100 protein-coding genes, 3 tRNA genes, 1 pseudogene and 1 riboswitch (2 of these 105 cut by a window edge) are annotated in these 113515 nt (G+C 70.3%); of the genes and pseudogenes, 55 read left to right on the top strand and 49 right to left on the bottom strand.

The window, feature by feature from the left end:
• Positions 1-328, bottom strand: the 5' end (the start) of a protein-coding gene (locus BLV96_RS17270) for a GlxA family transcriptional regulator (protein ID WP_086673306.1). 626 nt of this gene lie to the left of the window's left edge; only the first 328 of its 954 coding nucleotides appear in the window; its start codon is at positions 326-328; its stop codon lies beyond the left edge, outside the window.
• Positions 329-378: 50 nt separating this feature from the next.
• On the opposite strand from BLV96_RS17270, the gene BLV96_RS17265 reads away from it, so the two are divergent.
• On the top strand, positions 379-1491 hold the full coding sequence (locus BLV96_RS17265; RefSeq protein WP_086673309.1) for a M20 family metallopeptidase: 1113 nt from the start codon (positions 379-381) through the stop codon (positions 1489-1491).
• Positions 1492-1703: 212 nt separating this feature from the next.
• Here the strand turns inward: BLV96_RS17265 and BLV96_RS17260 are convergent, their stop codons facing one another.
• Entirely contained in the window at positions 1704-2180 is a 477-nt protein-coding gene (locus BLV96_RS17260; RefSeq protein WP_143050984.1) for a DUF6924 domain-containing protein, read from the bottom strand.
• A 1198-nt stretch (positions 2181-3378) separates the two neighbouring features.
• Here BLV96_RS17260 and BLV96_RS17250 point away from each other — a divergent pair.
• Positions 3379-3666, top strand: coding sequence for a DUF6953 family protein (locus BLV96_RS17250; RefSeq protein WP_086680202.1), 288 nt, complete (start codon positions 3379-3381; stop codon positions 3664-3666).
• 76 nt (positions 3667-3742) lie between these two features.
• Here BLV96_RS17250 and BLV96_RS49875 read toward each other — a convergent pair whose 3' ends face one another.
• The 3 genes and pseudogenes from BLV96_RS49875 to BLV96_RS17240 form a co-directional block, all read right to left on the bottom strand.
• Positions 3743-3910, bottom strand: coding sequence for a hypothetical protein (locus BLV96_RS49875; RefSeq protein WP_158104207.1), 168 nt, complete (start codon positions 3908-3910; stop codon positions 3743-3745).
• 210 nt (positions 3911-4120) lie between these two features.
• Positions 4121-4627, bottom strand: a complete 507-nt coding sequence (locus BLV96_RS17245) for an AbiV family abortive infection protein (RefSeq protein ID WP_086680200.1) — start codon at positions 4625-4627, stop codon at positions 4121-4123.
• Between the two features lie 143 nt (positions 4628-4770).
• Positions 4771-5345 (bottom strand): annotated as a pseudogene (locus BLV96_RS17240) (HhH-GPD-type base excision DNA repair protein).
• 388 nt (positions 5346-5733) lie between these two features.
• Here BLV96_RS17240 and BLV96_RS49200 point away from each other — a divergent pair.
• Positions 5734-6372: a Fe(II)-2OG oxygenase family protein gene (locus tag BLV96_RS49200; protein WP_158104206.1), complete on the top strand. Its 639-nt coding sequence runs from the start codon at positions 5734-5736 to the stop codon at positions 6370-6372.
• Positions 6369-7313 carry a hypothetical protein gene (locus tag BLV96_RS17235; RefSeq protein WP_086680196.1) on the top strand — a complete coding sequence of 315 codons (945 nt, stop codon included), beginning with the start codon at positions 6369-6371 and terminating at the stop codon, positions 7311-7313. The genes BLV96_RS49200 and BLV96_RS17235 overlap by 4 nt, the downstream gene beginning before the upstream one ends.
• 506 nt (positions 7314-7819) lie before the next feature.
• On the opposite strand, the gene BLV96_RS17230 is transcribed toward BLV96_RS17235, so the two are convergent.
• The 3 genes from BLV96_RS17230 to BLV96_RS17220 all read right to left on the bottom strand — a co-directional run bounded on the left by BLV96_RS17230 (position 7820) and on the right by BLV96_RS17220 (position 12727).
• Positions 7820-9958: a hypothetical protein gene (locus BLV96_RS17230; protein WP_143050982.1), complete on the bottom strand. Its 2139-nt coding sequence runs from the start codon at positions 9956-9958 to the stop codon at positions 7820-7822.
• A 73-nt stretch (positions 9959-10031) separates the two neighbouring features.
• Complete coding sequence (locus BLV96_RS17225; protein ID WP_143050981.1) at positions 10032-12089, bottom strand: hypothetical protein; 2058 nt, start codon at positions 12087-12089, stop codon at positions 10032-10034.
• Positions 12086-12727: a hypothetical protein gene (locus tag BLV96_RS17220; RefSeq protein ID WP_086680188.1), complete on the bottom strand. Its 642-nt coding sequence runs from the start codon at positions 12725-12727 to the stop codon at positions 12086-12088. Before BLV96_RS17220 ends, BLV96_RS17225 begins: the two co-directional genes overlap by 4 nt.
• A gap of 302 nt (positions 12728-13029) precedes the next feature.
• Here BLV96_RS17220 and BLV96_RS17215 point away from each other — a divergent pair.
• A tRNA-Arg gene (locus BLV96_RS17215) sits at positions 13030-13102 on the top strand.
• Positions 13103-13172: 70 nt separating this feature from the next.
• Here the strand turns inward: BLV96_RS17215 and BLV96_RS17210 are convergent.
• Positions 13173-15017 (bottom strand): tyrosine-type recombinase/integrase, encoded by a 1845-nt coding sequence (locus BLV96_RS17210; RefSeq protein ID WP_158104205.1) that lies wholly within the window; start codon positions 15015-15017, stop codon positions 13173-13175.
• Positions 15018-15348: 331 nt separating this feature from the next.
• Between BLV96_RS17210 and BLV96_RS17205 the strand changes: the two genes are divergently transcribed.
• The 9 genes from BLV96_RS17205 (at position 15349) to BLV96_RS17165 (ending at position 24870) form a co-directional block, all read left to right on the top strand.
• Positions 15349-17283: a hypothetical protein gene (locus BLV96_RS17205; RefSeq protein WP_086680184.1), complete on the top strand. Its 1935-nt coding sequence runs from the start codon at positions 15349-15351 to the stop codon at positions 17281-17283.
• A 207-nt stretch (positions 17284-17490) separates the two neighbouring features.
• Entirely contained in the window at positions 17491-18144 is a 654-nt protein-coding gene (locus BLV96_RS17200) for a response regulator (protein ID WP_003087851.1), read from the top strand.
• On the top strand, positions 18145-18753 hold the full coding sequence (locus BLV96_RS17195) for a trimeric intracellular cation channel family protein (RefSeq protein WP_086680182.1): 609 nt from the start codon (positions 18145-18147) through the stop codon (positions 18751-18753). It abuts the gene before it with no gap.
• Between the two features lie 67 nt (positions 18754-18820).
• Positions 18821-19513, top strand: a complete 693-nt coding sequence (locus BLV96_RS17190; protein WP_086680180.1) for a response regulator transcription factor — start codon at positions 18821-18823, stop codon at positions 19511-19513.
• Entirely contained in the window at positions 19510-20928 is a 1419-nt protein-coding gene (locus tag BLV96_RS17185) for a sensor histidine kinase (RefSeq protein WP_244180266.1), read from the top strand. The genes BLV96_RS17190 and BLV96_RS17185 overlap by 4 nt, the downstream gene beginning before the upstream one ends.
• A 45-nt stretch (positions 20929-20973) precedes the next feature.
• Positions 20974-21387 (top strand): hypothetical protein, encoded by a 414-nt coding sequence (locus BLV96_RS17180; RefSeq protein WP_086680178.1) that lies wholly within the window; start codon positions 20974-20976, stop codon positions 21385-21387.
• Between the two features lie 95 nt (positions 21388-21482).
• Positions 21483-22283 (top strand): DeoR/GlpR family DNA-binding transcription regulator, encoded by an 801-nt coding sequence (locus BLV96_RS17175; RefSeq protein ID WP_086680176.1) that lies wholly within the window; start codon positions 21483-21485, stop codon positions 22281-22283.
• Positions 22280-23362 carry a galactose-1-phosphate uridylyltransferase gene (galT, locus tag BLV96_RS17170; RefSeq protein ID WP_086680174.1) on the top strand — a complete coding sequence of 361 codons (1083 nt, stop codon included), beginning with the start codon at positions 22280-22282 and terminating at the stop codon, positions 23360-23362. Before BLV96_RS17175 ends, galT begins: the two co-directional genes overlap by 4 nt.
• 74 nt (positions 23363-23436) lie before the next feature.
• Entirely contained in the window at positions 23437-24870 is a 1434-nt protein-coding gene (locus BLV96_RS17165) for a S1C family serine protease (RefSeq protein WP_091389243.1), read from the top strand.
• A gap of 150 nt (positions 24871-25020) precedes the next feature.
• Here BLV96_RS17165 and BLV96_RS50705 read toward each other — a convergent pair whose 3' ends face one another.
• The 5 genes from BLV96_RS50705 to BLV96_RS17140 are packed head-to-tail and all read right to left on the bottom strand — an operon-like array spanning position 25021 to position 28763.
• On the bottom strand, positions 25021-25701 hold the full coding sequence (locus BLV96_RS50705; protein WP_244180265.1) for a hypothetical protein: 681 nt from the start codon (positions 25699-25701) through the stop codon (positions 25021-25023).
• Entirely contained in the window at positions 25698-26816 is a 1119-nt protein-coding gene (locus BLV96_RS17155) for a molybdopterin-dependent oxidoreductase (protein ID WP_086678747.1), read from the bottom strand. The genes BLV96_RS50705 and BLV96_RS17155 overlap by 4 nt, the downstream gene beginning before the upstream one ends.
• The gene (locus BLV96_RS17150; RefSeq protein WP_086678748.1) at positions 26813-27442 is read right to left on the bottom strand and encodes a class I SAM-dependent methyltransferase; all 630 of its coding nucleotides are present in this window, start codon (positions 27440-27442) and stop codon (positions 26813-26815) included. Before BLV96_RS17150 ends, BLV96_RS17155 begins: the two co-directional genes overlap by 4 nt.
• A complete protein-coding gene (locus tag BLV96_RS17145; RefSeq protein ID WP_086678749.1) occupies positions 27439-28122 on the bottom strand; it encodes a TIGR04282 family arsenosugar biosynthesis glycosyltransferase in 684 nt (227 codons plus the stop codon). Before BLV96_RS17145 ends, BLV96_RS17150 begins: the two co-directional genes overlap by 4 nt.
• Entirely contained in the window at positions 28119-28763 is a 645-nt protein-coding gene (locus BLV96_RS17140; RefSeq protein ID WP_086678750.1) for a glycosyltransferase family 2 protein, read from the bottom strand. Before BLV96_RS17140 ends, BLV96_RS17145 begins: the two co-directional genes overlap by 4 nt.
• A 159-nt stretch (positions 28764-28922) precedes the next feature.
• Between BLV96_RS17140 and BLV96_RS17135 the strand changes: the two genes are divergently transcribed.
• The 3 genes from BLV96_RS17135 to BLV96_RS17125 are packed head-to-tail and all read left to right on the top strand — an operon-like array spanning position 28923 to position 32093.
• Positions 28923-30335, top strand: coding sequence for a hypothetical protein (locus tag BLV96_RS17135; protein ID WP_091389240.1), 1413 nt, complete (start codon positions 28923-28925; stop codon positions 30333-30335).
• 10 nt (positions 30336-30345) lie between these two features.
• Positions 30346-31047 (top strand): response regulator transcription factor, encoded by a 702-nt coding sequence (locus BLV96_RS17130; RefSeq protein ID WP_086678711.1) that lies wholly within the window; start codon positions 30346-30348, stop codon positions 31045-31047.
• Positions 31044-32093 (top strand): sensor histidine kinase, encoded by a 1050-nt coding sequence (locus tag BLV96_RS17125; protein WP_086678712.1) that lies wholly within the window; start codon positions 31044-31046, stop codon positions 32091-32093. The genes BLV96_RS17130 and BLV96_RS17125 overlap by 4 nt, the downstream gene beginning before the upstream one ends.
• Here the strand turns inward: BLV96_RS17125 and BLV96_RS17120 are convergent.
• Complete coding sequence (locus BLV96_RS17120; protein WP_167379624.1) at positions 32090-33148, bottom strand: NAD-dependent epimerase/dehydratase family protein; 1059 nt, start codon at positions 33146-33148, stop codon at positions 32090-32092. The genes BLV96_RS17125 and BLV96_RS17120 overlap by 4 nt on opposite strands.
• A gap of 122 nt (positions 33149-33270) precedes the next feature.
• Here BLV96_RS17120 and BLV96_RS17115 point away from each other — a divergent pair, with 122 nt between their 5' ends.
• From BLV96_RS17115 to BLV96_RS17105, 3 genes are all read left to right on the top strand, one after another.
• Entirely contained in the window at positions 33271-33771 is a 501-nt protein-coding gene (locus BLV96_RS17115; protein WP_086678714.1) for a MogA/MoaB family molybdenum cofactor biosynthesis protein, read from the top strand.
• 73 nt (positions 33772-33844) lie between these two features.
• Positions 33845-34111: a hypothetical protein gene (locus BLV96_RS17110; RefSeq protein ID WP_086678715.1), complete on the top strand. Its 267-nt coding sequence runs from the start codon at positions 33845-33847 to the stop codon at positions 34109-34111.
• Between the two features lie 118 nt (positions 34112-34229).
• On the top strand, positions 34230-34403 hold the full coding sequence (locus BLV96_RS17105; protein ID WP_086678716.1) for a hypothetical protein: 174 nt from the start codon (positions 34230-34232) through the stop codon (positions 34401-34403).
• Between the two features lie 6 nt (positions 34404-34409).
• On the opposite strand, the gene mscL is transcribed toward BLV96_RS17105, so the two are convergent.
• The 4 genes from mscL to BLV96_RS17085 all read right to left on the bottom strand — a co-directional run bounded on the left by mscL (position 34410) and on the right by BLV96_RS17085 (position 36591).
• Positions 34410-34823, bottom strand: coding sequence for a large-conductance mechanosensitive channel protein MscL (mscL, locus tag BLV96_RS17100; RefSeq protein ID WP_086678717.1), 414 nt, complete (start codon positions 34821-34823; stop codon positions 34410-34412).
• Positions 34824-34853: 30 nt separating this feature from the next.
• Entirely contained in the window at positions 34854-35483 is a 630-nt protein-coding gene (locus BLV96_RS17095) for an SAF domain-containing protein (protein ID WP_086678718.1), read from the bottom strand.
• Positions 35484-35614: 131 nt separating this feature from the next.
• Complete coding sequence (locus BLV96_RS17090; RefSeq protein ID WP_086678719.1) at positions 35615-35914, bottom strand: FmdB family zinc ribbon protein; 300 nt, start codon at positions 35912-35914, stop codon at positions 35615-35617.
• 86 nt (positions 35915-36000) lie between these two features.
• Complete coding sequence (locus tag BLV96_RS17085) at positions 36001-36591, bottom strand: 5-formyltetrahydrofolate cyclo-ligase (protein ID WP_086678720.1); 591 nt, start codon at positions 36589-36591, stop codon at positions 36001-36003.
• 24 nt (positions 36592-36615) lie between these two features.
• Between BLV96_RS17085 and BLV96_RS17080 the strand changes: the two genes are divergently transcribed.
• From BLV96_RS17080 to BLV96_RS17050, 7 genes are all read left to right on the top strand, one after another.
• A complete protein-coding gene (locus BLV96_RS17080) occupies positions 36616-37521 on the top strand; it encodes a UTP--glucose-1-phosphate uridylyltransferase (RefSeq protein ID WP_086678721.1) in 906 nt (301 codons plus the stop codon).
• A complete protein-coding gene (gene glp / locus BLV96_RS17075; RefSeq protein ID WP_086678722.1) occupies positions 37518-38795 on the top strand; it encodes a molybdotransferase-like divisome protein Glp in 1278 nt (425 codons plus the stop codon). The genes BLV96_RS17080 and glp overlap by 4 nt, the downstream gene beginning before the upstream one ends.
• The gene (locus tag BLV96_RS17070; protein WP_086678723.1) at positions 38795-39463 is read left to right on the top strand and encodes a GNAT family N-acetyltransferase; all 669 of its coding nucleotides are present in this window, start codon (positions 38795-38797) and stop codon (positions 39461-39463) included. Before glp ends, BLV96_RS17070 begins: the two co-directional genes overlap by 1 nt.
• Before the next feature lie 162 nt (positions 39464-39625).
• The gene (sepX, locus tag BLV96_RS17065) at positions 39626-40453 is read left to right on the top strand and encodes a divisome protein SepX/GlpR (protein WP_086678724.1); all 828 of its coding nucleotides are present in this window, start codon (positions 39626-39628) and stop codon (positions 40451-40453) included.
• 53 nt (positions 40454-40506) lie between these two features.
• A tRNA-Ala gene (locus tag BLV96_RS17060) sits at positions 40507-40579 on the top strand.
• A 471-nt stretch (positions 40580-41050) separates the two neighbouring features.
• A complete protein-coding gene (locus tag BLV96_RS17055) occupies positions 41051-41986 on the top strand; it encodes an ATP-binding cassette domain-containing protein (protein ID WP_086678725.1) in 936 nt (311 codons plus the stop codon).
• A complete protein-coding gene (locus BLV96_RS17050; RefSeq protein WP_086678726.1) occupies positions 41983-42723 on the top strand; it encodes an ABC transporter permease in 741 nt (246 codons plus the stop codon). The genes BLV96_RS17055 and BLV96_RS17050 overlap by 4 nt, the downstream gene beginning before the upstream one ends.
• Here the strand turns inward: BLV96_RS17050 and BLV96_RS17045 are convergent.
• The gene (locus BLV96_RS17045; RefSeq protein WP_086678746.1) at positions 42707-45796 is read right to left on the bottom strand and encodes an AfsR/SARP family transcriptional regulator; all 3090 of its coding nucleotides are present in this window, start codon (positions 45794-45796) and stop codon (positions 42707-42709) included. The two genes, BLV96_RS17050 and BLV96_RS17045, sit on opposite strands and share 17 nt — an antisense overlap.
• Positions 45797-45900: 104 nt before the next feature.
• Here BLV96_RS17045 and BLV96_RS17040 point away from each other — a divergent pair, with 104 nt between their 5' ends.
• Complete coding sequence (locus BLV96_RS17040; RefSeq protein ID WP_086678727.1) at positions 45901-47103, top strand: cytochrome P450; 1203 nt, start codon at positions 45901-45903, stop codon at positions 47101-47103.
• Here BLV96_RS17040 and BLV96_RS17035 read toward each other — a convergent pair.
• The 3 genes from BLV96_RS17035 to BLV96_RS17025 form a co-directional block, all read right to left on the bottom strand.
• A complete protein-coding gene (locus BLV96_RS17035; protein ID WP_086678728.1) occupies positions 47093-47731 on the bottom strand; it encodes a DUF6308 family protein in 639 nt (212 codons plus the stop codon). The genes BLV96_RS17040 and BLV96_RS17035 overlap by 11 nt on opposite strands.
• Positions 47732-47781: 50 nt before the next feature.
• A complete protein-coding gene (locus BLV96_RS17030) occupies positions 47782-48654 on the bottom strand; it encodes an alpha/beta hydrolase (RefSeq protein WP_425266182.1) in 873 nt (290 codons plus the stop codon).
• Between the two features lie 118 nt (positions 48655-48772).
• On the bottom strand, positions 48773-50077 hold the full coding sequence (locus tag BLV96_RS17025) for a cytochrome P450 (RefSeq protein WP_086678730.1): 1305 nt from the start codon (positions 50075-50077) through the stop codon (positions 48773-48775).
• A 180-nt stretch (positions 50078-50257) separates the two neighbouring features.
• Between BLV96_RS17025 and BLV96_RS17020 the strand changes: the two genes are divergently transcribed.
• Positions 50258-51076 (top strand): SAM-dependent methyltransferase, encoded by an 819-nt coding sequence (locus BLV96_RS17020; RefSeq protein WP_167379634.1) that lies wholly within the window; start codon positions 50258-50260, stop codon positions 51074-51076.
• 13 nt (positions 51077-51089) lie between these two features.
• Positions 51090-53201, top strand: coding sequence for a putative bifunctional diguanylate cyclase/phosphodiesterase (locus BLV96_RS17015; protein WP_086678732.1), 2112 nt, complete (start codon positions 51090-51092; stop codon positions 53199-53201).
• Here the strand turns inward: BLV96_RS17015 and BLV96_RS17010 are convergent.
• From BLV96_RS17010 to BLV96_RS16995, 4 genes are all read right to left on the bottom strand, one after another.
• Positions 53156-54040, bottom strand: coding sequence for a DMT family transporter (locus BLV96_RS17010; protein ID WP_086678733.1), 885 nt, complete (start codon positions 54038-54040; stop codon positions 53156-53158). The genes BLV96_RS17015 and BLV96_RS17010 overlap by 46 nt on opposite strands.
• Positions 54041-54131: 91 nt before the next feature.
• The gene (locus BLV96_RS17005) at positions 54132-54851 is read right to left on the bottom strand and encodes a DUF2786 domain-containing protein (RefSeq protein WP_086678734.1); all 720 of its coding nucleotides are present in this window, start codon (positions 54849-54851) and stop codon (positions 54132-54134) included.
• 60 nt (positions 54852-54911) lie between these two features.
• Complete coding sequence (locus tag BLV96_RS17000; RefSeq protein WP_086678735.1) at positions 54912-55469, bottom strand: TetR/AcrR family transcriptional regulator; 558 nt, start codon at positions 55467-55469, stop codon at positions 54912-54914.
• Positions 55448-56245, bottom strand: a complete 798-nt coding sequence (locus tag BLV96_RS16995) for an SGNH/GDSL hydrolase family protein (RefSeq protein WP_086678736.1) — start codon at positions 56243-56245, stop codon at positions 55448-55450. Before BLV96_RS16995 ends, BLV96_RS17000 begins: the two co-directional genes overlap by 22 nt.
• Before the next feature lie 109 nt (positions 56246-56354).
• On the opposite strand from BLV96_RS16995, the gene BLV96_RS16990 reads away from it, so the two are divergent.
• Complete coding sequence (locus BLV96_RS16990; protein ID WP_086678737.1) at positions 56355-56780, top strand: YybH family protein; 426 nt, start codon at positions 56355-56357, stop codon at positions 56778-56780.
• Between the two features lie 3 nt (positions 56781-56783).
• Here BLV96_RS16990 and BLV96_RS16985 read toward each other — a convergent pair whose 3' ends face one another.
• Positions 56784-58259 (bottom strand): helix-turn-helix domain-containing protein, encoded by a 1476-nt coding sequence (locus tag BLV96_RS16985; protein WP_425266180.1) that lies wholly within the window; start codon positions 58257-58259, stop codon positions 56784-56786.
• A 104-nt stretch (positions 58260-58363) separates the two neighbouring features.
• Between BLV96_RS16985 and exaC the strand changes: the two genes are divergently transcribed.
• Both exaC and BLV96_RS16975 read left to right on the top strand, forming a co-directional pair.
• Positions 58364-59887, top strand: coding sequence for an acetaldehyde dehydrogenase ExaC (gene exaC / locus BLV96_RS16980; RefSeq protein WP_086678739.1), 1524 nt, complete (start codon positions 58364-58366; stop codon positions 59885-59887).
• Positions 59887-60258 (top strand): DUF779 domain-containing protein, encoded by a 372-nt coding sequence (locus BLV96_RS16975; protein WP_086678740.1) that lies wholly within the window; start codon positions 59887-59889, stop codon positions 60256-60258. Before exaC ends, BLV96_RS16975 begins: the two co-directional genes overlap by 1 nt.
• Here BLV96_RS16975 and BLV96_RS16970 read toward each other — a convergent pair.
• Entirely contained in the window at positions 60224-61582 is a 1359-nt protein-coding gene (locus BLV96_RS16970; RefSeq protein ID WP_086678741.1) for a M20 family metallopeptidase, read from the bottom strand. The genes BLV96_RS16975 and BLV96_RS16970 overlap by 35 nt on opposite strands.
• 55 nt (positions 61583-61637) lie before the next feature.
• Here BLV96_RS16970 and BLV96_RS16965 point away from each other — a divergent pair, with 55 nt between their 5' ends.
• Both BLV96_RS16965 and BLV96_RS16960 read left to right on the top strand, forming a co-directional pair.
• Entirely contained in the window at positions 61638-62321 is a 684-nt protein-coding gene (locus BLV96_RS16965; protein WP_086678742.1) for an MOSC domain-containing protein, read from the top strand.
• A complete protein-coding gene (locus BLV96_RS16960) occupies positions 62311-62910 on the top strand; it encodes a TetR/AcrR family transcriptional regulator (protein ID WP_086678743.1) in 600 nt (199 codons plus the stop codon). The genes BLV96_RS16965 and BLV96_RS16960 overlap by 11 nt, the downstream gene beginning before the upstream one ends.
• 52 nt (positions 62911-62962) lie before the next feature.
• Here BLV96_RS16960 and BLV96_RS16955 read toward each other — a convergent pair whose 3' ends face one another.
• Positions 62963-64528 carry a beta-N-acetylhexosaminidase gene (locus BLV96_RS16955; RefSeq protein ID WP_086678744.1) on the bottom strand — a complete coding sequence of 522 codons (1566 nt, stop codon included), beginning with the start codon at positions 64526-64528 and terminating at the stop codon, positions 62963-62965.
• A gap of 139 nt (positions 64529-64667) precedes the next feature.
• Positions 64668-66542 carry a propionyl-CoA synthetase gene (locus BLV96_RS16950; protein WP_086678745.1) on the bottom strand — a complete coding sequence of 625 codons (1875 nt, stop codon included), beginning with the start codon at positions 66540-66542 and terminating at the stop codon, positions 64668-64670.
• A gap of 186 nt (positions 66543-66728) precedes the next feature.
• Between BLV96_RS16950 and BLV96_RS16945 the strand changes: the two genes are divergently transcribed.
• Complete coding sequence (locus BLV96_RS16945; protein ID WP_091389239.1) at positions 66729-68492, top strand: serine/threonine-protein kinase; 1764 nt, start codon at positions 66729-66731, stop codon at positions 68490-68492.
• Here BLV96_RS16945 and BLV96_RS16940 read toward each other — a convergent pair.
• On the bottom strand, positions 68489-69058 hold the full coding sequence (locus tag BLV96_RS16940; RefSeq protein WP_086678696.1) for a class I SAM-dependent methyltransferase: 570 nt from the start codon (positions 69056-69058) through the stop codon (positions 68489-68491). The two genes, BLV96_RS16945 and BLV96_RS16940, sit on opposite strands and share 4 nt — an antisense overlap.
• Before the next feature lie 76 nt (positions 69059-69134).
• Here BLV96_RS16940 and BLV96_RS16935 point away from each other — a divergent pair, with 76 nt between their 5' ends.
• Positions 69135-69848, top strand: a complete 714-nt coding sequence (locus BLV96_RS16935) for an AraC family transcriptional regulator (protein ID WP_086678695.1) — start codon at positions 69135-69137, stop codon at positions 69846-69848.
• Positions 69849-69917: 69 nt separating this feature from the next.
• Here BLV96_RS16935 and BLV96_RS16930 read toward each other — a convergent pair whose 3' ends face one another.
• Positions 69918-71486, bottom strand: a complete 1569-nt coding sequence (locus BLV96_RS16930; RefSeq protein ID WP_086678694.1) for a dolichyl-phosphate-mannose--protein mannosyltransferase — start codon at positions 71484-71486, stop codon at positions 69918-69920.
• A 68-nt stretch (positions 71487-71554) separates the two neighbouring features.
• Here BLV96_RS16930 and rsmI point away from each other — a divergent pair, with 68 nt between their 5' ends.
• The 4 genes from rsmI (at position 71555) to BLV96_RS16910 (ending at position 84566) form a co-directional block, all read left to right on the top strand.
• Complete coding sequence (rsmI, locus tag BLV96_RS16925; protein WP_086678693.1) at positions 71555-72394, top strand: 16S rRNA (cytidine(1402)-2'-O)-methyltransferase; 840 nt, start codon at positions 71555-71557, stop codon at positions 72392-72394.
• Positions 72395-72551: 157 nt separating this feature from the next.
• Positions 72552-76751, top strand: a complete 4200-nt coding sequence (locus tag BLV96_RS16920) for a LamG domain-containing protein (RefSeq protein ID WP_143050980.1) — start codon at positions 72552-72554, stop codon at positions 76749-76751.
• A gap of 91 nt (positions 76752-76842) precedes the next feature.
• On the top strand, positions 76843-83583 hold the full coding sequence (locus tag BLV96_RS16915; protein ID WP_158104182.1) for an RHS repeat-associated core domain-containing protein: 6741 nt from the start codon (positions 76843-76845) through the stop codon (positions 83581-83583).
• 8 nt (positions 83584-83591) lie between these two features.
• Positions 83592-84566, top strand: coding sequence for a hypothetical protein (locus tag BLV96_RS16910; RefSeq protein ID WP_143050979.1), 975 nt, complete (start codon positions 83592-83594; stop codon positions 84564-84566).
• Positions 84567-84573: 7 nt separating this feature from the next.
• On the opposite strand, the gene BLV96_RS16905 is transcribed toward BLV96_RS16910, so the two are convergent.
• A complete protein-coding gene (locus tag BLV96_RS16905; protein WP_086678689.1) occupies positions 84574-85107 on the bottom strand; it encodes a QsdR family transcriptional regulator in 534 nt (177 codons plus the stop codon).
• Positions 85108-85156: 49 nt separating this feature from the next.
• Between BLV96_RS16905 and BLV96_RS16900 the strand changes: the two genes are divergently transcribed.
• Entirely contained in the window at positions 85157-86110 is a 954-nt protein-coding gene (locus BLV96_RS16900) for a quinone oxidoreductase family protein (protein WP_086678688.1), read from the top strand.
• On the opposite strand, the gene BLV96_RS16895 is transcribed toward BLV96_RS16900, so the two are convergent.
• The 5 genes from BLV96_RS16895 to BLV96_RS16875 form a co-directional block, all read right to left on the bottom strand.
• Positions 86087-87316, bottom strand: coding sequence for an aminodeoxychorismate synthase component I (locus BLV96_RS16895; RefSeq protein WP_086678687.1), 1230 nt, complete (start codon positions 87314-87316; stop codon positions 86087-86089). The genes BLV96_RS16900 and BLV96_RS16895 overlap by 24 nt on opposite strands.
• Before the next feature lie 19 nt (positions 87317-87335).
• Positions 87336-87950 carry a glycoside hydrolase family 25 protein gene (locus BLV96_RS16890; protein ID WP_086678686.1) on the bottom strand — a complete coding sequence of 205 codons (615 nt, stop codon included), beginning with the start codon at positions 87948-87950 and terminating at the stop codon, positions 87336-87338.
• 78 nt (positions 87951-88028) lie between these two features.
• Complete coding sequence (locus BLV96_RS16885; protein ID WP_086678685.1) at positions 88029-88793, bottom strand: ABC transporter permease; 765 nt, start codon at positions 88791-88793, stop codon at positions 88029-88031.
• The gene (locus BLV96_RS16880) at positions 88783-89760 is read right to left on the bottom strand and encodes an ATP-binding cassette domain-containing protein (RefSeq protein ID WP_086678684.1); all 978 of its coding nucleotides are present in this window, start codon (positions 89758-89760) and stop codon (positions 88783-88785) included. Before BLV96_RS16880 ends, BLV96_RS16885 begins: the two co-directional genes overlap by 11 nt.
• Positions 89761-89837: 77 nt before the next feature.
• Complete coding sequence (locus BLV96_RS16875; protein WP_086678683.1) at positions 89838-90404, bottom strand: PadR family transcriptional regulator; 567 nt, start codon at positions 90402-90404, stop codon at positions 89838-89840.
• Between the two features lie 52 nt (positions 90405-90456).
• Between BLV96_RS16875 and metG the strand changes: the two genes are divergently transcribed.
• From metG to BLV96_RS16830, 9 genes are all read left to right on the top strand, one after another.
• Entirely contained in the window at positions 90457-92253 is a 1797-nt protein-coding gene (gene metG / locus BLV96_RS16870; RefSeq protein ID WP_167379623.1) for a methionine--tRNA ligase, read from the top strand.
• Between the two features lie 9 nt (positions 92254-92262).
• The gene (locus BLV96_RS16865; RefSeq protein ID WP_086678681.1) at positions 92263-93099 is read left to right on the top strand and encodes a TatD family hydrolase; all 837 of its coding nucleotides are present in this window, start codon (positions 92263-92265) and stop codon (positions 93097-93099) included.
• A gap of 209 nt (positions 93100-93308) precedes the next feature.
• Entirely contained in the window at positions 93309-94730 is a 1422-nt protein-coding gene (locus BLV96_RS16860) for a resuscitation-promoting factor (protein ID WP_086678680.1), read from the top strand.
• 83 nt (positions 94731-94813) lie between these two features.
• Entirely contained in the window at positions 94814-95650 is an 837-nt protein-coding gene (gene rsmA, locus BLV96_RS16855; protein ID WP_091389237.1) for a 16S rRNA (adenine(1518)-N(6)/adenine(1519)-N(6))-dimethyltransferase RsmA, read from the top strand.
• A gap of 137 nt (positions 95651-95787) precedes the next feature.
• Positions 95788-95878: riboswitch (SAM riboswitch) on the top strand.
• Between the two features lie 209 nt (positions 95879-96087).
• The gene (locus BLV96_RS16850) at positions 96088-97098 is read left to right on the top strand and encodes a methionine ABC transporter ATP-binding protein (RefSeq protein WP_091389234.1); all 1011 of its coding nucleotides are present in this window, start codon (positions 96088-96090) and stop codon (positions 97096-97098) included.
• Positions 97099-97168: 70 nt separating this feature from the next.
• On the top strand, positions 97169-98131 hold the full coding sequence (locus BLV96_RS16845) for a 4-(cytidine 5'-diphospho)-2-C-methyl-D-erythritol kinase (RefSeq protein WP_086678040.1): 963 nt from the start codon (positions 97169-97171) through the stop codon (positions 98129-98131).
• Between the two features lie 40 nt (positions 98132-98171).
• The gene (locus BLV96_RS16840) at positions 98172-99935 is read left to right on the top strand and encodes an ABC-F family ATP-binding cassette domain-containing protein (protein WP_086678038.1); all 1764 of its coding nucleotides are present in this window, start codon (positions 98172-98174) and stop codon (positions 99933-99935) included.
• 183 nt (positions 99936-100118) lie between these two features.
• Positions 100119-100295, top strand: a complete 177-nt coding sequence (locus BLV96_RS50700; RefSeq protein ID WP_244180263.1) for a hypothetical protein — start codon at positions 100119-100121, stop codon at positions 100293-100295.
• 24 nt (positions 100296-100319) lie between these two features.
• On the top strand, positions 100320-102008 hold the full coding sequence (locus BLV96_RS16830) for a fatty acyl-AMP ligase (protein ID WP_086678036.1): 1689 nt from the start codon (positions 100320-100322) through the stop codon (positions 102006-102008).
• A 62-nt stretch (positions 102009-102070) separates the two neighbouring features.
• Here BLV96_RS16830 and BLV96_RS16825 read toward each other — a convergent pair whose 3' ends face one another.
• The 4 genes from BLV96_RS16825 to BLV96_RS16810 all read right to left on the bottom strand — a co-directional run bounded on the left by BLV96_RS16825 (position 102071) and on the right by BLV96_RS16810 (position 104141).
• Complete coding sequence (locus BLV96_RS16825; protein ID WP_086678035.1) at positions 102071-102427, bottom strand: DivIVA domain-containing protein; 357 nt, start codon at positions 102425-102427, stop codon at positions 102071-102073.
• Between the two features lie 169 nt (positions 102428-102596).
• Complete coding sequence (locus BLV96_RS51255) at positions 102597-102911, bottom strand: DivIVA domain-containing protein (protein WP_086678034.1); 315 nt, start codon at positions 102909-102911, stop codon at positions 102597-102599.
• Positions 102912-102932: 21 nt separating this feature from the next.
• The gene (gene pth, locus BLV96_RS16815; RefSeq protein WP_086678033.1) at positions 102933-103526 is read right to left on the bottom strand and encodes an aminoacyl-tRNA hydrolase; all 594 of its coding nucleotides are present in this window, start codon (positions 103524-103526) and stop codon (positions 102933-102935) included.
• A gap of 9 nt (positions 103527-103535) precedes the next feature.
• Positions 103536-104141, bottom strand: coding sequence for a 50S ribosomal protein L25/general stress protein Ctc (locus tag BLV96_RS16810; RefSeq protein ID WP_086678032.1), 606 nt, complete (start codon positions 104139-104141; stop codon positions 103536-103538).
• A 344-nt stretch (positions 104142-104485) separates the two neighbouring features.
• On the opposite strand from BLV96_RS16810, the gene BLV96_RS16805 reads away from it, so the two are divergent.
• Positions 104486-105604, top strand: coding sequence for a hypothetical protein (locus BLV96_RS16805; RefSeq protein WP_086678031.1), 1119 nt, complete (start codon positions 104486-104488; stop codon positions 105602-105604).
• Between the two features lie 98 nt (positions 105605-105702).
• Entirely contained in the window at positions 105703-106344 is a 642-nt protein-coding gene (locus BLV96_RS16800) for an NAD(P)-dependent oxidoreductase (RefSeq protein ID WP_086678030.1), read from the top strand.
• Here BLV96_RS16800 and BLV96_RS16795 read toward each other — a convergent pair.
• The 5 genes from BLV96_RS16795 to BLV96_RS16775 all read right to left on the bottom strand — a co-directional run bounded on the left by BLV96_RS16795 (position 106338) and on the right by BLV96_RS16775 (position 111618).
• Positions 106338-107198 (bottom strand): TIGR03621 family F420-dependent LLM class oxidoreductase, encoded by an 861-nt coding sequence (locus BLV96_RS16795; protein WP_086678029.1) that lies wholly within the window; start codon positions 107196-107198, stop codon positions 106338-106340. The genes BLV96_RS16800 and BLV96_RS16795 overlap by 7 nt on opposite strands.
• 61 nt (positions 107199-107259) lie before the next feature.
• A complete protein-coding gene (locus tag BLV96_RS16790; protein ID WP_086678028.1) occupies positions 107260-108240 on the bottom strand; it encodes a ribose-phosphate diphosphokinase in 981 nt (326 codons plus the stop codon).
• Positions 108237-109709 carry a bifunctional UDP-N-acetylglucosamine diphosphorylase/glucosamine-1-phosphate N-acetyltransferase GlmU gene (glmU, locus tag BLV96_RS16785; RefSeq protein WP_086678027.1) on the bottom strand — a complete coding sequence of 491 codons (1473 nt, stop codon included), beginning with the start codon at positions 109707-109709 and terminating at the stop codon, positions 108237-108239. The genes BLV96_RS16790 and glmU overlap by 4 nt, the downstream gene beginning before the upstream one ends.
• A gap of 48 nt (positions 109710-109757) precedes the next feature.
• Positions 109758-111512: a GGDEF domain-containing protein gene (locus tag BLV96_RS16780; protein ID WP_086678026.1), complete on the bottom strand. Its 1755-nt coding sequence runs from the start codon at positions 111510-111512 to the stop codon at positions 109758-109760.
• A 34-nt stretch (positions 111513-111546) separates the two neighbouring features.
• Positions 111547-111618 (bottom strand) — tRNA-Gln (locus BLV96_RS16775).
• Positions 111619-111824: 206 nt separating this feature from the next.
• On the opposite strand from BLV96_RS16775, the gene BLV96_RS16770 reads away from it, so the two are divergent.
• Both BLV96_RS16770 and BLV96_RS16765 read left to right on the top strand, forming a co-directional pair.
• Entirely contained in the window at positions 111825-112790 is a 966-nt protein-coding gene (locus tag BLV96_RS16770) for an acyl-CoA desaturase (protein WP_086678025.1), read from the top strand.
• Between the two features lie 92 nt (positions 112791-112882).
• A complete protein-coding gene (locus BLV96_RS16765; protein ID WP_086678024.1) occupies positions 112883-113476 on the top strand; it encodes a TetR/AcrR family transcriptional regulator in 594 nt (197 codons plus the stop codon).
• Here the strand turns inward: BLV96_RS16765 and BLV96_RS16760 are convergent.
• On the bottom strand, positions 113473-113515 hold the 3' end of the coding sequence (locus BLV96_RS16760) for an NUDIX hydrolase (protein ID WP_086678023.1). Its footprint extends 347 nt past the window's final position; only the last 43 of its 390 coding nucleotides appear in the window; its start codon lies off the right edge, out of view; the stop codon is at positions 113473-113475. The genes BLV96_RS16765 and BLV96_RS16760 overlap by 4 nt on opposite strands.

Genomic DNA, 113515 nt, shown 5'->3' with positions numbered 1-113515 from the left:
CGAAAGCACCGGTGCAGATGGATACGACGCGGGCCTCGCGGTCGATGACGCGTTGCAGCGCGGCCGCCGTCGCCGGGGCCAGCGGCTCGGCGATCGGCTCATAGCCCGGAATCACGACCGTGTCCGCGGCGTCGAGCAGCTCCAGGCCACCGTGGACACCCAATGGGACCCCGATCCCGGTCCGCACCGGTTCGCCGTCCGCCGAAGCCACATGGAACGCGTAACGCACCGGTTCGGGATCGCGGTGCCGGTGCCCGAAGAACTGGGCGACGGCCCCGAAGTCCAGCGCGACCACGCCGTCGAGGACCAGTGCGGCCACGCGATGCATGGCTGGAATGTAGCACTCAATACCACTACCGCCAAGTCGGGAAGACGGACATGGATGTCATCGAGCTGACTCGCAGGCTGGTATCCCTCGACACCGCAGGCTGTGCGGAAAACGCCGCCGTCGCGTTGCTGGCGCCGCTCCTCGAGGCCGCCGGGTTCCGCCTCGACGTCGTCGAACACGAGCCTGGCCGGTGCACGCTCGTTGCGGAGTGGATGCTGGACCAGCCGGAACCGCCGCTGTGCCTGTCGGGGCACCTGGACACCGTTCCGTTCGGCGCCGCGCCGTGGCGGCGCGATCCGCTCGGCGCCGAACTAGACGGTGACCGCCTGCACGGACGCGGGACGACCGACATGAAGGGCGGCGTCGCGGCGATTGTCGTCGCGGCTTGCCGGGTGGCCGCGTGCCGGCCGGCGCGTGCGGGGCTGCGCCTGGTGCTGACCGCGGCCGAGGAGACCGGATCGGAGGGTGCCGCCGCGGTTGCGAACCGGCTAGCGGGCCGGCCCAGCGGCCCGCTCGTGATCCCCGAGCCGACCGACAACGTCGTCGCGTTCGGGCACAAGGGAGCGCTGTGGCTCTCGGCTCAGGCGCACGGCGTTACTGCGCACGGGTCCGCGCCGCACCTCGGCGAGAACGCCGTCACAAAGCTTGCCGCCGCCGTGACCAGGATCGACGGGATCGAGTTCGCAGCGGACGACCACCCCGTGATGGGTCGGCCGACGCTCAACATCGGCACCTTCCACGGAGGCCTCAACGTGAACTCGGTGCCCGACCACGCGGAGGCCAGGGTGGACGTGCGGAGCATCCCGGGGCAGAAGCACGACCTCATCCGTACGGTGGTTAGCCAGCGCGCCGGGGCCGGTGTGACTCTGACGCCGATCATCGACCTCCGTCCGGTGTGGACCGACCCGGCCGGTGCGTGGGTGACCTCCGCGACCGAGACAGTGCGTGCGATCACCGGCGCCCCGGCGGGCGCTCCGCGAGCGATGTCGTTCTTCACTGACGCGGCTGTCCTTACCGAGGCGCTGGGTTCGGTACCGACGATCATCTGCGGCCCGGGAAAGCCCGAGCTCGCGCACGTGACGGACGAGTGGTGTTCCGTCACCCGCATCCGAGAGTCGGCCGAAATCCTCGAGCGGATTTGCTGTGACTGGTGTGGTTGCTGACTACCGTTGTCCCAAAGGAGGAGAGGGCCGACTGTGACATAGCGTAAAGGCGTCGTGATGACCGGTGAAAAGGAGTGGGAAGCGCACCAAAGCCCGGCAGTCGCTCGCGACATCGTCAGCGAAGGCGAGAGTGAGCCGTCGACGGGCTTTGGGTCGGCGCGCGCTTCGGGCCGACAAGTGCCTACCACGTGATGGCCCCGCTGGGCGATCGCCTATGCGGTGGGCAGGTCTTCGACGTGGCCGTAGAGGGAGTGTTCTCGGAGCACCCCGTCGGAGTCGAGTTCGGCGACAAAATCTTCCCAGTCCATGTTGGCGATCGTGAGGTTGTTTTCGATCTCTTGAATGGTGTGTGGGACAGCCCGGAACGATCGGCAGGCGGGCTCGCCTGGCCCTTCGGCGGCCGGATCCGGCTCCTCGCCGAGGTTCACGACGAGGACCGGGTGCTCAGCAGACCTGATCGTCGACTCGTCGACGATCAGCAGCAGTCCGTGCTCGTTGGAGGCCGGCAGGCACCGCTGCAGCTCGGTGGCCGACAGGCCTGCGAACGCACGATCGTCGACGAAAGTTACGTTGGCCTCGAAGTCGTCCGGCGTCACCCAGTTGATCGCGGTCTGCACTCGCTCCCAGGCCGCCTGGTCGGAGAAGTCGGTCCGGACCACCGGTACCTCTGGCGTCATGGGGATATTCATGGTTCTTCCATTCGACAGAAAGGGACACACGCGTTCCGCGTGATGTCGCCCAAGCTAGCTCGGTGCAGGTGTTTAACCGAGTGAAGTCGTCGGACGGATCGCCTACCTTTGCCCGAAGGACTCTCGACTCAGCGGACGGTGCCCGAACGGCGGTCCCGATCGTGAACAGCGTCGAGGTGAGCGCCAGGAAACGGTTGACGAACATCAGAGCGACCGTGAGCGTCGCCGGAATTGCGCTGTCGACCAGGTCTGGCCGACGAAACCGAGGGCACCAGCGAACTAGGGTGTCGAACGCTCACGGGTACCGTCGACGTCGAGCCCCGCCGGTGCCGCGACCTGTCGATGCCGGACCGCGGCGCTCCGTTGGTGATCCGTCGCAAGTGAAGATGAGCTGGCAAATCGGTTCACCGCGGGACCGCCCGACGGCATGATTACCTGGTTCGACGTGCCCGCTGCGGAGGATGCGCCTCGGGGCGTGGGATGCATTCGTGGAACTGAAGTAGCCGGTTCATGGGTAGCTGTGATCGTCGGGTCGGCCGTCGTCGTGGAGCAGACGGCAGTTGATCTACGGGATCCGGTGGCGGGTGCGCACCGGTGCGCCGTGGCGGGGCGTGACCGCCCGAGTGAACGTTGGCTGGCCGTGCTCACGGCCGCGCCGGGTCAAGCCCGCGCGATGGGCCGCGCCCATCACCCCGCCCCGATCGCCTCAGCCATCGCGGCGCTCAGGTCGATGCCCGAGGCCGGGGCGAGCTTGGCGATCACCGGAGGTCGCCGGCGGTGGCCAGCCGGATCTTCACCCCGGCCTCGCCAGCAGACCAGCCCCGGATCGGCTGCTGTTCGGTCAACCCCGAGGTATCAGTGCCCATCCTGCTGATGCTGGCAGGGCGCCAGCGACAACACCGGCGAACATGCCCGGCTCGGCGGCGAGTGCACCGGCTCGCCCTAACTCCGCGAGTCAGGCGTGACCGGGCAGGCGGCCACCCTAACGTCGTGGCGTTCACGGGAACCTCACAGGCGGACCGTTTGTTGAAGGTCTCGCTGCCAGCCTGAATCAGCTCCAGGACCTGACCGAAGTAATTGGCCACCGCGCTCGGTGCGTGCCTCCTCCGTCTCGAACGGCGTACTTCACTCGCCCGATCCGGTGTCCGGGACGGCGCGCTGCGGCTCACGCCGCCGAGCGCTCTCGTAACCTTGCGTGATGAGCGCGCCGGACCTGAATCCGAACCCCGACCCGAATGCCGCCGCTGCCTGGATGGCAGCACGGATCGAGGAACGCGGCTGGTTGCCTCAGGACCTCGCCGTCCAGCACATCGCGAAGCACTTCGGTAAGGACCTGACCTACACGAACGAGAGCGGCAACCCGGCGATCAGCCGAAAGGTTCTCGCCGCATTTCGCCAGCTCACCGAGGGCACGGTGATCTGGGAGCGCGGCGCAAAGGAGTGGCGGCGTCGTCCTCGCGATCCGGCGGCCCGTCAGAGCGACTGACCCCAGGCGGTCAGAGCCCGGCGTGGTAGCCAGCGCCGGAAGCCCTAAAAACGCGCGGCGAGGCACGAAGTCGGCTTCACCCCAGCGAGCCGGCCGCAGCGTCCATGTTTATCACGGCAACACCGGGGACGTCGTGTAGCGGGCCGCTGCGCCAGCGGGACCAGTTCGGGGTTCCGCCTGTGGCGCTGGCAAACTGCAGTTTCTCGATGCTGCACGGGTTGTGCGCGGAGTCGATCTCGATCACCAGTCGGCGCCGCCAGGCCGGGTGATCACGACGTCGAGCCGCCCGTAGCGCGGAGCCGCCCGGGCTGACCGGGTTGATCAGCCGACAGCGACCAGTGGATCATGACTCTGTTTCCAGAGTGTTGACTGGCGGCCCGCGGCGGCCGAGTAACAACGACGATCACGTAGCTCAGCCAAATCCGGTTTGTCATTGCTGGAGGGCGTGCGCGCTCTAGTGGATCACGCGGCTCGCGGCGTTGAACATGTTGCGGGCGAGAGCTTCGTTGACTCGTTCGCCGGGAATGAGTGGCTGGGCAGAAGGATCGTCCCAATCAACGTACAACCCGCTCATTTTGCTCTCGCTCACCGCCTTGGCGAACTTGCTGTTGTCGGCGGTCATGACGCTGCGGGCGTGGTTCCAGGCGGCTTGCCCGCCGCCCCTGGGTGGCCGCATGCTGTCGAGGAGTGCCCCCGACCACTCCCGTGTCTTGGGGTCGTGGGTCTTCAGTTCGCTCCAAAAGTTGCGCCAGTTCGCGGGCGGCCTGGCGGCGGCCTCTTCGCAGAGCCGGAACTTGCCGTACTCCTCGATTGCCAGGGTGGCGAGGGCGTAGGACCGAGCCCACTTGTGGTGTTCGAGCAGGATCTTGACCTCATCCAGTAGCGAAACAGCGTTGGCCAGGGCCGCTTTCCCCAAAGCGCGTGCTTGCTCGGGCGTGAGCGCCGTTGTTCGCGGGGGCATGGTGTACTCCTTTGATCAGGAGGAGAAGCCTGATCAATCGCTGGTCGGCGGTCAAACAGGTTACTAGGCTGTCTTCGACCAGCGAGTTGGAACACGTCCGCGGCACGAGCCGTGCAGGGGCGACAGGCCTGAGCTGGCCGACTTCAGCCAGCTGCGGCTTTGGCGGCTTTCTTAAACGCGCGGACCTCGGCGAGGGTTTCGGCGCTGATGACGTCGGCGATGGACCGGCGGGACCCGCGGTCGCCGTAGGCGCCGGCCGTTTCGCGCCGGCCCTTCGGGGTGACGCCGCGTTGCTTGCCGAGCAGGGCCAGGAAGATCTTGGCCTTCTGCTCGCCGAAACCGGGTAGGGTCCGCAGGCGCTTGAGGACTTCGGGGCCGTCGGGCTTCGGCCGCCCGTCGAGCCAGATGCCTTCGGTGCGGCCGTCGAGTTTTCGATGATGTGCTGGGCGAGCGCGTGCACGCGGCGGGCCATAGAGCCGCCGTAGCGGTGGATGGCGGGCGGCACGACGCACATTTCGACGAAGGTGTCGACGTCGGTGGCGGCGATCTTCGCGAGGGAGAAGCCGTCCATCCGGTCGGCGATCTTCCGTGGGCCGGCGAAGGCGTGTTCCATGGGATATTGCTGATCTAGAAGCATGCCCGTGAGCAGGGCGAAGGGGTCGTCGTTGAGCAGCTTGTCGGCGGCCGGGTCGCCGGTGAGGTGGAGCTCGCGCAGCATGTTGGCATCCTGACAGAAGGCGTGATCGCTTGGGAGGTTCGTGTCACCCTCAGTGGCCTGGGACGGAGGCACCGCGTGCCACTGCGGCGGCGGTTGGTGTCACTCAGCGGTGTGAGTTCCAGAGTGTTGACTTCTGCTGGTCGAGGCCAACACTGTAACGATTACGGAGAGTGATCGTCTGGCTACGTAAGGCGCTCTGTGGCAAACAATGCCTGTGCCTGAGTTCAGTGGGGCAGGTCCAGTTGGCCCCAGACTCCCTGGTGAGCCTCGTCATGGATCCAGCGGTCACGGACCCGCCCGAACCTGGAGTGGGGACGCCGCTGGGGAGTGTGTCCGATCGTTGAGTGCGGGTGGCGGTACCAGGACCGCACCGGTAGAACATTGCTGCATGACACGGATGTTGGAGGAACTGCTCAGTGAGAGCAGGACCACGGGGTGGGCTACCGGGCAGGGGCGCCTTGACCAGGTGCAGCTCGACGCCACGATGCTGAAGTGGACCGCGGTGCCCATACGTCGTGGCGCCCCAGCCGTCGCGACTCTACGGCCGCAGGACCCGGCCGACGCGGCCCCCAACTCGCTCAGCGCGCGCTACGGCAAAGGTGCTCAACCTCTGCACACCGACGGCGCCCACCTGCCGAAACCACCAGACATCGTGGTTCTCACCTGCGAAACCACCAGCACAACACCAACGCTTCTCTGGGCCCAGGCCACCACAACGCCTGGGTTCGTGCGTCATGGCGTCTTTCTGATTAGCAGCGGTAGTGACAGCTTCTTCACCACGGCATACGACCAAGGGCGCCTACGTTACGACCCGGGTTGCATGCTGCCCTGCGATGCACGAGCACATCAGACAGTGCGATTCTTCGAAGAAGCGGCGACTTCCGTGACCGGGTACCGGTGGAACGAGCCGGGCCAAGTACTCCTCATCGACAATCGTCGAGTCCTGCACGCCCGAGCCTCGGCCGACCACGAGCCACAGCGAGAGATCCAGAGAGTCAGCTTCCACGTGAACCGCGAGGCGTCATGACCAGTCCATTCGACCACGAAGCCCTCTGGATCAAAGCGAAGCTGTTCCTCAACCGTGCGATGGACGACGGAGCCAGGTCATTCGATGAGCAAGCCCTCTGGGCCGCACTGGCTCTCGAATTGTTGGCCAAGGCTGCCCTCTCTCGCGTTTCACCGCTCTTGATCGCGGAACCGAACGAGGAAGGCACCAACCTCCTCATCGCCAGTGGGCTCATCCAGGGGGACGCCAGGTTCACCTCCGTGCGGGCAAAGACCCTGATGGCTCGGTGTCACAAGGCATTCAAGCCTTTCGACCAGGCCGAAGCCATGAAGATCATCAATGGGCGCAACGAGTATCTACACAGCAGCGGCGCCGGCTTCCTGGCGATCCCGCCGCACGCTTGGTGGCCCCGATACTGGGCGCAGGCCACCACCCTGGTCACGGCGCTTGATCGCGACATCGAAGAGTTGGTGGGCGCCGACCGCGAACACACGGTCACCAAACATCTTGAACAAAATGCCAAAAACCTCGAACAACGCACCGAGGCATTGATCGAGAGGGCCAAACAGCGCAGACAGCAATGGCTTGACGAGACTCTCTCCGCAAAGGTAGCCGCAGAGTGGAAAACAGGACAGGCGCTCTCGGCGCAGATGGTCCACAGCGAGGCCGTCGCTTGTCCTGCCTGCGGCTCGACCGGACTACTTGAGGGCGACGAAGTGGTCGAGGTGGAGACCCACTACCCGGAGGCCACCGGCTATGGGCCTGATGAATATGAGGTCGGCGCCTGGGACGATGCCTCGGTGACCTTGACGATCAGCGCCGATTACTTCAGTTGCCCATCCTGCCAGTTGGTCTTGAACAGCTACGACCTTATCAATCAGGCGGGACTGGACATTCAATTTGAAGCCGAGGGCGACGTCGACGACTACCTTCCTGACGAACCCGATTACGGAAACGACTGAGCCAAGTCCAGCGATTGGACGGAATCCTGGAGACACCGGACAGCCGGCCGTCGATCGAGCCGTGGCGGCATGGCCCGCGAGCTCCAAGCCTGCGGGCTGACTCTGACCCTTTCGCGCGTATCCCGGCGGCCCCTCAAGAGGGCGCGCCGCCAATCGCCGGCGTCGAGTTGCGGTTCGAGCAGCGACGAACCCGGCCGGTGAAGAGTCTGCGCCGCGACGCCGACGGGCCCGTCGCCGCCCTGCTGGGAACCCGGGAGCCGTCACGGTGACACGACTCCACGAGCCCGGAGGTCGCGGCTGACCGTGCCCGGGGAGGCGCGATGGATCAGGTGCGGACTTTGGCGATGACCGCGTCCGCGTTCTGACGGTTCACCCGCGCGGCTGCCGAGGGGCTCGGCCGGTACCGTATCGCCGTGAGCACATCTAATTTGGGTGATCGGCAGCAACGACATCTGACAGCAATTTCCCTCGGCTGGAATTATGCGCGTCTCTTGGGGACTGGAGGGTCAGCGGACGAGGGACGGCTTGGTTCGTCCGCCGGGAATCTCGAGCATCACGATGTGCCGCTCATCTTCGCTGCCCGGTATCTCGAGTGTTGTGTGGTTGACGTATTCGCGCAGGTGCTGAGTCGGGCCTTTGTCGCGTGGTGGAGCCAGCCTGAGCACGACCAGGAACCCGATCCGGACCCCGGTAGCCTGGTAGGTGACGGTCTGCTTGATGTATTTTTTCTTCTCCCCGACAGGCACCATCGTCGCGTCGGCCTTGAGCTCCAAGTACAGCTGGAAGCCGGGAAAGGTGACCTGGATGTCCACGCGGCCCGTGCCGACCTCTTGGACCTCGACGTTCGTGATGCCGCTCAGCTGCCCGCCGGACAGCCAGTCGTACAGGTCCTTGTGCAGGTCGTGTTCGTCGGCGTCGGCGTTGAAGAGGTACTCCTCCGAGGACTCCTGCGTGTTCATCCGGCGGGAGACGAACCGGATGAGCTGGTCGAGAACCGCCCGTACACCGTGGGCGACCTCTCCCTTGAAGTCGGCGCACGGCGCGAGAGCGTCGAGCATGGCCTTGCGGACGTCGGTGATCACGAGCTCCTGATCGAGCGCGTGCGCCTCACGCAGGTCGGCGATCTCGGTGTTCAGGCTCCGCAGTACGTCGGCGTCAAGCCCGCTGAGCGCTTCAGCGGCGCCGTACCGCCCGAAGAGTTCCGCGAGCAGGGGCGGCATCGACGCCGCTGCCTGCTCTGGGCCTTTTCCCGGCGGCTCCTGCGCGGCCGCGAGACTGTCACGAGCTGCGGCCTCGAGCGCGAGAGCGGTTTCGAGCTGGAGTCTGTGCTCCTCGGTGTCCTCGGTGCGGACGCGCTCTCGGAGGGCATCGATGTGATCGAGGAGGTGCCGCATGAGGCCGGCGCGAGCAGCGAAGCCACTTGCGATCGCGGGGCGGACGACGTCGCGGACGACCTCGACGCCGTCCTCGTAGTCGGTGAGGTCGTAGGCGTGGGAGGCCGAGTAGAGCTGAAGCAGGTCGTCCAGGATGACCGCGGCGTCGTAGAGGCTGTCGCGATCGAGTTTGGCGCGGAGCCACGCGAGGTCGGTCATGAGGCGTTCCCAACCGGCGAAGACCAGCTGCTTGCGATCACCGCTCCAGTGGTTCAGCCCGTGCCCGGCCACAGCGAACCGTCGCACGTCGTCAGCCAGGGTCTCGATCTCCGGTAGGTCGAGGTCCCATTCTGCTGCGGACCGAGCTGCTGTTCCGTGTTCGACCTGATCGTCGATGAACGACCGAAGCAACCGCAGCGCGCTGTCAAGCACCGTGGCGTCGCCCCGCTCGTCGTGTGTTCTCGCGAAGCTCAGCGCCTCGATCGCCGCGCCGAAATGCGTGCTCGCCTCGGCCGCTGTCGACGACCGAAAACCTCGGACCAGTTCGACGTTCGCGCTGGTCCAGGAGACGTCCGAGGCGATCTCCGCACCGTATTCACGGTTGCGGACAAGCGTCACGTCGTCCGGTGCACTGGGCGACCCGGGTGATTTGACCCCGGAGAGCACGTCGATGACCTCGATGATCCGGTCGTCGACGTTCCAGTGGTCGTGTGCCGCGCCGATCGACCGGAGCACTGCCTGGGCATAGCGGCGCGGTTGCGGAGCGGTGACGTCCTCGAGCACCCCGAGCAGCTTGTATTCCGACGCGCGCCCCGAGATCGACAGACGGACGTACGTTTCCAGGGCATCCGCGTGCCGGGAAACCTGCGCGGCGGTGGGAACGGCTTGACCGGTCGCGGGTTCGGGAGGATGGGCGAGCGCCAGGCACCGGGTGGCAAGATCAGTGGCGCCGAAGGCCAGGAGCCGCTGATTGGCGCAGAACTCGTCGAGGCTTTGTGCGAACTGCAGCGGGTCTTCCGTCGCCGTCACGGCTTGCACGAGAGCCGAAACCGCTGCTTGGACCTCCGCTGACCCTGGAGCCGAGTTCGCGACGTCGCGGCTCACCATGGCCAACACTGGCGTCAGCAACTGGCTGTCGACGAGTCGTGGTGCGACGGCCTCGATGGCGAACCAGCCTCCAAGCTCCTGGAGAAGGTTCGCCGGTGGTTCTGTACCGGTCAGAGAGCCGATCAACCGCGCTTCGATCGACTCCGCGTCGGGATTCGCTGTCACCTGCTCCTCCTTCCGGAACCCGAACATGGCCTGCCTGCCGGCGCCAGGCCGGACAGCATCTCGCAGTCTGGCGTCACCAGACGAAGTTGTCGCCTGTCGCCACCAGCGTGTTGCCCGGCGGCAGCAGAGCGGTCAGCATCTGACCGTGGGTCGTGGCGACGATCACCTGCATGCTGGTGTCTTCGGCGACCGCCGCCATCGCCGCCAGCATGGTTTCCAGGTCACCTGCGGGGATCTCCTCGGCCGCGGGCGAGTCGATGAAAAGCAGCCCGGGGTGGCGGCCGACGCCGGCCTTGTGACCGTGGGAGATCAGTGCGATTGCCGTGGCCAGCTTGATCCGGAGCTTCTCGCCGTTGGTCAGCACCCCGTACCCGCTGCGGGCGCCGCCTTTGTGGACGTCCATGTTCGCGTTCCCCTTGAGGGACACGCTGGTGATGTTGTCCGCGCCGAATTTGCGGGCGAGCTCAGTGATCTCTCGGGAGACCTCGGCCAGCAGAGGATCTTGGTCGCCCTTCAGCCAACGCGCCGTGATGGCATCCGCGGCTTCCAGGACAAGAAGCTTTTCGGGGTCCTCAGGGCGCGGTGAAGGGATCGAGTGCCGGGCCTGCCGGTGGCTTTCGAGGGCGCCTTCGGCTCGCGCGAGCTCGATCTCGGCCTGGAGCCGCTCACGAGCCTGCGCGAAAGTTTTCCGGCTGTTCTGGACCGCGGCCTCGGCGGCGAGCCGGTCTCGGTCGGCGGTGGCGACTGCTTCCTCAAGCCGTGCAACTGCCGCATCGGCTTCGTCCGCGGCTTGACGCAGAGCATCGAGGACATCGACGGCCGGTTCGTTGCTGACACCGCCGGCTTCGTCTCGTTCCGAGAGAGCCGCTGTCGCACTGACCAGATCGCCGCGCGTGTCTTCGGACAGTTCGGAGGCGACCACGACGTTGCCGGTGTACGCATCCAGATCCAGCTGAGAGGCGCACAGCGAGCACGCGTGATCGTGTCCTTCGGCGTCGCGCCGCTCCTGCGTCACCGAGGCCGAACATCGAGGGCACACAGTCGGGGTCATCGCGTTGAAGAAGCGTCGCGCGAGCGCGTCTTCGACGGTGGTGTTGCGCCGCAGCTGCTCGGTGCGGAGCTGGTCGTGGACGTGGGCCGCAGCTGATCGCGCGGTCAGCAGCTGGAAAGTCAGCTCCTGCGTGGCCTGCGCCTGATCGTTCGCCGCAGCGGCCAGCGCGTAGACGGTGTCCACGTCCGGCGCGGCGTCGCCGAACGAAGCGGCGAGCTCCCGAGCCTCGGCCACTCGTGCTTCGGCGGCTTCGACCGAGGTGTCCGCGACCTGGAGGAGAACATCAGACCTGCCTGCGTTCCGTTTGCGCTCGAACTGTGCGGCCTTCAGTGCAGTAGCGGCCTGCGCCCGCGCCGGTGCCCACGAGGTGCCGACGAACATCTGCAGCATGCGCGTCCCGAGGACGCTCTCGTTGCCGACGACCGGGTCGAGACGGTCGGCGTGGACCGCCAACGCGGACGCGTAAGCGGGCCACGCGTGCGAGATCTCCTGCTCGTTGGCCCACATCGCGATGGGCTCCAGGCGTAGCCGTTCGAGCATCAACGTGCCCATGGCGGATTCGAACTCGGTCTCGTTGGCGAAAGCTGCCAGGGTGGTGTTGCGACCGTTCGATACCTGGCACACCGTCCCGGCGGGGACGCCGCCGGTGGTCTGGAAGGAGACGACGATCGGAAGGTCGTCGATCCGGAACTCCACTTCGGCGGAACGAATCCAGGACCGGACGTCGGGCTGTAGGGGACAACGGCCGGTGAGCGCCCAGGAGATGAAGTGGAGCACCGACGACTTGCCCCTGAGGTTCCGCTCGCTCCCGACGCCGTTGATCCCGTCCGACGGTGACCAGGTTAAGTCAAAGGGAACGGGGGTACTGGCCAAGTCATCGGCGACTTCGTCGTCTCGATCGCCCCGCAGGAGTTTTGTCCCCGACACCTGGATCCGGCGGACCCTGAGCCGGACCGGAACGCCGGTGGTGGCGCCGCTTGCGATCCCGGCATCGGCCAGGATCTGATCGACTCGCTCGCCGGCGATCACGATGTCTTTCGCGGCTAAGTCGGCGTGAATTGCTTTTCCGAGGGCGCTCATTCTTCACTCCCGCCGTTGTCAGGGCCGACTCCGGTTCGGAGTGTCCTCAGCCTCGCGGCGACCCCGTTGGCGATAGGGGCGATGATCGTGCCGAGCTTCGTCCGCGCGTATTCGGCCTGCCGGTACTGGCGTTGCTTTAGCACGCTGCCGGAGTCGGTCCCGGCGGCCAGTGCGACGAGTTTCACCTGCTCGGTGTACCAAGACAAATGCGGCTCGTGGGCGAGGTCGTTCACGGCGGTCTGGCCCTTCGTGGTGAGGAAGAACTGGCTCCTGGCCGTCTTGACGACCCCGCCCAATCGGCTCACCAGGGCGAGTCCGTAGGCGTCGAGGACGGCGAACGCGTCGTCGATGGCTTCGTACGCTCCGAAGTGCCAGCGGGGCATCGGGTACCACCGCAGATCCGGCTCTGGAGATTTGAGCAGGTGGTCGGCGGTGTCCAGGTAGCTCGTCGCCAGCTCGCCGGCTTCGACCTTGGTCACAAGTTCGCCCGCGAGGTAGTCGGGATTCCGGAGCCAGAAGTCGAGGGCTTGGAGCCGCATTTCACTCCGGACGACCTTCACGGCACCGGCCGGGTCCCCGGGCGCGACGGCCTCCCCGCACGATCCGAGGATCACCAAGAGCCGTATCGCGTGCTGCATGCGCGTCGCCTCAGGGCGACCCTCGCCCGATCCGTCCAAGCCAGGCTCCGACAAAGCGACCTCCCCGAGAGTGTGCCCGCCTACGTTCCAGGGTGCTCGGGTTGCTGCGACCCTGCCTGACTGAAGATCGTCGGGTAGGTCGCCGCGGTTACATGTGGTGCTCGTTCGAGACTGACGCGACGGAGGCAGTGTCGGGGTTCGACGTTCAGGCTGCACCGATCGATCGGGACGAGCGTTTCGTCGCGCACGTGATCGAACATGCTGACTCGGATCGATCTGCGAATGCTAGGATTTCGGAGTTAGCCCTCGTAGCTCAGGGGATAGAGCACGGCTCTCCTAAAGCCGGTGTCGCAGGTTCGATTCCTGCCGGGGGCACTCTGACCAGGCAAAATGCCGAGGACCCGGCCTTCCGAAGCTGATCGGTGGCTTCATGATTGAGCGCACGTCAAAGGCTTGCGAACACCGTGACGACAGCTGGCTCGCCTGAGTTGCGGACGATCAGCTCGAAGTCGCCGATGTCGGCGTCGGCTCCGGCGGTGTGCCGCCTGACCGAGCTTCGCAAGAGCCGGGCGAGCTGCCTGGCATCTGCGGGGTCCGCTTCGGCGGTGAACGCCTTGACCGTCCTGCCGAGGTGCAGCAGTTCAAGGTCGAGGGGACGTGGCACTGGTTCGAGCGGAGCTGTGGCTAAAGGCTGATCGTCCTCGGCCTGCTCGGCCGTGGGCGGTTGTGGGTCGGGGAGCAGGATCAGCGGTCGTTTGCCCCTTCCACCTGCGGAAAGCATGCCCCACTGCCGGAGGAGGTCCGCAGCGCGGTGGGCAGTGCCGACGGCGACCTCGTAGGTGGCGGCGATCTCCTTGATCGAGGGGGCGATCGAGCCGTCCGCCAGCTCACCCGCGAGGATGCGGCTGCGGATACGCGCAGCGACGCGTTCGAAGGGTGCCTCCGGCGCGGACTTGGCGCGCTGGATCTGGTCGAGCAACGCGGGGTGTTCGGGGAGTCGGGCGGCCAGGTCGCCGGCTGCGCGCTGGTGGGCCTCGGAGGCCCAGGCGGCGTAGAAGCGTAGGGTCGTGCTGCCGCCGCCGCTGTGGCCGAGCCGTCCGGCCACGGTCCGGATGTCCACGCCGGCGGCGATCAGTTCCGTGGCGTTGAAGTGCCGCAGGCACTTGAGCTGGGTGTCGAGACCCATGGCCCGGGTCATCCGGCGGTAGCGCTGAGTGATCGAACGCGGCCGCAGTGGCGTGCTGTGGTCCGGCATTAGCGAGAAGAAGAACGCGTCGTCGTCCAGGTTGTGTCCGGCCTCGGACGCTGCGGCGTCGAGGGCAGCCCAGTAGTCGATAAGCAGCTGGTTCGAGGCGTCGTCCAGGACGATGTGGCGGGCGATCTCGTTCTTGATGCCTTTCTCGAGGAGCTCGTTGGTTTCGTCGAGCTGGGCGATGGCCTCCCGCAGGTACAGGACCTTCTTGACCGGATCGTGGTGGCGACGGCGCAGCGCCACGACCTCTCCTCGACGGGCGCCGGAGATCATGCCGACGAAGATGAGCACGCCCCAGGCGAGTTCCCGGCGGAACGCCTCGTTCACGATTGCTGCGGCTTCGGTGGTGCTCGGCGGGACCGGGTCGGTTTTCTCGAACGACGGCGGCGCAAGTCCGTCGATCGGGTTGACCGACCACCATTCCCATTCCGCCATTGCCATGGTGTACGCGCCGGACAGTATGGCGTGAATCTTGCGGACCGTGTTGTTGGCGAGACCCTTGCACTGGTGTTTCCGGCACCGGGCATCGCACTCGTGTTTGCGAGGCGTCCGGTGCTCGATCCAATTCGTGTTCGTGCAGTGGTGTCGGCACCGTTGGCAATCCCTATAGAGTGCGCGGATCGTTTTCCTCGCGTCCTTGGTGGCGCTTTTGGTGCCGATGTAGGGAATCACGTGACGGTTGATTAGGCTGCCGTCTTTTTCAACGGTGGTGCGCGCAGCGTCGCGCTCGTCCTGATACTTGAGCACCAGGTGGGCGATGTCGACTTTGGTTTTCGGGTGCCGTTGTTCGTCGACTTCGTTGAGCAGGCGAGTGAGGGCGACTTCGGCCTGGTGCTCGTCGTCGGGGCCCGGCGGGACGATGACGGTTGGTCGGTGTCGCTTGCCGGTGATCGGGTCCACTCCGGCGTCGACGCGCACTCGCAGCGATCCGCTGGACAGGCGGTCGATGGACCCGCGCGACCGGTTACGTCGGGCGCCCCGACCACCGCGAGTGCGCTTCCCCCGGGTCGATACCGTCGTCGTCTGTGCCGTGCTCATGCCCCGATGATATTGAAAATTTCGGGTCATGTTTCGGGTCATGGCGGGGTCAGGGGTCTCCGACGTACCTCGCTGACCTGCGTCGACGGCCGAAGTTCGAGGCTGCGACGCTTACATTAGGAGAGCGGTGCTCTATCCCCTGAGCTACGAGGGCCCGTACTCGCCGCTCAGCCTACCCGAACGGGCAGTACGACGATGGCAGGGCCCGGAAACCCATCGGCGCTGCTGAGCGCGAAGCTGCACCCGAACCGTCGAGCTGCAGGCGACCCCGACGAGGTCGAACCCGCTTCCGTCGCTACCGTCTCCGGCAACCGACGGGACGGGAGCCGGGGTGCGGACCTACTACGACGAGGACGACTACGAGGGCTACGAGGCTGCGCAGGACCTCCTGGTCCGCCGCCTGACCACCTGGGCGGCCGCACAGGGGCGCGAGATCGACCCGTACGCCGTCATCTCGGCGCTCGAGTTCCGGCACACCTCGATCGATGGGCGGCTCGCCTACTGGACCGCCGCGCTGGTCCGGGACTTCCTCCTCTCTTACGTTCCGCGCACGTTGTCGGCCACCGCTGATGACGCCGTGCTCGTGCCCGGGACGTTGCTGCTGTTCCTTCGGTACCTGCACGAGACCGAGCTGGCTGACCCCATGGGCGACCCGCTTACCGACCTCGAGGACGCCGTTGCGAAGGCGGCGTCCGAGTTTCCGGCCGCCATGGCTGACGAGCGCGACTTCGGGGTCGGCAAGTACTGGGTGATGACCGCCATCCGGCACGGGGTCGATCCGGCGGACTCCGATGCCATGAACGCCTTCCTCGCCGAGGTCCGCGCAGGGAAGTACTCGTACGACGCCGAACTTCTCGCTGACCTCGCCGCCAGGCACCTCGGTGAGCAGGGTGGACGGGCGCTTCCGCAGCTGCCGGTGTCGTTGCCGGCGGAGGCGGAGCTCGTCGACGCCGCGGAGCGCTCCTCGCTCGTGGTCAAGCTGCGGAAATTCGTCGAATGGGTGGGTGACGGCCGAGCCTTGACCGGTACGGGCACCCTCAAACTCGCCGACGGCCGCGAGCTCGTGTCGCTACTGGATACCGGTGACCGGCTCGAATGGGAACTCGGCGGCGAGGTCCAGCGCGCTCGCAGCAGCGCCGACCTGCCGAACCTTCGCATCCTGTTCGAAATCGCGATGCGCGCGCGGGTCGTGCGGGTGGTCAAGGGCAAACTGGTTCGGGTGGCGAAAGCCGCGCCGCTAGTGAAGAACGCTCTCGCCCTGTGGGCGGCGGCGTTCGAGACGCTGCCTGAGCGGGGTCTGCTGGTCAAGGAGAGCCCCGGCTACGCCGTGTTGCTCGACAACTGCCTTGACCTCGTGCTGCCGGACGTGCTCAACACGGTGTACGGGATGCCGGAGCCGATACCCGTGGTGCGGCTCGCCGAAAGTTCCTGGCTGGCCTGCCTGGAAAGTGCTTACGTCGATCTCGACCCGGCGACCGAGCCGATGTGGCGGGACGGGTTCGCCGGCGAGTTCCGGCAGTTGCTCGGCAAGCTGGCCGGATTCGGTGCGGTCGAGCTGACCACGGGCCCGGCCGACCCGATGTACACCATGGACCTGGTGCCGGAGAACCCCGAGCTCCCACCGGATGTCCTAGACCGCTTGCGGCGCGCTCTCGAAGCGCCGTCTGTCGACCTGGTTGCCCTCACCCCGCTGGCGACCTGGGCGGTCCGGGAACGGCTGCTGCGAGAGGGCCGGTTCGCGCCGGTCGTCGGTGAGCTCGCGGACGCGGCTCCGGCGGCCGTGCTGGGTGTCGTCTCGGAGCATTTCGATGAAGAGGCGGCCGCGGCGGAGATCGGTGGCTGGCTGGCCGCGCACGGTGGCCGGGACGTGGGCCTGCCGCTGCTGGTGGACGCCGTCCGCCGGTGCCCGTTCCGCACGCGCGCGTCCGTCATGCTCGGGATCCTCGTCGATTCCCTTCCCGACGGTCGTGCGGTGCTCGACGGTCTACGCGCCGACCCGGCCTTGGGGCCGATCGCCACGCAGCTGCTGGTCGAGCGCGGAGAACTGGCTCTCGAAGACTTGGACGCGGGTGAAAGTCTGCTCGGCATCACCGAGCAGTTCCTCGGCCTGCTGGAAACGGCCGGGCCGGAAGCGACGGCTGCGACGTTGGCCGAGTTGCCCGCCGCCGAACGTGTGCACCTCGCGGAAGCGATTTCCGCGTCGGGCCACCCGGACGAGGTGGGACTCGCGGAGCTGGCCGAAGTGTTCGAGCAGGTTCGCGGCTGATCCGACTCTCGTCGTCACCCAGGTGAGTGGTTCTTACCCGCGCCCGACAGTCGGGATACACCCAGCCGGACGGTCCACCGCACCTGACCTGGACGGACCAGTCGGTCACCTGGTCGTGTCTGGTTTCGAACTGCTGAACAACAGTAGGTAACCTTCGTTAACGGGACGCGGGGAGCCGCCTCCTACTGGCTGTTGCGGAGGGCTTCGTTGATCAAGCTCATGTTCGCCGACGACGAGGAACTGGTGCGCTCGGGGTTGCGCGCGATGATGTCCGGGGCTCAGGACATCGAGATCGTGGGCGAGGCCTCCGACGGCAGATCCGCAGTGGAAGTTGCCCGGCGGTACCACCCCGACGTCGCCCTGCTCGACATCAAGATGCGGGCTCCTGACGACGGCATCCGGGCGCTGCGGGCCATCCTCGCCCTCCCCGATCCGCCCACCGTTGCCATGCTGACCACTTTCGACATCGACGAGTACGTCAGCCTCGCCCTCAGGCTCGGTGCCAACGGCTTCCTACTGAAGGACATCGATCCGGCTGCCCTCCTGCGAGCCGTCAGGGACCTGGCAAGAGGCGGCGCTGTCCTCGACCCGGGTGTGGCCGCGCGGATGGTTCAGTCCCACCGGGACGAACAACGCGCTGCTCAGCCGGCCCGGAAGCTGCTCGCCTCACTGTCCGAACGCGAACGCGAGGTCGTCGCGCTGATCGGGCAGGGCCTCTCCAACGCCGAGATCGGCGGACGCCTGCACCTCTCCGAAGCCACCGTCAAGGGGTACGTCTCCGCCGTGCTCTCGAAGATCGGCGCCGCCAACCGCGTGCAGGCCGCTCTGCTGGCCTATCGCGGGGGCCTGCTCGACCAGTAGATGCTGCTCACGGCGCTGGAGTTCCTCGGGCTCGTCGCCTTCGCGGCGTCCGGGGCGCTCGCCGCCGTGCGGGCTCGGCTCGACGTCTTCGGCGTCGTGGTCGTCGGGCTCACCACCGCGCTCGGCGGCGGGGTCATCCGGGACGTCCTGCTCGGCATCCACCCGCCCACGACGCTGCGGAACTGGCCCTACCTCGCCGTCTGCGCCGCGACCGCCCTGGTCGTCTTCGCCTTCCACCCGCAGGTCGCGCGGCTTCGGCGGGGTGTGCTGCTCGCCGACGCCCTCGGGCTCGGCGTCTTCGCCACCGCCGGGACGACCATCGCCCTGAACGCCGGCGCGACCGTCTACGCCGCGTGCCTGATCGGGATGACGACCGGCATCGGCGGCGGGGCCGTGCGCGATCTGCTGCTCCGGGAAATCCCCCTCGTCCTGCGGAAAGAGATCTACGCCGTGGCCGCGCTGGCCGGCTCGGTGCTCGTCGCCGCCGGTCACGCTTTGCGACTGCCGCAGGGGCCGGTCACCGTGGTCGCGGCCGCGGGCGTGGTCGCCATCAGGATGATCGCGCTCTGGCGGCACTGGAACGCCCCCGTCGCGCGGGCACCGGAGTGAGGATTCTCTTTGTTAGTTCTGTGTGTGTTCTTAGGCGAGTCTCAGCACGCTGAGTAAGACTGACGCCATGCGCATCCTTGTGGTGGACGACGACCGCGCCGTCCGTGAGTCGCTTCGGCGGTCCCTGGAGTTCAACGGCTACCAGGTCCAGCTGGCCAGCGACGGTGCGCAGGCCCTGGAGGCGATCATCGCCGACCGGCCGGACGCGATGGTCCTCGACGTCATGATGCCCCGGCTCGACGGCCTCGAGGTGGCCCGCCGCCTGCGCAGCACCGGTGACGACCTGCCGATCCTCGTGCTCACCGCGCGCGACACCGTCTCCGACCGGGTGTCCGGGCTCGACGCCGGCGCCGACGACTACCTGCCGAAGCCGTTCGCGCTGGAGGAGCTGCTCGCCCGGTTGCGGGCACTGCTGCGCCGCGCCGTCCCGGAAGGCCAGAACGGCCAGGCGTCGGAGATCCTGTCCTTCGCGGACCTGACCCTCGACCCGGGCACGCGCGAGGTCCGCCGCGGCGGCCGCGAGATCAGCCTGACCCGGACCGAATTCGCACTGCTGGAACTGTTCCTCTCCTACCCGAAGCACGTCCTCACGCGGGGCCGGATCCTGGAGGAAGTATGGGGTTACGACTTCCCGACGTCGGGCAACGCCCTGGAGGTCTACGTCGGCTACTTGCGCCGCAAGACGGAGGCCGAGGGGGAGCCGAGGCTGATCCACACGGTGCGGGGGGTGGGGTACGTCCTGAGGGAAACCCCGCCGTGATCGACGCCGGCGAGCCCGGTGATCCCCGCGGCACGCGCTGGGGGACGCGCCGGTTCTCGCTGCGCGGCCGGGTGACGCTGCTCGCCGCCGCCTGCGTCGCCGGCGCCGTCGCGCTGGTGTCGATCGGCGCGTACATGGTCGTGCGCAGCAACCTCTACCAGCAGCTGGACGACGGCTTGATGGCGCGCGCGCAGGCGGCCGTCGCGTCGCCGCAGGTGCAGACCGAGCTGCGGCAGGTGCCGGGAGCGTTCCTGGCCAGCGCCGACCTGCAGATCGGGCAGCTCAACGCCGCGCCCGACGTCCAGCACGCCGTGATGACCTACCCGCTGTCGAGCTCGGCGCCGCCGTTCGACCAGCGCGAGCTGGCCGTCGCGAACGGCGACTCGCCGGAGTCGATGCGGACGGACTTCCGCACCGACAGCCGGGTGGTCGCGCTGCCGTCCGGGCACGGCGAGGCGATCGTGCTGGCCCAGTCGATGGGTCCGACCAAGCGGACGCTGAACGAGCTCGCGCTGGTCCTGTTCCTGATCGGCGGCGCCGGCATCCTGGTCGCCGCCGCGGCGGGCACCGCCGTCGCGCGGGCCGGCCTGCGCCCGGTCGACCGGCTGACGTCGGCCGCCGAGCGCGTCGCCAAGACCGGTGACCTGCGGCCCATCCCGGTCAGCGGCGACGACGAGCTGGCGCGCCTCACCACCAGCTTCAACACGATGCTCGGCACGGTCGCGGACTCGCAGGAACGCCAGCGCCAGCTGGTCGCGGACGCCGGCCACGAGCTGCGGACGCCGTTGACATCGCTGCGCACCAACCTCGAGCTGCTGCTCGCCGCGAGCAAGCCGGGGGCGCCGCCACTGCCGGACGAGGACCGCGTCGACATCGTCGCGGACATCAGCGGCCAGCTCGACGAGCTGACGCAGCTCATCGGCGACCTCGTCGAGCTCGCGCGCCAGGACGAGCCGCGCGAGCGCTTCGAACGCGTCGAGCTTCTGGACGTCGTCGAGCGCGCGCTGGACCGGGCACGGCGGCGGGCGGGGGAGATCAACTTCGACGTCTCGCTGCAGCCGTGGGTGCTCACCGGCGACAACAGCTCGATCGAGCGCGCGGTGCTGAACCTGCTGGACAACGCGGTGAAGTTCTCGCCGCCGGAATCGACGGTCTGGGTCCGGCTCTACCCGCTCGGCGACGGCACCGCCGTGGTCGAGGTGGCCGACGCCGGCCCGGGCATCGCCGAAGAGGACCTGCCGAAGGTGTTCGACCGCTTCTACCGCTCGTCGGAGGCGCGGACGTTGCCCGGCTCCGGGCTCGGCCTGGCGATCGTGAAGCACGCGGCCGAGCGGCACGGCGGGGCGGTGTACGCGTCGCAGGCACCGGAAGGCGGCGCGTTGATGACGATCCGGCTGCCGGGGGCGCCCGGCTGAGCCGTTTCCGGGACGTGCGCGGGCGGCATCGGCCAGGATCGGCGCATGCTGCTCGTCCGCCGGTGCCTGGTCGCGGCGGCGAGCGCGCTGCTCGCGGCGCTGGCCGTGAACGCGTTCCCGGCGGACGATCTCTGCGTCGGCGCGGGGTGCATGCTCGTCGGGCTTTTCGTCGCGCCGCTCATAGTGCTCGGTGCGGCGCTGCTCGCGTACGCGCTCATGGCGCTGGGCCGGGTCCGTCCGGCCTGGCCCGTCGCGCTCGCCGGGCCGATCACCCTCTTGGCGGTGGTCACGACGGTCGATGTCGGGACGTTCCCGGTGTTCGCCGCCGCGGCCGCCGCCTGTTACGCGTACGCGGCGCTCGTCACCGCGGACGGACTTCCGAACGCGTGGCGGGTTGCGCTCGGATCGCCCGTGGTGGTGTTGTTCGCGTGGGGCGTGGTTTGGCCGATCGTGCGGTGACCTGGTCATTCGAAGTTCACCCGCGCTGATCCTGCGAATCGCGTGTTGAATCGTGTAGGATTTTGTGTGGTTGACGACGGGGACGGAGTTGAACGGTGCTGGCGCGTCAGCGACAGGCGGTGATCCTGGAAGAGGCACGGCGGACCGGCGCGGTCCGGGTCAGTGACCTCGTGACCAGGCTGGGCGTGTCCGACATGACGGTGCGCCGCGACCTCGACGTCCTCGCCGGACGCGGCCTCGTCGAAAAGGTCTACGGCGGCGCCACCTCGATCGTCGGCAAGAGCACCGACGAACCCGGCTTCGAGGCGAAGTCCGTGCGCCAGCGCGCGCAGAAGGAAGCGATCGCCGAACTCGCCGCGACGCTCGTGCGGCCCGGCACCGCGATCGGCATCTCGGCCGGCACCACCACCTGGACGCTCGCCCGCGCGCTCGACGCCATCCCCGGGCTCACCATCGTGACCAACTCGATCCAGGTCGCCGACGTGCTGCGCGGGTCGACGCAGCCGGACCGCACCGTCGTGCTCACCGGCGGGGTGCGGACGCCGTCGGACGCGCTGGTCGGCCCGGTCGCCGTGCACAGCCTGCGGTCGCTGCACCTCGACGTCGTCTTCCTCGGCGTGCACGGGATGGCGGACGGGCCGGGGTTCACCACGCCGAACCTGACCGAGAGCGAGACCGACCGCGCGCTGGTCGAGGCCGGGCGCAAGCTGGTCGTGCTCGCCGACCACACGAAGTGGGGCACCGTCGGGATCTCCACGATCGCCGACCTGGACGAGGCCGACGTCGTCGTGACCGATGACGGGATTCCCGACGAGGCCAAGGAATTACTCGCCGAACGAGCGGGGGAACTCATGATCGCCGAGACGGCGGAGACGGACGAGGCCCAAGAAGCGTGAAGCGCACCGTACGACACCTGGCCGACGGCCGGGAGATCATCTACTTCGACCAGCCCGGCGCGCCCGAGCGCGTCGCCGAGGACACCCGCGACCTGCCGCCGGTCGCGGCCGCGTCGGAAATCCGGCTGGACCCGCTGACCGGTGAGTGGGTCGCGATGGCCGCGCACCGGCAGACGCGGACCTACAAGCCGCCGGCCGACCTCTGTCCGTTGTGTCCGAGCAAGCCCGGCAAACCGAGCGAGATCCCCGAAAGCGACTACGACGTCGTCGTCTTCGAGAACCGCTTCCCGTCCTTCGCCGAGGACGTCATCGGCGAGCCGTCCACTGTGGACGGGTTCGGGCTGGTGCCGGTGCGGCCCGGACGTGGCCGCTGCGAGGTCGTCTGCTTCACCAGCGACCACGAGGGCGCTTTCTCGCGGCTGAGCCCGAAGCAGGTGCGCGCCGTCGTCGACGCGTGGGCCGACCGCACCGCCGCGCTGTCCGAAGTGCCCGGTGTGGAACAGGTCTTCCCGTTCGAGAACCGCGGTGAGGAGATCGGCGTCACGCTGTCGCACCCGCACGGGCAGATCTACGGCTACCCGTTCGTCACGCCCAAGACCGAGCGGATGCTCGACGTCGCCCGCGCCTACCAGGCCGAACACGGCCGTCCGGTGCTCGGCGACGTGCTGGCCGCCGAGCGGAAGTCCGGCGCGCGCGTGGTGGCGTCCGGCGAACACTGGACGGCGTACGTGCCGCCGGCGGCCCGCTGGCCGATCGAGGTGCACGTGGTACCGCACCGGCAGGTCGCGGACATCCCCGCGCTGACCGACGCCGAGCGCGACGACTTCGCCGACGTCTACCTGGACGTTCTCCGCCGCTGCGACGCGCTGTACGACCGGCCGCTGCCGTACATCGCGGCGTGGCACCAGGCGCCGGTGCGCCGCGACCGCGAGCTCGGCTGGCTCCACCTGGAACTGTTCTCCGTGTTGCGCGCCAAGGACAAGCTGAAGTACCTGGCGGGGTCCGAATCGGGCATGGCGGTGTGGGTCAACGACGCGACGCCGGAACAGATCGCGGAAAAGCTCCGCGCGGCGGGCTGATCCCCGGCCATACTCATCTCCGATGCACAGGTTCGGCTCAGGAACCTCTCAGGACCATCGCGCAAGGTGAGGACATGACCGAGAACGACCCCAGCGCGCACGACCCCGCGGCGCCGCGGCACCCGGAGACCGGCCAGCAGGCGGCTCAGGGCGGTTGGGCGGGGAGCCCGTACGGTGACCAGGCCGCCACGCCCGAGTCCGGCGGCACGCCGCAGTACTCGGCGCCGGAGCCGTCCTACCACGCGGTGACCGGGGCCGATCCGTCCTACGGGACGCCGCAGAACGCGAACCCCTGGTCCGCGCAGGGTGCCGCGACGGGTCAGACCCAGCAGAGCGTCTACCCGAACCCGAACCCCTACGCGCAGCCCGGCACGGCCGCCTACGGCACGCCGCCGGCGCCGCCCGCGCAGCCGAAGCGGTCCGGCGGCAAGCTGATGGCCGGCGTCGCGCTGGTCGCGCTGCTGGTCGGCGGCATCGCGGGCGGGGCGGTCGGGTACCTCACCGGGGGCACGTCCGGCGGTCCGGCCGGCAACGCCCTCGACGCGCCGAAGCCGGCCCAGCAGACCGGCAACGCGCCCGCCGGCTCGGTCGAGTCGGTCGCGCAGAAGCTGTCGCCGAGCGTCGTCGAGCTGCAGGTGAGCGGGCAGCAGGGGGCCGGCGAGGGCTCCGGGTTCGTCATCAGCACCGACGGTTACATCCTGACCAACAACCACGTCGTCGAGGTCGCCGCGAACGGCGGCCAGATCCAGGCCGTGTTCCAGGACGGCAAGAAGGCCGCCGCCAAGGTCGTCGGCCGCGACCCGACGACCGACATCGCGGTCGTCAAGGTCGACGGCGTCAACAACCTGACGCCGGTCGAGATCGGCCGGTCCGACGACCTGCGCGTCGGCCAGTCGGTGGTCGCCATCGGCTCGCCGTTCGAGCTGGCCGGCACGGTCACCTCGGGCATCGTCAGCTCGCTGCACCGGCCGGTGCGCGCGGGCGGTGGCCAGGGCGGTCAGGAGACGGTGATGGACGCCGTCCAGACCGACGCGGCGATCAACCCGGGCAACTCGGGTGGTCCGCTGGCGAACATGTCCGGCCAGGTCATCGGCATCAACTCGGCCATCTACAGCCCGCAGTCGGCCTCCGGCGGCCAGGGCCAGGGCGGCTCCGAGAGCGGCAACGTCGGCATCGGGTTCGCCATCCCGATCGACCAGGCCCGCCGCACCGCGGACACGATCATCAAGACCGGCCAGGCGGTGCAGACCTACATCGGCGCCCAGGTCACGGACGCCCCGCAGGGCGGCGCGAAGCTCGGTGCCATCACCGCCGGCAGCCCGGCGGAGAAGGCGGGCCTGAAGTCCGGCGACATCGTGACGAAGATCGACGACCGCAACATCGACACGTCGGACACGCTGGTCGCGGCGATCCGCACCCGAGCCCCGGACGAGAAGGCGACGTTCACGCTTTCCGACGGCCGCACGGTCGAGGTGACGCTGGGCGGCCAGCCCGTCCCGGCCAACTGATCCCATCCAGACGCTCGGCCGCCTCGGTGCGGCCGAGACCAAACATCGGCTCGACCCCCGTTTCCGTTCGGGGCCGGACCCACTAGGCCACGCGCGACCCAGGCAGTTTCCATGCCGGTCGCGCGTGGCCGCATTTGTGGGTGGGTGGGGTCAGGTGGTGGGAGGGGTTGGGCGCGGGCCGGGTGGCTCGGCAGGGGTGCCGGGCCGGGTGGTGCCGGTCCTGGCCGATTCGACGGGTGCGCCAGGCGGGCCGGGAAGCTCAGTTGGGTGAGTGGTGCCGGTGAGGGGCGGTTTGGTGGCTGTGTCGGGCTCGGTGGGCTTGCCGGGCGGGGTGGTGCCGGTGCCGCCGGGCTTGGCGGCTGGCGTGCGTTGTGGACTTGGCGGGTTGGCTCGGGTGTCCGGAGAGACCTCTCGCGAGCCTGAGCGGACCACACGGCGGGCGAGCGGCGCCAGCGCGACCAGAAGCCAGACCGCGGCCAAGGTCAGCGTCAGGCCCAGGGCCGGGTTGCCGTCGTGGAGGCCGGGCATCGGCGGTGTTCCGTACGGGCGCCAGAGCAGCGGGAACGCCACGATCAGCAGCACTCCCGTGATGACCGTGCCCGCCACAACCGGGACCCGCCACGGTCGCGGGACCACCCTCGCCAGGAGGATGCCGAGGACCGCCGTCAGGGGGGCGATGACTCCGTCGTTGATCACCGGCCCGCCGACGATCCAGCCCACCGTGCCGAACACGTCCGGCCGCAACGGAAACGCGTACTCGACGAACAGCACCACACCCCACGCCAGCGCCGCGAGGCCTGGCAGAGCGAGCAGCACGCGAGCGGTCTTCACAGCGCCTCCAGCTTCGTTACCCACTTCGTCTGCAGCACGCCCGGACGGTTCGGGGCGATGATGCGGCACGGGAAGCCGTGGTCGAGGTCCAGCACCTCGCCGTTCAGCTCCAGCGCGAGCAGCGTCAGGTCGTCCGCCGTGTGCTCGCCGGGCAGGACACTCACGCCGTACAGTCCGGCACGCTCCGAAGAGGACACTCGTACCGACGTTCCTGGTGCCACGCCAACCTTTTTCAGCAGCGCCGGCAGGGAAACTCCGCGCCAGGTTGCCGACTGGCTCCAGCCCTCCACGCACGCGATCGGCAGCTCCGCCGTCGTCTGCGGAAGTGCGCGCAGCTCGTCGAGGGAGAACTTCGTCGTGCCGCTGGGAGTCATCACTGAGAGCCGCCACGATGCCGACCACGTGATGCCTGCGGCCGCGGCCGTGCGGTTCACCGGGAGGCCTTGCGTTCCCTTGCTCGTCTTCCAGGCGAGGCCGGAAACGCCGCGCAGGAACGGGACCGTCGCGCCGGCTGTGGCGACGACCGCGACGCCTGTCGCGAGCCCGGTCGTGCGGAGGAACCCGCGTCGGGACAGCCCGGCTGCCGGTGGCTCGTTCTCGGGTGTGCCGCGGGTCAGCGCACGGCGGATGATCGGCAGCTTCACCGCCACGTGCACCAGGATCGACCCGATCGCCAGCCACGCCACCGCGTAGTGCACCTGCGGGAAGTAGAAGCCCCACGGGTAGTTCTGCGCGACGTTCAGCAATCCCGTCGTCAGCTCGAAGAACGCCGCTCCCGAGAGCACCAGGATCGACAGGCGCTCCAGCGCGTGCGGCAGCGAACGGACCAGTGGCCGGCCGAACAGCTTCGGGTAGACGCTCCACAGCTTCGCCAGCAGCAGCGGGATCGACGCGATGCCCGAAATCACGTGCAACCCCTGCGTGACGCGGTAGAGGCCGACCGGGCGACTGGGCCAGAAGAACCACGTCGGCGGGTGCTGGATCAAGTGGCTGATCAGGCCGGTCACGAAACAGGTCGTGAACGTGACCGCGAGCGCCAGCCCGATCTTCGACGTCACGCGCTCGTCGTGCGCCGGTGCTTTGAAGTGTTCTTCACTGGGGATCGGCAGCTTCACGACCGCTCCAATCGCGCGAACCAGCGGTGGCCGTGCCGGGTGGTCCAGTCGACGCGCAACCCGGCGCGCGCGGCGACTTCGGCGATCGCGTCCACGCCGACCCACGCCCAGGTGAACCAGGCGACGTCGGCGTGCCCGGGCCGCAGCCGGACGCGCTCGTGCCGCAGCCCGCGTCCGGGCGGCTCCAGCTCGACGAGGATGTCGCCGTCGGTGGCGATCAGTTGCGCCGTGCGGCGCAGCAGGACGACGGGGTCGCCGCCGATGCCGATGTTGCCGTCGGCGAGCAGGGCGTGCCGCCACCGTCCTTCGCCGGGTACGTGGTCGAAGACGTTGCGGTGCAACGCACTTCCGCCGCGACGACGTGTCAGTCGGACGGCCGTGCGTGAGCTGTCCACGCCCAGCGCGACCACTCCGCGGCCGGCCAGCGCCGCGGTGAGCCGGCCGGGACCGCACCCGATGTCGAGGGTCGGGCCGGTGCAGGCGTCGAGCAGCACCTCGTCGCCGTCGGACGGCGCGGTCCAGCGCTCGACCGGCAGCTCCACCCGCTCGCCGTTCGCCAGTTCGAGCCAGCAGTGGTGACCGAGCAGACCGCGGTCGAATTCGTTGCCGAGCAGGGCCGTCTTCATGCGACCGCCTGTCCGCGCACCGCCGCGACGGCCCGGGCGAACCGGCCGTCCGGGCACAGCGCCGCGACCGCGCGAGCGTCCGCCATGGTGTCCACATCGGACAGTTCCGCGGCCCGCCACGGTCGCAGTCCGCACGCCTTGAGCGCGCGCACCGTGCGTTCGCCCGTGTCGTCGCGGGACATCGGGACGCCCGCGAGGACCTGCGCGTGCCGCGGCTCCGCGAGGCCCAGCGCCCACCAGCCACCGTCGGCGGCCGGGCCGAGCACCGAGTCGTGCCCGCCGGCCACGACCGGCGCGGCCGCCTCGGCGAGGGACTCCGGCGTGACCTGCGGGGTGTCCATGCCGATCTGGAGGATCGGCAGGCCCGCGTGCACCGCGGCGGCGTCCGCGTGGGCGTGCGCCAGGCGTGCTCCGAAGTCCCAGCCGCGCTGGGGGATCGTCGTGACGTGGCGCAGTGCCGCTCCGATCTCGGGGGCCAGCGCGGCGGCGCCGAGGTCACCGGTCATCGCGACGACCGGCGCGGCGCCGGGGACCGCGCACACGGCGTCGAGCGTGTCCAGCAACGCGGCCGCCGCGATCCGCGCGGCCTGCGCCGGGGTCGCCGGCGGGGTCAGCCGGGTTTTGGCGAGCCCTGGTACCGGCGCTTTGGCCACGACCAGCAGCACGAACCTCGCCGTCATCGCGCCAGCACCCGCCCGAAGTCGCGGACCGCGCGCAGCGTGCCACGCACCGACCCGGACACCTTCGACTTCGTGCCCTTGGCGCGTTCGCCGTAGCGGACGTCGAACTCGCGCACCCGCCACCCCGCGCGCTGGGCCTTGATCAGCAGCTCGAGCGGGTAGCCGAACGCGCGGTCCGTGACGTCGAGGCCGAGCAGCGCCCGCCGGTCCGCGGCTCGCAGCGGCGCGATGTCCCGCACCGGCAACCCGCGCCCACGCAGCAGTCGCGCCAGCACGACGTTCCCGGCGCGCGCGTGCCACGGCCACACGCCGGGTCCGGTCGGCACCCGCCGTCCGACGGCCAGGTCGGCGCCGCCCTCGACCGCGGTCACCAGCCGCGGCAGGTCACGCAGGTCCAGGGACCCGTCGGCGTCGGCGAAGCACACGATGTCCGCGGTGGCGGCCTCCAGGCCCGTGTGCACGGCCGCGCCGTAACCGCGGCGCGGCTCGTGGACGACCTTCGCGCCGAGCGAGGCCGCCACTTCGGGCGAGCCGTCGGCCGAGCCGTTGTCGACCACGATCGCGCGGTAGCCCGGTGGCAGCCCGGCCAGTACGTCGGGGAGGGCGCCCGCTTCGTCGAGGCAAGGGAGGACCACGTCCACTCCTGAGTCAGTCACGGCGCCGACCGTAAGTCCGCGGTGGACTGGAGAAAACCCTTGCGCTGCTTACTGAATCATGACGTGTGACGACTTCTTACCGGGTCGTTACGGCTGCCCCGCCGGGCCCGCGGAAAACCGCTCGAGGTCTTACGGTGGACAGCGATGAGCGAGCCGAACCCGGCAGCCCGGCTCGCCGAGCCGCCTGCCCGCGAACCCGAACCCCCGGCACCTGATCGACCCGGGCGCCGCGCCCACCGGGCCGATCTCCTCGCCGTCGCGGCGGCCGTGGTGCTCGTGGCCGCGGCCGCCGCGGTCGGCACCTACTACAACCGGCCGCACTCCGGCGTCGTGATCTTCGTGTCGTCCCCGCCGTTGTTCGCCGACTGGCTCCCGCACGTCGGCCCCGGCTCGGTGTTCGCCGTCCTCATCGCCGCCCTGGTCGTGGTGCACGGCCCCACGCTGGCCGCCCGCCTCCCGTGGCGCGGGGCGCTCGCCGCCGGCTACCTGGCCTCGCTCGCTTGGATCTTCTCGCTGGCCATGGTCGACGGCTGGGCGCGCGGGTTCGCCGGCCGCCTCACCATCCCGCAGGAGTACCTCCACGAGGTGCCCGGCATCACCGACATCCCGCGGATGCTGCGTGAGTTCTCCTCCCGCATCCTCGACTTCCAGCCGGACTCGTGGACGACCCACGTGTCCGGGCACCCGCCGGGCGCGACGCTCGTCTTCGTCTGGCTCGACCGGCTCGGTCTCCACGGCGGCGCGTGGGCCGCGACGGCCGTCGTGCTCGTCGGCGCCTTGGTCGCGGTGGCCGTGCCCGCGACCGTCGCCCTGCTCGGCCGGCCGGACGCGGCTCGCGCGGTGCTGCCCTTCGCCGTCCTGACGCCCGGCGCGGTGTGGATCGGCGTCTCGGCGGACGGCCTGTTCGCCGGGACGACCGCCACCGGGCTGGCGCTGCTCGCGTTGTCCGCCAAGGGTTTCGGCCTCGGCCGCCGGTACGCCGTGCCGGCGGGGCTGGCGGCCGGTGTGCTGCTCGGGTTCGGGATCTTCCTCTCGTACGGCCTGGTGCTGCTCGGCCTGCTCGCGGTGGCCGTGGCGATCCTGGGCCGGCAGTGGCGGGCCGCCGCGCTGGCCGTCATCGGTGCCCTCGTCGTCGTCGGCGCCTTCGCCTGGGCCGGTTTCTGGTGGCTCGACGGCTACCACCTGGTCGTCGAGCGCTACTACCAGGGCGTCGCGCTGGTCCGGCCCTATTCGTACTGGGTGTGGGCGGACCTGGCCGCGGTGACCGTCGCGCTCGGTCCCGCGGTGGTGGCCGCCGTCCGGCGCGGCTTCGCCACGGGGCCGCGCGGGCTGCTCGCCGATCCGGTGCTGCTCCTGGGCCTCGCCGCCCTGCTCACCATCGTGTTCGCCGACGTCTCGGGCCTGTCGAAGGCCGAGACCGAACGGATCTGGCTACCGTTCGGGGTGTGGTTGCTGCCGCTGACGGCCCTGCTGCCGCGGCCCGGGCGCCGGTGGTGGCTCGCCGCCCAGGCGGCGACGGCCCTGGCGGTCAACCACCTGCTGCTGACCGGCTGGTGAGGGAGACGTGATGAACGATCAGGCCGGGCGCGTGCTCGTGGTCGACGACGACGAGACGGTCCGCGACGTCGTGCGCCGCTACCTCGAGGTCGCCGGGTTCACCGTCGACCAGGCGGGCGACGGCGCCGATGGGCTGGCCAAGTTCGCGGCCCACGAACCCGACCTGGTCGTCCTCGACGTCATGATGCCCGGCATCAACGGCCTCGAGGTGTGCAAGCGGCTGCGCCAGGTCAGCCAGGTGCCGATCGTCATGCTCACCGCCCTCGGCGAGGAGGAGAACCGGATCGCCGGGCTCCAGCTCGGCGCCGACGACTACGTCACGAAACCCTTCAGCCCCAAGGAACTCGCCCTCCGCGTCGCGTCCGTGCTGCGCCGCGCGCGGATGCCCCGCCCGGAACCGGCCGCCGCCGAGCTGGCGGACGGCGACCTGCGCCTGCAGATGACCGCGCGCACCGCGACGCTCGCCGGCCGCGAACTGCCGTTGACGAGCCGGGAGTTCGACCTGCTGGCGTTCTTCCTCGCCCACCCCGGCGTCGCCTACTCGCGCGCGGACCTGCTCGAGAAGGTGTGGGGCTGGGACTTCGGCGACCAGTCCACCGTGACCGTCCACGTGCGACGGTTGCGCGAGAAGATCGAACGCGACCCGGCCAAGCCGACGAGGGTGGCGACGGTGTGGGGCGTCGGCTACCGCTACGACCGGGAGCAACCGTGATCGAACCCGGAGAGTCCTTCGCGGAGACGGTGGCGCACCTCTGGCACATCCTGCCGCTGGCGTTGCTCTTCTCCTTGCCGATCGCCGCGCTCGGCGGGGCTGTGCTCTACCTCCTGCGCCGCGGTTCGCTGGCCACGACGCTCACGGTGCTGGTGCTGATCCCGGTGCTGTCCACGCTGGTCGGCGTCCTGGGCGTCAGCGGGTTCATGTTCACCCCGGCGCTGACCACGATGCTGCTGGTTTGCCTGCTCGTCGCCGTGGTCACCGTGCCGGCGGCGATCATCCTCGGCCGGGCGATCGCGCGCCGCAGCGTGTGGGAGCGCGAGGCGCGCGACCGCGAGCGCGCGGCCGAGGCGTCGCGGCGCGAGCTGGTCGCCTGGATCAGCCACGACCTGCGCAGCCCGCTGGCCGGCATCCAGGCGATGGCCGAGGCACTGGCCGACGGCGTGGTGTCCGAACGCGACGAGGTCGCCGACTACGCCCAGCGGATCAGCGGCGAGACGACCCGGCTGTCCGCGATGGTGGGCGACCTGTTCGAGCTTTCGCGGATCACCGCCGGCGCGCTCGAGCTCACGATGTCCGCGGTGCCGCTGCGGGACGTCGTCAGCGACGCCGTCGCGGCCCAGTCGCCGGTCGCCGAGCGGAAGCGGGTTCGGGTGCTCGCCAACGCGTCGACCTGGCCGGTCGTGACCGGGAGCGACCCGGAACTGGCCCGGATCGTGCGGAACCTGGTGTCCAACGCGATCCGCCACACCCCGCCGGACGGGACGGTCGCGGTGCAGATCGGCGTCGACGGCGACGAGGCCCTCCTCGCCGTCGACGACTCCTGCGGCGGTATCCCGGACGACGAGATCACCCGCGTGTTCGACGTCGCCTTCCGCGGGACGCAGGCCCGGACGCCCGAGCGTGGCGGGACGACCAGTGGTGGCGGGCTCGGCCTGGCCATCACCAAGGGCCTGGTCGAGGCGCACCGCGGGAAGATCGGCGTCCACAACCACGGGCCCGGGTGCCGGTTCGAGGTCCGGCTGCCGTTGGCGATGTCTTAAGAGACCGGCTCTCGGAGCTCCGCCGTCGCGAAGGCGGTGATGCCCTCCTCGAAGCCGATCTCGGCCTTGAAGCCCAGGAGTTCGCGGGCGCGGGCCGGGTCGGCTACGACGTGGCGGACGTCGGCCGGGCGGGCGCCACCCGCCACGACGGGTGCCGGGCCGGCGCAGGCGCGCGACAGTTCCGCGGCCAGCTCGCCGACCGTGTGCGGGGTTCCGGAGCAGACGTTGAGCGGCGTGAGGTCGCCTTCCGGACCGGCTGTCCGGAGAGCCAGGACGTTCGCCCTGGCGACGTCGTGGACGTGCACGAAGTCGCGTTGCTGGCGGCCGTCCTCCAGCACCCGCGGTGCTTCGCCGCGCAGCAGGGCCGAACGGAACAACGACGCCACCCCCGCGTACGGGGTGTTCTGCGGCATCCGCGGGCCGTAGACGTTGTGGTAGCGCATCGCCCACACGCTGCCGCCGGTCTGACGTGCCCACGCTCCGGCCAGGTGCTCCTGTGCCAGCTTCGTCGCCGCGTACGTGCTGCGCGGGTTCAGCGGCGCGTCTTCGGGCACCAGCCGCCAGCTCAGCTCGGCCTCGCACACCGGGCACCGCGGCTCGAAGCGGCCGGCGTCCACATCGGACGCGCGACGCGGCGACGGCGGGACGACGCCGTGGTCCGGGCACGCGTACCGGCCTTCGCCGTAGACGACCATCGACGACGCCAGCACCAGCTTCCGCACCCCGGCCGCGTGCATGCCGGCCAGCAGGACCGCCGTGCCGTAGTCGTTGTGCAGGGCGTACGAGGGTGCATCGGACGGGTCGACGCCGTGCCCGACCACCGCCGCCTGGTGGCAGACCGCGTCCACGCCGTCCAGCAGCTCGGCGACGATCTCGGCGTCGGTGACGTCGCCGCGCAGGAACCGGTGCCGGCCGGTGTACGACGGCGGGGTGCGGGAACCGTGGGCCGTCGGGAGGAGGTTGTCGAGCACGACGACCTCGTCACCTCCGTCGGCGAGCAGATCGGCGATGTGGGACCCGATGAACCCGGCTCCGCCGGTGACCAATACGCGCACACCGGCCACGCTAGGGGTGTTCTCCCGGACTCGCCGGGGCCCGGGACGGCACGTCACGGAATCGTCAGAACTCACCTGGCACCTCCCGGCGGCGGAAGCGCGAAACCGACTACGGTGGCGGCATGGAACGGAGTGCACAACGGCTGGGCCGGGCCCTCGTGGTCATCGTGGACGATCGCGTGGCGCACGGCGAGCACGAGGACACCACTGGCCCGCTGGTCACGGAGCTGCTCGAAGAAGCGGGCTTCATCGTCGACGGTGTCGTGGTCGTCGAGGCCGAGACCGCGGGTATCCGCAACGCGCTCAACACCGCCGTGATCGGCGGCGCCGACCTGGTGATCACCGTCGGCGGCACCGGTGTGCTGCCGCGCGACCGGACGCCGGACGCCACCTCCGGTGTGCTCGACCGGCCGCTCCCGGGCATCAGCGAGGCGATCCGGGCTTCCGGGCTGGCCGCCGGGGCCGTGGACGCGGGGATCTCGCGCGGGCTCGCCGGGGTTTCCGGCAGCACCCTCGTGGTGAACCTCGCCGGGTCGCGGTCCGCGGTGCGCGACGGGATGGCGACGCTGACCTCGCTCGTGCCGCACGTGATCGACGAGCTTTCGGGCCTCGAAGAGGTCTGATCCTTCGCTTTGCCGGGCCGGGGGTGAGGAGTCGCCCCCGGCCTGAAGCATGCCCGGGGCCGCTGGAGGCGAGATGACCGGGCCGGATCTGAGCGAGATCGAGGCCTGGTTCGACGGTGTCCTCACCGGGCGGATCAGCCGCGACGCGGCCGATCGCTGGGCCATGCGATGGCTCAGCGACGACTTCGAGGGCCGGGCCGACCTCGGCGCGGATCAGCTGTGGGCGCTCGATTTGCCCGGGGGCATCGACCTCACTCATGGGCCGGGCGCCGGGTACTTGCACAGCGAGGAGCAGATCCGCCGATGGCGGGACGAGGTGCGAGCTCGTCGCCCGGGTTGAGGTGGACCGGCCACGGCGGTCGCGAGGTGGCTGGTCACCGCGATGAGGTGTGGGGTGTCGGCGCGGTGGGGGGTTCGCTCTGGAGTTGTCAATCAACGTGTCGTGGGAGACTTGAGGCATGTCCGGTCCCGAACGCGATCCCCAGACGACCAGTGACCAGCGCCGGCGGGTCGACGAGATCTTCGGGGACGTCCTGCCCGAGACGACCTCCGACGAGCGGGACGTCGAGCGGCGCACCGGGCTCCCGGATGACTGGTACCGGGAGAACCGGCCGCCGCACCACGATCGCTGAGCCCACTCAGTCGCGGCCGTTGTCGCGCTGGGCCTGGGCGCGCAGCAGGTCGCGGATCTCGATGAGCAGCTCGACGTCCGTGGGCTCCGACGGGCCCGGCTCCTGGCCGCGCTTGCGCCGCTCCTGCACGTGCTTCACCGGCAGCACGATCACGAAGTAGACGACCGCCGCGACCAGGACGAAGTTGATCGCCGCGTTGATCACGCCGCCGAAGTCCAGGAACGTGGCTTCGTTGTTGTCGAAGATCTGGTACCCGAGGCCCTTGGCGGCGTCCGTACCACCGATCGTGCTGATCAGCGGCTTGATGAGGCCGTTCGTGAACGCCGTGACGATGGCCGTGAACGCCGAGCCGATGACCACCGCGACGGCGAGATCGACGACGTTGCCGCGCATCAGGAAGTCCTTGAAACCCTTGAACACTTGCTCTCCTCGAGAACGGGCTGGTGGGGGCTAGCGGAGAGTAACCGTTACCGGCCGCTCCAGTGAAATCGCCGCCACCCTCGTCGCCACCTCCTCCCGCAGCCGCAGCAGCACCAGCGGCCCCTTCGCCGCGGACGGCTCCCGGTGCCCGACTGCCACCACCGTCGCCCCGGCGGCCAGCACTGACGCGGGTAGGCCCGGTTCGGGTGCCGCGACGACGTCGACGTGCCCGCCGGGCTCCAGCAGCTCCGTGACGCCGGCGTCGGCCAGGCGCACCGGGACCGTCGCCGTCGCGGGATCACCCGCACCGGGGAGGGCCGTCGCCAGCCGGACGTCGGTCAGGGGTTCGCCGGCGCGGACGGCGCCCGCCAGCAACCGGCCGTCCACAGCGGACGGGGTGCTCAACGCGCCCGCCGGACGTGCGGAATCGGGGAGGTCGGCCAGCCGGACGTCGGAAGCGCGCAGGGCCGAGCCGGAAGGAAGGTCGTGCGCCGCGACGACGGTCGGGGTCGTCGGCGCGCCCCGCGCGGAACCGGGGTACGCGAACAGCAGCGCGCCGGCCAGCAGCAGGCCGGCGGCGAGCCAGCGGCGCAGCAGCCGCGTCCGCCTGCCCCGCAGCCGGGTCAGATCAGGTAGGTCGAACTTCGCCAGCACGTCCACGGTGCCCCCTCGGCCGGATCGAGTGCGGCGCTGTGCCGCACGAGATCGACGTTAGGGAAGCCGGACCGACCGCCGGAAGGGCCGGATCCGGCACCTGTGGACAACTGGGGTGTTGTGGATAACTCCGCGCCTCAGGAGGCCGCGGCGGTCGTCTTCGTCGTACCCGAGGAGGAAGATGCCGAGCTCGTGTCGGACTTCGTCTCCGTCTTGGTTTCGGTCTTCGCCGGGGTCGACGCGGTGCTCGACTTGCTCGAGTCGCGCGAATCGGTGCGGTAGAACCCGCTGCCCTTGAAGACCACGCCGACCGAGCTGAACACCTTGCGCAGGGTGCCGGAGCACTGCGGGCACACGGTCAGGCTGGGGTCCGAGAACGACTGCACGGCTTCGAACCGGTGGTCGCATTCTTTGCAGGCGTACTGGTACGTAGGCACTGACGGCTCCTTTGCTGGCACTCATCCGACCAGAGTGCCAACCCAATTGTGCTTGAAAGCATTCCCCGAAAGCAATTCCTCGTTGCTCACATCGGCAGCTCGAGCACGCCTCGACCGGGCGTCAAGGCCGCGCTCATGCGGACGTCGTGAGGTTCCCCCGGCAGCCGTCCGACCAGCTCCTCGTCCCGGACGACGGCCAGCAGCGCCGCACCGGGCGCCGCAAACACCAGCGAGCGATCGTAGTGGCCGGCGCCCCGGCCCAGCCGGACGCCCCGGCGGTCGACGGCCAGCGCCGGTACCAAGATCATCTCCGCGGCCCCCACGGCCTCGCTACCCAGGCGTTTCCCGCCCGGCTCGCGGATCCCGCGGAACCGGCTGGGCACCAGATCGGCCTCGCCCGTGTACTCGGCCCAGTCGAGCGGGTCGGTCCGCGACAGGATGACGGGCAGCAGCACGCGCGCGCCGCCGCCCGCGAGCGCGTCGACGAGCGCCGTCGTGCCCGGTTCGGTGCCGAACGGCAGGTACGCGCACACCGTGCCGGATGTGACCTTCGACACCGCACTGACCAGCGCCGACGCCTCCTGGGCGTGCGATTCGGGGGTCTGGTCCGCCCGCGCGCGCGTCAGCCGGTCCCGCCACTCCGCCTTGCTCAGGTGCTCATTGCCCAGCGCGTGCATGACCTCACGTTAGGCTTTGCGCCCATGACGGGCGCCGCAACCTCCCAGACGTTCAGAACCGCCATCGTGCCGGCCGCCGGCCTGGGGACACGCTTCCTCCCGGCGACGAAGGCCGTGCCCAAGGAACTGCTGCCGGTGGTGGACACGCCGGGGATCGAGCTGGTCGCGGCCGAAGCCGCCGCCGCGGGCGCGGAACGCCTGGTCATCGTGACCTCACCGGGCAAGGACGCCGTCGTCCGGTACTTCGAGAAGCAGCCCGAGCTGGAGAAGAACCTCGAGGCCAAGGGCAAGGACGCGCTGCTGGAGAAGGTCCGCCGCGGCTCCGACCTCCTCGCCGTCGAGACCGCCATCCAGGAGCAGGCCCTCGGCCTCGGCCACGCCGTCGCGCAGGCCGAGCCGAACCTGCGCCCGGACGACGAGGCCGTCGCCGTGCTGCTCCCGGACGACCTGGTGCTGCCCACCGGCGTCCTCGAGAAGATGAGCGCGGTCCGGGCGCAGTTCGGCGGCAGCGTGCTCTGCGCGTTCGACATCCCGAAGGCCGAGATCTCGCCGTACGGCGTCTTCGACGTCAGCGACACCGACGACGAAGACGTCAAGCGCGTGCACGGGATGGTCGAGAAGCCGAAGCCGGAGGACGCGCCCTCGACCTACGCCGCGGCCGGGCGCTACCTGCTCGATCGGGCGATCTTCGACGCGCTGAAGCGGATCACGCCGGGCAGCGGCGGCGAGCTGCAGCTGACCGACGCGGTCGCGCTGCTGATCACCGAAGGACACCCCGTGCACGTCGTCGTCCACCGCGGTGGACGCCACGACCTGGGGAATCCGGGTGGTTTCCTGCGCGCCGCGGTCGATTTCGCGCTTGAAACGCCCGAGTACGGTCCATCTTTACGGGCGTGGCTCACGGAACGGATCGGGACAGATCGCCCATGACGGAATCCCTCGACGCGGCGCGGCCGGAAGTGGCCGGGGACGAAGCCGAGCTGCGCTCGGTCGACGCGCAGATCTCGATGACCTTGGAAGCCGCCGTCCGGCCCCAGCCGGTGCGCGTGGCGATCTCCGAGGCACAGGGGCTGCTCTGCGCCGAGGAGGTCGTCGCCGAGCACGCGCTGCCCGGCTTCGACCAGGCCGCGGTCGACGGTTACGCGGTGCGCAGCGTGGACGTTCGCGCCGCGGGTGAGGAGCCGGTGCAGCTGCCGGTCGTCGGCGAGATCGCGGCGGGTTCGCGTCAGCCGCGGCGCCTGCAGCCCGGCCAGGCCGTGCGCGTCGACACCGGTGCGCCGCTGCCGACGCTCGCCGACGCCGTGGTGCCGCTCGCCTACACCGACGGGCACCAGGCCCGGGTCACCGTGCACCGCTCGGTGCCCTCGGCGGGGTACGTGCGCCGCGCCGGCGAGGACGTCCAGATCGGCGACGTCGCGGTGCGCCGCGGCGACACGATCGGCTCCGCGCAGGTCGGCCTGCTGGCGGCGGTCGGCCGGGCGAAGGTGCTGGTCTACCCGCGGCCGCGCGTCTCGATCGTGTCGGTCGGCGACGAGCTGGTCGACATCGACCGGACGCCGTCGGTAGGGCAGGTCTACGACGTCAACTCCTACGCGCTCGCCGCGGCCGCGCGGGACGCGGGTGCCGAGGTCAGCCGGGTCGGAATCGTGCCGAGCGACCCGAAGCGGCTGCGGGAGATCGTCGAGGGCCGGCTGCTGATGTCGGAGATCGTCGTGGTCGCGGGCGGCGCCGGGGGCGCCACCGGCGACGAGGTCCACGCCGCGCTGTCCGACCTCGGCCGGATCGACATGACGCGCGTCGCGATGCACCCCGGCTCGGTGCAGGGGTTCGGCAGGCTCGGCCCCGACTCGGTGCCGACGTTCCTGATCCCCGGCAACCCGATGAGCGCGCTGGTCGTGTTCGAGGTGCTGGTCCGGCCGCTGATCCGGGCGGCGCGCGGGACGCGCAACCCGCACCGGCGGATCGTCGGGGCGCGGCTGCTGTCGCCGATCACCTCGACCGAGGGGCGGCGCGGGTTCCTCCGCGGCCAGCTCCTGCGCGACGAGGCCAACGGCGAGTACCTCGTCCAGCCGCTCGGTCAGTCCGGGGCGCACCTGCTGGCGTCGCTGGCCGAGGCGAACTGCCTGATCAACGTGCCCGAAGAGCTGACCGACGTCCCCGCGGGCGAGCAGGTCCAGGTCACCTTCCTGGCGCAACGGGCCTGATGAACTCCGTGTCGGGCGTGTCCTACCCGGTCGAGAGCCGGCACCCGGGCTGGCCGGCCCGGCTCGGGCCGCTGCGGGTGCCCGCCGGCGTGGTCGCGATCCGGCCGGTGCGGCTGCGCGACGCGGGCGAGTGGAGCCGGATCCGGCTCCGGGACCGGGCGCACCTCGAGATGTGGGAGCCGACCGGCGTCGGCCCGTGGCCGGAACGCAACGCCTTCTGGTCGTGGCCGTCGCAGTGGGCCGCGTTGCGTTCGCTCGCTCGGCGTGGTCAGTGCCTGCCGTTCACGATCACCCTCGACGGGCGGCTTGCGGGCCAGATCACTGTGGGTAACGTCATCCGGGCGTCGCTGAGGTCGGCGTGGATCGGCTACTGGGTGTCTTCGGAGGTGGTCCGCGGCGGGGTCGCGACGGCCGCCGTCGCGCTGGTCACCGACCATGCCTTCGGGCTCGGCGGGCTGCACCGGCTGGAGGCCACCGTGCGGCCGGAAAACGTCGCCAGCCTGCGGGTTCTCACCAAGGCGGGGTACCGGCAAGAGGGCCTGTTCGAGCGGTACCTCGACGTCGCGGGCGGCTGGCGGGACCACTACTGCTTCGCCATCACGCGCGAGGAGACCGGGAGCGGCCTGGTGTCGCGGCTGGTCGCGTCGGGGCGCGCCGACCACGCCTGACGGTGATTACCCACCCGGGGCAGTGAGCGCGTTACCACATGCTGTGAGTTTCACCTAATCCGGTGAGGCATTTCCGTGATCGAAACCGGCGAGCCTCCGCCCGATCTGTTACTCCTGTGACTAGCGTGATTTCAGGTGAAGGATCGGGGGAGGTGACGGGAGATGCCCAGCTCGGTGATCATCGTCGCGCTCGCCGCGGCATGGCTCGTCGTTCTCGTGCCCATGGTCGCGCGAAAGCGGCAGCAGGTGGCCCGCACGGCCGACTCCGCGCTCGCGGCCAGGGTCGTGCGAAGTGGACGCAACGAAGACCGGGAGGAATTCGCCATGTCCGAGGAGACCGTGAAGTCCCGGCCGTCGGTCGAGGACGACCTCGCGGAGCTCGAGGCCGAACTCGAAGACGACCTCGACGAACCGGAGCCCGACCCCGAGCCGCTGCCGCAGCCGTCCCGCGCCGAGCGGGCCGAACGCGCCGAGCGAGCCGGCTACCGCCCCGGTCGCGGCGGCTTCGACCCCGAAGCGGCCGAGATCGCGGCGCGGGCGAAGTACAGCTTCCGGCAGCGCGTCGTCGTCATCCTGCTGGTGATCGCGGTGGCCACGGCGGGCATCGCGGGCTTCCTCGTGCCGCTGGTCTGGTGGGGCCACGCGCTCGCCGACATCGTGCTGGTCGGGTACCTCGTGTACCTGCGCCGCCAGGTGCGGATCGAGGAGGAGATCCGGCAGCGCCGGCTGGCCCGCTTCAACAGCACGCGCGCACCTCGGCGTCCGGCTGTTTCGGAGGACTCGTACACGGCGGTCGAAGAGCCGGTCGAGGACGCCGAGGACGTGGACGTCGTCGAGCCGGTCCGGCGCGAGGTGGTCGAGCGGCGTCCGTCGCCGACTTCGCGGGTCCGGCGCAGCGCGGTGGTCGTCGATCTGGACGACGAGGACCCGGCGTTCGAAGAGCTCGACGAGCCCGGGACCGGGCCTTATCGACGGGCCGTCGGGGAGTGACCCCCCGTGGTGGGTGCTCGTAGGGCACTGATACGCTCTACGAGCACAACCAAGGGGCTGTAGCGCAGTTGGTAGCGCGTCTCGTTCGCATCGAGAAGGTCAGGGGTTCGATTCCCCTCAGCTCCACAGCATAGGTGGCCCGTGCCCGCGGAGGGCGCGGGCCTTTTGCGTGGAGCTGGTGTCTTGTGGGGGCCGAGCCCCCACACCCCCGCCGGGGGGCGAGCCCCCGGACCCCCGTCCGTGGTCACTTTGGGTAGGTCGTGTCCATAATGGACTCGTTCATGGCCGGATCCAGAGGTCGCGGCTGCTCGCCAGGACTACCCGGCCGTCCGGCAGGGGGCGCCGCGGCGCTGACCTGGTCTCTGGACAGCCGAGTTCGCCGTGCTGCCAGCCACCTGCGTCGAGTGCTCAAACCACCCGCGCGGGCCAGTGCCACCGCCTTTCGGTCGGGCTCCGGCCGGAACAGCTGGACGACCTCCCGGCATGCGCGGGAATCCTGCCGGCGCGAGGTCACTTTTCGAGCCGCGTCGCCCGTGACAGGAGCCGTGTCAGTTCGGGGTCAGGTTCGTGTCAGGGCGGACCCTCAAAGTTCCTCCCATGACCACTTCGGCGATCACCGCCTCCGGCCTCCGGAAGGCCTACCAAGACAAAGTCGTCCTCGACGGCATCGATCTCGACGTTCCCGCGGGCAGCGTCTTCTCGCTCCTCGGGCCCAACGGGGCCGGGAAGACCACCACCGTCAACATCCTCACCACGCTCGCCCAAGCCGACAGCGGGACCGTCCGCGTCGCCGGGCACGACATCGACTCCGATGCCAAGGCCGTCCGGAAGGCCATCGGGGTCACCGGGCAGTTCGCCGCCGTCGACGAACTGCTCACCGGGCAGGAAAACCTGCAGCTCATGGTCGATCTCAGCCCCGTCAAGAACGGCAAGGGGGTCGTCGCGGATCTGCTCGAACGGTTCGAACTCACCGAGTCCGCGCAGAAGCCCGCCTCCACCTACTCCGGGGGCATGCGGCGGAAGCTCGACCTCGCCATGACCCTCGTCGGGGATCCGCGGATCATCTTCCTCGACGAGCCCACCACCGGCCTCGACCCGCGCAGCCGGCGGACCATGTGGTCCATCGTCAAGGACCTCGTCGCCGACGGGGTCACCATCTTCCTCACCACCCAGTACCTCGACGAAGCCGACCAGCTCGCCGACAAGATCGCCGTGCTCGACCGGGGGCGGCTCGTCGCCCAGGGCACTCCCGATGAGCTCAAGCGGCAGATCCCCGGGACGCACGTGCGCCTGCGGTTCGGCTCCGCCGCCGAACTCGACGCCGCCGCGCGGGTCATTGCCGAATCCACCCGCGACGACGAGTCGCTCAGCCTGCGGGTTCCGGGCGACGGCGGCACGAAGTCGCTGCGCACCCTGCTCGACCGGCTCGACGAGTACGCCATCAGCGCCGAAGAGTTCTCCGTCCACACCCCCGACCTCGACGACGTCTTCCTCGCCCTGACGGGCCACACCACGGAGGTTTCCGCGAAATGAGCGCCCAGACCGTCATGCTGCGCCGCAACTTCAAGCACATCGCCCGGAACCCGACCTCGGTGTTCAACGCGGTCCTGATGCCGATCGTGATCATGCTGATGTTCGTCTACATGCTCGGGGACGCGTTCGACGTCGGCGTGAACTACGTCGACTACGCGACGCCCGGCCTCATGCTGCTGGCCGTCTGCTACGGCCTCGGCGCGACCGCCACGTCCGTGAACTCCGACATGACCAAGGGCATCATCAACCGCTTCAAGGTCATGGACGTCTCGCGCGGCGCGGTGCTGACCGGGCACGTCGTCGCCAGCGTCCTGACGAACCTGGTCGCCATCGCCGCCCTCGTCGGGGTCGCCTTCGCGCTGGGCTTCCGGCCGAACGCGAGCTTCCTCGACTGGCTGGGCGTGCTCGGCGTGATCGTGCTGCTGGCCTTCGCGGCCGGCTGGCTGACCGTCGCGTTGGGACTGTTCGCCAAGTCGCCGGAGACGGCGGGGCTGGCCTCCGTGCCGCTGGTCATGCTGCCGTTCTTCAGCAGCGCGATCGCCCCGGCGGACAAGATGGGCCCGGGCCTGCGGCAGTTCGCCGAGTACCAGCCCTTCACGCCGATCATCGAAACCGTGCGCGGGCTGCTCAACGGCACCCCGTCCACCGGTTACGCGATCACCGCCGTCGCCTGGTGCCTCGGCATCGCCCTCGCCGGCTACTTCTGGGCGCGGTCGACGTTCAAGAAGCGAGCGTGACCTCGGCGAGCTCCCGCCAGTCCGCCCGCGCTCCCTCCGCAGCCGCCTCGGTGAACCCCTCGTCACCGAGGCGGCTTCGCGCGGCCTGCTCGATGCGGGCCAGGTCCGGCCGGGAGCGATCCGGCAGGCCGCGCACGCCGGCGCTCGCCGCCAGCAGCCGCGCGGCCTGCTCGTGTTCTTCTCGCCGCAGCGCCAGGTCCGCGATCCCGACGAGGACCTGCGCGGTCAGGGGCGGGTGGCCCACCTCGGCCGCCGCCGCCAACGCCTCGGCCCGGTGCTCGCGGGCCTCGGCGGGATCTTCGGCGAGGTAGCCGAGCAGGTCGTGGATCACCGCGCGGACCTGGGCCCGCTCGGCCGCCGTGCCCAGCATCGCCGTCGCGACGTCGAGCTGGCGGCGGGCCTGCGCGGGGTCGCCGCTCCAGCGGGCGAGCTCCGCTTTCGACAGGGCCAGCTCGGTCAGCGCCTCCGGCCACGCGACCCGTTCCGCGTACCGCTGCGCCTCCGCGATGGCGGTCGCGCTCGCCTCCTCGTCCCCGGCCAGCCAGTACAGCTGGGCCTGCCGCGCCCGCATCCGCACGACGTCCTCGACGGCGCCGACCTCGGCGACGATCGCGACCGCGGCTTCGTAGTGCCCGGACGCCCCGGCGAAGTCGCCGCGCATGGCCATGAGGTCGGCCAGCTCCGTCTGGGCGAACGAAGTGCCCCACCGCTCGCCGAGCGCGCGGAACTCGGCCAGCGCCGTCTCGATGTACGTCTCCGCGTCCTGGCCGTCCCGGCCGAGCTGGATCCGCATCTTGCCCAGCTGCAACCGCGCCAGCGCGCGGACCCAGGGGTCTTCGTCGGTGATCAGCGGTTCCCACGCGGACGCGAACGCCTCCGACGCCTGCACCATGCGTTCCAGCGCGGCGACGAGCGACACCGCCGGGTGCGGGTGCGGGAGCCGCGCGGCGATCTCGTACACCTGGTGGATCCACTCGGCCGCCTGGTTCTGGTCGCTTTCGCGGCCCGCGGTGAGGAACCCCGTGACGAACGCGTAGACCGTCGCCCGCGTCTCGTCGGCAACTTCGCCCGGGACGGCGGTGGCCGCCATCAGCAGTTCGTTGCCTTCGAACTTGTGCCCGGCGAGCCACCAGTACCAGCCGGCGCCCGCCGCGAGCCGCATCGCGCCGGGCGCGTCGCCCGCGGCCAGCGCACCGCGCATCGCGGCGGCGATGTTGTCGTGCTCGGCGTCGAGGGTGGCCAGCCACTTCAGCTGGTCGGCCCGCCTGAGATGGGGCTCCGCGGTTTCGGCGAGCTCGGTGAAGTGCGCGAGGTGCGCCTGCCGCGCCGAATCGGTGTCGCCCGCTTCGGCGAGCCGCTGCTCGGCGTACTCCTTGATCGTGCCGAGCATCCGGTAGCGCGGCGCTTCGTCGCCTTCGCTGACCACCAGCGACTTCTCGGCCAGCGCGGTCAGGATCTCCTCGGCGGTGTCGGTCCCGCAGACCCGCTCGGCCGCCTCCAGGCTCGCCCCGCCGGCGAACACCGAGAGCCGGCACAGCACGGCGCGTTCGGAGTCGGACAGCAGTTCCCAGCTCCAGTCGATCACCGCGCGCAGCGTGCGGTGCCGCGGCAGCGCGGTGCGGCTGCCCCCGGTCAGCAGGCGGAACCGGTCGTCGAGCCGGTTGGCGAGCTGCTCGAGCGACATCGTGCGCAGCCGGGCCGCGGCGAGCTCGATGGCCAGCGGCATCCCGTCCAGCGCGCGACAGACGCGGGCCAGCGTCGGGGCGTCGGCCACGAAGTCCTTGCGCACCGCGCCGGCCCGGTCGCGCAGCAGCTGGACGGCCGGCGCTTCCTCGATCTTCGCGGGGTCGGCGTCCTCGGCCGGCAGGACGAGCGGGGCGACCGGCCACAACGCCTCGCCGGTGATGCCGAGGGGCTCGCGGCTCGTCGCGAGGATGCGCAACCGGCGGCACTCGCCGAGCACCCGGTGGGCGAAGGCCGCCGCGGACTCGATGACGTGCTCGCAGTTGTCCAGGACCAGCACCAGGTCGCGGTCCTGCAGCGCGGCGATGACGCGGTCGGTGGGTTCGCGTTCCGGCGCGTCGCCGAGCAGGGCGTCGCGCAGCTTGAGCGCGGCGAGCGTCGCCTGGGCGACGTCGCCCTCGGTCGGCGCGAGCTCCACCAGCCAGACGCCGTCCGGCACGTCGCCGAGCAGCGTGCGGGCCGTCTCGGTGGCCAGCCGGGTCTTGCCCGAGCCGCCCGGTCCGACCAGCGTGGTGAGCCGGTGCCCGGTGACGAGCCCGCGGACGGCGACGACGTCGTCGTCCTTGCCGACGTAACTGGTCAGCTCGGCGCGCAGGTTCGTCTTGCGGGGCTCTTCGCGCCGGGTCAGCTCGCCGCGCAGCAGCGCGACGTGCAGTGCGGCCAGCTCCGGCGACGGGTCGACGCCCAGTTCGTCGGCCAGCGTCTCGCGCGTGCGCTCGTAGACGCGCAGGGCCTCGGTGTCCCGGCCGGTCGCGACCAGGCCGCGCATCAACGCGCCGACGAGCCGCTCCCGGGCCGGGTGCGCGGCCACCAGGTCGGTGAGTTCGGTGACGACGCCCTGGCCGAACTCGGTTTCCGCGTCGAACCGGTCCTCGAGGGCGGCCAGCCGGAGTCCTTCGAGCCGGGTGACCGCGGCGTCGAACGCGGCGCTTTCGGTCAGGCCGACGTCCTGCATGGCCGCGCCGCGCCACAAGGCCAGCGCTTCCCGCAGCTGCCGGACGTCGTCGCCGGCCTGGGCGACGAGCCGTTCGAACCGCACGGCGTCGACGGCGTCGGGGTCTACCACCAGCCGGTAGCCGGCCGGGCGGCCCTCGACCGCGCCCTCGGGCAGGACCTTCCGCAGCCGGGAAACCAAGCGCTGCAACGCGTTCGCGGCGTCGGCCGGCGGCTGCTCGCCCCAGATCCAGTCGACGAGCGTCGCCTTCGGGACCACCCGTCCCGGCTCCAGCGCGAGGGCGATCAGCAGTCCGCGCAGGCGGGCGCCCGGGACGTCGGCGACGACGCCGTCGTCCGCGCGGACTTCGAAGGACCCCAGTAACCCGATGTGCACCCGGCCGATCATGCCACGCGCGGCGGTGGTGGCCGGTCCGTGTCAGCGCCGTGTCAGGCCCGGCGGCGATGGTGGTCGGCACAACCACCACGAAAGGACCTCCGATGAGCGACATCCCGCAGGGGCTGCCGATGGAGCGCGACGCGGGCCCCTTCGACCCGCCCCGCGAGATCACCCGGCTGCGCTCGGTGCGACCGGTCAGCCCGATGGTCTTCCCGGACGGGCACGAGGGCTGGCTCGTCACCGGCTACGAAGCGGTGCGCCAGATGATGGCCGACACGCGGTTCAGCTCGCGGCTGGACCTCGACGTCGTCCACGTGCCGTACGAGACGCCCGGCATGCCCGTCGCGACCAAGCCGTCCCCGCAGCTGCCGGGCATGTTCATCGCGATGGACCCGCCGGACCACGGCCGGCTGCGCAAGCGCCTGACCGGCGCGTTCACCGTCAAGCGGATGAACCAGCTGGAGGAGCGCGTCGCCGAGGTCGTCGAGCAGCAGCTGGACCACCTTTCGCGCTTGGCTCCGCCGGTCGACCTGGTGGCGGAGTTCGCGCTGCCGGTGCCGTCGCTGGTGATCTGCGAACTGCTCGGCGTCCCGTACGAGGACCGCGGCGACTTCCAGGCGAACTCGGCGCAGTTCATGGTCCGCGACCAGGCGCTCGAGGAGAAGATGGGCGCGTACCTCGCGCTGAACACGTATCTGTCCGAATTGGTCACCCGGAAGCGTTCTGCGCCGACGGAAGACATCCTGTCCGACCTGGCCCGGCACGAGGACCTGACGATCGAGGAGCTGACGGGGGCCGCGTTCCTGCTGCTGATCGCCGGCCACGAGACGACGGCCAACATGCTGTCCCTGGGGACGTTCGCGCTGCTGGAGCACCCGGCTGAGCTCGCTTCGCTGCGAGAGGAGCCTTCGCTGCTGCCCGGGGCGGTGGAGGAGTTGCTGCGGTACCTGTCGGTGGCCGACATCTTCTTCCGCTACGCGACGGAGGACCTTTCGCTTGGGGGTGAAACGATCCTGAAGGGCTCGACAGTGGTCGTGTCGCTGCTGGCCGCCAACCGGGACCCTTCGCGGTTCTCCGATCCGGATGCCTTGGACTTCCGGCGCAACGCCCGGGGGTTGCTGTCCTTCGGGCACGGGGTCCACCAGTGTCTCGGGCAGCAGCTGGCGCGGATCGAGATGCGGGCCGGGTTCGAGGGGTTGCTCCGGCGGTTCCCGACCTTGCGGCTCGCCGTGGCGGCGGACGAGGTGAAGCTGCGGACCGACATGAACATCTACGGGGTGCACGAGCTGCCGGTCACCTGGTGACCCCGCGGCGGGCGCGCATCCACAGGACGACGTCCAGGCATCTCAGCAGGCTGATGTCGTCGATGCCGCCCGCCTCCTTCCGCAGCTCCTCCAGTGCCCGCACCCTCGTCCCGTCCGTGGCGAACCAGCTCCACAGGCAGCGCCACGGGCTGGCCGGGGCCTTGAGGATCGTGCGGACCTGGCTGTCGTACGCCGGGGTCAGGTGGGGGCGCTTGCGGGCCAGCAGCTTGGACGCCGTCACCGGGCGGTGGTTGCCGCCGCACTGCCTGAACAGCTCCCACAGGCGGTACGCCGGCGCCCCCTCCTCGTACGTCGACCACGGGGCCTCGTGCATCGGGACGTCCGGGGGGATCTGCTCCAGCAGTTCCCGGATCCGGAGCGCGTACGTCATCGTCGCGTCGATGGCCACGTTCGCCAGGCTGGTGATGCTCAGGAAGTTGAGCGCCAGGACGTCCGCTTCGGTCACCGTGTTGGCGACCGACGGCTCGTCGCCGCCGCCGGCGTAGCGCTCGAACCAGCGGCCCGTGCAGCCGTCGAAGTAGTACCTCAAGGCCGTCAACGACTCGTCGCGGTGTTCGCCGCGGACGCATTCGTCCAAGAGGCCGTGTTGGTCGGCGTAGTCGGGCATGGCGGGCTCCCCTCATCGCCGAATGAGGGTCGCGCCCGTCCGATCTACCGTTACGGCAGGGTTTTCAGCCAGTTTCCCACCACGCCGAAGTAGCGCGGCGCGGTCGGGGCGTAGTTGATCGCGTGGCCGTAGCCGTCGAGGATGTACGTCTGCAGGTTCGACGTCCCGAAGAACGGCGCTTCGGACGCCCGCAGGGCCGCGGGTGACGAGCAGTCGCTGCCCAGCAGCCCGCAGAAGTTCGGGTCGTCGCCGACCACCAGCAGGACCGGGGCCGTGATCTGGCGCGACGCCGGGATGACCACCGTCGTCAACGTCAGGCTGTCCACCGCCTCGGTCGCCGCGAAAACGTCCTTTGTGGACTCGTCGTAGGCGAGCGCGGCGTCGTCGATCGGCCCCGGGGTGTGAAACGCCGCGTAGCGGGTGCCCGGGTCGGTCGTCAGGTAGCCCGCGTCGCGGCCCGGCGTCGCCGGGTCCAGCGGGGCCGGGTGCATCTGCGCCAGCGTGGGGATCACCGAGACCAGGTTCATCCGGTGCGTCATCCCGGTGACGAGCACGCCGTCGACGTCGCGGTAGCGGCCGGCCTCGATCATCGCCATCGCCGAGCCGATCGAGTGGCCGCCGATCACCACCTTCGCGAACCGCGGACGCACCGCCTGGACCACCTGGTGCGCCGCCGTCGCCTGGACCGACGCGCTCAGCAGCGTGCTCAGCGGCTTCGAGCTCTGCCCGGTGCCGAGGCGGTCGAGCGCGAGCGTCGCGATCCCCGCGTTGTTCGTCGCCAGCCGGAACGACCGGATCTCCGGCGTGTAGCCGATGTCCCAATAGGACGCGTTGTACGTGCCGCCGGGGACGAGGACCACCACCGTCTTCGCCCCGGGCGGAGCGCACAGGCGGCCGTGCATCGTCTGCGGCAGGAGGGCCACCGTGACCGGGACGTACAGGTCTTCGCACGTCGTCGCGTAAGCCGGGGCGGGCACGCACAGCGTGGCCGCGAACAGCACGAAGACAGCGCAAATTCGGCGTAGCACGGGGAAAGTCCTCCTACTGGTGACGGGGGACAGCCGTCATCGGCAGGCTGTCCGGGTAGGCGGCGGAGGTGAACTTGACGCGCACCGGCCGGCCCGGGAGCGGGACCAGCCGCCAGCGCGCGGCCACCGTGGCCACCGTGATGACGATTTCGTTCTGGGCGAAGCGGTTCCCGATGCACTGCCGGTTGCCGGCGCCGAACGGGATGAACGCGCCCTTGGGCAGCCGCGCCGCCCGCTCCGGCTCCCAGCGGCCGGGGTCGAACCGGTCCGGGTCGGGGAACGACGCGGGGTCGTGGTGCAGGGCGTGCGGGCTGACGATCACCTCGGCGCCCGCCGGGATCCGCGTGCCGCCGAGGTCGACCTCTTCCAGCGTCCGGCGCATCAGCATCCACAGCGGGTAGCAGCGCAGGACCTCGTCGACCACCTGCCGGACGTAGGTCAGCCGCGGCAGGTCGTCGACGGTGACCGGACGCCCGCCCAGCACCTCGTCGACCTCGGCGTGCACCCGGGCTTCCACGTCCGCGTGCCGGCCGAGCTCGTGGAACGTCCACGCCAGCGCGAGCGCGGTCGTCTCGATGCCGGCGGTGAGGAGCGTGAGCACCTCGTCGCGGGCCTGCTCGTCGGTCATGCCGGCCAGCAGGAGCGTCGACAGCAGGTCGCCGTGGTCCACGCTTTCGGTGCGCCAGTCGCGGATCACGTCGACGACGATTCCCCGCATCCGCTCGATCGCTTCGTCGAACCGCCGGTTGCCGGGCACCGGCAGGTTTTCGACGAACTTCGGCGACAACGCGCGAATCATCCCCTGCTGGATGATCAGGTAAATGGACCGCCGCGCTTCGTCGACCGCCTGTTTCCCGATTTCCGTGTGGAACAAGGCTTCGCCGACGATCGTCACCGCGAGTCCTTGCAGGTCTTCGTCGAGCGGACGCACTTCGCCGGGCCGCCACGAGTCGCCCAGCTCGGTCGCCGCGCGCCGCATGGTTTCGGCGTACGCGGCCAAGCGGTCGCGGTGGAACGCCGGCTGCATCAGCCGTCGCTGCCGGCGGTGGAAGTCACCGTTCGAAAGCACCAAGCCATTTCCGACGAACGGCTTGAACTTGTCGAACATGACGCCCTTGCGGAACTTCGGGCCCGCCGTGACCAGCACTTCGTGGGCCAGCCGCGGGCTGGTGACGAAGTAGGCGGGCATCGGGCCGAGGTGGAGTTTGACGATTTCTCCGTGTTCGTGCAGGGAATCGGTGAACGCGAAGCGTCGCCGCAGCAGTGCCGGAGTGTGCCCGAGAAAAGGCCACCGGCCCGGGGCTTCCGGGGCGGTCATGCGGACTCCTCGTTACGCCATTGTGTGGATTTCCCAAGGAGACGGCCTACGGTAGGCGCGTCCGGCCGAACGGGACAGTGCCCGATCGGGTGGTGTGCCCTCACGCGGATGGCGCAGTCACCGGCCGTTCGGGAATCGCTAAGCTCTTTCCGGTCCGACGCGGCTGAGAAGGTGTTTCTCGTGACACGATCACCGGAATGGGTTCCACCGGGTGTCGATATCTCCGTGCCCAGCATCGCCCGCACTTACGACTTCATGCTCGGCGGCGGGCACAACTTCGCCGTCGATCGCGCGGTCGGCGAGCAGATCGAACACGCGATGCCCGGTTTGCGCGACGCGGCGCGCGTGAACCGCGCGTTTCTCGGGCGCGCGGTGCGGTTCATGACGGCCCGCGGGATCCGCCAGTTCCTCGACATCGGTTCCGGGATCCCGACGGTGGCGAACGTCCACGAGGTCGCGCAGGAGCAGGACCCGGAGTGCCGCGTGGTGTACGTCGACCGCGATCCGGTGGCGGTCGCGCACAGCGAACTCATCCTGGCGGGCAACGACCGCGCGGCGATCGTGCAGGCCGACATGCGGGATCCGGAGAAGATCCTCGAGTCGCCGCAGGTGCGCGGGCTGCTCGAGCTCGAAAAGCCGGTCGGGCTGCTGATGCTGTTGATGTTGCACTGGGTCCCGGACGAATCCGGGCCGCTCGACCTCGTGGGGCGGTACGGTTCGGCGCTGGCGCCGGGCAGTTTTCTCGCGCTGACCCACGTCACCGGCGACCACCAGGGCGAAAACCTCGAAGAAGCGACGGACGTGATCAAAGAAAGCCGCAGTCCCGATCAGGTGACCCTGCGAACGCACAGCCAGGTGGCCGAACTTTTCGCCGGTTTCGAAATCGTCGAACCGGGGCTCGTCGGCTGCGGCGAATGGCGGCCGTCGGGCCCGGCGGACATCTCCGCGGCGGCCGAGATGAACATGCTGGTCTATGCCGGAATCGGCCGAAAGAGCTGAACGGGCGCCGCACATGCCGATGATCGAAGAACGACCGGAACTGCCGGCGGGGCCGGACCCGGAACGCGCGCGGACCGTGCTCGCCCGGAAATGGGCTTACCTGCTCAGCGGCGTCACCGTCGTTTCGCTGAGCCGTGAGCTCCTCGACGAGGAACTGCGCGGAATGCTTGACACGCTGGTCGAATCCCTCCGGGGCACGTCCGCGGACACCGCGCCCGCCGAGCGGATCGGCACGCGGCTGGTGGGGCTCGGGTACGTCGGCGAGCCCGGATTGCGGTGCACGCTCGACGTCCTCGGGAAGGGGTTGCCGTCGCTGCCGGAACTGCGGCCGGCGGAGTCCTTCACCGAGCGGATCGTGGTGGCGCTGGGCGCGCTCTCGTGCGGGTTCCTGCTCGCGCACGAGCGAAGCGTGCTGGACCAGCAGGAGATCATGCACCTGTCGCTGCTCAAGGCGGTGCGGGACGCGCAGTGGAACCTGAAGCAGAGCGAGGCGCGGTTCGACGAGGTCGTGACGTCGTCCGCGAGCGGTATCGCGCTGGTCGCCCTGGACGGCCGGATCGTGCGCGCGAACGCCGCGCTCGCCGAGATGCTCGGCCACGCGGCGGGCGAGCTGACCGGGACGCAGCTGGCCGACCACGTGCACCCCGAGAGCGTCGAGGTCCTGCGCGAGGCGATGACGGAGCTGGTCGGCGGCGGCAAGGAGCGGATCCGGCAGTCCCAGCGGCTGCTGCGCAAGGACGGCGACGTCGCCCGCATCTCGCTCACCGCGTCGCTGCTGCGTGACGCCGAAGACCGGCCCGGCCACTTCGTCGTCGTGGTCGAGGACGGCACCGAACTGATGCTGCTGCAGGGCGAGCTGAGCCGCCAGGCCCTGCACGACGTGCTGACCGGGCTGCCGAACCGCCAGTACTTCGGCACCCACCTCGAGGCGGCGCTGCGGCGCGCCGACCCGGAGTTCGGCGTCACGCTGTTCCACGTCGACCTCGACGCGTTCGGCATGGTCTGCAACAGCCTCGGCCGCCGCGTCGGCGAGCAGCTGCTGGTGCACTTCGCCCAGCGGCTGAAGTCCGTGATGGCGCGGGAAAAGGCGATGATCGCGCGGTTCCACGCCGACGAGTTCGGCATCCTGGTCGAGAACTCCGCGACGACCCCGGACATCGCCGCGATCGTCCGCGCGATCAACGACGAGCTCGCCGAGCCGTTCTTCGTCGACGGCCACGGGCTCGCGCTGTCGGCCAGCGCGGGCGTGGTCCACCGGCCCGCCAAGAGCATCGACCCGGCGGAGCTGCTGCGCGCGGCCGACCAGACGCTGCGGCGCGCCAAGGTGCGGCGGCGCGGGCAGTGGAAGATGTTCGACCGCGACGCCGACGCCGAAGACCGGCGAACGCAGGCGCTGGCCGTGGGCATGGCCGGCGCTTGGGAGAACGGCGAGATCGGCGTGCGCTACCGGCCGCTCGCGCGCCTGGCGGACGGCGAGGTCGCCGGGTACGAGGCTTGCCTGCACTGGGACCGGCCGGGCGGCCCGGCTCTGCCGCATGAACGCTGCGCCGAGCTCGCCGAGTCGACCGGGCTGGTGCTGCCGCTCGGGGACTGGCTGCTGCGCGCGGCGGCCCGGCAGGGCGAGTGGTGGCGCCGCCGCACGGGTTCCCGGCTGCCGGTGGTCGCCCGGCTGACCGGCCACCAGATGTCGGACGAAGCGCTCGGCACGCGCGTGACGCGGTTGCTTTCGGACACCGCCCTGCCGCCGGAGCAGCTGATGCTCGGCGTCCCGGTCGGTGCCCTGAAGGTGCCCGGGGTGCTCGAGAACGTCACCGCGCTGGCCGCGCTCGGCGTCTGCGTCATGCTCGACGAGTTCGGGCTCGGCCCGGACGATCTGCGCGCGGTCGAGGACCTGCCGGTCGGCATCGTCCGCGTCGACCGCCGGCTCGCGGAGTGGCAGGCGTGGTCGGATTCGACGTTCCTGAGCGCGCTGGTCCCGCTGGTCCGCCAGGTCGGCGCGACGCTGGTCGTCGACGGGATCCACAGCGAGGACCAGGCGAACTGGTGGCGCACGGCCGGCGCGGAGCTGGGGACGGGCGACTACTTCGGGGTGGCGAGGGCACCGGGGGAGCTGGCCTTCGTTTGAGCGGGCCGCCGCGTCAGGCCGACCGCGATGAGCACGACGACCATGCCGCCGAGCACGCGCGGCGACAGCGGTTCGCCGAGGAAGAGCGCGCCCAGGGCGATCGAGACGACCGGGAGCAGGTAGCCGACCGTCGCCGCCGCCGTAGGGCCTTCGTCGGTCAGGACCCGGTAGTTGAGGTAGAAGGTGATGCCGGTCCCGAACACGCCGAGGATCGTCACCGCCACGATCGCGGTCAGGTTCAGGTGCGGAGCCGTCGTGGACACCGGCAGCGCCAACGCGGTCAACGCGGTCGCGGTCGTCAGCTGGGCGGCCGAGACCGCGAGCGGCGCCCCGCCGGGCGGCAGTTTCCGTGCCATGTAAGCGAACGCGATCGCGTAGCTGAGGCCGGCGCCGAGCAACGCCAGGGCGCCGGTGCTCAGCAGCCCCGACTGCTCCCAGGGCGCGAAGATCACCAGCACGCCGGCGAACCCGAGGCCCAGCCCCAGCAGCCGCACCGGGCCGAGGCGGCGGTCGGTGCCGAGCAGGACGCCGATCAGCAGCGACCACAACGGCGTCGTCGCGTTCATGACGCCCGCGACACCGGAGTCGACGGTGCGTTCCCCGATGCCGAAGAGCGCGAAGGGCAAGGCGTTGCAGAAGAACGCGGCGACGACCAGCCGGCCCCACGTCCGCCGGTCACGCGGAAGCCGCTGGCCGGCCGCGACGGCGAGGACCAGCAGCGTCAGCGCGCCGAGGGCGCAGCGGATCAGGGTGAGGTGGACGGGGCTCAGCCCGGTCAGGGCCAGCTTGATCCAGAGGAACCCCGAGCCCCACAACAGGGCCAGGACGGCTATGCGCATCACGTGATCCACGGTGCCGAAGCGGAACCGTCAGGACAAGTGAAGAGTTCTGGTGTGATCTTTAAGGTTTGCTACATCGGCGACGGGCCGGTCAGCGCAAGGCCTTGTGCCGGCGGGTGAGGGCCGAGGGGTCGAGGTTGGCGCGCGTGCCGGCGTCGTGGCCGTCGAGGTAGCCGCTGCCCGACAACCGACGGGGCGCGGCTGAGCGGAGGTCGCCGTACTCGGCGTCGAACGCGTGCTGCACCATCTGCGCGCGGTCGCGGACGACCAGCTCGGCCGACTTCGCGCCCGGCGCCGCCGTGCGGACCGCTTCCTGTTCGGCCTCCGACAGCCGCTCGTGCACCGCGCGGGCGAAGCCGTGCAGCCAGGTGCGCCGGTACGCGGCGAGCGACTCGCCGGGGAAGAAACCGTCCGGGCGGACGCGCGTCAGCTGCGTGCTCGCCTGCAGCAGCAGGCTCGTGAACAGCAATTCGACGCGGCCGAGGTCGGACCGGTAGCCGAAGACCGTGACGCTGTCGACCTTCTGGCCGAACCGGTGCAGCAGCGTCCGGCAGCGCAGCGGGTAGGCGACCGAAGTCAGCAGGCTCGCCTTGTCGCGGCTGTAGGGGTCGTTCATCGGGATCTTCAGCGTGCCGATGTCGTCGGAGGCCGCCCCGGACGCGGCGAGCATCGCCTGGTCGATCCCGTACCGCGCGACCAGCTCGGCGGCCTTCTTGTTGTAGGCCTCGGCTTCCGCCTCGGTGACCGCCGGGTCCTCGGCCTTGGCCAGCAGCTTCCGGATGCGCTCGAGCTGCGGGTCTGACTCGGTCATGGAGGCGAGGGTATTCGATCAGGTGTTCGGGCGCGCGCACCGGGGTGCAGCGTGTCGCGGCTAACCCAGGTACGCGTCCAGCGTGACGGCCAGCGCCGACTCCGGGGAGGGCGCGAAGCTCGCCCCCGCCAGGCCGCCCCACAGCCACAACTGCGCCAGCCCGTGCAGCGCCGCCCACAGCGATGCCGCCACGAGCCGCAAGTCGGCGCCCGAGCGGGCGATCGGCGTCGGGACCGCGGCCACCAGCACCGCGAACGTGTCGAACACCGCGCTCGCCGCGGCCGAAAGTGCCGGGTCCTCCGCGTCGACCAGATCGCGGCGGAACATCAGCTCGAACATCGCCGGGTTCGTCAGCGCGAAGTCCAGGTAGCTGTGGCACGCGGCCGTCAACCGCTCTCGTGGGGTGTTGCCCGGCAGCGTGTCCCGGCGGGCGAGCAAGTCGGCGTACCCGCGCGTCGCCACGGCCGACAGCAGCTCGGCGCGGCCGGAGAAGTGCCGCAGTGGCGCACCGTGCGAGACGCCCGCCGCCTTGGCGATCCCGCGCAGCGTCACCGCGTCGACGCCGCCGTCCACCAGCAGCTCGGAGGCCGTGTCGATCAGGCGTTGCCGGGTGCCCATGCCTCGTCCCGGGTCATGGGGAGCAGGTCCGGGCGCTTCGGGAAGAAGCCGTCGCCCGGCTGGCGGCCGATCATCCGGTTGCGCGTGCGCGACACCGCGACCGGCAGGACCTCGCGCAGCAGCCAGTGCACGTCGGCGCGCCAGCCGCCCGCCGCCGCGACGCCGGGCAGCGGTTCGAGCCACGTGGGGTCGTGGCTGACGCCGAGCAGGCCGAGGACGTACGCCGCGAGCCGGCGGTGACCGTGCGCGGACAGGTGCAGCCGGTCGGCGCCGAAGTACCGCGAATCCGTGACGGCCTGGTCGGGCCACAGGTCGATCAGCAGCGCGCCGTAGCTGACGGCCGCCTCGCGGATGGCCTCGTTGAGCGCGACGATCCGCGGCCGCATCCGGCTCCCCAGCGGCATCCGGTGCGAGACGTCGCTGAGGGTGAACGTCACGACGACGGGCGAGATCTCCGTGCACGCGCGGACGGCGGCGTCGACCCGCCGGGCGACGGTCCGCGCGTCCCAGCCGCGGCTCATGACGTCGTTGCCGCCGCCGAAGAGGGCGACGAGGTCGGGCGCCAGCCGCGTCGCCGCGGGGACCTGCTCCGGGACGATCTGGTCGAGCCGCCGGCCGCGGACCGCCAGGTTGGCGTAGCGGAAGTGCGGCTCGTCCTGGGCGAGGCGGGCGGCCACGAAGTCCGCCCAGCCCCGATAGGCGCGCTGGTCCGGGTACGGGTCGTCGAGTCCTTCGGCGCAGCTGTCGCCGAGGACGACGAAACGGTGGTAGTTCATTCCGATCTCCGTAACCCGTGGTTCACCTTGTGGACACTGTCTATCAAACTTTTGTAGACGGTGTCTACTTCGGTCGTCACAACCAGGGGCCCCGCTTCGTCGAGCCGGTATGACACTCGAAACGGAAGTCACCCGGCACCTCGGCAAGATCGTCGACGGGCTCCGGGCCAAGGACCTCGACGCGCTGCGGCCCCTCTACGCCCCGGACGTCGTGTCTTTCGACGTCGAACCGCCGCTGCAGCACGTCGGGATCGACGCGAAGCTGAAGAACTGGGCGAAGGTGTTCACCCTCTTCGACGAGGTGGACTACGAGCTGCGCGACCTCGTCGTCACCGGGGAAGGGGGCCTGGCCGTCGGGCACGGCTTCGGCCGCGTCAGCGGGACGCTGCCCGGCGGGACGCCCGTCGAGGGCATGTGGGTGCGGGGCACGTTCGTCCTCCGCAAGACCGGCGACGGCTGGGTGATCGTCCACGACCAGGCGTCGGTGCCGTTCGACTTCGCCACCGGCAAGGGCGTGACCGATCTCCGGCCGTGACGCTCAGGCGAGCCGGGCGCGGTGGGCCGAGACGGCGGCCCGCCGCGGGTCGGCCGCCGGCAGCGTCCGCAGCAGGGCGTCGAGCACCGCGAAGTCGTCGACGCCGCAGGCGGTCTCCCAGAACGACCACAGCACGCCCGGGTCGCCGCTGTTCAGCGCCACCTGACGCACCTGGGCCGTGAGCGTCTCGCGCTCCTCGCGGATCGCGGGTGCCTCCGACTCCGGCAGCAGCGGCCCGCGGAAGAGGCGCAGGACGTCGGCCGGCGAGCCGGTGCGCAGGCGCGTCCTGGCCGTGACGAAGTCCGCGTCGACGTCGGCCGCCAGGCGGTACGGGCGCGTCTGCACCACCGAGGCGCCCAGCTGCGAACGCAGGCGGTGGATCTCGGCGCGGACCGTCACCGGGTTGCCGGTCTCGCCGTACAGCTGCAGGGCCAGCCGCTCCGCCGAGAGCCCGTTGGGGTGCGACGCCAGCAACGTCAGGATTTCCGCGTGCCGCAACGTCAACGGGACTTCCCGGCCGTCCACAGTGGTCACGTGCGGGCCGTCCGACAGGTACTCCAGCCGCAGCCGGGACCGCTGGCCACCGCCGCCACCGGAAGCGAGCCGCAGCAGGTAACCCTCTTCGAGGGGCTCGACCGTGGCGAGCCGCCCGTCGGGCAGGGCGACCGTCCCGCCGCCGCGCCGGACGTCCACTGTGGACGGCAGCAGGCACGACTGGGCGGCCAGCACCCGGCCGCCGGCGGACAGCAGCGCGCCGGGGCGGCCGCGCAGGGCCTCCAGGTGCGGCATGTTGACGCGCCGCAGGCGTTCGTCGCGGATCGCGAGCTGGGCGCGCAGCTGGCCCTCGGCGAGCTGGGCCGTGGCCGTGACCAGCGAGATCATCGCCGGGTGGACCGTGCGCAGTGGCCCGCTGACGTCGATCGAGCCGAGCAGGACGCCGGTTTCGGGGTCGCGCACGGGCGCCGCCGCGCACGTCCACGTGTGGTAGCGCCGGACCAGGTGCTCGGCCGAGTGGATCTGCACGGGTTCGCCGGTCGCCAGGGCCGTGCCCATGGCGTTGGTGCCGATCGCCGCTTCGCTCCACCGCGTGCCCTCGGTGAGCCCGACGCGGTCGCCGCGCAGCAGCTGGCCCGCCGCGCCTTCGCGCCACAGGATCAGGCCTTCGGCGTCGGTCACGATCATCACGTGCTCGGCGTCGTCGGCGATGCTCACCAGCATCTGCCGCAGCACCGGCAGCACCGGGGCCAGTGGGTGGGCTTCACGCAGGGCGGCCAGCACGTCCGCGTCGTAGACGAACGGCGCTTCACCCTCGTCCGGGTCGACCTGCGCGGCGAGCGAGCGGTTCCAGGAGGCGGACACCACGGAGCGTGGCGAACGCGGGCCCGGCACGCCGGCCAGCACCGCCTCGCGGACGTGCTCCAGCAGCCGCGCGTAGGACTCGGGGTCCCGCAGCATCTCCGGTTCGGGCGCCTCTGCCACGTTCACCAGCGTAGATAGCCCGCACACCGTGGTGCAACGCGCTTGCAACGTTGCCGGACCTACGTTCGCGGCACTCCGTCACTCCGAGCAACGAGGCAGGGAAGATGGTCCAGTACGCCGCACCGAACACCGAAGGCAGCGTCGTCAGCTACGAGTCGCGCTACGACCACTACATTGGCGGCGAGTACGTACCGCCCGCGAGCGGCCAGTACTTCGAAAACCCGACGCCCGTCACCGGCAAGACCTTCTGCGAGATCGCCCGGGGTAACGCCGAGGACGTCGAGAAGGCCCTCGACGCGGCCCACGGCGCCGCACCGGCGTGGGGCCGGACCTCACCCGAAGCGCGCGCCAACATCCTGCTGAAGATCGCCGACCGGATGGAGCAGAACCTCGAGGCGATCGCGGTCGCCGAGGCCTGGGAGAACGGCAAGGCCGTCCGCGAGACGCTCGCCGCCGACATCCCGCTGGCCATCGACCACTTCCGCTACTTCGCCGGCGCCCTGCGCGCCCAGGAGGGCGGCATCTCGCAGGTCGACGAGAACACCGTCGCCTACCACTTCCACGAGCCGCTCGGCGTGGTCGCGCAGATCATCCCGTGGAACTTCCCGATCCTGATGGCGGTCTGGAAGCTCGCCCCGGCGCTGGCCGCGGGCAACGCGATCGTGCTCAAGCCGGCCGAGCAGACGCCGGCGTCGATCCACCTGCTGTTCTCGATCATCGGCGACCTGATCCCGCCGGGCGTGGTCAACATCGTCAACGGCTTCGGCGTCGAGGCGGGCAAGCCGCTGGCGTCCAGCAACCGCGTCCGCAAGGTCGCCTTCACCGGCGAGACGACGACCGGCCGGCTGATCCTGCAGTACGCCAGCGAAAACATCATCCCGGTGACCGTCGAGCTGGGCGGCAAGAGCCCGAACATCTTCTTCGACGACGTCGCTTCGCAGAACGACGACTTCTACAACAAGGCGCAGGAAGGCTTCGCGCTCTTCGCCCTCAACCAGGGCGAGGTCTGCACCTGCCCGTCGCGGGCGCTGATCCAGTCCGGCATCTACGACAGGTTCCTCGGCGACGGCGTCGAGCGCGTCCGCAAGATCAAGCAGGGCCACCCGCTCGACACCGAGACGATGATCGGCGCGCAGGCGTCCAACGACCAGCTCGAGAAGATCCTGTCCTACATCGACATCGGCAAGCAGGAAGGCGCCGAGATCCTCACCGGCGGCGTGCGGTCCGACCTCGGCGGCGAGCTGTCCGGCGGCTACTACGTCGAGCCGACCGTGTTCGCCGGCGACAACAAGATGCGGATCTTCCAGGAGGAGATCTTCGGCCCGGTCGTGTCGGTGGCGAAGTTCGACGACTACGCCGACGCCATCAAGATCGCCAACGACACGCTCTACGGCCTCGGCGCGGGCGTCTGGTCGCGCGACGGCAACACCGCCTACCGCGCCGGGCGCGACATCCAGGCGGGCCGCGTCTGGGTGAACAACTACCACGCCTACCCGGCGCACGCGGCCTTCGGCGGCTACAAGGCCTCCGGCATCGGCCGCGAGAACCACAAGATGATGCTGGACCACTACCAGCAGACGAAGAACATGCTCGTCTCCTACTCCGACCAGGCGCTCGGGTTCTTCTGATGACGCGGCGCGTAGACCTGACACCGGCTGCCGCGGACCTCCTGCGGCAGCTGGTGTCGCTCCACGGGCCGGTGATGTTCCACCAGTCCGGCGGGTGCTGCGACGGCAGCGCCCCGATGTGCTACCCGGCCGGGGAGTTTCGCACCGGCGTCTCGGACGTCCGGCTGGGCGACCTGGAAGTCGAGGGCATCGAGGACGTGCCGGTGTGGATGTCGGGGCCGCAGTTCGAGTACTGGAAGCACACGCACCTGACGATCGACGTCGTGCCGGGTCGCGGGAGCGGGTTTTCCCTGGAGGCGCCCGAAGGTGTGCGTTTCCTGATCCGCTCCCGCCTCCTCACCGACGAAGAGTCGGCGGCGCTGAACCGATAGCAGCGAACAACGCCGTGGCGAGCACCAGTCCTTCCCGGGCGATCGAGGAGAGCAGGTGCTCGTCCGGCGCGTGCTGCCGGCAGCCGGGGTAGGAGTGCGGCAGCCAGAGCGTCGCCAGCCCGAGGACGTCGGTGAAGACGTGGTTGGGCAGGCCGCCACCGAAGCTGGGCAGCAGGGCGACGGGCTTCTCGGCCACGGCGTCGAGGGCCTGTCGCGCCCAGCTCACCCACGGATCTTCGACCGGCGTGCGGCTGGCGCGGAAACTCGCCTCCGTGGTCACCCCGATCATCGGAAACCCCTGCGCGGCAAGGTGTTCCCGGACCGTCGCGGTGACGTCGCCGACGTCGGTGCCCGCGACGTACCGCAAGTGCAGCACCGCGCGGGCGCGGCCGGGGATGGCGTTGACCGGGCGGTCGGCGTTCCCGGCGTCGAGGGCCAGCACCTCCAGGGTGTTCCAGCCGTAGAGCCGCTCGGCGGGGCTCAGCCGCTGATCGCCCCAGCCCTCGTCCGGTGCGTCGACGACGACGTCGGCCAGCGCTTCGCGGACGGACTCCGGCAGCTCCGGCGGCAGCAGCGCGGGCACCTGGATGCGGCCGTGGCCGTCGACGAGGCTCGCGATCGCCGCGGCCAGCGTCGTGGCCGGGTTGCGCAGGATGCCGCCCCAGTTGCCGGAGTGGGCGCCGTCCGGGCGCAGGTCGACGTCCAGGTCGATCCGGATTCCGCCGCGGGCGCCGAGGAACAATGTCGGCGTCGCCGCGTCGAGGCGCGGGCCGTCGGAGGCGATCAGGACGTCGGCTTCCAGGAGTTCCTTTTCCTGCGCGGCGAACGCGTCGAGGCCCGGTGAGCCGATCTCCTCGCCGGTCTCGAAGAGGAACTTCAGGTTGAAGCCGAGGGCGCCGCGCGCTTCGAGGAGCAGCCGCAACGCCGTCAGGTTGATCAGGTGCTGGCCCTTGTTGTCGGCGGTGCCGCGGCCGTACCAGCGGTCGCCGTCCGCGGTCAGCGTCCACGGGTCCAGCCCGTCGCGCCACCGCCCGGCTTCCCCGACGACGTCGGCGTGGCCGTAGCAGAGCAGCGTCGGGAGGTCATCTCCCTCCGTGCGGACTCCGACCAGGAACGGCCCGCCGGCCGGGTCCGGGTTGGCGTGCTGCGTGACTTCGCAGCCGAGGCCGGTCAACGCGGGGGTCAGGACTTCGCCGAGGTAGGCCTGGATCGCTTCCCGGCCTTCGGGCGCGTCGCTCACCGTGGGGTAGGAGACGAGCCGGGCGAGTTCGGTGAAGTACGCGCCGGAGTCGACGTGGGCGCGGGCCTGGTCGAGCAGTTCCATGGCCGCCAGCCTAAAGGGCGAAAACTATACGAACGGTCGTGCTATCTTCGTGGGTATGAACGTCGACAGCGTCTACGTGGGGGAACCGAGCGTCCTGGGGTACCGGCGCGAACTGCCGGTGCTCAGCGGGATCACGAAGGCGCTGGTCACGGCGCCGGAGCTGAAGCTGTCCGAGCTGAACCTCGACGGCGACCGGCAGGCGGACCTGACCGTGCACGGCGGCCCCGACAAGGCGGTCTACGTCTACCCGGCCGAGCACTACGCGACCTGGCGCGAGGACGGCTTCGAGGTTTCGACGGCCGACTTCGGCGAGAACGTCTCGCTGTCCGGGCTCACCGAGGACGACGTGCGGATCGGGGACGTCTGGGCCTGGGGTGACGCGCTCGTGCAGGTCTCGCAGCCGCGGTCGCCGTGCTACAAGCTCGCGATGAAGACCGGCCGCAAGGACATCACCCCGGCGATGATCGACTCCGGGCGCAGCGGCTGGTACCTGCGGGTGCTGCGGCCGGGTGTCGTGCCGACGTCCGGCGCGCTCGAGCTCGTCGAACGCGCGGACGGGCCGACGGTCGCCGAGGTGTACGTGATCACCTTCGCGAACTACGGGCAGCTGGCGGAGGAGCACGTCGAGGCGGCGCTGGACTTCGCCGACCGCGTGCTGGCGACGCCGGCACTGGCGGTGCAGTGGAGCGCCGGCGTCCAGTCCACTGTGGACCGCTGGCGGGCGCGGCGTGCCGGCTGACGGCCGCCTCGCCCGCGGGGCCGCGACCCGGCGCGTGGTGCTGCGCCGCGCGGTGGACGTCGCTTCGGTCGACGGCCTGGAGGGGCTGTCCCTCGGCCGGCTCGCCACCGAACTGGAGCTGAGCAAGAGCGGCGTGTTCGCCTTGTTCGGGTCCAAGGAAGAGCTGCAGCTCGCGACGATCGAGGCGGCTTTCACCATTTTCGAGTCGCACGTCGTGACGCCTTCCCTGGACCTGCCCCCGGGCCTGCCGCGGCTGCGGGCGATCTGCGAGAACTGGCTGGACTACTCGGAAAACCGCGTCTTCCCGGGCGGGTGTTTCTTCTTCAACGTCGGCGCCGAGTTCGACGCGCGTCCCGGCCGGGTCCACGACGCGGTGGCGGCGGCGAGCGGCTCGTTCGCCGCGTTCATCCGGGAAACAGCTCTCGAAGCGGTTGCCCTGGGGCAGGTGGACGCGGATCCGGAGGTGCTGGCGTTCGAACTGCACGCACTGGGGAGGGCGGCCAACGCCGACGCGGTGCTGAATGGTGGCCCGGCGCCCTACGCCCTGGCCAGACGAGCGATCAACGCCCGCCTGGCCCCAAAGCCGTGAATGGCACATTGAGGGACTTAGTGTCCCTCAATGTGCCATTCACGGCTTTGACCTACTTCCAGTCGACCTGCGGGCTCCGGTAGAAGTTGATGCCCTGGGCCACCCAGCGCGGGCTCTGCTTCGCCAGCCGCGCGCGGTAGGCGTCCCAGTTGTGCGTCGACTTCGGGGACCAGCCGATCTCCGCGATGCCCGGCAGCCGCGGGAACGCCATGTACTCGATGTCGGCGCTCGTGCGGATCGTCTCGGTCCACAGCGGCGCCTCGACACCCGCGACCTGCTTCTCGCCGACGCCGGTCACCAGCGACGCCGGATCCCAGCTGTACCCGTCGCGCACCTCGATCAGCGCGGCCCAGTCCTGGCCGAGCGGCGTCGAAGCGTCGTACTTCATGTCCAGGTACGCGTAGTTCGCCGGCGACATCAGGATCTTGCTGCCGCGCGCCGCGGCGGCCGCGACACTCGGGTTGTCGCCGCCGAAGTCCCAGTACTGCGGGACCGCCGACGCGGGCGGGTCCGACTTCGCGATCTCGTGCCAGCCGGTGACCTTCTTGCCGTACTTGGCGACGATCGGCTGCACCTTCTTCTCGAACGCGATGTAGTCCGCGGGCGGCGTCGAGTGCGCTTCGTCGCCGCCGATGTGCAGGTACGGGCCGGGGGTGATGGCCGCCAGCTCGCGGACGACGTCCTCGACGAACTTGTAGGTGATCGGCGAGGAGATGCACAGCGAGCTGTAGCCGACCTCGGTGTCCGTGCGGACCGGGACGGCCTTGCCGTCGCAGTTCAGCTCCGCGTACGTCGACTGCGCCGCGTTCGTGTGGCCCGGCATGTCGATCTCCGGGATCACCGTGATGTGCCGCGAAGCCGCGTACGCGACGATGTCCTTGTACTGCGCCTGCGTGTAGTAGCCGCCGGGGTCGCCGTCGACGGCCGTCAGGCCGCCGACCGTCGCGAGCTTCGGCCAGCTCTTGATCTCGATCCGCCAGCCCTGGTCGTCCGCGAGGTGCAGGTGCAGGGTGTTGACCTTGTACTGGGCGATCTGGTCGAGGTACCGCTTGACCTGGTCCGGCTTGAAGAAGTGCCGGGCGACGTCGAGCATCGCGCCGCGTTCGGCGAAGCGCGGGTAGTCGAGGATCGTGCCGCCGGCGACGGTCCACGTCCGGTGCTGGACACGCTTCGCGTCGATCGCCGACGGCAGCAGCTGCCGCAGCGACTGGACGCCTTCGAAGAGCCCGTCCGCGGTGTTGGCCTTGAGCGAGACGCCGTCGCGGGCGACCTTCAGCTCGTAACCCTCGGTGCCGATCCGGGAGTCGTGGCCCAGCTGCAGGGAAATCGCGGGCAGGCCGGCGGCGTGCGGCACGACCGGCAGCGGGTAGCCGGTGGCCGGGCGCAGCAGGCCGCGCAGGTAGTCCGCGACCTGGCCGGCGCCGCGGCCGGCGGTGATCACGGTGAACGGCGTCAGCTTGAAGCCGTCCCGCGGGTCGGCCTTCGCCGAGACGGGCGCCGGGACGACGTCGGTCACGCTGCGTTCCGGGGCGGCCGGCGCGGCCACCGCCGCAGCGGGGACTCCGACGGCCGTGAGACTCACGATCGCCGCGGTCAAGACGGCTCTGGACAAGCGCATCAGGGCACCTCCGGTCGGGGACTCCTCCCAAAGGTACAGACCAGCCGGGCCATTTGGAACAGTCCTTAACGAAGGGTTGTCGAAGTCCGTGAATGGCACATTCACGGACACTTAGGCCCTCAATGTGCCATTCACGGCCTTAGTCGCGGAGGGCGGCGCGGATGGCGTCCAGGACGCTCGGGTCCTCGATCGTGGACGGCACGGCCTCGTCGCGGCCGTCGGCGATCGCGCGCATGGTCTTGCGCAGGATCTTCCCGGACCGCGTCTTCGGCAGCGCGTCCACAATGGACACATCGCGGAACGCGGCGACCGGGCCGATGTCCCGGCGCACCAGCGCCACCAGTTCGTCCCGCAGTTGCTCCGAAGGGATGTCCGCGCCCGCCTTGAGCACGACGAACCCGCGGGGGAGCTGGCCCTTGAGCTGGTCGGCGACGCCGATGACGGCGCACTCGGCGACGGCCGGGTGCGAGGCCAGCACGGCCTCCATCGATCCCGTCGAAAGCCGGTGCCCGGCGACGTTGATGACGTCGTCGGTGCGGCCCATGACGAAGAGGTAGCCGTCCTCGTCGAGGTAACCGGAGTCGCCGGTGAGGTAGTGGCCGTCGTAGCGGGAGAGGTAGGCCTCGCGGTAGCGCTCGTCGTCGCCCCACAGCGTCGGGAGCGAGCCCGGCGGCAGCGGCAGCTTGACGGTGATGGCGCCTTCGCGGCCGGCCGGCAGCTCGTCGCCCGCCTGGTCGAGGATGCGGACGTCCCAGCCGGGGACGGGCTTGGTCGCGGAGCCCGGCTTCACGTCCATCGGCTCCAGGCCGCGGAGGTTGGCCGCGATCGGCCAGCCGGTTTCGGTCTGCCACCAGTGGTCGATCACCGGCGTGCCGAGCTTCTCGTGCGCCCAGTGGTAGGTCTCCGGGTCGAGCCGCTCGCCGGCCATGAAGAGCGTCTTGAACGCCTTCAGGTCGTGCTTCTCCAGTTCGCGGGCGTCCGGGTCGACCTTCTTGATGGCCCGCAGCGCGGTCGGCGCGGTGAACAGCGCCTGGACGCCGTGCTCGGCGATGACCCGCCAGAACGCACCCGCGTCCGGCGTCCCGACCGGCTTGCCCTCGTACATGACCGAAGTCGCCCCGACCAGCAGCGGCGCGTACACGATGTAGGAGTGCCCGACGACCCAGCCGACGTCGGACGCGGTCCACCAGGTGTCGCCGGCGTGGACGTCGTAGACGGCGTCCATCGAGTAGGCGAGCGCGACGGCGTGGCCGCCCGTGTCGCGGACGACGCCCTTCGGCTTCCCGGTGGTCCCGGACGTGTAGAGGATGTAGAGCGGGTCGGTGGCCGCGACCGGCACCGGGTCGGCCGGATCGGCGTTCGCCGCCAGCTCGCGCCAGTCGAGGTCGCGCTTGGCCGGCTCGGCCGGGGCCTGCTCGCGCTGCAGCACGACGACGTGGTCCGGCTGGTGCTCGGTCATCTCCAGGGCGGCGTCGATGATCGGCTTGTACTCGACGACCCGCGTCGGCTCGATGCCGCAGGACGCCGCCAGGATCACCTTGGGCTTCGCGTCCTCGATCCGCGCCGCCAGCTCCTTCGGCGCGAAGCCGCCGAAGACCACCGAGTGCACCGCGCCGATCCGCGCGCAGGCCAGCATCGCGATCGCCGCTTCGGGCACCATCGGCAGGTAGATGATCACGCGGTCACCCTTGGTGACCCCCAGGGAGCCGAGCGCGCCGGCGAACCGCGCGACCGTGTCCCGGAGCTCCTCGTAGCTGTACGTCCGTTGCTGTCCGGTCACGGGCGAGTCCCAGATCAGTGCGGCCTGAGCGCCGCGGCCGGCCTCGACGTGCCGGTCGAGCGCGTTGTACGACGTGTTCAATTCGCCGTCCGGGAACCAGCGGTAGAAGGGCGGGTTCGAGGTGTCCAAGGCCCGTTCCGGCGCCTTCGCCCAGCTGATTTTTTCCGCCGCGGCCAGCCAAAACGCTTCCGGGTCCGTCAGGCTGCGCCGGTAGGCCTCGGAGTACGCGCCCATTGCCGCTCCCTCGCGTCGATCGTCCGCACCGGCCCCCATCATGACGCGGGAGCGGCGGGCTCGCCGGATTCCGGGCACGCTGAAGACCCGGCAACCCAACGGCAGCCGGGAGCGTCCTAAGCTGGACCGCGGGAAAACACCGCGTGACGGTACCGAGAGAACACGGACAGTGAGGGGAGCCCGGCGGTGAACGGACTCGCGAGCGCGTTGCTCTCGCTAGCCCATTCCTTGTTCGGCCCGGGCTTCTGCCCCGGCGACTGGGTGTGGGCCACGAGTGCGGCCGGCGCGCTCGTCGCGCTGATCCCGCCGGCCGGCGCGCTGGCCGTGTCGATCATCCGGAAGGGCACCGGCAACCGCTACGACGCCACGACGCTGGGGATCTTCGGCGCGATCGGCCTGGTCAGCGCGCTGGTGCTGCCCTGGCTGCTGTCCAACGGCGTGTCGGGCGTCTTCCGGTCGGCGTTCGCCAAGCAGAAGACCGGCCTGTCGGCGAACGAGCTCTCGACGCTGCGCGGCCCCGGCGGCTGCTGGGTCGATTCCCAGGTGGACTACCTGGGCGGCCGGCAGACCGTCTTCGACGTCTTTTCGTCCCGCAGCACGGGCGCCGACGACCTCCCGTTCTTCGTGTACCTGCTGGCGTTCATCGTCCTGGCCGCCGGCTCGCTGCTGTTCGTGATGCTGCAGGGCCGTACCGCCTTTCGCCGCGGCCCGAAGTGGCCGTCGCGGTTCTTCTGGATCCCGTTCGCCGCGATGCTCGCGTTCAGCGTCGGCATGGAGGCCAACACCGCCCTGCACTTCTTCCTGGGCTTCCTGCCGTTCAGCGTGCTGGGCCTGATCCCGGTCGCGATGGTCGGGCCGCCGCCGTGGTCGGTCATCAACCGGTCGGACGCGCCGCCGCGCCGCGACGAGCAGCCGCCGGGCCCGCCGCCGTCGCAGGTCCAGCCGCGCCCGACCCCGCCTCCGCCGCCCCCGCCGCCGGTCAACCGGCCGTACCCGAAGACGGCGCTGGCGGCCGCGCCCGAGCCGCCGCCGATGGCCGGCGCGCTGGCCGCGGCGCCGGGCCCGATCCCGCCGCCGCCCGGCTCGCGCAACGCCGGCGGCAGCCGCTACCGCCGCGTCAAGCAGCTCGGCGCGGGCGGGTTCGGCACGGTCTGGCAGGCCGTCGACACCCAGCTCAACCGCACGGTCGCGCTGAAGATCGCGCACGCCCCGGACCGCGACACCGCCGAGCGCATGCAGCGCGAGGCCCGCGCGCTGGCCGTGGTCAGCCACCCGAACTGCGTCAAGGTGTACGACCTGGCCGAGGAGCCGGACGGGCTCGCGCTGGTCATGGAGTACCTCGAGGGCCGGCCGCTGGCCGAGCTGGTCGACGGCCAGGGCCCGCTCGACGACGTCGCGGCCGGCCGCCTCTGGGCGACGATGGCGGGCGCGCTGGCGGCGGCGCACGAGAAGGGCGTCCTGCACCGCGACATCAAGCCGTCGAACGTCATCCTCGACCCGAGCGGCCTGGCCCACCTGATCGACTTCGGCATCGCCCGCAGCCAGGGCGACTCGAAGATGACGGCGACCGGCATGATGATCGGCACGCCGGACTTCGTGGCCCCCGAGCAGGCGATGGGCGCGACGGCGTCCCCGGCGTCGGATGCGTGGCAGCTGGCGGCGACGATCAGCTACGCCCTGTCCGGCCAGCCCCCGCGGGGTACTCGGGAGACCCCGATGGCGGCCCTGATGGCGGCGGCGCGGGCCGAACCGGTGACGCGGCTGCCCCAGCGAAGCGCGCACGCGCGGCTGCTGGCGGCGTCGCTGGACCCGGAACCGCGCCGGCGTCCGACGCTGAACGCCGTGCGGCGCGAGGTCGAGGGGTGGCTGTCGCGGGCCGGCAAGTCGGCCGACGGCCCGGTGACGCGGGTGGTGCCGCGCCAGCCGGGGAACCAGCTGCCCCGTCGTTAAGCGGGCTTCACGGCCTCGAAGATCAGCAGTTCCTTCGGGTGGTGCTGGATCTTCACCTGCTCGAAGCCCGCCTTCTCCAGGCGCGCGGGGAACGTCCCCGCGTCGACGACGTTCATCGTGTCGCCGAGGTGCAGCAGGCGGAACCTGAGGTTGAGCTGGCCGTCGCTGCCGCAGTACGTGCCGCCCGGGCGCAGGACCCGCGCGGCCTCGGCGAAGATCGCGTCCTGCAGCTCCTTCGTCGACACGTGGTGCAGCATCGTGAAGCAGACGACGGCGGAGAACCGGTTCGCGTCGAACGGCATCTCCGCGCCGCTGCCCTCGACGACGTCGCAGCGGTCGCCGTACTTCGCCCGCAGCAGCTCGCTCGACGCGTGGTCGATCTCCAGGACCGTCAGCTTCGGGACCGCTTTGAGCAGCACGTTCGTGGTGGCGCCGAAGCCGGGCCCGATCTCGAGGACGTCGTCACCGAGGTCGCGCTGCTTCAGCCACGGCGTCAGGCGCTCCTCGACGGTGGCCGCCCACTTCTCCGAGCTGCAGATCTTGCGGTGGATCAGGTTCATCGGCATGCGTTCGACGCTATTTCGGCCCGCGGATGGCCGGTAGCCGATAGCCTGCCAAGTGATGTCGCCAAACAGCCAAGCCATGGTGCTGGGCGAGGTCGACCTGCCCGCCGGCACGTGGTTCCCCTGGCACGAGCACCCGGTCCACCAGCTGGTCTGGTCGGCCCGCGGCGTCGTCGCGGTGAAGGCGGGCGACGTGGGCTGGGTCCTCCCGCCGACCCGCGCGCTGTGGATGCCGGCGGGCATCCAGCACCGCACGGGCGCGCTCGGCCGGGCGGCGCTGCGCGGCATCTACGCGGATCCCGCGTTGTCCCCGGTGTCGTGGCCGACGCCGCGGATGGTGGTGGTCCGCCCATTGCTGCGCGAGCTCCTGGAGTACCTGACCGGCGACGGGGTGGCCCCGGCGGCCCGGCTGCGTGCCGAAGCGGTGGCGTTCGACCTGCTGGAACCCCTGGACGTGGTGCCGATCGTGGTGCCGTCCCCGGTTGATGCACGCGCCCGCGACGTCGAGCGAGCGGTGGTCGCGAACCCGGCGGACCCGCGGAGTCTCGCGGAGTTCGGCCGGGACGTCGGAGCGGCGGAGCGGACTCTGGCCCGGATTTTCGTGCGGGAGTGCCGGATGCCGTTCGGGACTTGGCGCACGCAGGTGCGGCTGCGTGCGTCGCTGCCGTTGCTGGCCCAAGGGGCGCCGCTGGAGACGGTGGCGCACCGGGTGGGCTACAGCTCGGCGAGCGCGTTCGTGGCGGCGTTCCGGCGCGCGGTCGGCGTCACGCCGGGGTCGTACTTCGCGGGCTGACCGGGCCGGCTTCAAGCGCCCCAATGTGGCCTTGGTTGCGTCAGACGCACCGAAGGCCACATTGGGGCGCTACCGCCAGGACGGCAGCCAGCGTTCGGCTTCCCACTGGCCCGTCGTGATCGCGACGCCGTTCAGGATCGGCCACAGCCAGGCGAAGTTCGCCACCACCAGCCCGACGTACAACGACACCACGAGCAGACCCGTCCCGCGTCTCTCGAACCCGCGCCGCGCGCTGCCCAGGATCTGGCCCAGGCACAACGTCAGCCCCAGCACCAGGAACGCCGCCAGCGGCGTCGCGTAGAAGAAGTACATCTGGCGGTCGATGTTGGTGAACCAGAAGACGTACCCGCCGAGGTAGCCCACCAGGACCGCCGCGTAGCGCCAGTCCGCGCGGAACACCGAGCGCCACACCGACCAGCCCAGCATCGGGATCGCCAGCCACCACATCGCCGGCGTGCCGATCAGCATCGTCGCGCTCACGCAGCGGGACTCGCCGCAGCCGGTGATGTCGCCGTCGTAGCTGTAGAGCATCGGGCGCAGCCCCATCGGCCACGTCCACGGCTTCGACTCCCACGGGTGCGGGTTGTCCTTCGGCGTCACCAGCGTCTCGTGGAAGTGCAGGACGTTGCCCGTGTAGTCGGCCAGCGACCGCAGCGACGCCGGGACCCACGACCAGATGCCCGGCGCGATGTCCTTGATCTCGGTGTAGTGCCGGTCGGTCGCCGTCTCGCTCGCGAACCACGCCCAGTACGCGGCGAGGTACATCAGGAACGGGATCAGCAGGATCGCCCAGAGCGCCGGCAGCACGTCCCGGCGGATCGTGCCCAGCCACGGCCGTTCGACGCCGGCCGCGCGCCGCGCCGCGACGTCGAAGAACACGCACAGCAGGCCGAACGCGACGATGTAGTACAGCGCCGACCACTTGACGCCGAAGGTCAGCCCGATCATCAGCCCGGTCGCGAACCGCCACCAGCGGAAGCCCAGCTTGGGGCCCCACACGGACTCGTTGACCCAGCCTTCGCGGACCGCCGTCGCGAGCCGCGTGCGCACCTGGTCGCGGTCGACGAGCAGGCACGCGAACGCGGCGAGCACGAACAGCGCGATGAAGATGTCGAGCATGCCCATGCGCGACTGCAGGTGCAGCACGCCGTCGCTGATCACCAGGATGCCCGCGATGCCGCCGAGCAGCGTCGAGCGGGTCAGGCGGCGGGCGATGCGGATGGTCAGGAAGACGATGAGCGTGCCGGCCAGCGCGGGCATGATCCGCCAGCCCCAGCCGTTGTAGCCGAACAGCCATTCGCCGATCGCGATCAGCTGCTTCGCCAGCGGCGGGTGGACGACCAGCTCGTAGCCGTAGTTGTCCTCGTAACCGCCGTTGCGCAGCATCTGCCACGCCTGCGGGACGTAGTGCTTCTCGTCGAAGACCGGGCTGCCCTTGTCCGTCGGCACGCCGAGGTTCTGCAGCCGGACGATGCCGCCGATCACGGTCAGCACGAGGGTGACGACCCAGCCGCGCAACCGGTCGGTCGGCATGCCGCGGCCGAGCAGCGTCAGTTCACGGTCGGTCGGCGGCCGGAGCGCCTCGAGGGGGTCCGGCCGGACGCTCTCGTCGTCGGCACGGGTCAGCACGGCGGTCACGGGGGCGATCCTACGGGCGCGGCGGGGCGTGCGTCGTCGGGATCCGCTGATCAGCCTAGGCTGGCCGGGTGACTCCGGGCCGTCTCATCCTCGCCGCCACCCCGCTCGGCGACGTCCGCGACGCTTCCCAGCGGCTGGCTTCGGCCTTGGCGGAAGCCGACGTCATCGCGGCCGAGGACACGCGCCGGCTGCGATCACTGGCGTCCGCGCTGGAGGTGACCCCGCGAGGCCGCGTGGTGAGCTTCTACGAGGACGTCGAGACGGCGCGCCTGCCCAAATTGCTCGAATCGTTACGCGCGGGCGAGACGGTGGTGCTGGTGACGGACGCCGGTATGCCCAGTGTGTCCGATCCGGGCTTCCGGCTGGTGGCGGCGTGCGTTTCGGAAGACCTTCCGGTGACGTGCCTGCCGGGCCCGTCCGCGGTGACGACGGCGCTCGCTTTGTCCGGTTTGCCGTGCGACCGGTTCTGTTTCGAGGGGTTCGCGCCGCGCAAGCCCGGCGAGCGGACCCGGTGGTTGACGTCGCTGGTGTCCGAGCCCCGGACGGTGGTGTTCTTCGAGTCCCCGCACCGGTTGGGATCGCTGCTGGCGGACGCGGCTTCGGTGCTGGGCCCGGACCGGCCCGCCGCGGTGTGCCGGGAGCTGACGAAGACGTATGAAGAGGTGAAGCGGGGGTCGCTTTCTTCGCTCGCCGAGTGGGCCGCGGAGGGGGTGCGCGGCGAGATCACGGTGGTGCTCGCGGGGGCGGAGCCGCGGTCGGTTTCGGTGGCGGACCTGGTGTCGGAGGTGTCGGACCGGGTGGCGTCGGGGGAGCGGCTGAAGTCCGCGGCGGCTGAGGTCGCCGAGGCCGCCGGGGTGTCCAAAAAGGAGCTTTACGACGCCGTGCTCGCTTCGCGGACCTCGAAGTAATCGCCGTCACAGCGGGGCGATGTCCGTTTTGCCGCAAGTGATCGATGTGAGATCCGAATTAAGCCATTCGGCCGCTACCACGGCTTTCGATCTTGGGCGATCGTACTTCGTGGGCGCGGCTCGGGTTGTCCGGCCGCGGAGTGAGGGGAATCTTCGCGTGGCTTTCGACGTGTCTTCTTCGCGGCTGAGATCCAGACGTGGCGTGCTTTTCCTGGTGCTGGCCGTGGCCTTCGGGATTCTCCCCGCCACGGCTTTTTTGCGCCCTCCGGCCGCCGCGGCCGACACGGTCGCGCAGGTTCCGGACACCGCGCCGGACGAAGCCACCGCTGCCCGGTACGCCGAGCAGGCCCGAAAGCGCGTTCAGGTCGTGGACCAGACCACTGAGACCGCCGAGACGTTCGCCAACCCGGACGGCACGCTCACGACCACTCGCCACACGCGGCCCGTGCGGGTCAAGCGGGGCACCGGGTGGTCCGCGCCCGACTCGACCTTGGCGCCCAAAGACGGCGTGCTCGCCCCGAACGCCGCGACGACCGGGATCACCCTGTCCGCCGGCGCGAAGAGCGCCGCGAAGTCCGTCGGTGCGCAGCCCTTGCTGCGCTTGACCCGCGACGGCACGACGGCGGGCTTCGACTGGCTCGGTGCCCTGCCCGAGCCGGTCGTCACCGGCTCGACCGCGACCTACCCGGAGGTCCTGCCCGGCGCCGACCTGCGGGTCGAGGTCGACATCGACACCGTCCACGAGGTCGTCGTCGTCAAGACGCCCGAGGCGGCGAAGAACCTGGCGAAGCTCGAGTTCGGCGTACCGGTGCGGGGTGGCACCGTCACGAAGGACGCCGACGGCTCGCTGCACGTCCGGAACGCCGCGGGTGACGAGAAGTTCACCGCGCCGGCCGCCACGATGTGGGACTCCTCCGGCGTCGAGACGGCAACCCACGACTTCACGCGGGGCCCGGCCTCGGCCGGGCGCCGGGCCGTCGTCGGCGTCGACCTCGCCGGGACGAAGCTCACCCTGACGCCGGACCCGAAGCTGCTGGCCGCCGCGGACACCGTCTACCCGGTCTACGTCGACCCGACCTGGCACGACAACTACTGCGGCGCGTGCGGCCGCAACCACTACCTCGTCCAGTACGCCTGCGGCACGGGCAAGACGCCGGGCGACGCGGTGTGGGACAGCGATGACAGCCTGAAGGCCGGCTACTTCAACGACCCCAATTCGAGCTGCAGCCAGCACCTCGTCACCGCGCGCTCCTTCGTCGAGATGAACCTGGGCGGGCTGGCCGGGAAGAAGATCTACGGCGCATCACTGAACCTCAGCCTGCCCAACCCGGGCGACTGCTCGAAGACCAACAACGTGGTCTGGGCCGGCGGCATCAGCGCCGGGCTGAAGTTCAACAGCGGGCCCGCCTGGTGGAACACCGTCGGCGTGGTCGGCGGCAACTGCACCGGCGACACGCACAGCGCCGGGTTCGACATCACCGGGACCATCGACAGCGCGGTCAAGGGCAACTCACCCACGTGGACCTTCGGCATCGTCTCGCCGGACGAAAACAACCAGGCGACGTGGAAGCGCTATTCGCCCCAGGTCGGCTTCTCGGTCATCTACAACTCCCCGCCGAACCAGCCGAAGAACCTCGCGATCTTCAACGGCACGCAGTCCTACCCGTGCGTCCAGGGCGCCTCCCGGCCGGTCCTCGGCCCGACCGCGACCGGCTACGTCACCCGGGCCAACGTCTCCGACCCCGACGGCTACGCGCTCGACGCCCGGTTCCGCGTCTACAAGGGACTCGTCAGCAAGGGTGGCTACACGTGGACCGGCCGGGACTACGGCTCGGACAACATCGTGAGCGACACGAACCAGGCCAACCGGAACGCGGCCGCGACGTTGCCCAAGACCGAGATGAACGCCGACGGCTTCTACTCGTGGGACGTCCATTCGACGGACGGCAAGGACGAGGCGTGGGCGGTGCCGTGCGAGGTCGAGATCGAACTGACCGCGCCCGCGGTGCCCGGCGTCGCGTCGCAGACCTACCCGTCCGGCGCGTACGGCGGTGGCCCCGGCCGCCCGGGTGACTTCACGTTCACCGCGGCGGGCACGGCGGCCCCGGTCGACCACTACGTCTGGAAGCTGGACAACACGGCCGCGCCGAGCTGCAACGGCACCGAGGCCGGCACGGTGAAGCCGAAGGTCCTCAACGGACCCGGCACCACGGCGATCGCGCCCGGAAGTTCGGGACCGCACGTGCTCAGCGCGTGGTCGTGCAACCGGGCGAAGACTCCGTCGAACCGCGTCGACTACGGGTTCACGGTGAAGGACGCGGCGGCGCCGGTGGCCTCCTGGCAGTTCGAGGGTGACGGCCGGTCGCAGGTGACCGGACTGCGCTACGCGGGCGCGGGAACGGGCAACTTCACCGCGGGCAAGCTCGGCCAGGCCGCGGCGCTCAGCGGTCAGGCGGGTGACTACTTCGCGACCCCGGCGCGGATCGTCGACACGGCGAAGTCGTTCTCCGTCTCGACCTGGGTGAACGCCGCCGACCTCAACGGCCAGCGGGCGGTGCTCTCCCAAGACGGTGATCAGGCCAGCGGTTTCGCCTTGCAGTACCTGTCAGGCAAGTGGGCGTTCAGCCTCAGCGGCTCGGACGTCGCCAACCCGGTGGTCACCTCGGCCGTCTCGACGGTCACGCCGGCCACCGGAACGTGGACCCACCTGACCGGGGTGTACGACGCCACCGCGCACACGGCGGCGCTGTACGTCGACGGCGCCCTCCAGCAGACGGTGTCCGCGACGGCGGCGAACGTGACCGGCCCGCTCGTGCTAGGCGGCGGCAAGTGGGGCGGTGTCCGGACCTACTTGACCAAGGGGTCGATCGACGAGGCGGCGGTGTTCGGCCGTGCGCTGTCGGCTGCCGAAGTCACCACGATGTACGGAGCCAATGGCGTCCCGGCGGGTCTCGGCGCGGTGCGTGAGTACACGTTGGACGGTGACGCGCAGGACGCCACCGGTACCGAGAACACGCTGACCCTGAAGAACATCTCGTACGGCCAGGGGTACTCGGACTCGGCGGGCCAGTCCGCCACCGAGGACACCACCGGACACGGCAGCGGGCAGGGCCTGGTCGACCAGGGCCCGGGCTACGCCACCACGTCGGCGCCGGTCGTCGACAGCTCGCAGAGCTTCTCGATCTCGGCGTGGGTCAAGCCGACGGACGCGAACTTCTACACCCTGGCCGCCCAGATGGGCACCAAGGGCAACGCTTTCCAGCTCAGCATGTCCGACCTGAACATCGGCCTGGGCATGAGCACCAGCGACAGCGCCGACCCCGCCGCCGCCGGGTGGCGGTGGGCGACCGCGCCGGTGGCATCGCACGCGGGCGTGTGGACGCACGTGACCGGAACCTACGACGCCGTGGCCGGCAAGGAGCGCTTCTACATCGACGGTGCGTTGACCGGCGAGGTGACCATCGCCGCCGGCACCACGTGGCGCGGCACCGGGCCGTTCACCGTCGGCAAGGTGGCGGACCAGGATCTGGGCGTTTACAAGGGCTCGATCGACCAGGTCCAGGTCTGGGACCGGGCGCTGCCCGCGGCCGAGGTCGCCGGGCTCGCGAACACCGCGGTGCTGCGGGCGAACTACCAGCTCGACGGCACCACCACCGATTCCGTCACGGGTGTGGCCGGCACGCCGTCGGGCAACGTCCAGCTGACGGCCGACGAGGACGGGGCGAACGTGGCCCGCTTCCCGTTCGAGTGGGGTTCCCAGATCGAGGGGCCGCGCCCGCAGAACTTCCGCAGTGACCGCAGCTTCACCGTCGAGGCCTGGGTCAAGAAGACCTGGACCGCGGAAGACGCGGCCAAGGAGAAGCAACGGGACTCGACCGATCCCGCGGGCGTGGACAAACCCGGCCGGACCGCGCTCGGGGCGAACGGCGCCTACTACTCGCCCTACCTCCTCGGCTACCGGGGCGTGCAGGACGCGTCCGGGGCCTGGCACCCGCGCTGGAGCTGGGCGATGTGGGCGAAGGAGTCGACGCCGACGACGCCGGTGTCCGTGCTGGTCGCACCGGACGTGGACGCCCAGCCGAACGTGTGGACGCACCTCGCCGGGACCTACGACGCGGTCACGCACAAGGCGTGCCTGTACGCGACGACCGACGCGTACCAGTACAGCCCGAAGTGCGTCGACAACGTCGTGGGCTGGAACGGCGCGAGCGATCTGGAGGACCTCTTCCTCGGGCGCGGTCGCTTCAAGGGCATGGACACCGACTACTGGTACGGCGACCTGCGCGGTATCCGGGTCTACAGCGGTGTGCTCGACCAGCAGCACATCAACGCCGACACCGTCGTCGACCACCCCTAGTTTTCCCGACCTCCGCAGAACGGGCAGATCTTCCATGCGTGAAAGTGCCAGATGGGCTCGGCTGAGCCGGTCTTCGAGAGTCACCGCCGCCGTGCTCGCGGTCGTCATGCTCGGCTCCGGCGGGACGGCCGTCGCCGCCCCCGCCGCGCCCGGAGGCAACTGGTCCGTCCCACCGGGGCAAAAAGAGAAGAGCGTCCCGGTCAGCCCGGTGACGGCGGGCAAGCCGGCGGAGATCAAGATCGGCACCCCGCCCGTCACCCCGCCGGTCTGGCCCGCGGCGAAGGACACCGACGTCGACCTCGCCCCCGCCGCCACCCAACAGCTGCGCGCGGCGGACACGCCGGTGCGGCTCGGGCGGGTCGCGGCCGCGGCGAAACCCGCCAAGGTGCACGTCAAGGTCGCCGACCACCAGGCCGCCGAAGCGCTCGGGCTCGACGGCGTCGTCCTTTCGGTCACCGGCGCCGCCGGGAGTCCGGTCCGCGTCGGGCTGGACTACAGCGGCTTCGCCAACGCCTTCGGTGGTGGCTGGAGCGACCGGCTCCGGCTGTTCACCTTGCCCGCGTGCGCACTGTCCACACCGGACAAGCCGGAGTGCCGCAAGCGCACGCCGATCGCCGGCTCGGCCAACGACGCCAAGGCGAAGCAGGTGACGGCGGACGTCGTGACCGGTGGCGGGACGCAGGTGCTCGCGGCCACCGCCGCGGCGTCCGGTTCGGCCGGCTCGACCACGGCGATGCCGCTGTCGGCCGCCGGTGACTGGTCCGGCGGCGGTTCGGGTGGCGACTTCTCCTACAGCTACCCGTTCACGACGCCGAAGGCCCCGAACGGCGCGGCGCCCAACCTCGCGTTGAGCTACTCCTCGGGAAGCATCGACGGCCTGACGTCGGCGACCAACAACCAGGCGTCGTGGATCGGCGACGGCTGGGACTTCACCCCGGGCGGCTTCATCGAACGCCACTACAAGGGCTGCAGCGAGGACCTGGGCGGCAACAACGGCCAGACGAAGACCGGCGACCAGTGCTGGGGTCCCGACAACGCGTCGCTCGTCCTCGGCGGCCGATCGACCCAGCTGATCAAGGTCACCGACACGCTGTGGCGCCCGAAGAGCGACGACGGGTCGAAGGTCGAGCTCCTGACCGGAGCGGAGAACGGTGTCTCCCACGGGCAGCACTGGCGCGTCACCACCGGTGACGGCACCCAGTACTACTTCGGTCTGAACCACCTCCCCGGCTGGACCAGCGGCAAGCCGGAGACGCAGTCCGCGTGGACGGTTCCCGTTTTCGGCAACAACGACGGCGAAGACTGCTACAAGGCGAACGACTTCGCGCATTCCTGGTGCCAGCAGGGGTGGCGGTGGAACCTCGACTACTCCGTCGACCCGCACGGCAACGTCAGCACCTACTACTACCAGCCGGAAAAGAACTCCTACGGGCTGAACCTCAACGTCACCTCCGCCGGCACGTCGTACGTGGCGGGCGGCTACCCGCTGCGCGTCGAATACGGCCTGCGCCTCAAGGACGGCAGCGTCTACGGCAGCGGCCCGTCGAACCAGGTCGTCTTCGACACGGCCGAGCGGTGCATCCCGGACGCGTCCTTCGACTGCGCCCCGGCGAAGCTCACCGCCGCGAACGCGTCGCACTGGCCGGACGTGCCGTTCGACCAGATCTGCGCCGAAGGCGCGACCTGCGACTACGGCGCGCCCGCGTTCTTCACCCGCAAGCGCCTGACCGCGGTCCGCACGCAGTACTTCACCGGGACCACCCCGCACGACATCGACCAGTGGGACCTCGTGCAGTCCTACCCCGGCTCGGGCGACGCCGCCCCGCCGGCACCGTGGCTGAACTCGATCACCCACACCGGCAAGGCGGGCGCCGCGCCGATCAAGCTGCCGCCGACCCAGTTCGACCGCTACATCTTCCCCAACCGGGTCGACACCCTCGGCGACAAGTACGCGGCGATCACGCGCAGCCGCCTCAAAGAGATTCGCACCGAGACCGGCGGCCGGATCACGGTGGCCTACTCGGCCCAGGACTGCGTCCCGGGCGTGAAGATGCCCGCGTCGCCGGAGACCGACACCTACCGCTGCTTCGCGTCGTACTGGAGCCCGCCCGAGGCGAAGGACCCGGTGCTGGACTGGTTCCACAAGTACGTCGTCGTCGACGTCAAGGAAGAGGACCTCACCGGCGGTTCCGTCCCGGTCGAGACGCACTACGACTACCCGGACAACACCGCGGCCTGGCACTACGACGACAGCCAGTTCACCCCGGACGACCGCCGCACCTGGAACCAGTGGCGCGGCTACAACGTGGTGACCACGTCGATCGGCGCGCCGGGCAAGACGAAGACCGTCACGGAATCGCTGTACCTGCGCGGGATGAACGGCGACCACCTGCCGTCCGGGAGCCGGCAGGTCTCCGTCGCCGACTCCGACGGCGGATCCATTGTGGACGACGACTTCCTGCAGGGTTACGTGCGCGAGTCGCGGACGAAGCTGGACGACGGCACGACGGTCGACTCCGCGTCGGTCAACGAGCCGTGGAAGCGCGGCCCGACCGCGACCAGCGCGGACGGGCGCCTCAAGGCGTACATGCTCGACACGAAGGAAGTTCGCGGCCGGACGTTGCTCTCCGACGGCAAGACCTACCGCCGGACGCTGGTGAAGAAGCAGTTCGACGACAACGGGATGACCACCCAGGTCGAGGACCAGGGTGACACTTCCACGCCGTCGGACGACACCTGCACCAACACGACCTACGTCCCCAACACTGCCGGGATGTTCGACCGGTCGAGCACGGTCGTGATGTTCGGCGGTACCTGCGCGGGGACGCAGACCGCAGCGAACAGCATCACCGACGTGAAGGTGGCCTACGACCACCAGGCCGTCGGGCAGCCGCCGACCAAGGGTGACATCACCGAGCAGGACACCCTCGACACCTGGGACGCCGGCGGCAAGCACTACGTCGCCACCGCCAAGAACTCCTACGACGACCTCGGCCGCGAGACCGAGTCGACCGACGTGTTCGGCAGCGTCTCGAAAACGGCGTTCGTCCCGGAGACCGGTGGTCCGGTCACCCAGACCAAGGCGACCAACCCGCTCGGCTGGACGTCGACGACGACCCTCGAGCCCGCCCGCGGCAACCCGACGACGTCGGTCGACGTGAACGGCGTCAGCACGGACATCGACTACGACGCACTGGGCCGCAAGACCGCGGTCTGGACGCCGGGGCGGCTCCGGAGCCAGACCGCGTCGGCGACGTTCGAGTACGGCGGGGACCAGACGACCCCGACGTTCGTCCGCACGAAGACGTTGCAGGACACGACCAAGTACACCGACGCGTACACGATCTACGACGGGCTCGGCCGGACCCGGCAGACCCAGGTCCCGGCGCAGGGCGGCGGCCGGATCATCGCCGACACGCTGTACGACTCGCGCGGCCTGCAGTTCAAGACGAACGCGCCGTACTACAACGACGCTTCGGGGCCGAACGCGACGTTGGTGACCGCCGCCGACAACACGATGCCGGCGCAGACCGTCACGGAGTACGACCGGCGGGCCCGGCCCACCGCGTCGATCCTGGTGTCGAAGGGCGTCGAGCAGTGGCGGACGACCACCCGGTACGAGGGTGAGCGCACGACGACGATCCCGCCGGCGGGCGGCTCACCGTCCACAGTGGTCACCGACGTCCAAGGGCAGACCGCGCAGCGGCTGCAGTACACCAACGGCTACACGCCGGGGGCGGCCAACCCCGCCGACGTCACGAACTACACCTACAACGCCGCGGGTGCGCCGACGTCCGTGCAGGACTCCGCGGGCAACGTCTGGTCGACGAAGTACGACCTGCGCGGCCGGAAGGTCGAGCAGAACGACCCGGACGCCGGGCGGTCGACGTTCACCTACGACCAGGGTGGGCAGCTCAAGACCACGACGGACGCCCGGAACCAGACCCTCGTCTACACCTACGACGCGCTCGGCCGGAAGATCCGGGAGAACAAGGACTCGGACACCGGCCCGCAGCTGGCGACGTGGACGTACGACACGGTGCCGCACGGGCTCGGCATGCCCGCGTCGTCGACCCGCTGGGACGGTGCCGACGCGTACACCAACCGCGTCGTCGCGTACGACGCGTTCAGCAGACCGACCAAGACCGCCGTCGACGTTCCGGCGAAGGAGGACGCGCTCAAGGGGAGCTACGAGTTCTCGACGAAGTACACGGCGACGGGCGCGGTCGCGGAGACCGTGAGCCCGGCAGCGGGCAACCTGCACCAGGAACACATCGTCCGCTCCTACACCGACCTGGGCCTGCCGTCGACGACCTACGCACTCGACTCGACGACGGGCGCGCGCACGGACCTGGCCTCGGCGACCGGGTACACGTCGCTGAACGAGATGTCGACCCTGCAGCTGGACAGCGCGACGTCGGTCGCGAACGTCGGCGTGACCCAGACCTACGACGAGGTCACCCGCCGGGCGCAGACGACGACGGTGAGCCGCGAGACGCAGGTCGGCGCGGAGCTGTCGAAGCGGACGTACACCTACGACCCGGCGGGCAACGTCCGGAAGATCGCCGACACGCCCGCCGGGGCGACGGCCGACGTCCAGTGCTTCGACTACGACTACCTGCAGCGGATGACGGACGCTTGGACGCCGTCGTCGGCGGACTGCTCGACGGCGAAGTCGGCGTCCGCGCTGGGCGGCGCGGCGCCGTACTGGAAGTCGTACACGTTCGACAAGACCGGCAACCGCAAGACGCAGGTCGAGCACAAGGCGGCCGGCGACGTCACGACCACGTATTCGTACCCGGCTTCGGGCGCGTCGGCGGTGCGCCCGCACGCGCTGCAGCAGACGGACACGGCGGGCCCGAACGGCACGGCGACGGCGGGGTACACGTACGACGAAGCCGGCTCGGTGAAGACGCGCAACGTCGGCGGCGACACGCAGACGTACACGTACGACGCCGAAGGCCGCACGGCGACCGCGACGGACCCGACCGGCACGAGTGCGTACGTCTACGACGCGGACGGCAACCGCCTGATCACCCACGACCCGACCGGCGCGACGCTGTCGATCGGCGACCTGGAGATCTTCCAGACGGCGGGCACGCACGCATCGACGGCGATCCGCTACTACTCGCACGGCGGCACACAGGTGGCCGAGCGCGTGGGGACGTCGGGGCTGCGCTGGATGCTGGGCGATCTGCACGGCACGAACGGCCTGTCGATCACCCAGGGGACGCTGCAGCCGAACCAGCGCTACACGGACCCGTTCGGCAACGTCCGCGCGCAGACGTCGACGTGGCCGGACAAGCACGGTTTCGTCGGCGGCTACCAGGACACAACGGGGCTGACCCACCTCGGGGCGCGTGACTACGACCCGGTGACTGGCCGGTTCACCAAGGTGGACCCGGTGCTGACACCGGACCTGCCGCAGACGTTGAACGCGTACGCGTACGCGAACAACTCGCCGGTGACGGAGTCGGACCCGTCGGGGTTGTCGGCGTGCCATTCGATGGGCTCGGACGGGTTGTTGTGCAACCCGGGGACGCCGCAGGCCGAGGGCTGCTCGTGGAACTCGAACTGCAACGTGGTGGGCCACCACACGCAGCAGGAGATCGACAAGCGCAACGGCAGGGACGTCTACGCCAAGACGGTCCAGAATTCCGGCATCAGCCAGGAGGCGTACAAGAACGCCCAGGAAGTGGTGAAGAAGTCCAAGTGGGACGTCTTCGTCGAGGCGGCGGGCGAGCTGGTCAAGGGCTTGATCGGCTGGGACGACATCAAGGACTGCGTGACGCAGGGAGCGTTCGGCGCGTGCGTCCGGACGATCATCAACTTCATCCCGTGGGGCAAGATCCTCAAGGCCGGCGAGATCATCGCGGACTTCTGGAAGGGCGCGAAGGCCCTGATCACCTTCGGTAAGGAGGTGGAGAAGGCCGAGAAGGTCATCGTCGACACGGAGAAGGTCCTGGCCGACGCGAACAAGGCGGCCAACGCGGCGGCGGATGCCGAGCGGGCGGTTTCGGAGGTCTCTCACGGGGCTCAAGAGGCCAAGGGCGCGGCTGAGTCGGCCGAAAGTGGTGCTTCGTGCATGTTGCACAGCTTCGTGGCCGGCACCCGGGTACTGCTGGCGGACGGCTCGACGAAGCCGATCGAGCAGGTCCACGACGGCGACGAGGTGCAGACGACGGACCCGTCGACGGGGACGACGGAGTCGCACAAGGTGGTGGGCACGCTCGTCCACAGCGACGAGCAGGAGCGGACCGAGGTCACGCTGGACTCGGGCGCGACGCTGGTCGCGACGGACTGGCACCCCGTGTGGGTGGAAGAGGTCGGTGACTGGGTCGCGATCGGGTCGCTGACCGCGGGTGAGCACCTACACTCGGCGGATGGTCGGTCGGTCGAGGTCAAGTCTGTTCGGTACTTCGAGCAGCAAGCCTCGGTCTACGACCTCACGGTCGACGGGGTCCACGACTACTACGTCGTCGCGGGTGCTGTCGACGTCTTGGTCCACAACTGCCCGGCAGCTGCCGGCGGGGCGGAAAGGCGCACCGGGCCGGTCCTTCCCCGGGAGCAGGCCGACCAGGTCGCCGGCGCGTTGGGCTACCGGCCGACGAAGTTCCGGTCCGCAGGCAATGCCAAGGTCTGGATGAACAAGAAGGCGCCTGCCTCCGAGCGGTACATCACCTGGGACCGGACCGGGCACAAACGGGGGATCTTCAAGGGCGGCTCGGCTCCTGACGCGTTCTCGTCGACCACGAGCGCCGGCCGGAGCGGGACGTACGACGTCGGTTATTCGAGTGCGGAGGGGCCATTCCTGACCTGGGTGGGCAAATGACGTCTGTGGTGCTCGTCGCCAAGTACGACGAAGCCGCGCGCAACGGCGATGTCGAGGACTGGACGTCGAACGACGACATCGGCGCCCGGTTCGCGGGTGAAGTGCTCTCGCCAGCCGAGTACTACCGGGTCGAGGATCGCTATGTCGACTTCGTCCGGTCGCTCGCGACCGCCTGCGGCGTCACCGAGTTCGTGATCAGGGCTCCCACCGTGTCGAAGTCGCTGCCTCCGTGGGTCCCGCTGCTGCGGAGTGGCCTGGTGGTCGATCCGGAAACCGCCTTGAAGCTCATCCGCCGCATGCTCCGGATCGGCGACCTCTCCTGCGTGCTGTGCGCCGGCGACGATCTCACCGTCGGCGTCGAGACCGATTTCTACCTTTCGGTGCAAGCTGACGACGAGAAGTTAGCGGAATCCGCCCGCCGCTTCGGGCTGCATCTGTATCCGGCCGGCGGCTGGTCGTGGTTCGATCCGGACGGCGGCGTGGCGGTGCTCGGAGAGCTCGGCGAGCGGTTCCCGCAGGACGTGCGGCGGTTGTGCGGTGCCGGCCGGCCGGTCGTCGTGCTGGAGCGCTGGGCCAATGGGCCAGGGGGAGAACGCTGGCACCTGCTCGAAGCCGCCGACGGGCTCGACTGGACGCTCGGGCTACCTTCGGGCGTGGCGTTGGCGGCCTTGCCCGGTGTTCGGATCAAGTGGGCGCCCCGCCGGGATGTCGTTTCGGACATCGGTGTCGGACTGGGCGACGAGGAACCCGTGGTCGTCGTGGCGCGGCCGCAGCCCGACGTCGGTTCCGCGCTCGAAGCTGTCGTCTTTTCGGGCGGTGTCCACCACGTCGAAGAAGCCGATCTGCCGCTCGGTGGTGAGCTCGGGTGGTTCGCCTATCCGGACGTCGGTGACGTGTCCGGCCGCTCGCTCGCCGGAGTGATCCCCGGTAAGGAGGGTCGCGTCGACGCGTTGTGGGATGCGGACCTCACGCTGATCCGTTGATCTCGGCTCATGTCAGCAACGCGGTCACCGCGGCATGCGCCTTCTCCGCATCAGGTGCATCCCCGGTGATCACGTCCGTGTACACGAACGACTCGCCGATCCGGACCAGCAAGTAAGCCAGGTCCGGTACCGGCAACGGCGGCACCAGCCGGCCGGCGGATACCTCCGTGGACAGCAGCATCTCCAGTTCCGTGGTCGTTCGCTGCTGGCAAACGCTTGCGCGCGTGGTCAACAGCCGCAGCGCCCGCTCCGGCTCCCGGCGCAAGAAGTCCCGGAACGGTGGGGAGTCGTTCGCGAACCGGACGTACCCGCTCACGAAGTCCGCGATGCCCGCCGCTCCGCGCCCCGCGCACGATGGCCAGAGCCGCGCGATCGAGGCGGCCGACAGTGACCACAGGATCTCGCCGAGCAGCCGGTCGCGGGAACCCACGCGCCGGTGCAGGGTCGCGCGGCTGATCGACAGGTCCTCCGCCAGTTCGCCCATGTCGAGCCGGCGGCCCGACAGGAACCACTCGCGTGCCCGTTCGAACTCGTGAGACATATGTCAGAATGTCTCACATCGAGCGGACGACGGCGAGAGGGAAACGCAGATGCGCGCAGTGCAGGTGACCGAGTTCGGCGGACCCGAGGTGCTCACGCCGGTCGAGCTGCCCGATCCCGTGGCCGGCCCCGGTGAGGTGCTCATCGACGTCGAGCGCATCGGCGTCAACTACGCCGACACCCACCAGGCCGAAAACTCTTACCTCGCGCCGTCCAAGCTGCCGCTCGTTCCCGGCGGCGAAGTGGTCGGAACCGCCCAAGGCAAGCGGGTCGTCGCCCTGCTCAACGGTGGTGGCGGGTACGCCGAGAAGGCCGTCGCGCCCGAGGCGACCACCTTCCCCGTTCCCGACGGCATCGATGACCTCACCGCGCTGTCCATGCTGGTCCAGGGCACCACCGCGTGGGTCCTGCTCAAGCGGAACGCCCATCTCGAAAAGGGCGAGTCGGTCGTCGTGCACGCGGCCGCCGGCGGGGTCGGGACGATCGCCGTGCAGCTCGCGAAGGCCTGGGGCGCCGGCCGCGTCATCGCCACCGCCAGCAGCGACGAGAAGCGCGCCCTCGCGCTCGAACTCGGCGCGGACGTCGCCGTCGACTCGCGTGCGGAGGACATGACCGAGGTGCTGCTCGACGCCAACGGCCGCCGCGTCGACGTCGTGCTCGACATGGTCGGTGGCAAGACGACCGACCAGAGCATCGCCGCGCTCGCGCCGTTCGGCCGCCTCGCCTTCTACGGCATGGCCGGCCGGGAGGCGCCGAAGCCGCTCGACCTGCGCAAGGTCCTCGGCCACAGCACGACCGTCAGCGGCATGTGGCTGCCGCACGTGTTCCGCCTGCCGGGCAACGTCTTCGGGACCGCGTTGAACGACCTGTTCGAGCTGGTCCTGGCGGGCAAGCTCAAGGCGATCCCGGGCGGCGAGTTCCCGCTGTCGGACGCCCGCGGCGCGCACGAGGCCCTGCGGTCGCGCAAGACCGTCGGCAAGCTACTGCTCGACCCCGGCAAGTAGGCGTTCCAAGGGTGCCGCCTTGTGGAGGCACTCCTGCCACTCCGCCTCCGGGTCCGAATCGGCCGTGATGCCGCCGCCGACGCCCAGCTCGATCCGGCCGGCGGCGATCTCGAACGTCCGGATGGCCACGTTCAGCTCCAGCCCCGCCGCCGGGGACAGCAGTCCGATCGCTCCCGTGTAGACCCCGCGTCCGCAGGGTTCCAGAGCGGCGATCAGGTCCAGCGCGCGGATCTTCGGCGCGCCCGTCACGGAACCGGGCGGGAAGGTGGCCTCCAACAGGAGGCCGTCCGAAACGGACGGTCGCAGCGTCCCCGTCACCGTCGAGTCCAGGTGCCACACCCCCGGTGCCGGCCGGACCCGCAGCAGCGACGGCACCGTCACCGACCCCACCTCGCACACCCGGCCGAGGTCGTTGCGCACCAGGTCCGTGATCATCACGTTCTCGGCGACGTCCTTCACCGACTGGCGCAACAACAGGGCATTCCCGTCGTCGTCCGGCCCGCGCCGGGGGAGTGTTCCCTTGATCGGTGTCGAACGCACCGAACGCCCGTGCCGCGCCAGGAACAGCTCCGGCGAGAACGACACCACCGAACCCCACTCGCCCGAGACGAACGCCGCCCGGCGTGGATCCAAAGTGGACACTCCGGCGGCGAACAAAGCAGCGGGGGATCCCGAAAAGGAAACCGTGAACCGGCTGCAGATGTTCGCCTGGAACAGCTCGCCGGCCTCGATCGCGTGCACGCACGCCTTCACCGCGTCCCGGTGCTCCGAAGGCAACGGACGTCGCAGGGGCCCGGCCGTCCACGACAAAGCAGGTGCGGGAGAAGTCAGCAGCGACTCCATTGTGGACAGTGAAGGCCCACCGCCGTCGAGGGACTCCAGGTAGCAGGTGCCCGAAGGAGACCAGCGCAGCACGTGGTCCGCCCAGCCCCACGCCGACGCCGGCAGCGGGCCGGAGTCGTCGTATGCCAGGTACCCGAACCAGCCGCCGCCGATCACGTCCGGGGGAGCGTCGACCTCCGGACAGGCGGGAAAGCCCGTCGGCGAAACCTCGAGTGAAGGTGCGATCACCGCCCGCGAAGAAAACCAGTCACCCGAGACCATCGCGGGCGGCGGCAGGCCGCGGGACGCGTTGTGGTGAGCGAGTACCGAGAAAGCGCGCGCGGGCGTCACGTCCGTCCGGAGTGCCCTGCTCGTCACGCGCATGGCGACATACCACCACAGGTCAGAGCAGCAGGTCACCCAATGTGAACGGGTACACGACGGCGTTCTGCTCCACCGGCCCGTCGACGCCCCGCACGTCCGGGCCGTACGCGTGCTGGTGCACGCCGAGCCGCGAGTGGAACCAGCCCGGCCGGCCGGGGATGCCGTTGTGCCGGATCAGCCACAGCACGACCTCGCTGTCGGCCCAGCGGTCCGGGTGCAGCCGGTGCGACCAGCAGTCGTGGTCGGCGTAGACGAGCACCCGTTCGATGCGCGCCGCGTGCCGGACGTGCTTGATCCACGTCTTGATGAACCGGTCGTCCACGCTCGGTGCCGCGACCTCCAGGGCCGGCGCCAGGGACCCGGGCGCGAACGCGCCGAGCCTGCTGGCCGTCCGGACGAAGTGGTCGGCCTGGTCGTGCGCCGCTCCGGGGCGGGCGTAGTGCCGGCCGCCGACGTGCAGGCCCACCTCCTGTGCGCCGGCCAGGTTGCGCTCGGCCGCGGAGTTGGTCCAGTTGACGTTCTCGCTGATCGTCACCGACACGAACCGGGTCTCCGCCCCGCGGACGGCGTGCCAGTCGGTCACCCGCTCCCGGTGGGACAGCGAGATCCCGCGTTCGCTCTCCGGCTCCGTCACAGTCCGCCCCCGGCACGTCGGTGGAGAGCACACCATACGTCGCCGGAGGCGGACCCGCAGTGACAACCCGCTGGTTGATCAGGCGTTCTCTCGCTGGAAGGTCCGGGTGCCCCACCACACGGACACCACCGCCATCACCAGCACCACGACACTGCCGGTGAACAACGCGTCCATCGTGAAGTCGCCGCGGAAGGTGTTCCGCTCGACGTCCACGACGTGGCGGAACGGGTTGATCTGCGACACCGTGTACAGCCACTTCGGCGCGACGCCGGAGGTGATCGGCAGCAGGATCCCGGACAGCAGCAGCAGCGGGATGAGCACGGCGTTGAGCAGCGCCGGGAACGTCTCCTCGCTCTTCAACGTCAGCGCCAGCGCGTAGGAGCACGACGCCAGCGACACCGCCAGCAGGAAGACGATCACCAGGCTCAGCAGCACGCCACCGACCGGCGCGTCGAGGTCGAACGCCAGGTACGCCAGCGCGATGATCAGCAGCGCCTGCACGACGGCCTGCAGTGCGTTGGCCAGCACCTTGCCCAGCAGCAGCGCGCCGCGGCTGACCGGCGTCACCCGGAACCGCTCGACGACGCCGGAGCGGTAGTCGGCCAGCAGGCCGAACCCGACGAACGAGCTGCCGAACAACGCCAGCTGCGCGATCAGCGCCGGGGTGAGCAGCATCCAGCCGTCCACTTCGGACAGGCCCTGGGCCTGCATCGCCTTGACCATCAGCGGCCCGAACAGGAACAGGTACAGCAGCGGCTGCATGATCCCGATCATGACCCAGGTCGGGTTGCGCAGCGCCGCCTTCAGGTCGCGGCGGAAGATCAGCCAGGTGTCACGCAGCACGGGTGCCCTCCTCCGCTTCGCGCAGGGAACGCCCGGTCAGGGTCAGGAAAACGTCGTCGAGCGTGGGCCGGTGCACCTGGACCGACAGCATCGGGATGGACTTCGCGTCGAGCGCGCGCAGCAGCTCCGGCAGCGCGACGTCGCCGCGCGGCACCCGGAACCGGACGACCCCGCCGTCCGCGGACAGCTCGTGCGCACCTGCCAGCCGGCTCGCGATCTCGGCGGCGTCGGCACCCTGCTCCGGGTCGACGCCGACCTCGACGCGGTCGCCGTTGACCCGAGCCTTGAGCGCGTCCGGCGTGCCCTCGGCGACGATCCGGCCGTCGTCGATGACGATCAGCCGGTCCGACAGCGCGTCGGCTTCGTCGAGGTAGTGGGTCGTGAGGAAGACCGTGACGCCCTGCTCGGCGCGCAGCCGGCGGATGTGGTCCCACAGGTTGGCGCGGCTCTGCGGGTCGAGCCCGGTCGACGGCTCGTCGAGGAACACCAGCCCCGGCGAGTGGATCAGCCCGAGCGCGATGTCGAGCCGCCGGCGCTGGCCGCCCGACAACGTCCTGGTCAGCCGCTGGTCCAGGCCGGTCAGGTCGAGCTGCTCGGCGAGTTCGGCGCCGCGCGCGATCGCGTCGGCCTTGCTCATCCGGTAGAGCCGCCCCTGCAGCTCGAGCTCGTCGGCGACCGTGGTCTCCGGCGAGCTGCCGCCGCCCTGCGCGACGTAGCCGATCCGCTCGCGCACCCCCAGCGGGTCGGACAGCAGGTCGCGCCCGCCGACGGTCGCGGTGCCCGCCGACGGTTTCAGCAGGGTGGTGAGCATGCGCAGCGTGGTCGTCTTCCCGGCGCCGTTCGGCCCGAGGAACCCGACGAGCTCGCCCGCTTCGACGTCGAGGTCGACGCCCTTCACCGCGTGTACTTCGCCCCCAGAGCGGCCCTTGCGGCGGAACCGCCGCTCGAGACCGCGTGCCGTGATCATGGAATGTCCCCTCTAATCAAGTTTGACTACTGGCAGCACGCAGTCTGCCCGAAGGAGCTCGTGCTAGTCAAACTTGATTACTCGTCGGCCATCGCGTACTCGCCCGCCACGAGCCGGTCGATCAGGCCCCGGAGCCAGTCGAGGCTCGCGTCGGTGATGCCGCCCCACAGCCGGTACAGCTCGCCGACGTGCTCGGGCGTCCCCAGCTCCATGCTCGCCTTCACCTCTTCGAGCATCATCGCCGCCTGCCGCTGCTCGGCCTCCAGGTGCACCAGCCGGTGCCGGAGCAGGTTGATCACGCGGGCGCGGGGGAACGTCGTCATCAGCGAGATCCCCGCCGACAGGTCCGGGTGGTTCAGCGAAGGATCGGACAGCGCTTTCGACAGCAGCACCTGGTACTCCTGCTCGCCGTCGGCGGTGAGCCGGTAGGCGGTCCGGTCGGGCCCGGCCTGCCCGGGCTCGGCGTCGACCTGCTCCAGCAGGCCTTCGGAGTCCATCTTCTTCAGCGCGTGGTAGACCGACCCGGGCTGGACGTTGGCCCACTTGTCCGCCGACCAGCTCAGCAGCTCGCGCCGGACCTGGTAGCCGTGCGCGCGGCCGTACATGCGCACCACCCCGAGCACGAGCAACCGTGTCGCCGACAACCTGGCCTCCCTCTCGACAAAGCGCGTGACGCCCTCCGTAGGCTAATAAGGTATGAGCACCCCTGTGTTGACCGCGGTGGCCTGGCCCTACGCCAACGGCCCCCGCCACATCGGCCACGTGTCCGGATTCGGCGTCCCGTCCGACGTCTTCTCCCGCTACCAGCGAATGGCCGGCAACCGGGTGCTCATGGTGTCCGGGACCGACGAACACGGCACCCCGATCACCGTCCAGGCCGACAAGGAGGACTCGACCCCGCAGCTGACGGCGGACAAGTACACCCGCCAGATCGGCACCGACCTGCAGGGCCTCGGCCTGTCCTACGACCTGTTCACGCGCACCACGACCGGCAACCACGCCGAGGTGACGCAGCAGATCTTCCTGGCGCTGCACCGCAACGGCTACGTCGTGCCGAAGACGACGCGCGGCGCGATCAGCCCGTCGACCGGCCGCACGCTGCCCGACCGCTACGTCGAGGGCACCTGCCCGATCTGCGGGTACGACGGCGCGCGCGGCGACCAGTGCGACAACTGCGGCAACCAGCTCGACGCCGCGGAACTGATCAACCCCAAGTCGCGGATCAACGGCGAGACGCCGAAGTTCGTCGAGACCGAGCACTACTTCCTCGACCTGCCGGCGTTCACCAAGACCCTCGGCGACTGGCTGGGCACCAAGACCGACTGGCGCCCGAACGTCCTCAACTTCACCAAGAACCTGATCGACGACATGCGGCCCCGGCCGATCACCCGCGACCTCGACTGGGGCGTCAAGATCCCCCTCGACGGCTGGCGCGACCAGCCGCTGAAGCGGTTCTACGTCTGGTTCGACGCGGTGATCGGCTACTTCTCGGCCAGCGTCGAGTGGGCCCGGCGCTCCGGCAACCCGGACGCGTGGCAGGAGTGGTGGAACAACGCCGACGCGCGGTCCTACTACTTCATGGGCAAGGACAACATCACCTTCCACGCCCAGATCTGGCCGGCGCTGCTGTTCGGCCACAACGGCGAGGGCGACAAGGGCGGCGAGCCCGGCAAGTACGGCAAGCTGCACCTGCCGGACGAGATCGTCTCCAGCGAGTTCCTCACCATGAGCGGCTCGAAGTTCTCGACCTCGCGCGGGCGCGTGATCTACGTCGAGGACTTCCTGCGCGACTTCGGCCCGGACACGCTGCGGTACTTCATCTCGGTCGCCGGCCCGGAGACCCAGGACACCGACTTCACCTGGGACGAGTTCGTCCGCCGGACCAACTTCGAGCTGGCCAACGAGTGGGGCAACCTGGTCAACCGGTCCATCTCGATGGCGCACAAGAACGTCGGCGCCATCCCGCGCCCGGAGGCCCCGACCGCGGCCGACGAAGAGCTGAAGGCGTTGTCGCGCAAGGCGTTCGACACCGCGGGCGCGCACCTGGCCCGGTCCCGGTTCAAGCAGGCGGCGAGCGAGGCGATGAAGGTCGTCACCGCGGCGAACAAGTACATCTCCGACCAGGAGCCGTGGAAGCTCAAGGACGACCCCACGCGGCGCGACACCGTGCTGCACACCGCGCTGCAGGTCGTCTCGGACGCCAACACGCTGCTGACGCCGTTCCTGCCGCACTCGGCCCAGAAGGTGTACGAGGCCCTCGGCGGCACCGGCGTCTGGGCCGCGCAGCCGGAGCTCAAGGAGGTCGAGGACCTCGACATCGACGGCCGGGTCAACCCGATCCTGACCGGCGACTACGCGGGCGAGCAGGCGAAGTGGGAGTCGAAGCCGATCGAGGTCGGCAAGCCCCTGCAGAAGCCGTCGCCGCTGTTCACCAAGCTCGACCCGGCGCTCGGCGAGACCGGTCCGGAATGGGCGCCGATCATCAAGGAGTAAGAAGTACGCATGGGTGAAGAGAAGCGCGAGCTGCCGCCGGTCCCGGACCGGCTCCCGGTGTCGGTGGTGGACGCGCACACCCATCTCGACGCGTGCGGCGCGGTCACCGCGGCCGATGTCACGGCCATGGTCGACCGCGCCGAGCGCGCCGGCGTCGCCCGCGTCGTCACGGTGGCGGACGACCTCGCCTCGGCCCGCTGGGCCACCGAGGCGGCGACCTGGGACCGGCGCGTGTGGGCCGCGGTGGCGATCCACCCGACGCGGACCAAGGAGTTCGGCGAGGCCGAGAAGTCCGAAGTGGAGCGGCTGGCCGCCCAGGACCGCGTGGTCGCCGTCGGCGAGACCGGCCTCGACTACTACTGGGACTACTCGCCGCACGACGCCCAGCAGGAGGCGTTCCGCTGGCACATCGACCTCGCGAAGCGGCTGGACAAGCCGCTGATGATCCACGACCGCGAGGCCCACGACGACGTGCTGCGCATCCTGGCCGAAGAGAATGCGCCGAATGCCGTAATCTTCCATTGTTTTTCCGGGGACGCGGAAATGGCGCGCAAGTGCGTCGACGCGGGATACGTCCTTTCCTTCGCGGGCACGGTGACGTTCAAGAACGCGAAGGGGCTCCACGAGGCGGCCCGGCTCTGCCCGGCGGACCAGTACCTCGTCGAAACCGACGCGCCGTTTCTGACCCCCCACCCGTTCCGTGGACGGCCGAACGAGCCGTTCGGCGCCGCCTACACCGTCCGTCACCTCGCGGCGCTCAGGGGCGAAGCTGTCCACGAAGTCGCCGAAGCGGTCCGGACCACCGCCGAGCGCGTCTACCGACTCCCCAGTGTCACAACGGGTTGAACGCATTGCGACATCAGGGTTCCTTGATCGTCCACCTGATGGAGTGACGGGGATCACGACACTCCGGGGGGTGTTTGCGCAACCCGGCGGGACCCGTTACTGTCCCGTGATCGTGCCGGTCGGACCTGCGCTCAGCAGTTCCCGATCGTCACGCCCAGTCGTAGAGACGGCGCCCCCGACCGCCGTCTCGTGAAAGGGAACGATCCCCGGTGACAGGTAGCAGACAGGCTGGAGCGCGCTCGGCCGTCCTCGATCGGCACTACGAGGACACCGCCTACGGCCAGCTCGACTTCTCCGACGACCCGAACATCACGCAGCAGGACATCCTCGCCGCGCTCGGCCCCGACGCCGACGCGATGATGGCCGAGATCGACGTCGACGTCGACGAGCTGATCCGCCTCATCAACGCGGAGACGACGTACCTGCCGCCGATCGTCATCCCGGACGGCCTCGACGAGGACCGCACCGCTTCCCCCGAAGCGCGTCGTGCGGCTCTGGACGAGGGTCTCCGCCAGACCACCAAGGTCTGGAAGCGCCGCTTCCTCAAGGGCGCCGTCCTCAGCGTCATGATCAGCGTCGCCGGCGGCGGCGCGGCCGCGCTGGCGATGAACAAGAGCGTCACCGTCGACGTCGACGGCCAGCAGACCACCGTGCACTCGTTCGGCGACACCGTCGGCGAGGTGCTGGAGGACGCGGGCCTGTCCGTGGGCGCGCACGACTCGCTCTCCCCGTCCCCGCAGGCGGAGGTCGGCGACGGCGGCGTCATCAAGCTCGAGCGCGGCCGCCAGCTGAAGATGATCGTCGACGGCGCGGAGCACACCTCCTGGGTCCGCGCAACCCACCTCGGCGACGCGCTGGGCCAGCTCGGCATGACCGGGCTCGACAAGCCCGGCACGTGGATGTCGATGCCGAAGGACGGCGAGCTGCCCCTCCAGGGCGCCACCGTCGAGATCAAGACCCTGAAGAACATCACCCTGTACGACGGCGCCAACGCGCCGAAGCAGGTGAAGACGACCGCGGTCACGACGAAGGAGTTCCTGGGCGAGTACAAGCTCACCCTGGGCCCGGAGGACCAGGCCGAGGGCGGCTTGGACGTCAAGCTGACCGACGGCGCCGAGGTGCACATCAGCCGCACCGGCGTCTCGACGGTCGTCCAGAAGGAAGCCATCGACCCGCCCGAGCAGCGCGTCGACGACCCGGACCTGGCCAAGGGCAAGACCTCGGTCGAGGACCCGGGCACGCCGGGTGAGAAGGAAGTGACCTACAAGGTCACGCAGAAGAACGGCAAAGAGGTCGGCCGGGAGAGCATCTCCGAGAAGGTCATCACCCAGCCGAAGCCGAAGATCGTCCACGTCGGCACCAAGCAGGCCCCGACCCCGGCGATCGGCGACGGCTCCTCGTGGGACCGCATCGCGCAGTGCGAGTCGGGCGGCAACTGGGCCATCAACACGGGCAACGGCTACTACGGCGGCCTCCAGTTCGACAAGCGCACGTGGGACGCCTACGGCGGCGACGCGTACGCGAACCTGCCGAGCCAGGCTTCGCGCGAGCAGCAGATCGCGATCGCGGAGAAGGTCCGCGACGCTCGTGGCGGCTACAGCGCCTGGCCGGTTTGCGGCAAGAAGGCCTGAGTTTCGCTTTCGGAACGGCCCTCGTCCCTCGTGGACGGGGGCCGTTTCGCGTGCCAGTGTCGCCCCCTCGGTAGGCTCCACCGGTGGTTGAACTGCTGGGACCTGCCGAGATCCGCGGGCTGGCGGCCGAACTCGACGTGCGGCCGACCAAGAAGCTCGGGCAGAACTTCGTGCACGATCCCAACACCGTCCGGCGGATCGTCGAGCTGGCCGGCGTCGGCGAAGGGGACGTCGTCCTCGAGGTCGGGCCCGGGCTCGGCTCGCTGACCCTCGGGTTGCTCGCCACCGGTGCCCGGGTCGTCGCCGTCGAGATCGATCCCAAGCTCGCCGAACGGCTGCCCGAGACCGTCGCCGAGCGGGGCCCGGACGCCGCTGACCGGCTGACCGTCGTCGGGGCCGATGCCCTGCGTGTCACGCGCGAGCAGCTCGGCGAGCCGACCGCGCTCGTCGCCAACCTGCCCTACAACGTCGCCGTGCCCGTCGTGCTGCACCTGCTCGCCGAGGTGCCCTCCCTGCGCAGCGGCCTCGTGATGGTCCAGACCGAGGTCGCCGACCGGATGGCCGCCGGCCCCGGCAGCCGGATCTACGGCGTCCCCAGCGTCAAGCTCGCCTGGTACGGCCCGGCCCGGAAGGTCGCCGCCGTGCCGCGGTCGGTCTTCTGGCCGGTGCCCAACGTCGACTCGGCGCTCGTCGCCTTCGAACGCGGTGACGCTCCGGCGTCGGACGACCGCGATCGGCTCTTCGGCCTCGTCGACGCCGCTTTCTCACAGCGCAGGAAGACCCTCCGGGCCGCGCTCGCCGGCTGGGCGGGGTCCGCCGAGCGGGCCGGGGAGCTGCTCACGGCCGCCGGGATCGACCCCAAGACCCGCGGCGAGCAGCTGAACGTGCACGACTTCGCCAGGTTGGCCGCGGTCCGTTAGCAGGTCCACAGTGGAAGTCAACGCCGTCCGGCGAAAATACGCCTCTTGCCGTGCGATCTCGCGATTCGGACACCTCCACTCGTGTGATCTGGGCCAACAGGCTTGCTTTCGCTCCTCGGGATCGGTTTTACTCAGTACGTCCATCCCGAGCGACTGAGAGACCTGGCTCGCCGAAGTCGCAGCAACCACCCTCCACAGGGCAGGTGCTACCGCCAGGACCGATGGAGGCCGTTTCCGATGAAGAGGGTAGCTCGCCCCCTGCTCCTGACCAGGCGTCGCGTAGTCGACGAAGGCCGCCGCTCCGTGACCGCATGTCGACGCTCCCACTGAGCTTGTCGTAGCCGGTCCACCTCTTCTTCATGCACCGTCCACACAGGACGGACTCTGCTTGCGGCCGGGCGCCTCCGAGTGAGCGCGCCCCGTTTCCTGGAGCCTTCGTGATCACCGTCGAAAACCTGTCCAAAACCTTTGCCACCAACGGAAATTCGGTCGTCGCCCTGCGGGACGTGAGTGTCGACGTCCAGGCCGGCTCGCTCTTCGGCGTGGTCGGCCCGGCCGGGTCCGGCAAGTCCGTCCTGGCTCGCTGCATCGCACTGCAGGAGCGGCCCGACCGCGGCGTCGTCCGGCTCGACGGCCTCAACACCGGCACCCTCGACGGCCGCCGCCTGCGCGAGATCCGCCGCCAGCTCGGCGTCGTCTCGACCAAGCCGGAGCTGATCGCCGAGCGCACCGTCGCCGGCAACATCGCCTCCCCGCTCGAGCAGCTCGGCGTCGAGGGCCCGCAGCGCCGCAGCCGCGTCGGCTCGCTGCTCGACCTGGTCGGCCTGACGCAGCGCGCGACGCAGCGTCCCGGCGAGCTCACCGAGGGGCAGCTCCGCCGCGTCGCGGTCGCGAAGGCCCTCGCGGCGGCGCCCGCCGTGCTCCTGGCCGACGACCCGACGGCCGGCGTCGACCCGGAGGAGGCCGGCTCGGTGCTCACCGTGCTCGACCGCGCCCGCTCCGAGCTGGGCACCACCGTCGTCATCACGACGCCCGACGCCGGCGTGGTCCGCCGGGTCTGCGACGACATCGCGGTGCTCGAGGACGGCACGGTCATCGAGCGCGGCACCGTGCTCGACCTGATCTCGAACCCGGCCAGCCGCACCGCGCAGGCGCTGCTGCCGGCCATCGAGACCACCCGCTCGCAGTCGGCGCGCTACGACCGCTCGGTCGACGTCGTGCTGGTCGGCTTCGCGTCGGTCGGCGCGCTGCTGCCCGAGGCCGCGGGCCGGTTCGACGTCGAGTTCGCCACCATCGGCGGCGGCCTGACCCGGATCGGCGACACCCCGGTCGGCCGGTTCCGCCTGGGCGTCCGCGGCGAGCGGGCCGACGCCGCGCTGGCGTGGGTCGCCGAGCGCGGTGGCCACGTGACGCACACCGCTCGCGGCCCTCAGGGTGTCGCGGCCTGATCCAAACGTCGGAACCGCCCCGATGCGCACGTCGCATCGGGGCGTTTTCGCGGGCACGTAGGCTGGTCGGGTGCTCGCCGTAGTTCCGCCTCCAGTCACCGTCCGGGTCCCGGCCAAGGTCAACCTGCACCTGGCGGTCGACGACCTGCGCGAAGACGGTTACCACGAGCTGGTGACCGTGTTCCAGGCCCTGTCGCTGACCGACGAGGTGACCGTCGCCGTCACCGAAGAGCCGGGGCTGGAGATCTACGGCGAGGGCGAGGGCGCGGTCCCGACCGGCCCCGAAAACCTGGCCTGGCGCGCGGTCGAAGCGCTGTCCGCGCACGTCGGGCGCACCGGCGACCCGAAGGTCCGGGTGGTGCTGCGCAAGGGCATCCCGGTCGCGGGCGGCATGGCGGGCGGCAGCGCCGACGCGGCGGCGACGCTCGTCGGGCTGGCGAGCCTGTGGAACCTCGACGTCACGCGCGACGAGCTGGCCGAGATCGCGGCCGGCCTGGGCAGCGACGTCCCGTTCGCGCTCTACGGCGGCACCGCGCTGGGCACCGGACGCGGCGAGCGGCTCGTGCCGGTGCTGTCGCGGCACACCTTCCACTGGGTGCTCGCCTTCGACGAGCGCGGCCTGTCGACGCCGAAGGTGTTCGGCGAGCTCGACCGGCTGCGCGCCGACGGCAACCCGCCGCGGATCGGCTCGCACACCCCGGTCGTCGAGGCGCTGGCCTCGGGCGACCCGCGTCAGCTGGCGCTGCTGCTGGGCAACGACCTCCAGGCGGCGGCGGTCTCGCTGCGGCCAGGGCTGCGCCGCACGCTGCGCGCCGGCGTCAACGCGGGCGCGCTCGCCGGCACGGTCTCCGGCTCCGGCCCGACGTGCGCGTTCCTCTGCGAAGACGCGCAGTCGGCGGTCGAGGTCGCCGCCGAGCTGTCGGGCGCGGGGGTGTGCCGCACGGTCCGGGTGGCGCACGGCCCGGTGCCCGGCGCCCGCGTCGTCGGCGGTGACGACGCGCCGCGCCCGGCGCCGCCGCGCGTGCACGCCTGATCGTCCACTGTGGACTTTTGTTACTGAGGAAAGGATCCGGATGGCCAACCTGGTCAACCTGGAGGCGGTGAGCAAGTCCTACGGGGTTCGCCCGCTCCTGGACGGCGTGTCGCTGGGCGTCGCGGCCGGGCAGCGCATCGGCGTCGTCGGCCTCAACGGCGGCGGCAAGACGACCCTGCTGGAAGTCCTTTCCGGACTCGCGGAGCCGGATTCCGGGCGGGTGAGCCAGGTTCGCGACCTGCGGATGGCGGTGGTCACCCAGCGCACCGAGCTGCCGGACGGCAGCACGGTCGGCGACGTCGTCCTGGAACGCTACGGCGCCGAACACGAGTGGGCGGCCGACGCCCGCGTACGGTCCATTGTGGACGGACTTGGGATCACCGCGATCGGGCTGGACACGCCGACGGCGAACCTGTCCGGTGGCGAGCGGCGCCGGGTGTCGCTGGCCGCCGCGCTGACCGGCGAACTCGACCTCGTCGTGCTCGACGAGCCGACCAACCACCTGGACGTCGAAGGTGTCCGCTGGCTCGCCGACCATCTGCTCGCGCGCCGGATCGCGGTCGTGGTCGTCACGCACGACCGGTGGTTCCTCGACACGGTCGCGACGCTGACGTGGGAGGTCGCGAACGGCCGCGTCGAGCAGTACGAAGGCGGTTACGCGGACTGGATCTTCGCGCGCGCCGAGCGGGCGCGGCTGGCCGCGACGGCCGAGGAAAAGCGGCAGAACCTGGCCCGCAAGGAGCTGGCGTGGCTGCGCCGCGGCCCGCAGGCGCGCTCGTCGAAGCCGCGCTACCGCATCGAGGCGGCCGAAGCGCTGATCGCCGACGTGCCGCCGCCGCGCGACTCCGTCGAGCTGCAGGCGTTCGCCAAGCGCCGGCTCGGCAAGACCGTGTTGGAGCTGGAAGACACGACGTACCAGGTGGGCGAGCGGACGCTGCTCGACCACGTCACGTGGCGGGTCGGGCCGGGCGACCGGATCGGCCTGGTCGGGGTGAACGGCTCGGGCAAGACGTCGCTGCTGAAGCTGCTCGGCGGCGACGTCGAGGGCTCGACCGGCCGCCGGATCGAGGGCAAGACGGTGGCGCTCGCGCACCTGCGCCAGGAGCTCGACGACCTGCCGGGCGACCTGCGCGTGCTGCAGGCGATCGAGCAGGTGGCCGGGCGCGTGGTGTTCGGCAAGCAGGAGATGACGGCGTCCCAGCTGGGCGAGAAGCTCGGCTTCCCGCAGGCCCGCCAATGGACCCCGGTCGGCGACCTGTCCGGCGGCGAGCGCAGGCGCCTGCAGCTGTGCCGGCTGCTGATGGCCGAGCCGAACGTCCTGCTCCTGGACGAGCCGACGAACGACCTGGACATCGACACGCTGCAGCAGCTGGAGGACCTCCTCGACGGCTGGCCGGGCACGATGGTCGTGGTGTCCCACGACCGCTACCTGGTGGAGCGCGTGTGCGACACGATCGTCGCCCTGTTCGGCGACGGCCGGATCACGCACCTGCCGGGCGGGATCGAGGAGTACTTGAACCGCCGCGCGGCGGTCGTCCCGGTCTCGGGACCGGCGCCGTCGGCGGAGAAGGCCGAGGCGAAGAAGTCGGCGGCGGATCTGCGCGCGGCCCAGAAGGAACTGGGGCGGCTGGAGCGCAAGCTGGACCAGCTGCACGCGAAGGAGGAGAAGCTCCACGCGTCGCTGCTGGAGGCGGCGACGGACCCGGCGAAGCTGATGGAGCTGAACGCGGAGCTGAAGGGCGTCCAGGGCGAGATCGAGGACGTCGAAGGCCGGTGGCTGGAGACATCCGAACTGCTGGAATGAGGGTGGTCGGGCCCGACGAGCCCCTCGGCGTGCCGTACGTCGAGATGGAGACCTTCTTCCACGGGCCTGGGTGGACCGTGCGGGAGACCTGGCAGGCCGCGAGCGAATGACCGCACGCCTCGACGTGCTGGTCCGGCTCGACCACCCGCGTGCCTTGACGATGACCCGGTCGTCATCCGCACGTTGCTGCGGCGCGGCGGCCGCGGTTCCGAGATCCCCGGCGAAAACGTCGAAGGCCCGTTGCGCACCTTCTTCCCCGACGAGCACCGCCACCCCGACGTCGTCGTCCGGCTGCGGGGGCAGCGGCAAGTCGACCGGTGGCTCGCGGGTCCCGTTTCCGCGTCGCTCGGCGGATGTTGACACCCAGACAGTAATCTGACGCCCATGAGCAGGTTCGTGGACACGCTCGTCGCCACCGCGGCGGGGCGGGGTCAGCAGCGTGGCATGGTCACCGGGGAGCCCAAGGAGCCGGTTCGGCGGACCTGGGGCGAGGTGCACGAAGAAGCCCGGCGGATCGCCGGCGGGCTCGTCGCCAACGGTTTTCAGCGAGGTACCGCCGTCGGGGTGCTGGCCGCCGCTCCCGTGTTGATCGCGCCCACCGTGCAGGCCGTCTGGCTGGCCGGGGGCAGCGTCACCATGCTGCACCAGCCCACGCCGCGGACCGATCTCGCCGAATGGGCCGAGGACACCGTGCGCGTGCTCGGGATGATCGGGTCGAACCTCGTGCTGCTCGGTGAGCCCTTCGACCAGCTCGCCCCCGTGCTGGAGGAGAAGGGCATCGGCTACCGGCTGATCACCGAGCTGGCCGAAGCCGAGCCGCTGCCGGACGTCGTCGTCACCGATGAGGACGAGACCGCGCTGCTGCAGCTGACCAGTGGCTCGACCGCCGACCCCAAGGCTGTGCGGATCACCTACGGGAACCTGTACTCCAACGTCAAGGCCATGGTCGACCGCGCGGAGTTCGACTTCGACGTCGACGTCATGGTGTCCTGGCTGCCGACCTTCCACGACATGGGCATGGTCGGCTTCCTGACCGTGCCGATGACCTTCGGCGTCGAGCTCGTCAAGATCACGCCCGTCGAGTTCCTCTCCGGGCCGTTGATCTGGCCGCAGCTGATCACCAAGTACGGCGGCACGACGACGGCCGCGCCGAACTTCGCCTACGCCATCGTCGGGCGCCGGATGGCCCGCGTCGACGACGACAACGCCTACGACCTCTCGAAGCTGCGCATCGCCCTGAACGGCGCCGAGCCCATCGACGAGACCGCCGTCCAGACCTTTGTGGACGCCGGTGCGCGGTTCAAGATGCCCGCGGAATGCGTTTTCCCGGCCTACGGCATGGCGGAGGCGACCCTCGCCGTGTCGTTCGCGCCGCTGTTCACCGGGCTCACGCTCGACGTCGTCGAGGCCGACGCGCTCGAAGCCGACAATCGCGCGGTGCCCGTGCCCGAAGGGGACGCCCGGCGCGGCACCGACAGCGTCCGGTCGTTCGCGCTGCTCGGCCGGCCGCTGGACGGGCTCGAAGCGGAGATCGTCAACGACGCGGGGACGCGGGTCGGCGACCGCGAGGTGGGCGAGATCCGGCTGCGCGGTGAGGCCGTGACGCCCGGGTACCTGACCATGGAGGGCCCGGTCGCGACGCAGGACGACGAGGGCTGGCTGAACACCGGAGACCTCGGCTACCTGGTCGACGGCCAGATCGTCATCTGCGGCCGCCGCAAGGACGTCATCATCATGGGCGGCCGCAACCTGTACCCGACGGACATCGAGCGCGCGGCGACGTCGGTCGAGGGCGTCCGGGCGGGCAACGCGGTGGCCGTGCGGCTGGACGCCGGCAGCCGCCGCGAGCGGTTCGCGGTGGTCCTGGAGTCGAAGCTGGCGGGCGACGCCGAGGCCGAGAAGAACCTGACGAAGCAGGTCTCGGCGCGGGTCCGCGACGCCGTGGACATGCGGCCGTACGCGGTGGTCGTGCTGCCGGCGGGCAGCCTCCCGAAGACGCCGTCGGGCAAGGTCAAGCGCGCGGCGACGGCCCAGCAGTTCGCGGACAAGATCAAGAAGAACGCCGACGCCTGAGCCGTCACTTTCCCTATGAAAGCTCCACGGGAAGCGGAGCTTTCATAGGGAAAGCTCCGCTTCTAGCGTTGCTGGAGGTGCGCCGCGCGCAGAGTCGGCGGGGTGGCGCGGGAGGCGGTGGCCTCGTCGGATGTGCGGGCGCCCGGGAGGTCCGGGGCGTGGCCCGTGCGGGCCGCGAGCTGGTCCTCCACCCGGTCCAGGAAGTCGTCGACCTCCTTCTCGTCGTAGCCGCGCTTGCCGATCAGCGGCTTGGCGAACACCACGTGGTGCACTTCGGCGGCGGTCAGGTCGTCCTCCTCGGCGAGCGTCTTGGCGATGCGCCGGACGAACTCCTCGACCTCGTGCTTCGCGTAGCCACGGCGGCCGATCGGGGCGTTACCGAAGGTGACCTCGGCGAGGTCTTCGGCGGTGAACGACATGCAACTCTCCGATTCCGGGGTTGGGCGGTGCGAACTGCCGTACACCGTCCTAGCCCGTGAACGGGTCCCCCCGGAAGGGTCGGACCCCGAAGCTCACCCCGACGGGCGGCCGCCGGCCGCCTGTGGGTGAGCCGGGACTACGCAGCGCTGTGTGGCCGGTCTCACACCGTCAAGAGCGGCCGAACCACTTCTTCGGGCCCTGCGGACGCCGCTCCTCGACCACCGGCTGCGGGTTGCGCAGCTCCACCAGAGCCTTCTCGGCCTCGTCGAGGAACAGGTCGACCTGGGCCTGGTCGTAGGCGCGCATACCGACCGGCATGATCGTGAACTCGACGTAGTGGATGTCGTCGGCGGTCAGGATGTTGCGACCGGACAGCGCCTCGGCGATCAGGTCGAGGAACGCGTCGACCTCGTCCTCGTTGTAGCCGCGCCGGCCGAAGCGGGGTTTTCCGAACGCGATCGCCCGGACTTCGTCGGGGGTCATGGGCTCACCTTGCCACCGATGTCAGCCCGCATGGAAGGCGTTCTGCGCGGCCGCGAGGCCGGTGCCGACCAAGGCCTCGGTCGCGTCCGCGCAGCGGTCCACCTCGAACGGGAGCTCCTTGCGCTCGACCGTCGAGAAGTCCTTCAGGACGAAGTCCGCCGGGTCCTGGCGGCCGGGCGGGCGGCCGATGCCGAACCGGACCCGGTAGTAGTCGCGGGTCCCCAGCGACTTCGTGATCGAGCGGAGTCCGTTGTGGCCGTTGTCGCCGCCGCCGAACTTCAGCTTCAGCGCGCCGAAGTCGACGTCCAGCTCGTCGTGCACCACGACCACGCCGGTCGGCGGCACCTTGTAGAACCGCGCGGCGCCGACCACCGGGCCGCCGGAGAGGTTCATGTACGAACGCGGCTTCACCAGCACGACGCGGCGACCGCCGAGACGGCCTTCGAGCACCTCGCCGCCGCTCTTGTGCGTCTTGAACTTGCCGCCGATGCGGTTGGCGAGCTCGTCCAGCACCATGAAGCCGACGTTGTGCCGGTTTCCGGCGTACTGGGGTCCGGGATTGCCGAGGCCGGCGAGCAGGATCAGCTCGCCGGCCCCGGGCACGTCTTCGGTCATGCGGAAATGCTATTCGGCGGCTTCGGCCGACTCTTCGCCCGCTTCGGCGGTGGCCTCGTCCTCGGCCTCTTCACGCTGCGGCTCGTTGACGGCGACGACGAGCGCCTCCGGGTCGGTGACCAGGGTGGCGCCCTGGGGCAGCTCGACCTGGCCGGCCAGGACCTGGCTGCCGACCTCGAGGCCCTCGATCGAGACCTCGAACTGCTCCGGGATGTGCAGCGCCTCGACCTCGACCTGCAGGGTGTCGACGTCCTGGTTGACCAGGCCGCCGGGGCCGGGGGTGCCGGAGACGACGACCGGGACGTCGACGACGATCTTCTCGCCGCGCTTGACGACCAGCAGGTCGACGTGCTCGATGTAGTTCTTCAGCGGGTGCACGACGATCGTCTTCGTCAGCGCGAGCTCGTCGGAGCCCTCGAGGGCGAGGGTGATGACGGCGTTGGAGCCGTTCTCACGGACGACGCGGGCGAACTCGATGGCCGGCAGCGCGAAGTGCCGCGGGTCCGAGCCGTGGCCGTACAGCACGGCGGGGATCTTGCCGGCGCGACGCGTGCGACGCGCGGCGCCCTTGCCGAACTCGGTGCGCGGCTCGACGGACAGACGTACCTCGGACACGGTGTGGCACTCCTTCAAATCACGAACATGGTGCGGGAGACAGCATGCTGCGGCGGGGATGCTTGCGTTGTTCTGTTCAGGTGGTTGCGGCGGCGAGTTTCAGGCGTGCACGACAGCCGGGGCTACTCGAGCCGCCGCGTCGATCACGCCGGGCACCCCAGAAGGGCCCCGCCTCGCCGAGACAACCTCAAGAGTGTAAACCAACCTCATCACGGTGGGTTGCGGCGGGGGCCCGGCCCAGGCTAGAACCCTCCTGAACCCCGGTGCGTGACGACACAAATCCGGTGGCGCGACTTCACCGGCCGAGGTGTCCTCGGGTACAGCGGGAGAGCAGGGGGCGGAAGATGTGGGCTCGACGGGCCACGACGGCGGCGGCGGTGCTGCTGCTGGGCGGACTGCTGGCCGGCTGCCAAGTGGCGGTCCCCGGCACCGCCGGTGTCTCCGCGGCCGGGCAGCAGACGGCCGACCGGCGCGCCGAGCAGCGCACCGCGGTCGACGCCGCCCTCACCGCGCTGGGCCAGGCGCCCGCGCTCGCCCTGAAGTCGGCGGTCAACGGCGCCGACCAGCAGTTCCGCGTCACGCGCGGCGGCAACGCCCTCGGCGGGCTGCCGCTGGAAGGCCGCGTCGTCCAGGTGACCGCCGCCGCGGGCCAGTTCTACCTGCAGGCCGACGCCGACTACTGGAAGTCCCACGCCATCGATGAAGGCACGCAGTTCGGCACGAGCTGGGTGCGCTCGCTCGGTTCCGAACTGCCGCTCGACCCGGCCGCGCGGTTCGCCCCGAAGGCGCTGGCTGACGGGCTGCGCAAGGCACTGGCCGGCCTCGACCGGCTGGGCGACCCGGTCAAGGCGAAGCTCCCGGACGGCACCGAGGTCTACCAGCTCGGCGCCGCGCCCAGCGTCCTGCGCGTCACCACGGCCAAGCCGAACCGGGTCGTCAGCTTCGCCCCGGCGCTGCTCGACCCGCAGGCCGGCCCGAAGTTCGGCGCCGAGTTCCGCGTCGACCCGCTCGCCGGCGACGCGCTCAAGAAGTTCCACACCGACCTCGACAACACCGTCGGCGGGCTGGGCCAGCCGTTCGAAGGCCTGGTTCAGGCGAGCGCCGTCGTCACGAACGACAACCTCGACTGCAAGGACTTCGTCGGCTCCTGCACGACGACCGTCGACGTCTCCAACAGCGTCGTCGGCTCGCCGTCCGGGGGCGGGAAGAGCGTCGTGCACATCAACCTCTCCGTCGAGGTGAGCGCCGACTCGCTCGGTGCGCAGACCTGCACGGCGGCGGCCGACGCCGACCCCTACGCGACGGTCAAGATGTCCTGCACGGTCAAGTTCAAGCTGCCGAACCGCACGGCGAGCTACCAGGTGCTGTCCAAGCCGAACGCGACCGCGGAGGTCCGCGCGGCCCTCGACGTCAACGCCGTGAAGCAGCAGGTCGCGGCGGAGTTCGCCGGCCTGGGCGGCTGAGCTGGACACCTACCCGGGGGTGCGTTGCTTTCGTTGCAGTTCGTGATCATCCGTTCTTAGCATCGGCCGTGAAGGCCGACTACGAACGAGGAGATCTCATGGCCAAGCTGGTCATTTTCGGGGGAACGGGCTACGCCGGGGGCAAGATCGGCGCCGAGGCGGTGCGCCGCGGGCACGAGGTGGTCGGCGTCGCGCGCAACGCGGGTTCCGCGCCCGAAGGCGTCGACGAGCGGCAGGGTTCGCTCCACGACGAGGAGTTCGTGACGGGGCTGGCGAAGGACGCCGACGTGTTCGTGGTGGCCACCCCGGCGCGCGCGATCGACGGCAAGAAGCTGATCGAGGCCGTCCCGTCGCTGGCCCGGATCGCGCGCGAGAACGACGTGCGGCTGTCGTTCGTGGGCGGCGCGGCCAGCCTGCTGGTCGCCGAGGGCGGCCCGCGGCTGTTCGACACCCCGGAGTTCCCGGCCGAGTACAAGGACGAGGCCGGCAGCCACGCCGAGGTGCTCGGCCTGCTGCGCGAGCAGCCCGAGGGCCTCGACTGGTTCTACGTCAGCCCCGCCGCCGAGTTCGGTGCCTGGACCCCGGGTGAGCGCACGGGCGCCTACCGCGTCGGCGGCGACGTCCTGGTGACCGACGAGAACGGCAAGTCGCACATCGGTGGCGACGACTTCGCGACCGCGTACGTCGACGAGATCGAGCAGCCGAAGCACCACCGCGCGCGCTTCACCGTCGCCTACTGAAGTTCCCGGATCACCGGGGCGAACGTCTCGAGGTTCGGTTCGAACACCGTGATGTAGGTGAAGCCGTAGCGCTCGCGCCGGGTCTCGAGCTGTCCGGCGATCTCCTCGACCGTGCCCAGCAGCAGCTGGGGCGCGTCGAGGAGCTCCCGGGCGTCCGCGACGGCGCTGCGCTCGGTCTTCTCGTGCCACGCTTCCGCGGCCGCGCGCCGGTCGTCGGTGACCTCGACGTGCTGGACCAGCATGTTGTACTCGACTTCGCGTTTCGCCTTAGCGCGGAAGTACGCGACGCGCTCGTCCATGGCCGTGTCGAGCTTGAACGTGCCCGGAGGCTTGCCCGGCTGTTGCTTCAGGCCCGCGAAGCCGACGACGTCCGCGTGTTCGGCGGCCAGCTCCAGGACCCCGTCGCTGTTGCCCGCGATCAGCAGCCGCGGGTGGTCGATGCCCTCGTCCTCGAAGTGTTTCCGCAGGTGGCCGAGGCTCTCTTCGAGGTAGCCGATCCTGGTCGACGCCTTGTGCCACGGCAGCCCGGCGTTGTCGAACTCGGCTTTCATGTGCCCGGCACCGAGGCCGAGGTCGAGGCGGCCGTCGAGCAGCGCGGCCGTCGAAGACGCGTCGCGGGCGAAGAGGGCGAAGTTGTAGAAGGGCACATTGGACACCAGCGTGCCCAGCCGCACCCGCTCGGTGACGGCGCCGGCCATGGCCAGCACCGGGAAGGGCGCGAAGCGGCCGGTGCCGAGGTGGTCGGGCACGGTGATGACGTCGTAGCCGAGCTCTTCGGCCCGCCGGCACTTGGCGATCCAGGCGTCCCGGCTGCCGATCTCGCGGAGGCTGACGCCGAACTTGAAGTTCCCCATGCCGGCGACGCTAGCGCCGGAAACCGCCGCCGGGCGCGGAGTTCGCGCCCGGCGGACGGGTTCAGGCGTTGCCGTCGAAGAGGGACGTCACCGAGCCGTCTTCGAAGACCTGCTGGATGGCTTCCGCCAGCATCGGCGCGATCGACAGGACGGTCAGCCCCTCGAACCGCTTCTCCTCGGGGATCGGCAGCGAGTTCGTCACGATGACCTCGCGCGCCTTGCACTGCGAAAGCCGCTCGGTCGCCGGGTCGGACAGGATGCCGTGGGTCGTCGCGATGACGACGTCCGCCGCACCCTCGTCGATCAGGGCCTCGGTGGCCTTCACGATCGTGCCGCCGGTGTCGATCATGTCGTCGATCAGCACGCAGAGCTTGCCCTCGACCTTGCCGACCACGCGGTTGGCGACGGCCTGGTTCGGCTTGTCCGGGTCGCGCGTCTTGTGGATGAACGCGATCGGCCGGTCGCCCAGCGTCTGCGCCCACTTCTCGGCCAGCCGCACGCGGCCCGAGTCCGGCGAGACGACCGTGATGTCGGCGTTGCCGTAGGTCTTCTTGATGTGGTCGGCCAGCACGGTCTGCGCCATCAGGTGGTCGACCGGGCCGTCGAAGAAGCCCTGGATCTGCGCGGTGTGCAGGTCGACGGTCATGATCCGGTCGGCGCCCGCGGTCTTGAACAGGTCCGCGATCAGCCGCGCCGAGATCGGCTCGCGGCCCTTGTGCTTCTTGTCCTGGCGCGCGTACGGGTAGAACGGCATCACCACGGTGATCCGCTTCGCGCTCGCCCGCTTGAGCGCGTCCACCATGATCAGCTGTTCCATCACGTATTCGTTGATGGGCGTGGTGTGCGCCTGGATGACGAAGGCGTCGGTGCCGCGCACGGACTCCTCGAAGCGGACGAACAGCTCGCCGTTGGCGAACGTGTGCGCCGTCTGCGGGGTGATCGTCACGTTGAGGTGCTTGGCGACCTCTTCGGCGAGCTCCTGGTGCGCCCGTCCGGAGAAGAGCATCAAGTTCTTCTTCGGCGTACCTGACTTCGGACTCATGCTGGCGACTCCCCGTCGGTTCCTGCTGCTGACTCGGCGTCGAGCGCGGCCTGGGCCGCTTCCGCCGCGGGCGTACCCGGCCTGCGCCGGATCGCCCAGCCTTCGATGTTGCGCTGCGGCGGCGCCGACACCGCGAGTGTGCCCGGCGGGACGTCCTCGCGGATCACGGCACCCGCTCCACTGTAAGCGCCGTCACCGACCTGCACCGGAGCGACGAAGGTGTTGTCCGCGCCCATCCGGACATACGACCCGATAACGGTCCGGTGCTTGTTCACCCCGTCGTAGTTCACGAACACGCTGGAGCAGCCGATGTTGCTGTGCTCACCGATCGTGGCGTCCCCGACGTAGGTCAGGTGCGGCACCTTCGTGCCGGCGCCGATGTCGGCGGACTTCGTCTCGACGAACGCGCCGAGCTTGCCCTTTTCGCCCAGTTTCGTGCCCGGCCGCAGGTAGGTGAACGGGCCGACGTTGACGCCGTCGCCGAGCTCGGAGTCCGAGCCGTGCACGCGCACCACGGAGGCGCGGGCGCCGATGGTCATGTTCGTCAGGGTGCTGTCCGGCCCGACCGTCGTGCCTTCGCCGACCGACGTGGTGCCCTTGAGCTGCACGCCGGGCTCGATGACGACGTCCCGCGAGAGGGTCACGCCGGCGTCGATCCAGGTCGTGGCCGGGTCGACGACCGTGACGCCCTCACGCTGCCAGCGCCGCACGATCCGGCGGTTGAGCTCGGCGCCGAGCACCGACAGCTGGACGCGGTCGTTGACGCCCTCGGTCAGCCACGGGTCGTCGACGACGAGCGCGCCGACGTGCAACCCGTCGCCGTTCGCGATGCCCAGGACGTCGGTGAGGTAGAGCTCGCCCTGGGCGTTGTCGGTCGAGAGGCGCGAGAGGCCGTCGCGCAGGACAGCGGCGTCGAAGGCATAGACACCGGAGTTGATCTCGGTGATCTCCGCCTGCTCCGGGGTGGCGTCCTTGTGCTCGACGATCCCGGTGACCTTGCCCGCCGCGTCGCGCACCATGCGGCCGTAGCCGGCCGGGTCGGCGACGACGGCGGTGAGCACGGTGACCGCGTTCTTCGCCTCGGTGTGCTCGTCGAGCAGGGCGCGTAGCGTCGCCGTGTCGAGCAGCGGGACGTCGCCGTAGCTGACGATCACCGTGCCGGTCAGGTCGGCGGGCAGGGTCGCCAGCGCGCAGGACACGGCGTGGCCGGTGCCCTTCTGCTGGTCCTGCACCGCGGTGCCGACCTCGCGCCCGAGGGCTTCCCCGACCCGCGCGAGGTGCTCGCCGACGGCTTCGCGGCCGTGGCCGGTCACGACGACGAGGTGCTCGGGATCCAGGCCGGCGGCGGCCCGGACGGCGTGCTCCACGAGGGGCCGCCCGGCGATCGGGTGCAGCACCTTCGGGGTCGCGGATCGCATGCGGGTGCCCTCACCCGCGGCGAGGATCAACGTGCTCAGCGGGCCGGTCAACGGCGCTCCCAACGGTTACCAATGAATGGCTTCTGTCGGGACACGATCCTAACTGGGCTCTTCGGGCTCCCACGCGGGGTCGGTGGGAAGGCCTTCGCCCGCCCACGCGCCCGCCGGGTCGGCGGCCATCGAGTTGGCGGACGCCACCTGGTTGCCGCCACCGCGTTTCGCCTGGTACATGGCCGCGTCCGCGCGCGCGAGGACCTGCTCGCCGCGCTCCTGCGGGCGCAGCGAGACGAGCCCGATGGACAGCGTGACGCCGTGCGAGAGGTGGTGCGGCAGGTTCGACACGGACTTCACCGCGCGGCCGAGCGCCATCTTCGCCGCGGACGCCGGCGTGCCGGGCAGCAGGACGATGAACTCGTCGCCGCCGTAGCGCGCCACGAGGTCGTCGCCGCGCAGGGCGTCACGCAGCGTGCTCGCGACAACGCGCAGCACATTGTCGCCTTCGGCGTGCGACTGCTTGTCGTTGACGCCCTTGAAGCCGTCGAGGTCGACCAGCGCGACCGCGAGCGGCTGCGCGTCCGCCGACGACGCCAGCTGGCGCAGCTTCTCGTCCAGCGCGCGCCGGTTCGGCAGGCCGGTGAGCGGGTCCTGCAGCGCCTGCTGGGTGATCGCGCCGTGCTCGGCGGAGAGCCGTTCGTGCTCGCGGCGCGCGTTCAGCGTGGCGATCTGCGACTCGCGCAGGCTCCACATCTCGTTCTCGAGGCGCCTCGCGTAGTCGATCAGCGACTCGCTCGCGCCGGACGCGTAGTCCGGCGTGGTGTCCAGCCGGGCCAGCTCGCGGGCGATGTTCAGCCGCATCGACGGCTGCGAGATGTCCTCGGCCATCGTCTCGCGCGCCTGGCGCAGCACGCCGAGGGCCTCTTCGCGGCGGTCGGCCCGGTCGAGGCAGCGGGCCAGCGCGATGGCGACGATCTCGCGGTCGCCCGGGTAGCCGGTGCCTTCGTGCAGGTTGCGGAGCCGGTCGATCTGGTCGCTGCTCGGGCTGTGCAGCGCCTGCGCGGCGGCGAGGACGCCGACCTGGTCGACGGCCGGGACGTCCGCCAGCCGCGGGAACAGCGACTCGGTGTACGGGCCTTCGGCGGCGACGGCCATGGACGCGGCGGTGCGGAACTTCTCGGCGCTCTCGTCGTACTCGTCGATGCGCTCGAGCCGCAGGCCCCAGCCCAGCAGCATCTTGACGCGGTTCATCAGCTGCAGCGTGATCTCGTGCGGGCTCGCGCTCTCGCGGATCGCGCTCGCGGCGCGGCCGATGACCTCCTCGGCGGCCTCGTAGACGCCGAGCTGGTTCAGCACGATCCAGCAGTCGTTCAGCGTCGACCAGAGCATCCGGTTCCACTGGCGGATGCCGACCTGCCGGTTCGGGATCGCGGAGTCGTCGAGGATGGCCAGCGCGCGGGCGATCTCGGTGAGCGCGGGGTCTTCCTGCGCGGCGATCACCAGGCGGCGCCCGCGCAGCGCGTGCGCGTCGGCCCGCAGCAGGGCGAGGCCGTGCCGGCGGGTGTGCGCGAGCATCTCGTCGAGCCGCGGTTCGGCTTCGGCCGCGAGGCCCTTGGTGATCAGCCGGGCGATCGCGGACGCGCGCAGCAGCTGCGCGACCATCGTCGGCTCGCCGCGGCGCTGGGTCTCGTCGAGCAGCTCGTCCATCAGCTCGACGATCTGCAGCTGCTGGGTGTACTCCTGCCGCTGGACCGCGGCGATGAGCTCCCGCGCGCGCCCGACGAGCCAGGCGTCGGACATCTCGGCCAGCGCGGGACGCCTGGCCGCACCGGGGTCGGTCGCCTCGTCGGTCAGCGCCAACCTCCCGGTGTCGTGGGTTCGGGTCCTTCTGCTGCTCCGCCGCCAGGATTCGAACCTGAACTGTCAGAACCAAAATCTGAAGTGCTGCCGATTACACTACGGCGGATCGAACCTGGTCAGGATAGCGACGATCGGGTGTCGTCCGCGCGCGGGATGCGTTACCGGGCTCGCCGCCGGGTACTCGGCTCCGAAGTACCGGTGTGAGGTTCAGGCACTCCCCAGCCGCCGAAACCTCCTGTACCGTAACTTACGGCATCGTAGGTTAGGGCACCCTACGTCATAGGGTCGCCCGCGTAGGGAGAAGTGAAGCGTATGACGGCCACGCTCGACCGTTCTCAGCCCGCCGGGGAGCCTTCGGCTCCGAAGGGGCCCAAACCCGTTGTGGAAGGCACGCGTGGCATCGGCGTGCAGCTGTCGGTCTACTTCGGCGTGATCGCGCCGCTGGTGGCACTGCTGGTCGCGGTGCCCTTCGCCTGGGGCTGGGGACTGAGCTGGGTCGACGTCGCCATCTTCGTCGTCTTCTACGCGATCAGCGGGCTCGGCATCACGGTGTCCTACCACCGCTACTTCACGCACGGCTCGTTCAAGGCGAAGCAGTGGCTGCGCGTGTTCATGGCCATCGCGGGCAGCATCGCCCTGCAGGGCCCGGTGATCACCTGGGTCGCCGACCACCGCCGCCACCACGCGTTCTCCGACCGCGACGGCGACCCGCACTCGCCGTGGGCGTTCGGCACCTCGCCGTGGGCCATCGCGAAGGGCTTCTGGCACGCGCACATGGGCTGGCTGTTCGAGCGCGACCAGACCAACGCCGAGCGGTTCGCGCCGGACCTGGTCAAGGACCCGGCGATCAAGAAGGTCGACGACCTGTTCTGGCTGTGGTCGCTGGTCAGCCTGCTGCTGCCGGCGCTGCTGGGCGGGCTCATTTCGTGGTCGCTCTGGGGCGCCGTGACGGCGTTCTTCTGGGCGGGCCTGGTGCGCATCTGCGTGCTGCACCACGTGACGTGGTCGGTCAACTCGATCTGCCACATGATCGGCGAGCGCCCGTTCGCCGCCCGCGACAAGTCGGCGAACTTCTGGCCCCTGGCCATTTTCTCGTTCGGCGAGTCGTGGCACAACCTGCACCACGCCGACCCGACCTCGGCGCGCCACGGCGTCAAGCGCGGCCAGATCGACATCTCCGCGCGGCTGATCTGGATCTTCGAGAAGTTCGGCTGGGTGCACGACGTCCGCTGGCCGACCCCGCAGCGGCTGGCCCGTATCGCGACGGAAAAGGGCTAGTCAACTAGGCTGTCGTGGTGGCGGGGAGACGACGTTCGAAGCGTGAGCAGGTCACCGGGGCGCGTCCGGCCGCCCCGGTGACGCGGGTCCGGATGACCGGCAGCGAGCGGCGTCAGCAGCTGTTGAACGTGGCGCGGGCGCTGTTCGCCGAGAAGGGCTTCGACGGCACGTCGATCGAGGAGATCGCGCACCGGGCCAACGTGTCGAAACCCGTGGTGTACGAACACTTCGGCGGCAAAGAGGGCATCTACGCGGTGGTGGTCGACCGCGAAACGCAGCTGCTCCTGGACCGCATGGTGTCCACATTGCACGGCGGCCACCCCCGCGCGATGCTGGAACAGGCGGCGACGGCGTTGCTGTCGTACGTCGAGGATTCCCACGACGGGTTCCGGATCCTGGTGCGGGATTCGCCGGTGGCGAGTTCGACGGGGACGTTTTCCACTGTGCTCAATGACATCGCCAGTCAGGTGGAGCACATCCTGGCGCAGCAGTTCGCGGCTCGAGGGTATGACGAGAAGCTGGCTGCGTTGTACGCGCAGGCTTTGGTGGGGATGGTCGCTTTGACCGGGCAGTGGTGGCTGGACGCCCGGAAACCGAAGCGGGATGAGGTCGCGGCTCATCTGGTCAACTTGGCCTGGAACGGGTTGTCGCACTTGGAGCACAAGCCGAAGCTGCGGCTGGGTTAGCGCAGCTGCCCGGTCTCGTGCAGGTGGTCGAAGATGAGT

This window comes from Amycolatopsis pretoriensis (assembly GCF_900107925.1).
GTDB classification, from domain to species: domain Bacteria; phylum Actinomycetota; class Actinomycetes; order Mycobacteriales; family Pseudonocardiaceae; genus Amycolatopsis; species Amycolatopsis pretoriensis.
This window is presented reverse-complemented; position numbering and strand designations above follow the sequence as displayed.

Excerpts from the sequence above, each read along its gene's own strand:
- BLV96_RS16895 (WP_086678687.1), bottom strand. The coding sequence starts at position 87,316 with ATGCGCGTGACGAGCAGGGCACTCCGGACGGACGTGACGCCCGCGCGC.
- BLV96_RS17070 (WP_086678723.1), top strand. The coding sequence starts at position 38,795 with ATGAACTCCGTGTCGGGCGTGTCCTACCCGGTCGAGAGCCGGCACCCG.
- metG (WP_167379623.1), top strand. The coding sequence starts at position 90,457 with ATGAGCACCCCTGTGTTGACCGCGGTGGCCTGGCCCTACGCCAACGGC.
- BLV96_RS16995 (WP_086678736.1), bottom strand. The coding sequence starts at position 56,245 with ATGAACTACCACCGTTTCGTCGTCCTCGGCGACAGCTGCGCCGAAGGA.
- sepX (WP_086678724.1), top strand. The coding sequence starts at position 39,626 with ATGCCCAGCTCGGTGATCATCGTCGCGCTCGCCGCGGCATGGCTCGTC.
- BLV96_RS17245 (WP_086680200.1), bottom strand. The coding sequence starts at position 4,627 with ATGCCCCCGCGAACAACGGCGCTCACGCCCGAGCAAGCACGCGCTTTG.
- BLV96_RS17265 (WP_086673309.1), top strand. The coding sequence starts at position 379 with ATGGATGTCATCGAGCTGACTCGCAGGCTGGTATCCCTCGACACCGCA.
- BLV96_RS17235 (WP_086680196.1), top strand. The coding sequence starts at position 6,369 with ATGACCAGTCCATTCGACCACGAAGCCCTCTGGATCAAAGCGAAGCTG.
- BLV96_RS17145 (WP_086678749.1), bottom strand. The coding sequence starts at position 28,122 with ATGACGGCGAGGTTCGTGCTGCTGGTCGTGGCCAAAGCGCCGGTACCA.
- BLV96_RS16805 (WP_086678031.1), top strand. The coding sequence starts at position 104,486 with ATGTGGGCTCGACGGGCCACGACGGCGGCGGCGGTGCTGCTGCTGGGC.
- exaC (WP_086678739.1), top strand. The coding sequence starts at position 58,364 with ATGGTCCAGTACGCCGCACCGAACACCGAAGGCAGCGTCGTCAGCTAC.
- BLV96_RS17005 (WP_086678734.1), bottom strand. The coding sequence starts at position 54,851 with ATGACCGAGTCAGACCCGCAGCTCGAGCGCATCCGGAAGCTGCTGGCC.
- BLV96_RS16795 (WP_086678029.1), bottom strand. The coding sequence starts at position 107,198 with ATGGGGAACTTCAAGTTCGGCGTCAGCCTCCGCGAGATCGGCAGCCGG.
- BLV96_RS17015 (WP_086678732.1), top strand. The coding sequence starts at position 51,090 with ATGCCGATGATCGAAGAACGACCGGAACTGCCGGCGGGGCCGGACCCG.
- BLV96_RS16865 (WP_086678681.1), top strand. The coding sequence starts at position 92,263 with ATGGGTGAAGAGAAGCGCGAGCTGCCGCCGGTCCCGGACCGGCTCCCG.
- BLV96_RS17055 (WP_086678725.1), top strand. The coding sequence starts at position 41,051 with ATGACCACTTCGGCGATCACCGCCTCCGGCCTCCGGAAGGCCTACCAA.
- BLV96_RS16830 (WP_086678036.1), top strand. The coding sequence starts at position 100,320 with ATGAGCAGGTTCGTGGACACGCTCGTCGCCACCGCGGCGGGGCGGGGT.
- BLV96_RS17050 (WP_086678726.1), top strand. The coding sequence starts at position 41,983 with ATGAGCGCCCAGACCGTCATGCTGCGCCGCAACTTCAAGCACATCGCC.
- BLV96_RS17165 (WP_091389243.1), top strand. The coding sequence starts at position 23,437 with ATGACCGAGAACGACCCCAGCGCGCACGACCCCGCGGCGCCGCGGCAC.
- BLV96_RS17220 (WP_086680188.1), bottom strand. The coding sequence starts at position 12,727 with ATGCAGCACGCGATACGGCTCTTGGTGATCCTCGGATCGTGCGGGGAG.
- BLV96_RS16900 (WP_086678688.1), top strand. The coding sequence starts at position 85,157 with ATGCGCGCAGTGCAGGTGACCGAGTTCGGCGGACCCGAGGTGCTCACG.
- BLV96_RS17085 (WP_086678720.1), bottom strand. The coding sequence starts at position 36,591 with ATGCACGCGCTGGGCAATGAGCACCTGAGCAAGGCGGAGTGGCGGGAC.
- BLV96_RS16840 (WP_086678038.1), top strand. The coding sequence starts at position 98,172 with ATGGCCAACCTGGTCAACCTGGAGGCGGTGAGCAAGTCCTACGGGGTT.
- BLV96_RS16880 (WP_086678684.1), bottom strand. The coding sequence starts at position 89,760 with ATGATCACGGCACGCGGTCTCGAGCGGCGGTTCCGCCGCAAGGGCCGC.
- BLV96_RS49200 (WP_158104206.1), top strand. The coding sequence starts at position 5,734 with ATGACACGGATGTTGGAGGAACTGCTCAGTGAGAGCAGGACCACGGGG.
- BLV96_RS16770 (WP_086678025.1), top strand. The coding sequence starts at position 111,825 with ATGACGGCCACGCTCGACCGTTCTCAGCCCGCCGGGGAGCCTTCGGCT.
- BLV96_RS16905 (WP_086678689.1), bottom strand. The coding sequence starts at position 85,107 with ATGTCTCACGAGTTCGAACGGGCACGCGAGTGGTTCCTGTCGGGCCGC.
- BLV96_RS16825 (WP_086678035.1), bottom strand. The coding sequence starts at position 102,427 with ATGTCGTTCACCGCCGAAGACCTCGCCGAGGTCACCTTCGGTAACGCC.
- BLV96_RS17025 (WP_086678730.1), bottom strand. The coding sequence starts at position 50,077 with ATGACCGCCCCGGAAGCCCCGGGCCGGTGGCCTTTTCTCGGGCACACT.
- BLV96_RS17150 (WP_086678748.1), bottom strand. The coding sequence starts at position 27,442 with ATGAAGACGGCCCTGCTCGGCAACGAATTCGACCGCGGTCTGCTCGGT.
- BLV96_RS17195 (WP_086680182.1), top strand. The coding sequence starts at position 18,145 with ATGCTGCTCACGGCGCTGGAGTTCCTCGGGCTCGTCGCCTTCGCGGCG.
- BLV96_RS17000 (WP_086678735.1), bottom strand. The coding sequence starts at position 55,469 with ATGGGCACCCGGCAACGCCTGATCGACACGGCCTCCGAGCTGCTGGTG.
- BLV96_RS16990 (WP_086678737.1), top strand. The coding sequence starts at position 56,355 with ATGACACTCGAAACGGAAGTCACCCGGCACCTCGGCAAGATCGTCGAC.
- pth (WP_086678033.1), bottom strand. The coding sequence starts at position 103,526 with ATGACCGAAGACGTGCCCGGGGCCGGCGAGCTGATCCTGCTCGCCGGC.
- BLV96_RS51255 (WP_086678034.1), bottom strand. The coding sequence starts at position 102,911 with ATGACCCCCGACGAAGTCCGGGCGATCGCGTTCGGAAAACCCCGCTTC.
- BLV96_RS17225 (WP_143050981.1), bottom strand. The coding sequence starts at position 12,089 with ATGAGCGCCCTCGGAAAAGCAATTCACGCCGACTTAGCCGCGAAAGAC.
- BLV96_RS16950 (WP_086678745.1), bottom strand. The coding sequence starts at position 66,542 with ATGGGCGCGTACTCCGAGGCCTACCGGCGCAGCCTGACGGACCCGGAA.
- BLV96_RS17180 (WP_086680178.1), top strand. The coding sequence starts at position 20,974 with ATGCTGCTCGTCCGCCGGTGCCTGGTCGCGGCGGCGAGCGCGCTGCTC.
- BLV96_RS17135 (WP_091389240.1), top strand. The coding sequence starts at position 28,923 with ATGAGCGAGCCGAACCCGGCAGCCCGGCTCGCCGAGCCGCCTGCCCGC.
- BLV96_RS16970 (WP_086678741.1), bottom strand. The coding sequence starts at position 61,582 with ATGGAACTGCTCGACCAGGCCCGCGCCCACGTCGACTCCGGCGCGTAC.
- BLV96_RS17260 (WP_143050984.1), bottom strand. The coding sequence starts at position 2,180 with ATGAATATCCCCATGACGCCAGAGGTACCGGTGGTCCGGACCGACTTC.
- BLV96_RS17190 (WP_086680180.1), top strand. The coding sequence starts at position 18,821 with ATGCGCATCCTTGTGGTGGACGACGACCGCGCCGTCCGTGAGTCGCTT.
- BLV96_RS17110 (WP_086678715.1), top strand. The coding sequence starts at position 33,845 with ATGACCGGGCCGGATCTGAGCGAGATCGAGGCCTGGTTCGACGGTGTC.
- BLV96_RS16935 (WP_086678695.1), top strand. The coding sequence starts at position 69,135 with ATGGTGCTGGGCGAGGTCGACCTGCCCGCCGGCACGTGGTTCCCCTGG.
- BLV96_RS16800 (WP_086678030.1), top strand. The coding sequence starts at position 105,703 with ATGGCCAAGCTGGTCATTTTCGGGGGAACGGGCTACGCCGGGGGCAAG.
- BLV96_RS16940 (WP_086678696.1), bottom strand. The coding sequence starts at position 69,058 with ATGCCGATGAACCTGATCCACCGCAAGATCTGCAGCTCGGAGAAGTGG.
- glp (WP_086678722.1), top strand. The coding sequence starts at position 37,518 with ATGACGGAATCCCTCGACGCGGCGCGGCCGGAAGTGGCCGGGGACGAA.
- BLV96_RS17035 (WP_086678728.1), bottom strand. The coding sequence starts at position 47,731 with ATGCCCGACTACGCCGACCAACACGGCCTCTTGGACGAATGCGTCCGC.
- BLV96_RS16955 (WP_086678744.1), bottom strand. The coding sequence starts at position 64,528 with ATGCGCTTGTCCAGAGCCGTCTTGACCGCGGCGATCGTGAGTCTCACG.
- BLV96_RS17250 (WP_086680202.1), top strand. The coding sequence starts at position 3,379 with ATGAGCGCGCCGGACCTGAATCCGAACCCCGACCCGAATGCCGCCGCT.
- BLV96_RS17115 (WP_086678714.1), top strand. The coding sequence starts at position 33,271 with ATGGAACGGAGTGCACAACGGCTGGGCCGGGCCCTCGTGGTCATCGTG.
- BLV96_RS16790 (WP_086678028.1), bottom strand. The coding sequence starts at position 108,240 with ATGAGTCCGAAGTCAGGTACGCCGAAGAAGAACTTGATGCTCTTCTCC.
- BLV96_RS17010 (WP_086678733.1), bottom strand. The coding sequence starts at position 54,040 with ATGCGCATAGCCGTCCTGGCCCTGTTGTGGGGCTCGGGGTTCCTCTGG.
- BLV96_RS17130 (WP_086678711.1), top strand. The coding sequence starts at position 30,346 with ATGAACGATCAGGCCGGGCGCGTGCTCGTGGTCGACGACGACGAGACG.
- BLV96_RS16975 (WP_086678740.1), top strand. The coding sequence starts at position 59,887 with ATGACGCGGCGCGTAGACCTGACACCGGCTGCCGCGGACCTCCTGCGG.
- BLV96_RS16965 (WP_086678742.1), top strand. The coding sequence starts at position 61,638 with ATGAACGTCGACAGCGTCTACGTGGGGGAACCGAGCGTCCTGGGGTAC.
- BLV96_RS17080 (WP_086678721.1), top strand. The coding sequence starts at position 36,616 with ATGACGGGCGCCGCAACCTCCCAGACGTTCAGAACCGCCATCGTGCCG.
- BLV96_RS17210 (WP_158104205.1), bottom strand. The coding sequence starts at position 15,017 with ATGAGCACGGCACAGACGACGACGGTATCGACCCGGGGGAAGCGCACT.
- BLV96_RS17040 (WP_086678727.1), top strand. The coding sequence starts at position 45,901 with ATGAGCGACATCCCGCAGGGGCTGCCGATGGAGCGCGACGCGGGCCCC.
- BLV96_RS16765 (WP_086678024.1), top strand. The coding sequence starts at position 112,883 with ATGACCGGCAGCGAGCGGCGTCAGCAGCTGTTGAACGTGGCGCGGGCG.
- BLV96_RS17105 (WP_086678716.1), top strand. The coding sequence starts at position 34,230 with ATGTCCGGTCCCGAACGCGATCCCCAGACGACCAGTGACCAGCGCCGG.